A 113,503-nucleotide genomic window follows, 5' to 3' on the forward strand; every position below is an offset into this window, starting at 1 on the left:
CAGCGAGAAGAACGGCTATGTGCGACGTGCTCACGGTCCGGGACGGCGGAAGGATTTTACGAAGGATCCCGCAGTCATCGAACGCCGTAAAGCTGCGCTGGCAAAGCTCGATGCTGCGGAGTGAGGTGTCGATCGCATAGTCTCAAAGCTAAAGCCGATGGTGCCACGAACCCGCCCCGATCTGATCTTGCAACCCGCACCAGCCGCTCAGATCGGGGCTGGTCGGCGGGCCGTGGGGCAGCCGCGAGTGACATTTCTACTTTGCGCAACCGCGGACATTTCAACCTGACCGCCACATTTTGTGTAGCCGCAAAGTTAAAGTGTCCTGTTTCTGCAAAGTTGGAATGTCACTCTCCCCGGGTTTTGATGAGCTGGGAGATTGCGGATGGGACTGATTGCGATGCGCGGTGTGGGCCCTGCAAAAATCTAGGTATCCGTGCTCGGACGATATTCGAACCGTAATGGTCGGTTTAGCGTTGCCTTAAAGAAACTGTGCAAGGATACGCTCTTACCACCACACCGGCGAGCTGATGAAGTTTCGAAAAAAACCAGAGATAGCGCGCAGCCGCGCGGGCTGCCTAACCGGCCATGTGAGCGCCTTCGCGCCAGCGGTGTTTGCGGCCATTATTGCAGCTATCGTCGTCTGGGTGGCAACGAATTGGCGGCTGGAGCGCGCTCTCGCCGATGAACGTTCGATTGTCGCCGGTGAGCTTGCCACGATATCATCTCGGCTGCAGACGAATCTGAATAGCAATGTGAAACTGTTACAAGGGCTGGCGGCGGCTATCTCCGTCGATCCGGCAATGGGTCAGAACGGATTTTCCAAACTTGCAGCACGGATCTTGCAGCCTGATTCACAATTGCGAAGCTTCGCGGCGGCGCCTGACATGGTGGTCAGCTGGGTCTATCCGGAAAAAGGAAATGAAAGAGCCATCGGGCTCGACTACCGGAAGAACGAGAAGCAACGGGCTGCCGCGATGCTGGCGCGCAACACCCACAACATCGTCTTGACCGGCCCGGTGGAGCTTGTCCAAGGCGGAATGGCTTTTGTGGTCAGGTGCCCTGTCTATACCACCGACGGAAATAGCCAGGTCTTTTGGGGGCTGCTTTCCGGGATCATCGATATTCCGAGGCTTTATGGAGATAGCGGCCTTCGTTCGACCGATCTTGAGATTGCCATCAGCACCGAACCGGAGCCGGAATCGCCCAAACAAGTTTTTCTCGGCGGCCTGGAGACCTTTCAAAGAAAGCCGGTCGTCGCAAACGTGGATATGACCTACGGCCGATGGACCCTCGCCGCGCGTCCGAAGCATGGATGGGGCCAAAATAACGGGATCGGCGCCTTCGAGTTCTATGCAAGTTTGTTGGCCTTCTGTGTCGTTGCCCCCATCGTCTGGGTCGGCTTTCTGACCAGATCGCGCCAAAGAACCATCGAAAAACTTCGCCTGCACAAGAAGAAGCTCGTTCGCGCGCGGCAACGCCTGGAATACCTGTCACTGCACGACGCGCTGACGGGACTTCCCAATCGACGGTTCGTCGACCAGATGATCTCGCAGCCGCCGCGGCCGGCTCCGCACGATTGCCTGATCCTCATCCATATCGACCTTGACCGGTTTAAAGAGATCAACGACACGAAGGGCCATGCCGGCGGTGACATCGTCCTCCAGGCCACGGCTTTGCGGCTCGCCGATTTGGCCGGTCCGAACGACGTCGCGGCTCGCATCGGTGGAGACGAGTTCATTTTCGCCAGCTGGAGCGCCCATCCTGAGCCTAAAGCAACCGAATTGGCCAAGCAGATTGTCGACGCGCTTCAGCGCAACATTTTTATCGATGGAGCAGCCTATGTGGTCGGAGCAAGCGTCGGCGTCGCCTGGGAGGCTGAACCTTCTCGACAGGACCTCGGCCAGTTGCTCCTGAATGCCGATCTGGCGCTCTACGAGGCGAAGAAGGCGGGTCGCGGTCGCGCGGCTATCTTCACCGAAGAGCTTCGAAGCGCCGCAGTCCATTCGAAAGAACTGGCGGATGAATTCAACCAAGCGCTCGAACGCGACGAGTTCGTCGCGTTCTTCCAGCCGCAGTTCGACGCAACCACATTGGCGGTCGCAGGCGTCGAAGCCCTCGCCCGCTGGGATCATCCGCGAAGAGGTCTGCTCGGCCCCACCGAGTTTCTTGATGCTGCGGAAAGGCTCGGGCGTAGCGGCGACATGGATAGACTGATCCTGCAAAAGGCACTCTTCGAGCTGACGAGATGGGACGGCTTGGGACTGCAAATCCCCCGGGTCTCGGTCAATATCTCCGCGCGCCGACTGGCGCAGGCAAATCTGCTTGCCGAGCTTTCGGCCCTTCCCGCAGTGAGGGGCCGCCTGTGTTTCGAGCTGCTTGAAACAATCTCCTTCGATGAGCTTCAGCCTGCTCTCAATGAGGTGATTCCAGCCATCAAGGCGCTCGGCATAGAAATAGAAATCGACGATTTCGGCACAGAACATGCCAGTATCGTCAGCTTGCTTCGATTTGAACCCCGAAGGCTCAAGATCGATCGAGAGATTGTCAAGCCGATCCTCGCCTCTCCTTCTCAACGCCGTCTGGTCTCCTCAATCATCGAAATCGGCCGATCACAGAACATCGACATCGTTGCCGAAGGCGTGGAGACAATGGAGCACGCGAAGATCCTGAAAGATCTCGGCTGCCATCTGCTGCAAGGTTACGCACTGGCGCGGCCAATGACCTCGGAGCAGTTGATCGAATTTTGCCATCAGCCGCATAGAGGAACCGCAAAGGCAGGCCGCTAGGTTGGCCGTCGGCTGTTTGTGCTTGCGGGTCCTCGTCAGCAGGTTCATTCTTGTCCCCATTGAGAAGCCCGCCGGCAGCGGCCGATGTCGCTGTCGCATACCGGGTTTTCGTGAGATGCCTGCGATGGAATGCGCCGGCTGCGGTTTCGACATTCAGAGCGGTTTTGCTTTCTGTCCGCGATGCGGCGCAAGGCAACCCCTCTCCTGCGCGGCCTGCGGTTATCCATGTCAGCCTGATTTTGCCTTTTGCCCGAAATGCGGCGCGTCGATCTCAGGCAAAGCCCAGCCGGCCGCGAAGCCAGCCATCGAGACGGCACCGGCTGAATCCGATGGCGATGCCGACCGGCGGCCGGTGACGGTGCTCTTTGCCGATCTCTGCGGCTTCACGACGTTGAGCGAGCAGATCGACCCCGAAATCATGCGGGTGCTGCAGAACGAATTGTTCGAAGAGATGACCCGGGCGGTGGAAGCCTATGGCGGCTTCGTCGACAAATTTGTCGGCGATGCACTGCTGGCGCTGTTCGGGGCGCCGGTCGCCCATGAGGACGATCCGGTGCGGGCGCTTGGCGCCGCACTTGATATGATCGACCGGGCCGCTGCGGTCGGCAAGCGCTGGCAGTCGCGTGCGGGCGTGCCGCTGCGCTTGCATATCGGCATCAATAGCGGCCCTGTCGTCACTGGCGGCTTCGGCGCCGCCAGTACAAAATCCTATTCCGTGACCGGCGACACGGTGAACACCGCACAACGGTTGCAATCCATGGCCGGCGAAAACGATATTCTCGTTGGTCCGCTGACCTACCGTCTCACCCGCCACGCCTTTGCCTTCGACAGCCTCGGCGCGCAAACCCTGCGCGGTAAGGTTGGAAACGTCCTCGTGCATCGGCTGACCGGACTGCTGGAAGCGCCGCATACGGCACGCGGGCTCGAAAGTTTCGGCCTTCAGGCGCCGATGGTCGGTCGGGACGCGGAATTGTCGCGCCTGTTGACCTGCCTCGATCTTGCCTGTGGCGGCGCCGCGCAGCTTGTCCGTCTGATCGGCGAAGCGGGCATCGGCAAATCGCGTCTGGCCAGCGAATTCGTCGGGATCGCCGGCAACACGGACCGTTTTCCTGGGCTTGCTATCCGCAGAGCCACCTGCTCTCCCCTCGGCGAACAATCGTACGGCACGCTCGCCGCGGTCGTGCGGAGCGCCTATGGAATCGGCGAGCGGGACGATCCCGACAGGACACGGCAACTGCTGACAACGGGATTCCGTGCCCTCGATCTCGGGCCTGACGACGTCGCGGCGCTTTTGCCGCTCTTTTTCCATGTTCTCGGCCTCGGCGATCCCGATGGCGCGCTCCGGCACATCGAACCGGAACAATTGCGTCGCCAGATCTTCTATGCGGTGCGAACCATCTTCGAGCGGCGGCTGGCACAAGGCCCTCTCCTGCTTGTGATCGAGGATCTCCACTGGGCGGATGCCGCCTCACTGGAAGTGCTGCGTTTCATGATGGACCGGCTGGAGCGCAGCCGACTGATGCTGCTTGCGATTTACCGGCCGACGTCGCAGACGGATCCGCTGAACTCCGATCGCGTCAGCGTCACTGTTCAGCGTCTCGGCCCCCTCTTCGCTGCCGATGGGCAGAAGCTGCTTGCCGCCTTTTTTGGCGAGGGTCACGGCAAGTTGCCGGCGCCAATGCGCAAGCGCATCCTCGAGCGCGCCGGCGGCAATCCGCTGTTTATCGAAGAAATCCTGCGCGGCCTGATCGACATGGGCGCGCTGCACAATGACGGGCAGCGCTGGCATGTCGCAGCCGAAGACGCGGATGTCGATATACCGGTCAATTTGCAAGCCCTGTTGCTTGCCCGCGTCGACAGGTTACCGCAGGAGATCAGACGTCTGGCGCAGGAGGCTGCCGTCGTCGGCCCGAAGTTCGATACCGCCCTGCTCCGCACCGTCGCGACCGATCCGGCCGGCATCGATGCAGCGCTGGATTATCTCTGCGATGCCAATATCATCGAGGAGTTGCGTGGACCGGACGCCGAGACAGCGCCGGGCTATCGCTTCAGCCAGACCTTGATGCACGATGTCATCTACCACAATCTGCTGCTGCAACGCCGCATGGAGCTTCACCGACGGATCGGCCGGGCGCTGGAACGCCAATATGGCGTGGCGCCGGATCGAGCAGAGCATCTGGCGCAGCTCGGCCATCATTTCAGCCTGACCACCGAAAAGGCCAAGGGGGCCAGCTATCTCATGGCGGCCGGCGATATGGCGCGCAAGATATACGCCAATGACGATGCCATGCGTCTTTACCGACAGGCTCTTGCTGCCTTCGCCGACGAGCAGGAGGCGCCGCCGGAGCAATTGGCACTGTTGGAGCGCCTTGGCGATCTCTGCGGTCCTGCCGGCCGGCGTGAGGCCGCCCTGAACCATTATCAGCGAGCACTCGCGATCCACCGCGCGAAAGATGATCGGATCGCCGCTGCGAGGATCTTGCGCAAGATCAGCCGCCTGCATCTCGATGCGGGACGCCGCGATCAGGCGGAGGCCCATTGTGCCGAAGCCGAAACGATGATCGCGCCGATCGATGCGCCGGTCGAACATGCCCATCTCCTGCAAGAACGCGGCCACCTCGCCTTCCGCACCGGCGACCAGGCTGCTGCTGCCGAATGGGCGACACAGGCGCTGCAATGCCTGCAAACACTGCCGATCGATGGAACGACCGAGGCCGGACGGGAGGCAGCGCGGGCGATGGCAGAGGCGCTGAACACCAAAGGTGCAGCACTCGCGCGTCTCGGACGCCGCCGTGATGCCGTGCAGGAAGTGGAGCGCAGCCTCTCGGTCGCCGAAAAGGCCGATCTGCAAAGCGCCGCCTGCCGCGCCTATTCCAACCTCGGCGTTCTCTACACGATCGTCGATCCGGCCAACGCCATCAGGATCTGCCGACGCGGATTGGAGGTCGCCACCCGCATCGGCGATCTCGGCTTCCAGGCGCGTCTTCTCGCCAATCTCGCGGTCTCCTGCTGCACCTTCACCGATCGCTGTGGAGCCGAGGGCGTGCCGGCGGCGGAGAAGGCGGTCGAAATCGACCGGGCGCTCGATCAGCGCGACCATCTGTCCGTACCGCTGATCGTACTCGGGCAGATACACCAATGCCATGGGCAGCCGAACCTAGCTCGTAAGTATTACGAGGAAGCCCTTGAGGTTGCGAAGGAAATTGACGAGCCGCAACTGCTCTTTCCGTGTTATGATGGCTTGGCGACACTGAGCCTTGAACACGACGACATGGATGAAGCGGAACGGTATTTCGCGCTGGCGCAGGATGTGTGCATCCGCCACAAGCTTGACCCCGGCACATTCGTCGTCTTGCCGTTTCTCGACTGAAGGCTTCGCATCTCACTCGTCGCTCTGCATCAATTCGCCAAAGCGATTCAGAGACATAAAGGGAGGAACTAACAATGCAGGAGAACCACGCCGATAAACCATTACAGCCTGGGGATCGCGCGCCCAACGTGGTGCTGGATGCGATCACCCGCCATGGCAAGATCGCCATCGATGATTTTCGCGGTCAGAAGCCGGTGCTCGTCGGCTTGTTTCGCGGCCTGCACTGCCCCTTCTGCCGCCGGCAAATCGCCGCCATGGCCGAACTCACCGATGCGCTGCAGGAAAAAGGCATCGATAGCCTCACGGTCGTCAATACTCCGATCGAGCGAGCGCGCCTCTATTTCCGCTACCACCCGCTTCCCAATTTGCTCGCGGCCTCCGACCCCGAACGGGTATCGCACAGAGCTTTCGGCTTGCCGAATATCGAGTTCACCGAATCCGAGAACGAATGGCCGTACAAGGTCAGCATGAGCACAATGTCGTCAATGCAGGTCGACATGCCGGGCGAGCTGCCAGAGCCCATGGATGTGATGGCGGCGATGGAATATCTCGACAAGGCCGACGGTTATGAATTCACTGAGGACGACACGCGAATGATCGCCACTGGCCATGGCCAGCTTGTTGGCGAATTCCTGCTCGATCGGGATGGCGTCGTGCGCTGGTGTTTCACGGAGGTCGAGGAAGGTGGCCGCAACTTGTTCGGCGGTCCCGCCCCCCGCGATGTAATGTCGGCGGCTTCGAATATGGCTGTTTGACGCGACTTCCCTGGCCCTTTGCCTGGGCGGACCGGCCGCTTCAAGCCGGCAGGCCGGCCTTGCGGTAGCCGTCCAGGAAATGGTCAAGCGTCCGAGCGTCGCGAAACGGTTCGGTCGCGGCCCAGTGGCGGGTGGAAAAGCCGGGGTTGGCGACAAGGAAGAGTTCGGTCTCCGCCCGCGCCTCGTCGAGCCGGCCGAGCTGCGCAAGGCTTGCCGCCAGAAAACGACGGGAGCTCGTGCGATAGGTTTCGTCGCGACGCAGCGTCTCGACAGCGGCCTCATATTGCCCGGCTGCATATTGCGCCTGGCCGAGCGCCAGATAATACCAGCTCGCCGGAAAGGGATTCAGCCGGAACGCCTTGCGGACATGCTCGAGGCCTTCCTCAATCCGCCCGGCGAGGACCGTGATGTCGGATAATGACGCAAAGGTGTCTGCCTCGTTCGGGTCGAGTTCGATCGCCTTGGCGAATTGCACATCCGCCTCGGCAAAATCGCGCTCATAGGCAAGCAGATAGGCCAGGACCCAGCGGCAGCCGGCATCATTGGGGTCGATCGCAACCGCCTTGCGTGCCAGTTGCAAAGCAATGCCGCGGGTCGATTCCGTCGGTCCGCCGCTATGGACCCATCCCATCCAGTGGTTCACGGCAAGCCAGCGATAGGCCTCGGCATAGTCCGGGTCGAGCGAGATTGCGCGCGTCAGCATGAGATGCGCTTCCTCAGCCGCCTGCGGGGCATCGTCCATCATCTTGCGCGCCCGCACGCAGAGATCGTAAGCCTCGATGTTCTTCGGCCGATTGCGCGGCGGCAGTGCTCGGAGTCTGCCGAGCAGCGCCTCGACGATCCTGCTCGTCACCTCGTCCTGAAGAGCGAAGATATCGTTCAGGCTGCGATCGAAACGTTCCGCCCAGAGGTGATCGCCGCTGACCGCGTCGATCAGCTTGGCGTTGATGCGCACGCGCCCGGCAGCGCGTCTTGCGCTGCCCTCCAACAGATAGCGCACGCCGAGCTCCTCGGCGATCTCTCGTACGTCCATCGCCCTGCCCTTGTAAGCGAAGGCCGAGTTGCGGGCGATGACGAACAGGCCGGGCATTCTGGAGAGGTCGGTGATCAGGTCTTCGCTCAGCCCGTCCACGAAGGATTCCTGCTCTGGGTCGCTGCCGATATTCAGAAAGGGCAGGACAGCAATCGACGGCTTGTCAGGCAGCGGCAAGGTTTTTCGCCTCACGCCGCTGAGCCGATGAACGGCTCCCGTGAAGCGGTAGCCGACACGCGGAACCGTCGCAATCCATTCGCCGCCGCCGGCGGACGAACCGAGCAGCTTGCGCAGCTGCGCGATCTGGACGGTGAGGTTGCCTTCCTCGACCGCGATGCCTGGCCAGGCCGCGTCCATCAGCTCGGTCTTGGCGACGATGTCGCCGGCTCGCCCGACAAGCGCCGCAAGCAGCTTCAGCCCGCGGTGGCTAACGGCAACGGGATCATCGTTCCGAAGGAGCGTTCCCGCATCCGGATCAAGCACGAACGGACCAAAGGCAAAGCGCGATCCCTGCATGAAGCGGATCTATAGTCCGTTTGGAAGTTTTTGAGAACGTTTTGGCGAGGCTTAATTACGCCGCTCCCCTTATTCCGCAGAATTTCATCCTCTTTCAGGCCAGGCCGCGCCCTTCAGACCATACCGACTGACGAGGATATCAGCATGACGAGTGCAAGCACGACATCACCGCAAGAGGATCAGCTCCCACGGGCCGCGATGGCGGGCATCATTGCGACGGTCACGGTGTTTGCCGTGGCGCAGGGACTGACCTATCCGCTGCTGAGCTTTATCCTGGAACGGCAGGGGCTGACGTCAGGGCTCATCGGCCTGTCGGCAGCGATGACGCCCCTGGGTTTCATCTTATCGGCGCCCGTCATTCCAGCGCTTTCGCGACGCGTCGGCGGGGCGCGGCTTGCTATCCTCTGTTCGATCCTGGCCGCCCTCATCCTGGTTGCGATTGGCTGGATCCAGCACGCCTGGGTCTGGATGCCGCTGCGCTTCCTGCTCGGCTTCTTTGCCAATCCTCTCTACGTCATCAGCGAAACCTGGCTGATCTCGATCACGCCGGCGGCGCGCCGCGGCCGGATCATGGGCCTCTACTCATCGATCGTTTCGGCTGGTTTCGCCGTCGGCCCGCTATCCCTCGGCGTCGTCGGCACGGAAGGTTGGCCGCCCTTCATCATCGGCGTTACGGCCTTTGTTGCCTGCGGCCTGATCGTGCTTGCCGTCGCTCCCCGCCTGCCTGACATGCCTCGCGAAGGCGAGGCAGTGTCGGTCGGTGGCTTCTTCGCGTTGGCGCCGCTGCTGCTCTTTGCGGTTTTCGCGGCAGCCGCCTTCGAGCAGATCCTGCTTTCGCTGTTCGCGGTCTATGGCGCAGCCCTCGGCAGCGCCGAGGCGCGCATTGCTTCGCTCATCACCTGTTTCGTCGCCGGCAATGCGATGCTGCAGGTCCTGCTCGGGCGCGCGGCCGAACGGTTCGGTGCGACGCGGACGATGTTATTCTGCGTCCTGGCTTGCCTCACCGGCTGCCTGCTGCTGGCGCCGCTTTTTACCACATGGCTCATCTGGCCGCTGGTATTCGTCTGGGGCGGCGTCTCGTTCGGGCTTTACACCACGTCACTGATCCAGCTCGGCGAGCGTTTCACCGGCCGGACCCTGATCGCCGGTAACGCGGCCTTCGCCTTCACATGGGGCATTGGCGGCATGGCGGCCTCACCAGCTGCCGGATCGGCAATGCAGCTGATCGGGCATCACGGGCTCACACTATCACTCGGCCTGCTCAGCACTGTCCTCTCGATACTCCTCGTCTTAGATCTGAGGATGACGCGGTAATACTCTGAATAGGCGTTATTTTTCCGCGATCCGATTCCGTTTATCCCCTGCCCTTGAATAGGCGCATCCTCGCAATATATAAAGTGTTATATAACAATTTATCGAAATGGCGAGATGGGCATGGTCGAAGATGTGGTCCGAACGCTTGGCCTTCTATGTCTGGGCAGCCGGCTGCGGCGCATCGGCGAACGATTGCAGGCCGATACCCAGCACATCATCGACGAGGCCGAGCTCGGCATTCAAGCCGGTCAGTATCCGTTCCTGGCGGCGATCGACCGGACCGGGCCGCTGACGATCGGCGAGCTCGCCCAGTCGGTGGGCATCACCCAACCCGGCGCGACCCGGACGATCGGCCAGCTTCTCGAACTCGGCTTCGTCGACATGCGGCCGGCACCGGACGATCAGCGCCGCAGACTGGTGTCGCTGACCGACAAGGGGCAGGAGCTTGTCAATTATTCGAAGGCGACGATCTGGCCGCGCGTCGCGGCTGCCGTCGCGGATCTCTGCGCCGATCTCGACGGACCGATCCTCGAACAGCTCGCCGCTATCGAGGACGGGCTTGCGGAGGTGCCGCTCAAACGCCGGCGCACCGCTGCCGCACCGCGCGTCCTTTCAGACGCCCAAGAGGAGGAAGGATGATGAAACATGTGCTCGACCGGCCGATCTGGAGCGCTCTGGAGACCGCGCACGCCGATATCTCCGAAGGCGGCAGCTACGCGAGGCGATACCCGCCGTCCATTGTCCCCTTCGCCGCCTCCGCGGACGATACGCCGGAAAGCCTCGATGCCCTGGAGAAGCTGCCGTCGCGGCAGGAGCGCATGTTTCTCGTCGAGGTTGGACCAATCGCGGTTCCGCCAGGTCTTGCCATAATGATGGAGGCGCCGGTGACCCAGATGGTTGCCGAGCGGCCTCACAAGACAATTTCCGACTCCCGCATCCAGCCGCTGACGGAGGCTGATGCCGCCGATATGCTTGACTTGGCAATCTTGACCAAACCAGGCCCGTTCACCTTGCGCGCCCAGAGCCTTGGCCGCTTCTGGGGGATAAGGCATGAGGGTCGTCTGGTGGCGATGGCCGGTCAGCGCATGCGACAGCCGGGCTTTATCGAGCTCAGCGGGCTTTGTACCCATCCCGCTTTCCAAGGACGCGGCCTCGGCACCTTGCTATTCCGCTTCGTTGCCGGCGAAATCGCATCCAGCGGCGACGTGGCCTATCTGCATGCCTATGCGGCGAACACATCGGCCATTGCGCTCTACAAGGCCCAAGGCTTCGTGGTTCGGTCGGAAATGAACATGCGCGTGGTCAAACGTCGCCCCTGATCGTTGCCCTGCGCGATCGTCGCAGCGCAGTGTCAGATCACTGTCATCGAAACCCTTTAAAGCGCCGGCAACGATTTGATTGATGCGAGGCGCATTCGATGGCGACATTGCAGCAGGTCGCGTTCCGGGCAGGATGTTCGCTGGCAACCGCAAGCAGAGTTCTCAACCGCAACGGGCCCGCCAGCGATCTGATGGTGCGCAAGGTGCGCCGCGCTGCCGCGGAACTCGGCTATCACGCAGCCGGGCGGCTGGGACGCAGGCCCGTGGTCGGCGTCTTGATTCCAAACATCACCAATCCGGTCTTACCTGGCGCATGAGATCCATCGAGAAGATGATGTCCTCGTCCTTGTCGGCGCCGTCGACGGTGAGATCACCTGTATGGACGATCAGATCGGCGTCGGTCTCCTCGATCCAGCTCAAGAGCGGTGCCCAGTTGCCGTTGAAATGCGGCTTGCCGGGGCTGAAATGCGTGTCGGTGATCTGAATGATTTTCATGGGGCGCGTCTCCGAGAACCTCGGAAGCGTCTCCCGGACGCTCCCTTCTCGGGGCCTCTCTAGAGGGCTCCCATGTCAATCAGACATCTGCGGTTTTCAGCTGTTTTTCAGTTTTGACATCAATCTGTCACACAGCCGCAGGCCGCCTCCCGAACTGGGAGCCGGCCCATCTGCTGATTAGGTGGGGATCAGTGCCGCGGCGCGTTCGCGGGAATGGACGATACCGTCGCCGAAACGGGGTCGCTTGCGGGGAAGGTGTCTTCGAGACCTTCGTTCAGCTCCTCTTCCAGCGTTTCGCTGTCGTGGGTGGAACGCGCGCTCGGCTGGCCGATGAGACCCTTGCTGCCTTCGTCGAAGTTGCCGTTGCTCAAGGCATCATACCGGTTGATGCTGCCGTCCGGGCTGCGGCCGGGAAAGGCCGTCAGCTGAACCATCATTACCTTGGCGTGGTCGAGCGCCGTCGAACTGTCGAGTTCGCCATGAGAATTGTCGATTTTGACGGCAATCGACTCTCCTCCCTCGCCCAGAAACTCCACCGTGAAGAAGTTGCCGGACTGTGTCACGCGCGTATCGATCAACTGCATGGGAACCTCCTGTGTTCATGCCAAACCAACGGCGATCAGCATCAGGAGTTCCACGACAACGCCACTTCAACGCGATGCGTGGCGCGCCGAGGGTTAGATCGGCTGATAATTCGGCCGGTATTTATGGTTAATTTATTAATAATTCGGCGCCTATCATTGGAACCATGCGGCCTTTCCGAGTGTTGTTGCTGCGCCGTGGAGGAACCTCGATGATACTGAAAATCCTTGCGCCAAAGATCGACGCCGATTGCCATGATACCGGCACCTATCCCGACGGGATCTTCGCCGAAAACCGCATCGACCTTTCATCGCGCCGCGACGACCGCCGTCGCTCGCCGCATGAACGCGATTACGGCGCCGACAGAAAACTGGAAAAACTGCCGCTCGGCTTCGTCTAAGCAGCCATAACCTCCTCTTGTCGGCCGGATGATCCCGGCCACATTCTCCTTTGACGCCACTCGTGCAGATCAGGAGAAGCCTTTGCCCTGGATCGCCTACATCACCCATTTCATCGCCGCGGCATTTCTGGCCAACGGCATCCCGCATTTCGTCAATGGCGTCAGCGGCCGGCCCTTCCGCACCCCATTCGCCAATCCAAGTTCGCCGACGGTGAATGTCATATGGGGCTGGGCCAACTTCCTCATCGCCTTCCTGCTCTTTGCCAATATCGGGCCGCTCTACATCGGCACTCCGGGCGATACGATCTTTGCCGCGGCCGGCATGCTCCTCACCGGCATCCTGCTCGCCCGCTTTTTCGAAAGCAGCGCCAGATAGTAGCTTGCATGATGATAGTCACTCCTGTAGTGACATCTGCCATGCAGCGGACAAGTTTCGGCCAATTCAAATGCCCGGCGGCGCGCGCGCTCGACAGCGTCGGCGACTGGTGGAGCATCCTGATTCTGCGCGACGCCTTCCAGGGGCTGTCGCGCTTCGACGAGTTTCAGAAAAGCCTCGGTGTGGCCCCGAACATCCTGACGCGGCGTCTAAAACATCTGACGGACCAGGGCCTGTTCGAACGACGGCTCTACCAGCAGCGCCCTGCCCGCTACGAATATGTGCTGACCAAGAAGGGCCGCGATTTCTTTCCGGTGTTGATGGCGCTGTTTTCCTGGGGAAGCCGGCACATTCCCGAAGAGGATCTCGCCTTTCTGCTCAGCGACGCCGCTTCCGGCAAAGCGCGCGAGACGGTGCTTGTGGACGCACGGACCGGCGAAGAAGTAACGCCCGAAAACACCAGCCTGCTCCCTGGACCAGCCGCCGATGACGAGGTGCGTGCGCGGATCGCCCGCATGCGCGCCTGGTATCTCGGTATCGACGCATAGAGAGGAAAATAGCATGGATCGCATCGTTGTCACCGGCATGGGACTTGTCTCGCCACTCGGCACCGGCGTCGAACCTGCCTGGAAACGTCTCGTCGACGGCGCCTCCGGTCTCAGGGTGCTGCCGGACGATGTTGTCGGCGAGCTCTCGGCCAAGGTCGGCGGTGTCGTTCCCGGCATCGCCGAGGACGCGCAGGCCGGCTTCGATCCCGACCGCTCCATCACGCCTAAAGACCAGAAGAAGATGGATCGCTTCATCCAGTTCGCGATGGCAGCGACGGAGGAAGCGGTGAAGCAGGCCGGCTGGATACCGACCGGCGAAGGCAGCCGTGAACGCACCGCAACGATCATCGCTTCGGGCGTCGGCGGCTTTCCTGCAATCGCCGAAGCGGTGCGGATCGGCGAGACGCGGGGCGTTCGGCGGCTATCACCCTTTACCGTGCCCTCCTTCCTCGTCAACCTTGCCGCCGGCCAAGTCAGCATCCGCTATGGTTTCAAGGGGCCACTCGGCGCGCCGGTGACGGCCTGTGCCGCCAGCGTTCAGGCGATCGGTGATGCGGCGCGGCTGATCCGCTCCGGCGAAGCCGATGTGGCGATCTGCGGCGGTGCCGAGGCCTGCATCGACAAGGTTAGCCTCGGCGGCTTTGCCGCCGCGCGTGCGCTGTCCACCGGCTTCAACGAGACGCCGGAACTGGCTTCGCGGCCCTTCGACACGGCACGCGACGGTTTCGTCATGGGCGAAGGCGCCGGCATCCTGGTCATCGAAACGCTCAAACACGCGCTGGCCCGCGGGGCGACACCACTTGCCGAACTCGTCGGCTACGGCACGGCGGCGGATGCCTACCACATGACCGCAGGTCCCGAAGATGGCGACGGCGCGCGCCGGGCGATGGAGGCGGCACTCAGGCAGGCGAAGATTCCGGCATCGGAGGTCAGGCACCTCAACGCGCACGCGACGTCGACACCGGTGGGTGACAGAGGCGAGATCGCTGCGATCGGCACGGTCTTCGGCCGCAATGGCGCCATTGCCGTCAGCGCGACGAAGTCGGCGACAGGCCATCTGCTCGGCGCGGCGGGCGGGTTGGAAGCAATCTTCACCATTCTTGCGCTGCGCGACCAGATCGCGCCGCCGACCCGCAACCTCAACGAAGCCGATCCGGCCGCAGACGGCATCGACATCGTCGGCAGGACGGCGCGGCCGCTTGCCATGGACTATGCCATCACCAACGGCTTCGGCTTCGGCGGCGTCAATGCCAGCGCTCTCTTCCGGCGCTGGTCGTAAAGTCCGTTTTCCTTGTGCTGAAATTCGCTTACACTTCCGCTCTATCGGGGGCTCGCTCCCCGATGGAGCCGGAGATCAATCCATGCGCGCCTTTCTCGCAGTTCTCATTCTGTGTGCCGCGTCCGCCCTCTCTCCTCTCTCGGCCCATGCCGAAGATCCGATCGACACCACGCGAACGATGATCGAGGAACAGATCAAAGCCTTCCTCAAGGACGATGCCGAAACCGCCTATTCCTTCGCCGCCCCCGGCATCAAGGCGATGTATCCCGACAAGAACCTGTTCTTCGCCATGGTGAAGAAGAGCTACGAACCGGTCTATCACCCCGGCAATTACGCCTTCGGCCGCAGCCGCTCGATCGATAACGGCGCGCTGATCTACCACGAAGTTCTGATCTCAGGACGCGATGGCAAGGACTGGACGGCGATCTATCAGGTCACGCGCCAGCCAGACGGCAGCTACCGGATCAATGGCGTTCAGATCATGCCGGATGCGGACAGCAAGGGAATTTGACGCCAGTTTTGCGCCCGCTCGCAAACCGGCAGTTGCACGGTCACGTTGCGCTAACAATTTCGAAATCCTCCTGGGGTAACAAAATGCCGACGGAGGGTTGTAACCGTGAACAGTGGCAAGCAATTTTTCACAGCTCTTGAAGCGTTACGAGGAATTGCGGCTGTTATGGTCATGTTCCTTCATACGGGCGGCACACTTGGCCCGATTCCGGCAAATATCAGCTATCTCGGTGTAGACCTCTTCTTTCTCCTGAGCGGCGTCGTTCTGGCAAATTCATATGAAAAGCGCCTGACCGCGGGAGAGATTTCCCCCGCCGGATTTCTCCTGCACCGTATCATTCGGCTTTATCCCCTCTATCTCCTTTCGCTTCCTGTCGGCTTTGTCAGCTATGCGCTTCAAAACGACGTAGAGTCGCCGGTAGGCCTCATTGTCAGGGCTATCCTGCTCATTCCAAACGGAAATCCGAATGGGGCATTTCCTTTGAACGAACCCAGTTGGTCGCTCTTCTTTGAACTCTGGGCCGGACTGCTGTTCGCGGTTCTTCTTATACGGTTGTCTTTCAGAACCTTGCTTATTATCGCGCTTGGGGCTGCCTGTATCACTACATATGGGGCATGGGTCGGAGGCAATTTCGATATTGGACACCAAGCAGGCTACTTCGCATTTGGCTTTTCGCGAGTGCTGTTTTCGTTTTCACTCGGGATATGCCTCTACAGGTTATATGACGTCCGAAAACCGAACACGGTCAAGAACGGCAACGTTACGGGCCTTCTTATCTGCGGTTGTTTGATCCTGATCACAAACATACCGGCCATCATATTCTTCGGCTTCCCATGTTTCGATCTTTCAATATGCCTCGTGATTTTCCCGGCTATCGTTTGGATTGCAATGCGCACGACGCAGACCGGCCGAATGGAACTGATATTCCGATGGTTGGGACGGCTTTCCTATCCTATTTATATCCTGCACGGACCGATATTCAGCCTGCTGCATGTACTGCGGCAACAGGGCTTCAACCTTCCCGCCTCTCCAGCAGCCGGCATGATTGTCGTCATAGCGCTTTTCATTCTGGCTGGCATTATCACCACTCGCTTTGACGAACCGGTGCGCAAGAAACTCAGAATGATTGTTTCGCCGAATCCACCGTCTGCCGGTCACGTAGACTCAGCTAGCGCTTAGACCGGCTCGAGATCACCCCTCGCCCATTCCTCCATAGTTTCCGCCATGAAATCGGCGAAGCGGCCTTCGGCGATCGCCTTGCGGATGCCCTGCATCAGTTCCTGATAATAAGCGAGATTGTGCCAGGAGAGCAGCATGCCGCCGAGGGCTTCGTTGGCGCGGACGAGATGGTGGAGATAGGCGCGCGAATAATCGCGCGAAGCCGGGCAGCTGGATTGTTCGTCGAGCGGGCGCATATCCTCGGCATGGCGGGCATTGCGGATATTGACCTTGCCGCGGCGGGTGAAGGCCAGGCCATGGCGGCCGGAGCGGGTCGGCATGACGCAGTCGAACATGTCGATGCCACGGGCGACGGATTTGAGGATATCGTCAGGCGTGCCGACGCCCATCAAGTAACGCGGCTTTTCCACGGGCAGGACGGGAAGCGTCTCTTTCAGCATGTTCAGCATCACGTCCTGCGGCTCGCCGACCGCAAGACCGCCGACGGCATAGCCCTTGAGGCCGAGCTTGGTGAGTTCCTCGGCCGAACGGACGCGCAGCGCCGGAATATCGCCACCCTGCACGATGCCGAACATGGCCTTGCCCGGCTGCTCGCCGAAGGCCACCCTGCAGCGCTCGGCCCAGCGCAGTGACATTTCCATGGCGCGCTCGATCTCCTTCGGTTCGGCCGGCAGCGCCACGCATTCATCGAGCTGCATCTGGATGTCGGAGCCGAGCAGCCCTTGGATCTCGATCGAGCGCTCCGGCGACATATGATGCAGGCTGCCGTCGACATGCGACTTGAACGTGACACCCTGCTCGTCGAGCTTGCGCAGGCCGGAGAGCGACATGACCTGGAAGCCGCCTGAATCCGTCAGGATAGGATGTTCCCAGCGGATCAGCTTGTGCAGGCCGCCGAGGCGGGCGACGCGCTCCGCTGTGGGGCGCAGCATCAAGTGATAGGTATTGCCGAGGATGATGTCCGCGCCGGTCTCCCGCACCTGATCGAGATACATGGCCTTGACGGTGCCGACTGTACCGACCGGCATGAAGGCCGGCGTGCGGATCGCGCCGCGCGGCATGGAAATCTCACCGAGACGGGCGCCGGCATCGGTCTTCTCGAGCGTGAATTGGAAATTCTCTGTCATCTAGTCTTTCCGGAAAAGAAGGCTCGCGTCGCCGTAGGAGTAGAAGCGGTAGCCCGTAGAAATCGCGTGTTCATAGGCCGCATGCATGGTTTCGAAGCCTGCGAAGGCCGAGACCAACATGAACAGCGTTGAGCGCGGCAGGTGGAAATTGGTCATCAGCATGTCGACCGCCTTGAAGCGGTAGCCGGGCGTGATGAAGATGCCGGTGGCGCCGGCCCAGGGCTTGATCTCTCCGCTTTCCCCGGCGGCGCTCTCGATCAGCCGCAACGAGGTCGTGCCGACACAGACGATGCGCCCGCCTCTTTCCCGCACAGCATTCAAGCGCGCGGCGACGTCGGCGCTGACATAGCCGCTTTCGAGATGCATTTTGTGATCGTCGGTATCATCAGCCTTAACAGGCAGGAAAGTGCCGGCGCCGACATGCAGCGTGACGAAATAGCGTTCGATGCCGGCCTTGTCCAGGGCCTCGAACAGCCCAGGCGTGAAATGCAGGCCGGCGGTGGGGGCTGCGACGGCGCCCTCCTCGCGGGCATAGATCGTCTGGTAGTCGGCCCGGTCGCGCTCGTCCTCGGGGCGCTTGGCTGCGATATAGGGCGGCAGCGGAATATGGCCGACGGCGGCGATCGCCTCGTCGAGCACCGGACCGGAAAGATCGAAGGCGAGCGTCACTTCGCCCGCTTCGCCTTTCTCCTCCACCGTCGCATCGAGCGAGCCGATCATGCAGCTTTCGCCGCTGTGGCCGAAGGCGATGCGATCGCCTTCCTTGATGCGCTTGCCCGGTTTGGCGAATGCCTTCCAACGGCTGGGACCGACGCGCATGTGCAGCGTTGCCGAGACCTGCTGACCGCCGGCGCCGTCGCGATGGCGGATGCCCTCGAGCTGGGCGGGAATGACCTTGGTATCGTTGAAGACAAGCGCATCGCCTAACCGCAAGAACGATGGCAGATCGGAAACGCGGTGATCCGATAGCGCGCTTGCCGCATTTGCATCAACCACGAGCAGGCGCGCGCTATCGCGCGGCTCGGCGGGCCGCAGGGCGATGCGCTCCTCGGGCAGATCGAAATCGAAAAGATCAACGCGCATAAGTGTACTTTCAGGCAAAGCGAAACCCGCCCCGCGCTCTCGCGCAAGGGCGGGTTTCAGCAGAAATCACAATCAGACGTCGGCGGCAACCCGCATAGAGACGATCGAGTCCGGATCGGAGACCGGCTCGCCGCGCTTGATCTTGTCGACATTGTCCATGCCTTCGATCACCTGGCCCCAGACGGAATACTGCTTGTTCAGCCACGGAGCGTCGGTGAAGCAGATGAAGAACTGCGAATTGGCCGAGTTCGGGTTCTGCGAACGCGCCATCGAGCAGGTGCCGCGCACATGCGGCGTCGCCGAGAACTCCGCCTTCAGGTCCGGCTTGGCGGAGCCGCCCATTCCGGCGCGGCCGGGATTGAAGGTTTCCGAACCCTTCTTGCCATATTCGACATCGCCCGTCTGAGCCATGAAATCCTGGATGACGCGGTGGAAAACGACGCCGTCATAGGCCTTCTCGCGGGCGAGTTCCTTGATGCGGGCGACATGCTCCGGCGCGACCTGCGGCAGAAGCTGAATGACAACCTTGCCCTTGGTGGTTTCTAGAATGACGGTGTTTTCGGGATCCTTGATCTCGGCCATTATCTTCTCCTCTTCCTTCTCTCGTAACTTACTTCTTGCCCAGAGTGACCTTGATCATCCGGTCGGGATTTTTGACTTCGCCATTCTGGCCTTCGCCGCGCTTGATTTTGTCTACGTTCTCCATGCCGGACACGACCTTGCCGACAACGGTGTACTGACCGTTGAGGAAGGAACCGTCGGCAAACATGATGAAGAACTGCGAATTGGCGGAATTCGGATCCTGCGAGCGGGCCATGCCGACGGTGCCGCGCACGAACGGTGTCTTGGAGAATTCAGCCGGGATATCGGGCATGTCGGAGGAGCCCGTGCCGGCGAGGCTGGCATCGAAGCCCTTCTCCATGTTGCCGTATTTGACGTCGCCGGTCTGGGCCATGAAGCCGTCGATGACGCGGTGGAAGGCGACGTTGTCATATTCGCCCTTCTTGGCAAGCGCCTCGATCTGGGCGACATGTTTCGGCGCTACATCCGGCATCAGCTGGATCACCACCGGGCCGTTCTTCAGCTGAATGGTGAGATAATGATCGGCCGACTGGGCCAACGCATCCCCCGCGAAGGAGGCGAGATACAGCACGCCGGCAAATGCGAGATAGAAGAGTTTCATGTGAGCTCCGTTGCGGCGTTATCCGCCTAGGCTTTTGCGCTTGCTAGTTTGGGCGCTTGGATGTGAGGGCTTGCAGGACCGCGGCCGGGACGAAAGCGCTGACATCGCCGCCCATTGCGGCGATCTGGCGGACCAATGTGGCGGTAATGGGCCGCGACGCCGTGCCGGCCGGCAAAAAGATGGTCTGGATATCGGGCGCCATCGTTCGGTTCATGCCGGCCATCTGCATTTCATAATCAAGGTCCGTGCCATCGCGGAGGCCGCGGATCAGAAGCGTGGCGCCATGGGCACGGGCGGCATCGACGACGAGATTGTCGAAGGCGACGATAGTGATGTTGCCGGTCTTACCGGGCAAGACTTCGGCCAGCGACAGGCGGATCAGCTCGGCTCTCTCTTCGAACGAAAAGAGCGGCGCCTTGCCGGGATGGATGCCGATCGCGACGATGACTTTTTCGGCGACATTCAGCGCCTGGACCAGAACATCTACATGTCCGTTGGTGATCGGGTCGAAGGACCCAGGATAAAAAGCTGTCGTCATCTGGCCCGGCCATTTCGTTTGACGCCTTTTGTCACGGATGCAGACTTGTCGCAAGTGATTTACCGGGCCCCGCCGCACGGCTGAACAGCGGATGAACATGCCATTCAAGGCCGTTTCAGACGGGATCTGCTTAACTCGGATCATCAATGCAGCCGATGCCATTCCGGCAGCTGGCGCTCCCGAAAGACCTGGATCCATGCTGATCGTGCTCGTTGCGTTTGCCGTCACTTTCTCCCTCGCCGCCGAGCTCGCCTATGGCTATTTCGCCGATCGCCACGAGGTGAACTGGGTGCGGCCGGAGCTTGCCGAACATGCGGCGATCGTGCGTGCTCAAGGCCGGCTGCGCGGAATGAAGGCCGGCTGCGCCAGGAGAAACGGTCTTCGAATCTGAACGCCAGATGAACGAGACATTCAAGGAGGCTTCAGACCGCCATTGCTAAACACCCCCTCAACATCCGACGGAACCATTCTTAAACGGATGCGTTCACTCAACCGACACAGAAATGCGTCAAAGCGCGGCAGGAAGGACTAATAATGCCCGGCAAGATTACGATGATTAACGTGCTCTGGATGGTTATGGTCACGGGCATGCTCACCGCAACTGTCGCTCTTTATGATCAGAAGGTCGATACCTCCAAGGTTTATGGCCCCTATGCCTCGGCCCGCACGGCCGTACTGGGCCAGTACTGAGGAGCGAGTAAGCAACTCCCCAGGAAAGGAATGCCTATGTTCACGATCTTGACAGTGCTAACCGCCCTCATCAGCGTCATGTTCATCGTGTCTGTGGCCTCGACGATATCAGCGCTGCGGCGCGAAGGCGAAGAGGTGAAGGCGCTGAACGAAAAGCATAGCGCGTTCTGACATTCCTCTCTTCCCCTCCCATGGGCGGCACCCTTTCGCCGCCTGTGCTTTTCAAAGCCGGATGCAATCAGCGTCCGGCTTTTTCTTGGGCAATGAACCGGCTTGAGCCAACAGAGTGCTTCAGCTTGGAAGCAAGCTCTAACAGAAAAGGGCGGCTTGAAGCCGCCCAGTTCATTCGATCATTCCTCGGCAGCACCGCCCGGATCGCCATCGGCGACAGGTGTTTCATCGGCGCCGGCGGTACCTTCGGCCGCGTCGACCGTGCCTTCCGTCTCATCATCCTCCGGTTCGCTGATGCGCTCGACCGAGACGACCTTCTCGTCCTTGGCCGTCGAGAAGATGGTGACGCCCTTTGTGGCGCGGCTGGCGATGCGGATGCCGCCGACCGGCACTCGGATCAGCTGGCCGCCGTCGGAGACCAGCATAATCTGATCGCCGTCATCAACCGGGAAGGCCGCCACAAGCTCGCCGATCTCTCCGGTTTTCGACGTATCGGTGGCGCGGATGCCCTTGCCGCCGCGGCCGGAGATGCGGAAGTCGTAGGAGGAAGAACGCTTGCCGTAGCCCTTTTCGGAGACGGTGAGCACGAATTGCTCGCGCGCCTTCAGTTCTTCGTAGCGCTCGTCGGAAAGCTGCCCCTCTTCTGTGACTTCTTCGCCAACGAGAGCGATGTCCTCTTCATCAACGCCTATCGCACGGCGTTCGGCGGCGGAGCGCTTGAGGTAGGCGGCACGTTCCCATGGCTCGGCATCAACATGGCCGACGATCGTCATCGAGATGATGCGGTCGCCGTCGCCGAGATTGATGCCGCGCACGCCGATCGAGTTGCGGCCGGCAAAGACACGAACGTCGTCGACGGAGAAGCGGATGCACTGGCCAAGCGCCGTGGTCAGAAGAACGTCATCCCGATCAGTGCAAGTCTCGACGGAGAGGATTTCGTCGCCCTCTTCCTCGAGCTTCATGGCGATCTTGCCGTTGCGGTTTACCTGGACGAAGTCCGAAAGCTTGTTACGGCGAACCGTACCGCGCGTCGTCGAGAACATGACGTCGAGATTGTCCCAGCTCGCCTCATCCTCGGGCAAGGGCAGGATGGTGGTGATGCGTTCGCCGGGTTCGAGCGGCAGCATGTTGATCAGCGCCTTGCCGCGCGAGGTCGGCGTGCCGATCGGCAGGCGCCAGACCTTCTCCTTGTAGACAATGCCGCGCGACGAGAAGAACAGAACCGGCGTATGGGTATTGACGACGAATAGCCGGCTAACGAAATCCTCGTCGCGGGTGGTCATGCCGGAGCGGCCCTTGCCGCCGCGGCGCTGGGCCCGGTAGGTGGTCAGCGGCACGCGCTTGATGTAGCCGAGATGCGAGACGGTGACGACCATGTCCTCGCGGGCAATGAGATCCTCATCGTCCATCTCGAGGCCGCCATCGACGATCTCGGTGCGGCGCGGAGTGCCGAATTCGTCGCGAACGGCTGTTAGTTCGTCCTTGACGATGGTCTGGATGCGGACCCGCGAGGAAAGAATATCGAGATAATCCCGGATTTCCTCGCCTATCTTATTAAGTTCATCACCGATTTCGTCGCGGCCGAGTGCCGTCAGGCGAGCAAGGCGGAGCTCAAGAATGGCGCGCGCCTGCTCTTCGGAGAGGTTGTAGGTGAGGTCGTCGTTGATGCGGTGGCGCGGATCGTCGATCAGACGGATCAGGCTTTCGACATCTTCGGCCGGCCAGCGGCGCGTCATCAGCTCTTCGCGGGCCGATTGCGGATCCGGCGCCTGGCGGATGACGCGGATGACCTCGTCGATATTAGCCACCGCAATGGCGAGACCAACCAAGACGTGGGCACGCTCACGCGCCTTGCGCAGCAGGAATTTCGTTCTCCGGCTAACGACCTCTTCGCGGAAGGAGACGAAGGCGCGCAGCATGTCGAGCAGCGTCAGCTGCTCTGGCTTGCCGCCGTTCAGCGCCACCATATTGCAGCCGAAGGACGTCTGCAGCGGCGTGTAGCGATAAAGCTGATTGAGGATGACCTCGGCATTGGCGTCGCGCTTCAACTCGATGACGACGCGATAGCCCTGACGGTCGGATTCGTCGCGCAGATCGGAGATACCCTCGATGCGCTTTTCACGCACCAACTCGGCCATCTTCTCGATCATCGTCGCCTTGTTCACCTGGTAGGGAATTTCGGTGATGATGATCTGCTCGCGGTCGCCGCGCATCGGCTCGATGGTGGCGACGCCGCGCATGATGACGGAACCGCGGCCAGTCTCGTAGGCCGAGCGGATGCCGGCACGGCCGAGGATCTTCGCGCCCGTAGGAAAATCGGGACCGGGAATGATCTGCATCAGCTCCGGCAGCTCGATCGCCGGATCGTTGATCAGCGCGATGCAGCCGTCGATGACTTCGGAGAGGTTGTGCGGCGGTATATTGGTCGCCATGCCGACAGCGATGCCGCCGGCGCCGTTGACGAGCAGGTTCGGGAACTTGGCGGGAACAACGACCGGCTCAGACAGCGTGCCGTCATAGTTGTCGCGGAAGTCGACGGTTTCCTTGTCGAGATCGTCGAGCAGCGAATGGGCAGCCTTTTCCAGACGGCACTCGGTGTATCGTTCGGCCGCCGGCGGATCGCCGTCGACCGAGCCGAAATTGCCCTGACCGTCGATCAGCGGCAGGCGCAGCGACCACGGCTGCGCCATGCGGGCGAGCGCGTCATAGATCGCGGCGTTGCCGTGCGGATGGTATTTACCCATCACGTCGCCGGTGACGCGGGCGCATTTGACGTATTTCTTGTTCCAGTCGATGCCGAGCTCGGACATGCCGTAGAGGATGCGCCGGTGCACGGGCTTCAGGCCGTCGCGCACATCGGGCAACGCGCGGCTGACGATGACGCTCATGGCGTAATCGAGATACGACCGCTGCATTTCCTCCATGATGGAGATGGGCTCGATGCCTGGCGGGAGCTTCCCGCCGCCGGGGGGTGTTTGCTCAGTCAAAACAGATCACGATCTCTTCTAGAATCACTTGAAGATTTATAGCGGAAAGCCTGTTCCCGCGCCAATTTCTGAGCGCGTTTTGAACAGGCTTTTGCGGCTTAAAGAGGGTAAAACACATAACTTTCGCGGCCGGATCGGGCAATACGCCGCTGGATGTTTGCCAAATCGGAATCCCCGCTTCACAATCATGAAAACCCCGGCATTCATATGGGGTTCGGGAGAGACGATGGCAAGCGCCGACCAACTGATCAACGCCTTCACAACGCTCATCGTCACCATCGATCCGCCAGGGCTCGCGCCGATCTTCCTGGGACTGACGGCAGGCATGAGCCGGACCGAGCGTACCCAGGTAGCGCTGCGCGGCTCGACCATCGCCTTCATCATCCTCGCCGTCTTCGCCCTGTTCGGCTCAAGCGTGCTCGGCGTGCTCGGGATCTCCATCGGCGCCTTCCGCATCGCCGGCGGACTGCTGCTCTTCTGGATCGCCTTCGAGATGGTTTTCGAAAGGCGGCAGGAACGCAAGGAGAAGGCCTCCGAGGCGGCCGTCACCAAGGATCATATCGAAAATATCGCCGTCTTTCCCCTCGCCCTTCCCCTGATCGCCGGCCCCGGCGCGATCTCGGCGACGATCCTGCTTGCGGGCACGCTGCCGACGACGATCGAAAAAGCGCAGCTGATCGCCGTCATCGCCGCCAATCTGCTGCTGACCTTCCTCATGCTGCTCGTCGCCGAAAGGCTTGACCGTTTCCTCGGCGTCACCGGCCGGGCGATTTTGACCCGCCTGCTCGGCGTTATCCTCGCAGCCCTTGCGGTGCAGTTCGTCGTCGACGGCGCGAAAGCCGCGCTCAACCTCATCAGCGCGACGCCTCGATAAAAAGCGCGGCAGATGCACCGCGCGATCCGTTTAGACCATCTGCCCTGGCATCAAAGAAAAAGAGCATGACGCCCGCCCAGGACATCATGCTCTCATAAAGCGAGAGTAGGCGGCCGATCAGAACGGGATGTCGTCGTCGAGATCGCGCGAGAAGTTGCCGCCGCCACCGCCGCGGCTCGGCGATGAAGAGGGAGCCGGGGCGCCGTAATCGTCGCCGTAATCATTGCTGCTGCTGCCGCCACGGCCGCCGCCGAAGCCGGAGCTTGCGCCGCCGCCGTCGCCGCGGCCGTCGAGCATCGTCAGCGTCGAATTGAAGCCCTGCAGCACCACTTCCGTCGAATAGCGATCCTGGCCCTGCTGATCCTGCCATTTGCGGGTCTGCAGCTGGCCTTCGATGTAGAGCTTGGCGCCCTTCTTCACATATTGCTCGACGACCTTGCAAAGGCCTTCGTTGAAGACGACGACGGTGTGCCATTCGGTCTTCTCGCGGCGCTCGCCGGAATTGCGGTCGCGCCAGGTTTCCGAGGTCGCGATACGGAGGTTGGCGATCGGCCGGCCATCCTGAGTGCGGCGGATTTCGGGGTCTGCACCCACGTTTCCAACCAGAATTACCTTGTTTACGCTACCAGCCATGCTTCTCACCCTGCCTGCCGCCCTGCCCGGCGGCGTTGATCGATCAGCGCACCTTAAACCATAGAGACCGCAGATGCGCGCGAACGGTGTTTAATCCACAATTAATCCCATCAGAAAGCCGCATGCATCCATCAGGAATTTTGTTCTTTATTTGTTCTAGTTTATCCGTATGATCCTGTCAACAGAATCGAAAACCTTGAGCCATCCAGGATATTCAGCCTCGACTCGCCCGTCGGCATCACTAAATAAGGGCTGTTATCCAGAAAACCAAAGCAGAGACGATGAGCGAACTGAAGACGATCTCCATCCGTGGCGCGCGCGAGCACAATCTAAAGAGCATCGATCTCGATCTGCCGCGCAACAAGCTGATCGTCATGACCGGTCTTTCAGGCTCGGGCAAATCCTCGCTCGCCTTCGACACGATCTATGCCGAGGGCCAGCGGCGCTATGTCGAGAGTCTGTCGGCCTATGCCCGGCAATTCCTCGAAATGATGCAGAAGCCCGATGTCGACCAGATCGACGGGCTGTCGCCTGCCATTTCGATCGAGCAGAAGACCACCTCGCGCAACCCGCGCTCGACGGTCGGCACCGTCACCGAGATCTACGACTACATGCGCCTGCTCTTTGCCCGCGTTGGCGTTCCCTATTCGCCGGCGACCGGCCTGCCGATCGAGAGCCAGACCGTCAGCCAGATGGTCGACCGCATCCTCGCTTTCGGCGAGGGCACGCGCCTTTACATTCTCGCGCCGCTCGTGCGCGGCCGCAAGGGCGAATACAAGAAGGAACTGGCGGAGCTGATGAAGAAGGGCTTCCAGCGCGTCAAGGTTGACGGGCAGTTTTACGAGATCGCCGAGGCGCCTGTTCTCGACAAGAAATACAAGCACGACATCGACGTGGTGGTCGACCGTATCGTCGTGCGCCCGGATGTGTCGGCACGCCTGGCCGACAGCCTTGAAACCTGCCTGAAACTCGCCGACGGGCTGGCGATCGCCGAATTCGCCGACAAGCCGCTGCCGCCGGAGGAGACTTCGGCCGGCGGTTCGGCCAACAAGTCGCTGAACGAGACGCATGAGCGCGTGCTGTTTTCGGAAAAATTCGCCTGCCCGGTCTCGGGCTTCACCATCCCGGAAATCGAACCCAGGCTCTTCTCCTTCAACAACCCCTTCGGCGCCTGCCCGACCTGCGACGGTCTCGGCGCCCAGCAGAAGATTGATCCCGACCTGATCGTGCCCGAACCGGAGCGGACGCTGCGCGACGGGGCGATCGCGCCCTGGGCCAAGTCGACCTCGCCCTATTATAACCAGACGCTGGAAGCGCTCGGCAAACATTACGGCTTCAAGCTCGGCACCCGCTGGAACGACCTGTCCGACGAGGCCAAGGACGTCATCCTCAACGGCACGGACGACAAGATCGAGTTCCACTACGCCGACGGCGCCCGTTCCTATACGACGCACAAGAATTTCGAAGGCATCGTCACCAATCTCGAGCGCCGCTGGAAGGAGACGGATTCCGCCTGGGCGCGCGAAGATATCGAGCGCTTCATGTCGGCCGCTCCCTGCCCTTCCTGCAACGGCTTCCGCCTGAAGCCGGAGGCCTTGGCGGTGAAGATCGACAGGCTGCATATCGGTGAAGTGACCGGCATGTCGATCCGCGTCGCCCGCGACTGGTTCGAGGCGCTGCCGGCGAGCTTCAACGCCAAGCAGAACGAGATTGCGGTCCGCATCCTCAAGGAAATCCGCGACCGCCTCCGATTCCTCAACGATGTCGGCCTGGAATATCTCAGCCTTTCGCGCAATTCGGGCACGCTGTCGGGCGGCGAGAGCCAGCGCATTCGGCTCGCCTCGCAGATCGGCTCGGGCCTGACGGGTGTGCTCTATGTGCTCGACGAGCCGTCGATCGGCCTGCATCAGCGCGACAATGCCCGACTGCTCGACACGCTGAAGCACCTGCGCGATATCGGCAACACGGTGATCGTCGTCGAACATGACGAGGACGCGATCATGACGGCCGACGACGTCGTCGATATCGGCCCGGCGGCAGGCATTCACGGCGGCCAGGTCATCGCCCACGGCACGCCGCAGGATATCATGGACAATCCGAAGTCGCTGACCGGCAAATATCTCTCCGGCGAGCTCGGCGTGCCCGTTCCCCATGAGCGCCGCAAGCCGAAGAAGGGCCGCGAGATCAAGGTGATCGGCGCACGCGGCAACAATTTGAAGAACGTCACGGCGTCGATCCCGCTCGGCGTGTTCACGGCGGTGACCGGCGTTTCCGGCGGCGGCAAGTCCACGTTCCTGATCGAGACGCTCTATAAATCGGCGGCACGGCGTGTCATGGGCGCGCGCGAAATTCCGGCCGACCACGACCGCATCGACGGTTTCGAGCATATCGACAAGGTGATCGATATCGACCAGTCGCCGATCGGCCGCACACCGCGCTCGAACCCTGCGACCTATACCGGCGCCTTCACACCGATCCGCGACTGGTTCGCGGGCTTACCGGAAGCGAAAGCGCGCGGCTACCAGCCGGGGCGCTTTTCCTTCAACGTCAAGGGCGGACGCTGTGAGGCATGCCAGGGCGACGGCGTCATCAAGATCGAGATGCACTTCCTGCCCGATGTTTACGTCACCTGCGACGTCTGCCACGGCAAACGTTACAACCGAGAGACGCTCGACGTCACCTTCAAGCAGAAGTCGATCGCCGACGTGCTCGACATGACGGTGGAAGAAGGCGTCGATTTCTTTGCGGCGGTACCTGCCGTGCGCGACAAGCTGCAATCGCTGAAGGATGTCGGGCTCGGCTACATCAAGGTCGGCCAGCAGGCGAATACCCTCTCGGGCGGCGAAGCGCAGCGCGTCAAGCTCGCCAAGGAGCTGTCGAAACGCTCGACCGGACGCACACTCTACATTCTCGACGAGCCGACGACCGGCCTGCACTTCCACGATGTCGCCAAGCTCCTGGAGATGCTGCACGAACTCGTCAACCAGGGCAATTCGGTGGTGGTGATCGAGCACAATCTCGAAGTCATCAAGACAGCAGACTGGGTGCTCGATTTCGGCCCCGAAGGCGGTGATGGCGGCGGCGAAATCGTCGCGACAGGCACACCGGAAGCGATCGTCCGGGAAAAGCGGTCCTATACCGGCCAATTCCTGAAGGAGCTGCTTGAGCGGCGGCCGGCGAAGAAGGCGGTTGCAGCGGAATGAGGATGAGGCTGGCCTCGCCCGACGATCTCCAAACGGTCACGGCCCTGACCGCAGCCGCCTACAAGCCCTATACCGAACGCCTCGGCGCACCGCCGATCCCGGTGACGGAAGATTACGCGCCACGCATCGAACGCGGCGAGGTGTGGTTGCGTGAGACCGATGGAGAAGCGGCAAGCCTTGTCGTCGTCGAGCGGCATCCCGATCACCTCATGTTGTTCAGCATCGCCGTCTTACCCGCCTTTCAGGGCGCCGGGCATGGGCGGGCGATGCTCAACTGGCTGGAAGGCAAGGCGCGGGAATGGGCCACGCCGGAGATCCGGCTCTATACGAATGCTCGGATGGAGCGGAATGTCGCACTCTATCGCGCCTTCGGATTTCAGGAAACGGGTCGCCGGCCGAACCCTTATCGGCCAGGATGGACGCTCGTCGACATGATGAAAAAGATTCATGCGGCCTGACTGCCGCGAACTGGGAGGACGACATGGCTAAATCCGGCACTATCCGCACCGGCATCGGCGGCTGGACCTTCGAGCCCTGGCGCGGGCATTTCTTTCCGGCAGACCTGAAACAGAAGGACGAGCTGCATTATGCCAGCCGTCAGCTGAAGGTCATCGAGGTCAACGGCACCTATTACAGCACGCAAAAGCCTGCGGTCTTTGCGAAATGGGCAGCGGATGTACCCGATGGCTTTATCTTTTCGCTGAAGGCCACGCGTTTCGTTACCAATCGGCGGGTGCTGGCCGAGGCTGGTGAATCGATGGAGCGCTTCCTCACATCCGGAATCAGCGAGCTCGGCGACCATCTCGGGCCGCTGCTCTGGCAGTTCGCGCCGACGAAGAAGTTCGATCCGGACGATTTCGAAGCCTTCCTGAAGCTGCTGCCGGCAAAGCAGGACGGGCTGAAGCTCCGCCATGTGGTCGAAGTGCGGCACGATTCGTTCAAGGTGCCGGAATTCGTCGGACTGCTGGCGAAATATGGGGTGGCGCCGGTCTGCGCCGAACATTTCGAATATCCGATGATCGCCGATGTGACGGCCGATTTCGTCTATGCCCGGCTGCAGAAGGGATCGGATGATATTCCGACCTGCTATCCCGACAAGGATCTGAAGGCCTGGGCAAAGCGGCTCGAGACTTGGGCCGAGGGCAAAGTCCCGGACGATCTGCCGCTGATCGACGCGGATCGCCAGGTGACGGCCGAGCCGCGCGACATCTTCGCTTTCATGATCCATGAGGGCAAAGTCAATGCGCCGCACGGGGCGATCGCCCTGCAGAGGTTGCTCGAGGAATAAGTCGGTTAAAGCGGCAATACCGCCGCCGCCAGATCTTCCGCCGTCAATCCCTTGCCGGTGCGCTGACCTGCCGCTCCGTGCAGCCACACGCCGGCGGCCGCGGCCTCGAAGGCCGGCAATCCCTGGGCAAGCAATCCCCCGATAATGCCGGCAAGCACATCGCCGGAACCTGCGGTGGCAAGCCAGGCAGGCGCATTGGTATTGATGAGCGCGCGCCCGTCCGGCGAGGCGATGACGGTATCGGCCCCCTTATAGACGATCGCGGCATTGGCGCGGCGCGCGGCGGCCACGGCCTTGTCCACCTTCCCCAGCGCCTCGTCGTCGCCGATGTCGGGAAAGAGCCGCGAAAATTCGCCCTCGTGCGGCGTCAGCACCAGGCGCGGTTCGCCCCGGAACAGGGCGAAAAGCTGTTGCGGATCGTCCTTGAATGAAGAGATGCCGTCGGCATCGAGCACGAGCCGGCGATCGGCAAGCGCAGCGACGAAGCCGCGGGCTCTCGCGCCGATGCCAAAACCGGGGCCGAGCACGAAGGTCTGCAGCCGTTTGTCGGAGAGCCATCCTGCCAGATCCGCCTCGTCGTCGACTGCATGCAGCATGACGGCTGTAAGATGCGCGGCATTGGCGGCCATCGCCGCGCCGGGGGCAGCGATCGTTACCAGGCCGGCGCCGGCCTTCAGGCCGGAGACCGCCGACATGCGAGCAGCTCCGGTCCTGTCGGCCTCGCCTGAAAAAACGACCAGATGTCCGCGCTTGTATTTGTGGGTTTCCAGCTCCTCGGCCGGGAGCACGCCTTTCCAGGCATCAGGTGTGTTCTCGGCGACGGCGCCGCCCGCCTCGGCCCGGACAATCCGGGCGGGAATGCCGATGTCGAAGACTTCCAACTCGCCGCAAAGCTGCCTGCCCGGCATCAGAAGATGGCCGGGTTTGCGGGTCATGAAGGTGATGGTGTTGCGCGCCTGGAAGGCAGCACCCAGCGCCTTGCCGGTGCGGCCATCGAGGCCGGAGGGGAGGTCGATGGCAAGCACAGGCAAACCAGCCTCGGTGACGCGTTCGATCAACGTGCCCACATCGGCCGGCACCGCGCGCCCGAGCCCTGCTCCGAACAGACCGTCGATGACGACGTCACCGGCTTGCGGCCGATAGAGGCCGAGCTCCTGCCCCTCCAACGGGCAGCCGGCCCGAGCGCGGGCGGCATCGCCTTTCAGCTTTGCGGGATCGCCGAGATGAAAAAGCGCCACGGTCGCTCCGCTCTCCAGCAGATGCCTTGCCGCGACATAGGCGTCGCCCCCGTTGTTACCGGGGCCGCAGATCACGACGAAACGCATCGCCCCAGGATGAAGCCTGAGCGCGGCAGCCGCGGCGGCGGCCCCCGCCCTTTCCATCAGGCCGAAGGAATCGATTCCCGAAGCAGCCGCGGCCGCATCGATGGCGCTCATTTCGGCAGGCGTCACCAGAAGCTCTGAGAGATGTTTGCTCATGAGCCTATTCAATTCAAAAAACGCACAAAAAACAACCGCCTGAAGAGACGCACAAGGGGACTCTATTTGTGCATTTGCTTATATTTTAATCGACTCGCAACCGGCTTTTGCAGTGGACGGAAAACCTGACTTTTTCGGTTTTCGGCCAATTTTTCTTCGACGGCGATGTTTTTCCACCTCTCTCGTCACCAAATCGACATTAAATCACCCACGGACGCGCCGGTTTCGACAAAATTGACGTCTTTTTTCAATAAGACGGATTTCAAACTGGCACGATATCTGCATCATATCCGCGAGCGGGAACATCCCTGCCATAACAGGAGAAGCGGAGAGACATTTTCTCATGAATAAGATCGAAGCGATCATTAAGCCCTTCAAGCTGGACGAAGTGAAGGAAGCCCTTCAGGAAGTCGGCCTGCAGGGTATTACAGTCACGGAAGCCAAGGGCTTCGGTCGTCAGAAGGGCCACACGGAACTCTACCGCGGCGCCGAATACGTCGTTGACTTCCTGCCGAAGGTGAAAGTCGAGGTGGTGCTGGCGGACGAGAACGCGGAGGCGGTCATCGAGGCCATCCGCAAGGCGGCTCAGACCGGCCGCATCGGCGACGGCAAGATCTTCGTATCCAACGTCGAAGAGGTGATCCGCATCCGTACCGGCGAGACCGGCATCGATGCCATCTGACCACTTTGCCAAGCGCGCAAAGTCCGATAGCGTCACCGCGCCCACCCATTGTTATCACAAATTGGAGGAAGGTATTTAATGGCGACCGCAAGCGAAATTCTGAAGCAGATCCAGGAAAACGACGTCAAGTTCGTCGATCTGCGCTTCACCGATCCGAAGGGCAAGCTGCAGCACGTCACGATGGACGTTGCCAGCGTCGACGAGGACATGTTCGCTGACGGCGTGATGTTCGACGGCTCTTCGATCGGCGGCTGGAAGGCCATTAACGAATCCGACATGGTGCTCATGCCCGACACTGAAACGGTGCATATGGACCCGTTCTTCGCTCAGTCGACCATGGTTATCGTCTGCGATATTCTCGATCCGGTTTCCGGCGAAGCCTATAACCGCGATCCGCGCGGCACCGCCAAGAAGGCCGAAGCCTATCTCAAGGCATCCGGCATCGGCGACACGGTGTTTGTCGGCCCGGAAGCCGAATTCTTCGTCTTCGACGATGTCAAGTACAAGGCCGATCCCTACAATACCGGCTTCAAGCTCGATTCGACCGAACTGCCGTCGAACGATGACACCGACTATGAAACCGGCAACCTCGGTCACCGCCCGCGCGTCAAGGGCGGCTATTTCCCGGTTCCGCCTGTTGACAGCGCCCAGGACATGCGTTCGGAAATGCTGACGGTGCTCTCCGAGATGGGCGTGGTGGTCGAAAAGCATCACCATGAAGTCGCCGCCGCCCAGCATGAGCTCGGCATCAAGTTCGATACGCTGGTGCGCAACGCCGACAAGATGCAGATCTACAAATATGTCGTGCACCAGGTGGCCAACGCCTACGGCAAGACGGCGACGTTCATGCCGAAGCCGATCTTCGGCGACAACGGCTCGGGCATGCACGTGCACCAGTCGATCTGGAAGGGCGGCAAGCCGACTTTTGCCGGCGACGAATATGCGGGCCTCTCGGAGACCTGCCTGTTCTACATTGGCGGCATTATCAAACACGCCAAGGCGATCAACGCCTTCACCAATCCGTCGACGAACTCCTACAAGCGTCTCGTCCCAGGTTATGAAGCCCCAGTTCTGCTCGCCTATTCGGCCCGCAACCGCTCGGCGTCCTGCCGCATTCCGTTCGGTTCCAACCCGAAGGCCAAGCGCGTCGAAGTCCGCTTCCCGGATCCGACTGCCAACCCCTATCTCGCCTTTGCCGCCATGCTGATGGCCGGCCTAGACGGCATCAAGAACAAGATCCATCCGGGCAAGGCCATGGACAAGGATCTCTACGATCTGCCGCCGAAGGAGCTGAAAAAGATCCCGACCGTCTGCGGCAGCCTGCGCGAAGCGCTCGAAAGCCTCGACAAGGACCGCAAGTTCCTGACAGCAGGCGGCGTCTTCGACGACGACCAGATCGATGCCTTCATCGAACTTAAGATGGCAGAGGTGATGCGCTTCGAAATGACGCCGCATCCGGTCGAGTACGACATGTATTATTCGGCCTGATCGGCCGCAATGACGGAAAGTCCCGGTTCGCCGGGGCTTTCACCTCCCCGGGTCATGAACGCCAGAAGGAGGATATGACGTTCATGTGACGCGCTGGTGCAAAAATCTTGATTTGCACCGCACCAATCACCAAATTTGGTGATGAAAGGAAGTCGTACCATGAAAGAAAGACTAGCAAAGTTCAATATCGGCGAAGTGGTCCGGCATAAGGTATTTCCGTTTCGCGGCGTGATCTTCGACGTTGATCCGGAATTCGCGAACACGGAGGAATGGTGGAATTCCATTCCGGCCGAGGTGCGGCCGAGCAAGGACCAGCCGTTCTACCACCTGCTCGCCGAAAATGACGAAAGCGAATATGTCGCTTATGTCTCCGAGCAGAACTTGGTGAATGACGAAAGCGGCACGCCGCTTCGCAACCCTCAGATCTACCAGATTTTCGATCAGGCCCCGTCGGGGCAGTTCAAACCCAAGATGAGCTTCGCCCACTAGGAGCGGATGACCGACGAAATCAACAAGGCCTCGCATCTCCCGGCGAGGCCTTTCTTTTGGCCTACGGTGGGGGATGCCCCTTATCCGCCTGCCGACACCGACCTGGGTCGAACCACTCGTCTCGACCCGTCCAGCGGATCCCCGCTCGCGGGGAGAAGGGAATATGCCGCAGCCCTCGCCCCCCACAAACTCTCGCATGGCACGTCCCCACTCCCAGTCTTACGGGAGAGGGTTAGGGTGAGGCTATCCGCGTAGAGCGCAGAGATTACCAACAAAAAACCCGGCACGAAGCCGGGTTTTTGTTCAAGCCTGTCGGCTAGATTACTGAGCCTTGGCAGCCTTTTGGGCGTCTTCCAGCTTTTTGCGGGCTTCTTCAGCCTTCTTCTGCATGCCTTCCTGCAGGCTGCGCTGGCTTTCGGCGAGCTTCGATTCGGAAACCGGTTCGCCGTCATAAGCGCCGGTGAAGCCTTCGAGCGAAATCTTGATCGGGTTCGGCGCGCGGCGGAAGTTGATCGAGGTGAAGATCACATCGCTGCCCTTCTTGAGGCTGGCGATCATCGCGTCGGTCAGCGGAATTTCGGCCGTGCACTTGTCCGGCAGGCAGACGGCGTAGTCGAGCTTCTGGCCCTTGCCGCCATCGATTTGCATGCTGATGCCCGGAGGAATGAGGCGTGCCGTGGGAACCGAGACCTGCAGGAGCTTGCGGTTGATCTTGCCAGTGACCGAAATCAGGCCGACAGCCGTGACGAGCTGGCCGCCATTGGCGAGGATCAGGTTCTGGACAACACAGATGTCGTTGTCTTCCTGCTTGCTGCAGGTCTTGTACCAGCCAAGCTTCGGTGCGCCAGCGGCCTGTGCCGGAGCATCGGCCGGAGCCTGTGCCGCCGCATCCTGTGCGAAGGAGGAGACCGGAGCCGAAGCGGCGCCGAACATCACTGCCAGAACGGACAGTGCTGCCCGCATTTTCTTTTCAGACTTGAACATCATAACGAATTCCGTCTCCTGATATCCGTTCAGAGCAGCGACGTGCCGCCCCAACCATCGGGTCGTTCGGCACTCCACCTCATGGAAAAATAAGGCAAATGCATGACCCCAAAACTTCGGGTTCACCTGTTACATCGCAGCGTTCAAGATATCCAGCATTTCTTTGGCGATTTGCGACGCAATTTCATGTGCCGCGGAAAGAATGCCCCCTGCGTGTTGGAATCGGTCGACCCCATGCTAATCTCCGGCATGAATCATGCCCATTTTTCGCGGAATTCAAGGATCGCCGAATGCTCCGGATCGCCATCCCTCTCGTCCTCTCGTTGCTGTGCGGCACCGTCGCCGCTGAGCCGCTGCACGGCATAGCAATGCATGGCGGGCCGGCATTGCCGGCTGACTATAAGCACTTTCCCTACGTCAATCCCGACGTGAAAAAGGGCGGCAAGATCACCTATGGCGTCGTCGGCACATTCGACAACCTCAACCCGTTCATCCTGAAGAGCATGCGCACGACGGCGCGCGGCATGTGGGATCCGGAATATGGAAACCTTGTCTACGAATCGCTGATGCAGCGCTCCCGGGATGAGCCGTTCACGCTTTACGGCCTGCTTGCCGAAACGGTCGAATGGGACGACGACAGGAGTTTCATCCAGTTCAACCTCAATCCGAAGGCGAAATGGTCCGATGGTCAGCCGGTGACGCCGGAGGACGTCATGTTCACCTTCGAGCTGATGCGTGACAAGGGACGTGTGCCCTATTCCGAACGCTTAAAAGTCGTCGCCAAGATGGAGAAGGTTGGCGAACACAGCGTGCGCTTCACTTTCAATGAGAAGGCTGACCGCGAGACGCCGCTGATTTTCGGCCTTTTCCCGGTATTGCCGAAACATGCGATCGATCCGGAAAGCTTCGACCGTACGTCGCTGACGCCGCCGGTCGGTTCCGGTCCCTATAAGGTGAAGACGGTGAAACCCGGCGAGAGTATCACATATGAGCGCGATCAAACCTACTGGGGCAAGGATATTCCCGCGAAGGTGGGGACCGACAATTACGACCAGATAACCGTTCAGTATTTTCTGCAGGATACAACGCTGTTCGAGGCCTTCAAGAAGGGGGACGTCGACCTCTATCCCGACGGCAATCCCGGCCATTGGGCTAACGCTTACAATTTCCCGGCGGCCACCTCTGGGGCCGTCATCAAGGACGTGTTCACGCCGAAACTGCCAAGCGGCATGCTCGGTTTCGTGTTCAACACGCGCCGGCCGATCTTTGCCGATCCAAAGGTGCGCGAAGGCCTGTCGCTGGTGTTCGATTTCGAATGGGCGAACAAGAATCTCTATTCCGGCGCCTACAAGCGCACCCAGAGCTTCTGGCAGAACTCCGAACTCTCGAGCTTCGGTGTTCCCGCCGATGCCACCGAGCTTGCCCTGCTCGGGCCGATCAAGGACAAAATCGCACCCGAAATTCTAGACGGCACGTATAAACTGCCGCTTACCGACGGCTCCGGCCGTGACCGCAACGTGCTGAAGCAGGCGGTCGGATTGTTGAAACAGGGCGGCTATACGATCCAGGGCGGCAAGATGGTCGACGCCTCCGGCCACCAACTCGCGTTCGAGATTATGACGCAGAATGCCGACCAGGAGAAGCTTGCCGTCGCCTATCAGCGTTCGCTGCAGACGATCGGCATTGCGGCTTCGATTCGCACAGTCGATGATTCGCAGTATCAGAGCCGGACGAACAGCTTCGATTACGACATGATCATCAAGTCCTATACTTCGTCGCTGTCGCCTGGAACCGAGCAACTCGGCCGCTGGTCTTCGGCAGCGCGCACTCAAGAGGGCAAGGATAGCTTTGCCGGCGCCAATGATCCCGATCTCGACACGCTGATCGATCACGTATTGCGAGCACGCTCGAAAGAGGATTTCACTGCCGCCGTGCGCTCTTACGACCGGCTGCTGCTATCCAGCCACTACGTGCTGCCGCTGTACCATATGGACCAGCAGTGGGTTGCCCGCAGCAAGCGCATCGGCCATCCCGACGCGGTACCGCTTTACGGCTACCAGCTGCCGGTCTGGTGGGATACAAGCGCCCAATAGAAGCGGCCGAAACACTTCGGCCCAATGTCTCTTCCGGAGACACACAGAAGGAACATCATCATGGAGCGCATCACCATCGACGTCGTCTCGGATGTCGTCTGCCCCTGGTGCTATCTCGGCAAGGCACGGCTGGAACTCGCCGTTGCCGAAGTGCAGGACGAGATCGACGTCGACATCAACTGGCGGCCATATCGGCTCAATCCGGACTACCCGAAGGAAGGCGTCGACCAGAAGAAGGCGCTGGCTGAGAAGCTCGGGGGCGAGGAGCGCGTGGCGCAGGCGCACAAAATGCTGACCGACTACGGTCGCGAGGTCGGCATCGCCTTCGATTTCGCGGCGATCAAGATCGGCCCGAACACGCTCGACGCCCACCGGCTGATCCACTGGGCGATGATCGAAGGCCGCGAGAAGCAGGACAAGGTCGTCACCGCCCTGTTCAAGGCGAATTTCGAAGAAGGCCGCAATGTCGGCGACCATGCGGTGCTGCTCGACATCGCCGAGAAGGCTGGCCTCGACCGGTCGGTCATCGCCTCGCTGCTTGCGTCCAATGCCGATAGCGATCTGATCGTCGCCGAAATCAAGGCGGCACAGGAGATGGGCGTCAACGGCGTGCCCTTCTTCATCTTCGACCAGCAGTATGCCGTGAGCGGCGCGCAGACGCCTGACGTGCTGGCGAACGCGTTGCGCGACATCGCAAAGGCAAAGGCCGAGGCGCGATCGGGGCTGAACTGAGCCCATCGATGCGAATCGAGATCGAACAGCCGCGACAAAGTTGGATCGAGGATTTCGCAGCGCTCAAGCGCGCCGTCATGGGCGCAGCGCCCGCCGGAGCTTATCTGCATCATATCGGCTCGACGGCCATTCCCGGGCTTCCAGCCAAGGATATCATCGATCTCCAGCTTACGGTGAACGATCTAGCTGACGTCGATGCCGATGCATTTGCAGAGGCGGGCTTCGAGCGCAGGCCGATCGTCATCGATCACTGCCCTCCGGAACTTGATCTGGCCGAAGACGACCTGCGCAAAGCCTTCTATCGCAGCAAGGGGCGTTCGGCGAATCTGCACATCCGCGAGAAGGGCCGTTTCAATCAGCGATATTCTCTTCTTTGCCGCGACTTCCTGCGCGCCCATCCGATAGCGGCAAGCGCCTACGCCCTGATCAAGCAGCGGCTTGCCCAAAGGTTTCCAGACGACGTCGATTTCTACTACGACATCAAGGATCCGGTGTTCGACATCATCATGGACGGCGCCAATGAGTGGGCAAAGCTGATCGGATGGTCAGAACCGCCAGGGGACTAGCATTGTTGACGTATTCGTCGCTAAGTAGCTAATCTGCACTAAACAAGCGGTGTTGAAGCTTTATTCCTGTCCCGTCAACGATCTTTGCAACTTGGTTGTAGAAGCCTAAGGCCAGCTGGCTAGGTGGATATTTGCATACGACGTCTATCAGCACTGCCCGGCCTTTGGCGTCAGGGTATACCTCCAACATCTCTCCGCTCTCAACAAAGCGCAGATAGCTCTTGAGCTTTTCTTGCAGCAACAGAAGGTGCTCATCAACTCTTACCGTCCACTCAAAGCGATCCGTGATAGTCAGCACCAGCTCGCCTGTCGTGTCATCTACACCGATGGCATCAACTACGTTCGTTTGACCTAGAGACATTCTGATTACGCAATAGGCGAAACTGATCCTAGGGTGAAACTCCGGGGCTTCCGGTTTGGCGCCGCTCAGCCCAAGACCGGAACGCAGCGCACCTCGGTTTTCACCGAATTGGCGATGAAACATTCGTGGTGGGCGCGATGATGCAGGGCGTCGAGCTCGCCGAGCGAAGGCTGCTTTTCGCCGCTGAAGACGACATGCGGCCTTAGCGTCACTACGGTCATGGCAAGACGGCCTTCGCTGTTCTTCTCCATGACGCCCTCCGCGGCATCGGTATAGCTGTCGACGCAAAAGCCTTGCTTGGCGGCAATCGACAGGAACCAGAGCATGTGGCAGCTGGAGAGCGAGGCGACGAAAGCCTCCTCCGGATCGACCGCATCCTCGGCGGAATAGGGCAACGGAACTACATGCGAGGATGAGGACGCCCTCACCTCGATGCCGCCGTCGAAGGTCCAGCGATGGACGCGGCTGTAGCGGTTGTCGGTGAAGATCTCGCCGTTGCGCTGCCAGGCAATCCTCGCGGCATGTGTCGCCATAGGCGTCTCCCTCTATTGCTTGGCCATCTCGGCCAGTTGCGTCATGATGACTGCCGCGCCCTGCAAGCGCTTCTCAGGCGTCGGCAGGTCGCGGGTCAGAAACAGGCTGTGATCGGGGCGAATCTTCGCCATCGTACCCTGCTTGCCGATATAGGCGACGAGATTTGCCGGGTTCGGAAATTCCTTGTTGCGGAACTGCACGACCACACCCTTCGGGCCGGCGTCGAGTTTTTCGACATTTGCGGTGCGGCAGAGCGACTTGATGTAGACGATCTTCAGGAGATGCTGGACTTCGATCGGCATCGGCCCGAAGCGGTCGATCATCTCGGCGCCGAATCCGTCGATTTCCTTGAGTTCGGTAATCTCGCCCAATCGGCGGTAGAGCGCCATACGCAGATGCAGGTCCGGCACGTAACTCTCGGGGATCATCACGGTGGTGCCGACCGAAATTTGCGGCGACCAGCCGGTATCGTGGATTTCGTCGACACCCTTGACCTCGGCGACAGCCTCTTCCAGCATCTGCTGATAAAGTTCGAAACCGACCTCCTTGATGTGGCCTGACTGCTCCTCGCCGAGCAGGTTGCCTGCGCCGCGGATATCGAGGTCGTGGCTTGCGAGCTGAAAGCCGGCGCCGAGCGTATCCAGTGACTGCAGCACCTTCAGCCGGCGCTCGGCCGTCGCCGTCAGCACCTTGTTGACCGGCAGGGTAAAGAGCGCGAAAGCGCGCACCTTGGAGCGGCCGACGCGACCGCGCAGCTGATAGAGCTGGGCAAGGCCGAACATATCGGCGCGATGGACGATCAGCGTATTGGCTGTCGGCACGTCGAGGCCGGATTCGACGATGGTTGTGGACAGCAGCACGTCGTAACGGCCTTCATAGAAGGCGTTCATGATGTCTTCCAGTTCGCCGGCCGGCATCTGGCCATGGGCGACGGCGACCTTCAGCTCCGGCACGTCGGACTGCAGGAAGGCGTGCACATCCGCCAGATCGGCAAGCCTCGGGCAGACATAGAAGCTCTGGCCGCCGCGATAGTGCTCGCGCATCAGCGTCTCGCGAATAACTAGGCTGTCGAAGGGCGAGATGAAGGTGCGCACCGCCATGCGATCGACCGGTGGCGTGGTGATCAGCGACAGTTCGCGCACGCCAGTCATGGCGAGCTGCAGCGTGCGCGGGATCGGCGTCGCCGACAGCGTCAGGACATGCACGTCGCTCTTTAGCTCCTTCAGCCGCTCCTTGTGCTTGACGCCGAAATGCTGTTCCTCGTCGATGATCAGCAGGCCGAGATTGGCGAATTTGATGCCGGCGCCGAGCAGCGCATGCGTGCCGACGACGATGTCAGTCTTGCCGTCCGCCACTTCCTTCTTGGTCAGCGCCAGCTCCTTCGATCCGACAAGGCGAGAGGCCTGCTGGACGCGAACCGGCAGGCCGCGGAAACGCTCGGAGAAGGTCTTGAAATGCTGACGGGCGAGCAAAGTCGTCGGCACGACGACCGCGACCTGGACGCCGTTCATCGCCGCAACGAAAGCGGCGCGCAAGGCCACTTCGGTCTTGCCGAAACCGACATCGCCGCAGACGAGCCGGTCCATCGGCCGGCCGGCGCCGAGGTCGGAACGCACCGCGTCGATGGCGTTGTCCTGGTCCTCGGTCTCGTCATAGGGGAAGCGGGCGGCGAATTCGTCGTAAAGGCCGTCCGGCGCCGTCAGCATCGGCGCATGGCGCGTAAGGCGCTCGGCGGCGATGCGGATCAGCGCATCGGCCATGTCGAGCAGGCGCCGCTTGAGCTTGGCCTTGCGCATCTGCCATGCGCCACCGCCGAGCTTGTCGAGTTGGGCATCGGTGCCCTCGCCGCCGTAGCGCGAGAGAAGATCGATGTTTTCCACCGGCAGGAAGAGCTTGGCCTCGTCGGCATATTGCAGTTCGAGGCATGCATGCGGGGCGCCCGCCGCCTCGATGGTCTTCAGCCCGATGAAACGGCCGATGCCATGTTCGGCATGAACGACGATCGAGCCTTCGTCGAGGCCGGCGACCTCCGAAATGAAATCGGCGGCGCGCTTGCGGCGCTTGGAACGGCGCACCATGCGGTCGCCGAGAATATCCTGCTCGCCGATGACGACGAGATCGCCCGCCTCGAAGCCGGATTCGAGATTGAGCACCGCGGCAGCGGCCTCGCCTTTCTCCAGCGAGCGTATATCCTTCAGCGCCTCGACAGGCTTGACCTTTTCCAGGCCGTGCTCGTTCAGAACCTGCAGCAGGCGCTCCAGCGAACCTTCTGTCCAGGCGGTAATGAGCACCTTCGCGCCGGCGGCGCGGCGGTCAGCGACATGCTTGACGACGACGTCGAAGATGTTGATGCGTTCGGCATCCCCTCCGCCTTCGGCATTCGAGCGAGCCCAGCGCTGGCCCTGGCGGGCGTCGACATTGACGACCCGCCTTGCCTCACCCTCGACCTCGTTGAACGGGCTGATGCGGATCGCGCCGAGTGCGTCGAGGGTTTTGGCGAAGAGTTTGCTGTCGAGATAAAGCTGGCCTGGCGTCACCGGCTTGTAGGGCGTGCCCTGGGCCATCTGGCCTTTGGCCGGTTGACCGGAATTGAGGCGGGCGTCGTAATAGTCGAGGACAAGCTTGGAGCGTTCCTCGGCTGCTTCGCGCACCGTGTGGTCAGTAATGATGCGGAAGCCGCTGAGATAATCGAAAACGGTATCAAGCTTCTCGTAGAAGAGCGGCAGCCAGTGCTCCATGCCGGGATAGCGCCGGCCTTCGGAAACGGCGAGATAAAGCGCATCGTCACGCGTTGTCGCGCCGAAAGCGGAGAGATAGTTCTTGCGGAAGCGGCCGATCGTATCCGGCGTCAGCGTCACCTCGCTCATCGGGTTGAGATCGAGGGAGCGCACCTGGCCGGTGGTGCGCTGGCTGGCGGGATCGAAGCTGCGGATACTCTCCAGCGTATCGCCGAAGAAATCGAGGCGGACCGGCTCTTCCGAACCGGGAACGAAGACATCGAGAATGCCGCCGCGCACGGCATATTCGCCAACTTCGCGAACGGTCGCGACGCGGTCAAAGCCGTTGCGCTCCAGGCGCCCGGCGAGATCATCCATGCGCAGCTGGTTGCCTGGACGGGCCGAAAAACTCAGGCTTTCGATGACATCATGCGGCGCCACCTTCTGCAGCATGGCGTTGGCGGTGACGAGCACGATCGCGGCATGCGGCTTCTTGCGATGGGCGATGAGGCCGCCGAGTGCGGCAAGCCGGCGCGCCGAGGTATCGGCGCTCGGCGAGACGCGGTCATAGGGCAGACAGTCCCAGGCCGGCAGGGTGAGAACCGGAATGTCGGGGGCGACGAAGCCGAGCATCTGTTCCAGATCGGCCATACGATGGCCGTCCGACATGACATAGGCCACCGGTTCTCCCGCTCGGGCAAGCTCGGCGAGCAGCAGCGGTTCGAGGCCGGCGGGCACATTACCGATCGTCAGCGGCTCGGCAATGGCCGCAAGCTTCTTCGCATCAAAACCAGGGATCATTCCGGCGTCCTGAGGGGCTTGTCGAAATCGGGCTTGTAGGCGGCAAGCCTGGCAAACATCGGAGTCCGGAAACGCTCAGGCACTGGCCAGGTTCCCATAATCCAGCGGACCAGATCATTGTCCTCTTCTGCCATAATCGTTTCGAACTCGTCGAGCTCGGCTTCCGACAGCGTCGCGAGCTCGGCTTCGGCGAACTGGCCGAAGACCAGATCCATCTCGCGGATGCCGCGGTGCCAGCAGCGGAAAAGGATCCGGCGGCGGCGCGGGTCGAGACCGGCACTCGTGAGCGTGACACCTGTCATAGCATTACCTTCCTGTTGATGCGCCTCTATAGACCCTCGAAAGCGGCTTGTCAGCCTTGCCAAGGCGGCATTGTTCATCGCATTTTGGCCGCATGCGCCCCGCCATTCTCGATCCGCTGTTTTCTCCCGTTTCGGGCCTTCCGGGCGTCGGCCCGAAGATCGCCGAACTGCTGGTCAAGCTGCTCGGACGCGAGACGCCGGAGGATTGCCGGGTCATCGACCTTTTGTTTCACACTCCCTTCTCGCTGATCGACCGGCGCAATCAGCCGGGGATCGCCCGGGCGCCGCAGGGCGCGATCGTCACCATCACCGCACGTGTCGATCGGCATCAGGTGCCGCCGCGCGGCAAAAGCAATGTCCCCTATCGGGTCTTCCTGCACGACGAGACCGGCGAGCTGACGCTGGTCTTCTTCCGCGGCCAGGCGGCATGGCTGGAAAAGCAGCTGCCCATCGATGCGGAGGTGGCGGTCAGCGGCAAGATCGACTGGTTCAACGGCCGCGCCTCGATGGTGCATCCCGACTATATCGTCAAAGCGGAGGAGGCCGAAAGCCTGCCGCTCGTCGAGCCGATCTATCCGCTGACGGCGGGGCTTTCGCCGAAAACGCTGCGCAAGATTATCGACGCCGCCCTGCCGCGCTTTCCGGAGATGCCGGAATGGATCGACTTGATGCTGACGCAGAAGCAGGGTCTGCCGTCGATCCGTGACAGCTTTCATATGCTGCACGAGCCGCGCGATCCCGCAGATGTCGATCCACAGGCCCCTGCCCGAAGGCGGCTTGCCTATGACGAATTTCTTGCCGGCCAACTGTCGCTCAGCTTGGTGCGCCAGAGGCTGCGCAAAGTGGCGGGCCAGCCGGTGCATGCCACCGGTGCGGTCAGCAGTAAGATCGTGAAGGCGCTGCCCTTCTCGCTCACGTCAAGCCAGAACGATGCGATCGCCGAGATCCTGAAGGACATGGCCGGTCAGGAGCGGATGCTGCGGCTGCTGCAGGGCGATGTCGGCTCCGGCAAGACGCTGGTGGCGCTGATGGCGATGGCGGCGGTGATCGAGGCCGGCGGCCAGGCCGTGCTGATGGCGCCGACTGAAATTCTGGCGCGGCAGCACCACGCGACCATCTCGAAATTCGCCGCCTCCGCCGGCCTCGGCATCGAAGTGCTGACCGGGCGCACCAAAGGGCGCGAACGCGAAGACATCCTGGAACGCATCGGCTCCGGCGCAGCGCAGATCATCATCGGCACGCATGCGCTATTTCAGGAGAGCGTCAGTTACGCAAACCTGATGCTTGCCGTCGTCGACGAGCAGCACCGTTTCGGCGTTCACCAGCGCCTGCGGCTGACGGCGAAGGGCATCTCGCCGCATATGCTTGTCATGACCGCGACGCCCATCCCTCGCACGCTCGTGCTGGCTGCCTTCGGCGACATGGACGTTTCCAAACTCACCGAGAAGCCGGCCGGCCGCAAACCGATCCAGACAATCACCGTGCCGATGGAACGAACAGGCGAAATCGTCGGACGGCTGCGGGTGGCGATCGCTGAAGGCAAGAAGGCCTACTGGATCTGCCCGCTGGTCGAGGAGTCCGAAGAACTAGACCTGATGTCGGCGGAGGAGCGGCATGCGACGCTCGTCTCCGCGCTCGGTCCCGATATCGGCCTCATCCACGGTCGTATGAGCGGCGCGGAGAAGGATGCGGCGATGATGGCCTTCAAGAACGGCGAGACCCGCCTTCTCGTCGCCACCACCGTCGTCGAGGTCGGCGTCGACGTGCCGGATGCGACGATCATGGTGATCGAACATGCCGAACGCTTCGGCCTGGCGCAACTGCATCAGCTGCGCGGCCGCGTCGGGCGCGGCGATGAGGCTTCGACCTGCATCCTGCTCTATAAGGGGCCGCTCGGCGAAACCGGCCATTCCCGGCTTTCGATCATGCGAGAGACGGAGGACGGTTTTCGCATCGCCGAAGAGGATCTGAAGCTGCGCGGCGAAGGCGAATTGCTCGGCACAAGGCAATCCGGCACGCCGGGTTTTCGCATTGCCAGCCTCGAGGCGCATGCCGATCTGCTTGAGATTGCTCGTAAGGATGCGGCCTACCTCATTGAGCGCGATCCGGAACTGACCAGCGAAAGAGGACAGGCGATCCGCACCCTGCTCTATCTCTTCCGCCGAGATGAGGCGATCCGGTTTCTGAGAGCAGGATGAAGCGCGCCACTACGCGCCATGCATGGCGTTATCGCAAAACCGCTAAACACTTTTGGGCGACATGCATCAATCAGCCTTGGAAACCGCCACCGGCTTCGGCCGCGGCAAATGCTTCGGCTTCGGCTCGGACTGAGGGATTTCAGGAGCCACGAGCCCGCCTGAGATCAGGAATTTAGCCGCATCTTCCGGCGACATGTCGAGCAGCACGATCTTCTCGCGCGGCACGAAGACGAGGAAACCGGCGGTCGGCACCGGAGTCGGCGGCAGGAAGACCGCGACCATATCCTGGCCCATGGCGTTGAACTTCGAAGCGATCTCGCCCTTGGCATCGGTGGCCACGAAAACCAGCGCCCAGAGGCCGGGACTGGGATATTCGATGAGGCCGACTTTCTTAAAGGAGTTAGACTGCTCCTTCAGCACCGTTTCGAAAATCTGCTTCACGCTTCTATAGATCGTGCGCACCAGCGGCATGCGCTGGACGACCGATTCGCCGAAACCCACGATGCTCTGGCCGATCAGGTTCTTGCCGAGAAAACCAACAACGGTGATCAGCACGACCGCCGTCAGCAGGCCGAAACCGGGAATGGCGAAATTGAGATAGCTTTCCGGATTCCAGCGCGCCGGAATATAGGGCCTGACCCAGCTGTCCGACCAGTGGATGAAGGTCCAGGTCAGCCAGATGGTAATCGCGATCGGCGCGCAGATGATCAGGCCTGCGAGAAAATTATTCCTCAGCCGGGTCGCGACCGGCATTCTGGGGGTGTTGTCGGTCATCTCTCCTGATGAGCTCCATCTCAGTCGTGGACAGGCCGGAACGCCGGCCTTTCCCCCTTGTCCGCACACCAAAATTGCCAGAATTCGAGGGTGCGCACAATATGTTTCGCAGCGAAGACAGCGGCCTTGCAGGCTTATTCCACTGTTACTGATTTCGCCAGGTTGCGCGGCTGATCGACGTCGGTGCCCATGAAAACGGCAGTGTGATAGGCGAGCAGCTGGATCGGCAGCGAAAAGATCATCGGCGCGATGATTTCGTCGACGACAGGCAGGGTAATCGTTGCCATGGTCGGCAGTTTCGAGGCCGCCGCACCCGCGTCATCGGTGATGAAAATGATGCGGCCGCCGCGGGCTGCGACCTCCTGCATGTTCGAAACGGTCTTTTCGAAGAAGCGGTCGTAAGGGGCAATGACGATGACCGGCATGTTCTCGTCGATCAGCGCGATCGGCCCGTGCTTCAACTCACCGGCGGCATAGCCTTCGGCGTGGATATAGGAAATTTCCTTGAGCTTCAGCGCGCCTTCCATGGCGAGCGGGAAGCTGGTGCCGCGGCCGAGATAGAGCACGTCCCTGCATTTCGACAGTTCACGCGACAGGCTTTCCATCTGCGGCTGGATCAGGTTCAGCACCCGGCTCATGATCCGCGGCATTTCGGCGAGATGGCGCACCAGCCCCCTCTCCTCCTCAGCACTCACCGTGCCGCGCGCCTTGCCGGCGCCGATCGCCAGTGACGCCAGCACGGCGAGCTGGCAGGTGAAGGCCTTGGTTGAGGCGACGCCGATTTCGGGACCGGCCATGATCGGGAAGACGGCGTCGGATTCGCGGGCGATCGTCGATTCGCGCACATTGACGACAGCGCCGATCTTCAAGCCGTTGTCGCGGCAATAACGCAGCGATGCCAGCGTATCGGCGGTCTCGCCCGACTGGGAGATGAAGAGTGCGGCCTGCGATGGTGAGAGCGGCATTTCGCGGTAGCGGAATTCGGAGGCGACGTCGATCTCAACAGGCAGACGGGCATAACGCTCGAACCAGTATTTGCCGACAAGGCCAGCGAGATAGGCGGTGCCGCAGGCCGAAATCGCAAGGCTGCTTGCCGCCTTGAAATCGATCGCCGCGGCATTGGCGCCGATCGTGTTCTCGGCGAAATCCACATAGTGGCTGAGCGCGTGGGAGATCACCTCCGGCTGCTCGTAGATTTCCTTTTCCATGAAATGGCGATGATTGCCCTTGTCGACAACATAGGCGGTCGCCTGCGAGATCTGGCGGGCCCGTTTGACCGGCTTTCCGGCAAAATCGAGCACGGCGACGCCGTCGCGCGTGATGAGGGCGCAATCGCCGTCGGCCAGATAGGTGATCTCGTTGGTGAAGGGCGAAAGCGCAATCGCATCCGACCCCAGGAACATCTCGCCACGGCCGTAGCCGACGGCAAGCGGCGGGCCTGAGCGGGCGGCCATGATCGTGCCGGGATCGGCCTTGAGCATGACGGCCAGCGCATAGGCGCCGGTCACCCGGTTCAGCATCTTCAACATGGCGGCGCGCGGCTCGAGCCCCTCGCGCAGATATTTCGCCATCAGCTGGGCAACGACTTCGGTATCGGTCTGAGTGTCGAAGACCGCGCCCGCTTCGGTCAGTTCATCGCGAAGCTCGGAGAAATTTTCGATGATGCCGTTATGAACGACAGCCACGCCTTCAACGAAATGCGGATGGGCATTGGTCTCGTTGGGCACGCCGTGGGTTGCCCAGCGCGTATGGGCAATACCGACCGCACCAGGCAACGGTTCGGCGTCGAGGCGCTTTTCCAGATTGAAGAGCTTGCCCTCGGCGCGGCGGCGATCCATCGCACCCTCGTGGATGGTGGCGACACCGGCAGAATCATAACCGCGATATTCCAGGCGCTTCAGCGCATCGACCAGGCGCCCGGCGACAGGCTGAGTTCCGACGATCCCCACAATTCCGCACATGCAATATCCCCATAAGGCTTCAATATTGAGGCCAGTCCTAAAGATTTCCGCTTATTTCTCAATCGGCTCCGCGGTCACTTTGAATTTCCGCCGGTTACGCAAAGCGGGCTTAAACCTTGGCCTTCTTCGCCGCCTTTATGGCAAGCGCACGCTCGCGCAACAGCGTCGCGCGGCCGGGCTTGATCTCCTGGCGGGCGCGTCCGAGCGCCAGCGCATCGGCCGGCACGTTGGCGGTGATGACGCTGCCGGAGGCGATATAGGCGCCGTCACCGATCGTAACCGGCGCGACCAGCGAGGAATTGGAGCCGATGAAGGCGTTTTGCCCGATCACCGTTTCGCTCTTGTTGACCCCGTCATAATTGCAGGTGATCGTGCCCGCACCGATGTTGCTGCCGGCACCGACCACGGCATCGCCGATATAAGTCAGATGGTTGACCTTGGCGCCCTCGCCGATCCGGCCGTTCTTGACCTCGCAGAAATTGCCGACCTTCGAACCGTTGGCGAGATCGGCACCCGGCCGCAGCCGCGCAAAGGGGCCGACGGTCGCGCCTTCGCTGACATGGGCGCCCTCGATATGCGAGAAGGAGTGGATGATGGCGCCGCTGTCGATTACGGCTCCGGGTCCGAAGACCACGTTCGGCTCAATCAGCGCGTCTTGGGCGATGATGGTGTCGTAGGAGAGGAACACCGTTTCCGGCGCGATCATCGTCACGCCCGCGAGCATCATCTCGCGGCGGCGACGCTCCTGCCAAAAGCGTTCGATGACGGCGAGTTCGGCGCGGTTGTTGCAGCCGGTCATCTCGATTTCGGGGGCGTCGACCGCGGTGACGCGGCCACCGAGCGAACGGGCGATCTCGACGAGATCGGTCAGATAGAATTCGCCCTTGGCATTGGCATTACCGATGCGCGAGAGAAGATCGAGCGCCTTGCGGCCGTTGATCGCCATCAATCCGCTGTTGCACCAGGTCACAGCCCGCTCGGCGTCGGTCGCGTCCTTCTCCTCGCGGATGGCGATGAGTTCGCCGTCCTTGACGAGCAGGCGGCCATAGCCGGTCGGCCGGTCGGTATGAAAACCGATGACGACGATGTCGCTGCCGTCGGCGAGTCCCTGGCGGGCGGCCTTGAGCGGCCCGTCGGTCTGGAGCGGCACGTCGCCATAGGTAACGAGGATGTCGTCATAGCCTCTGGCGATGGCCTCGCGCGCCGCCAGCACCGCATGGCCAGTGCCGAGGCGTTCCTTCTGTAGACAGGCTTGGATGCCGACACCGTCTATGCTTGCGGCCTTTGCCACCTCCTCGGCATTGCGGCCGACGACGAGGGCGACGGAGGAAATGCCGGCGGAGGCGACCGCCTCCACCACATGGGCGATCATCGGACGGCCGGCGACCGGATGCAGCACTTTCGATTTCGAAGATTTCATCCGCGTGCTGTCACCGGCGGCAAGGATGACGGCAAGACAAGTACGTTCCATGATCTGCTCCGCGAATCCGCGTGATGAGGCGGCTTTTCTGCCTCATACTGCATAATTCCCGAAATCGGAAATCCATTTCAGGGTTAGATTGCGGGTGAAATCGGCCCCAGGACAACAGGAGAGCCGTGGGCCGCGAAGGCCTCGTGCACGTGATCGCGGCCATCCACGATCACGACCTCCATCGCACGCCGAGCCGCGGCACTGTCGCCCGAAACGATGGCATCGACGATGCGCATGTGGGTATCGGCGATATTGGCGAACCCGTTTTCGGAGGGCGGCGTGCTGATGCGGAACATGCCGACCAGGGCCGCTTCGATGAGGCTGCCGAGGGTGCGCATGAAAGGATTGTGCGAGGCTTCGGCTATCGCCAGGTGAAAGCGCAGGTCGGCGAGCGCCAGGCTGTCGGCCGTATGCCCGCTGGCCGCCATTTCCTGCGCCAGTTCGCGAAGCATCTCGATTTCCTCGGTGCTGGCGCGCTCGGCGACGAGACCTGCGGCGAAGGGTTCGACGGCAAGGCGGATATCGTAAAGATGCAGCAGGAATTCTTCCGTCACGCCATTATCGAAGTGCCAGGCGATGATTTCGCTGTCGAACATGTTCCAGAGGGTTTTCTCGGTCACGCGCGTGCCAACCCGCGCCTTGGCGACAACCATGCCCTTGGCTGCGAGCGTCTTCATCGTTTCACGCAAGACGGTGCGCGACACCTTGAAGCGTTGAGCCAGTTCGGTATCGCCGGGCAGGATCGAGCCGACCGGATAGGTGCCGGCGACGATTGCCTTACCGAGCTCGTCGACCACCTGTGCATGGCTCGTCCGGGTTCGGCGCCCTGTCTTGCGTGCCTCGATGAATTTGTTGCGCAAAGGACCCGCCCCCCTCAGGCATACCTCTTGTTCAGGCTGGAAAGGAACAGGATCGCCTTCTGCATCAGAATAAATGCAAATAGCAGCAGGCCAATCAGAATCTTCGTCCACCAGCTCGACAGCGTGCCGTCGAAGGTGATGTAGGTCTGAATGAGTCCCTGGATCAGAATCCCGATCAAGGTTCCCGCCACGAAGCCCGCTCCTCCGGTCAGCAGCGTCCCCCCAATGACCACCGCAGCGATGGCGTCAAGTTCGACGCCGACTGCCGCAAGAGAATATCCTGCAGAGGTGTACAGCGAAAAAACGATTCCGGATAGACCAGCGAGAAAACCCGACAGTGCGTAGATCTGGATCGTCGTGCGGCCGACCGGCACGCCCATCAACCGCGCCGTCTGCGGCCCGCCGCCGAGCGCATAGACGTTGGTACCGAAGCGGGTGCGGTGGGCAATGAAGATGCCGGCGGCAAAGACCAGAAGCATGACAGCGCCGATCAGCGTCAGCCGGCCACCGCCGGGCAGCCGCCAATAGAGGCTCGTCAGCGTGGAATAATAGTCGTGGTTGATCGGAATACTGTCGATCGACAGCACGAAGGCGATACCGCGCGCCAGGAACATGCCGGCAAGCGTGACGATGAAGGCCGGCATTTCGAGATAGTGGATGATGGCACCCATGATGGCGCCGAAGGCGGTGGTGATGACGAGGACCAGCGCAAAGGCAAGCAGCGGATGGATCGAGGTGTTCTGCAGGATCACCGCGAGGAAGACGCCGGTGAAGGCGATGACCGAACCGATCGACAGATCGATGCCACCGGAGATGATGACGAAGGTCATGCCGACGGCGGCAATGCCGAGGAAGGCATTGTCGGTCAGAAGATTGCCGATGACGCGCGTCGACAGCATGTTCGGATATTGCAGCGTGCAGCCGGCATAAGCGAGCACGAAGATGACGATGGTCGCAAACAGCGGCAGATATTTGGAGTTCATTTCGGCTACTCCCTTCCGCCCTGCCGGTGGCTGGCGAAGATGGCGAGCGATTGCACCGCCGGAGACTGAATGACGAGGATCACGATGATAATGACCGCCTTGATGATCAGGTTGAACTCCGGCGGAAATCCGGAGGACAGAATGCCGGTGTTGACCGCCTGGATGATCATTGCGCCGATCAGCGAGCCGACAATGCTGAATCTTCCGCCGAGCAGCGAGTTGCCGCCGACGACGACGGCGAGGATGGCATCAAGCTCCAGCCAGAGACCTGCATTGTTAGCGTCGGCGCCCTTGATGTCGGCCGCGACAATAATTCCCGCGATTGAGGCGCAAAGCCCGCTCAGCATATAGACCGCCATCAGCAACACCGGTGTTTGAATGCCGGAAAGCGTGCTGGCGCGCCGGTTGATGCCGACAGCCTCGAGCAGCATGCCGAGCGCCGTGCGGCGAACGAGCAGGATGACGAGAAGACCGACGAGCAGCCAGATGACAACGGGCATCGGCAGGAGCGCCATGGAGCCGCTGCCAAAGAAGATCAGGCCGTCATCGTTGAACGTCAGGATCGCGCCCTCGGTAATGAGCTGGGCAATGCCGCGGCCGGCGACCATCAGCACCAGCGTGGCAATGATCGGCTGGATGTTGAGGATCGCCACCAGAAAACCGTTCCAGACGCCGCAGGCAAGCCCGATCGCCAATGTCAGAAAAATCGTGTAGGTCACTGAATTTCCAGACACAATCGACGAGGCTGCAACGGCGCCGCAGATGGCGATGACCGCGCCGACCGACAGGTCGATGCCCTTGGTAGCAATCACCAGCGTCATGCCGATCGCCAACAAGGCCACCGGCGCGCCGCGATTGAGCACGTCGATCAGGCTGCCATAGAGGCGTCCATTTTGAACAACGACATTAAAAAACTGCGGCGACGTTATGAAATTCAACAGAAGAATGACTACGAGTGCGATCAGTTGCGGCGCCAGGCGATAGGCCAGCCCATTGCGAGAGGATTTCATGCATCCTCCTTCTTGTGCTCGGCGGCGGCGATGGCATCGACGATACCGGCTGCGGTGATGCGCTCGCCCGTCAATTCGGCGATATGCTGCCTGTCGCGAAGTACGATGACACGTGAACTATAGGCGACAAGCTCTTCAAGTTCCGAGGAAATTACAATCAATGACATGCCTTCGGCGCAGAGCTGTTCGATGAGCCGGATGATCTCCGCATGGGCGCCGACATCGATGCCGCGGGTTGGCTCGTCGAGGATGAGAAACTTGGGATTGGTTGCCAGCCAGCGGGCGAGGATCGCCTTCTGCTGATTGCCGCCGGAGAGCAGCCGGATCGGCTTTTCACGGTCGGTGGTGCGGATATCGAGCGCTTTGATATAGCGGTCGGCGAGCGCGTTCTGCTCGGCGCGCGACAGCGGCCGGGTCCAGCCGCGGCGAGCCTGCAGCGCCAGTGCGATATTTTCCCTGATCGAAAGGTCGCCGACGATGCCATCGGTCTTGCGGTCCTCCGGGCAGAAGCCGAAACCTTTTTCGATTGCGGCGCGCGGGCTGGAAAGGGTGACGGGCCGGCCGTCGATCGTCGCACTGCCGCTATCGGCATGTTCGACGCCGAAGAGCAGCTCGGCGGTTTCGGTGCGCCCGGAACCAAGCAGCCCTGCCACGCCGACCACCTCGCCGGCGCGCACATCGAGATCGAAGGGCTTGACCTTGCCGCGTTTGCCGTAGCCGGAAAAGCGGTACCGGACCTCGCCCGCCGCGATGCTGCGTTCCCCGACCGCCTCTTCCGCCTGGGCAAGCTCGCGGCCGAGCATCATGGCGATCAGACCCTGGCGCGGCAACTCGGCGGCGTCACGGGTGCCGACGAGCTTGCCGTTGCGCAGCACGGTGATGCGATCGCTGATCGCATAGACCTGCTCGAGGAAATGGGTGATGAAGACAATGCCGAGGCCACGCTTCTTCAGGTCCTCGATGATGCGAAAGAGCAGCGCCACTTCCTGGTTGTCCAGGCTTGCCGTCGGCTCGTCCAATATCAGCACCTTGCCGGAGAGATCGACGGCACGGGCGATGGCGACGACCTGCTGGACGGCGACGGAGAAACGGGCGAGTTCGGCGGTGACGTCAATATCGATGCCGTAACCGGCGAGCAGTTCGCGCGCCTTGCGGTTCATCGCACGCACGTCGGTCATGCCGAAACGCCTCGGCTGGCGTCCGAGAAAGAGGTTTTCAGCGACGCTTAGATTGGCGAGGAGGTTGACCTCCTGATAAACGGTCCCGATACCGAGTTTCTGGGCAGCGAGCGTATTGGCCGGATTGATTTCCTGGCCGTCGAGCATCAGGCTGCCGCCGTCGCGATGATAGGCGCCGGTGATGCACTTGATCAGCGTCGATTTTCCGGCGCCGTTCTCGCCGAGAAGCGCATGAACCTCCCCGCGGCGCAGCGTGAAATCAACCTTATCAAGGGCGACGGCGCCGGGAAAAAACTTGGATATAGCCGAGGCTGCGAGAATATTCTCGTTATTGTGAACCATGAGGGCTGCTGTGTCCTGATATTGCGCCGTGCGCCCGCGCCAAGACCGGGCTGCCGCCCGATCCGGCACCGGCAGTTCCGCACCGGCCCATTGTGGGCCAGTGCGGTTGCAGGTTCAAATCAGTAGCCCTGACCCTTCTTCTCTTCGTAGACCTTCATCGGATTGTCGGCCGGCGTGTAGAGCTTGGACTCGGTCTGGATCCACTTCGGCGGAGCCTTCTTGTCCTTCAGATAGGCTTCGAGCGCGTCGAAGGCAGGACCAGCCATGTTCGGCGTCAGCTCGACGGTGGCGTTGGACTCGCCTTCCGACATCGCCTTGAAAATATCCGGCACGGCGTCGATAGAGACGACAAGGATATCCTTGCCGGGCTTCAGGCCGGCTTCCTTGATCGCCTGGATGGCGCCGACGGCCATGTCGTCGTTGTGGGCATAGAGCGCGCAGATGTCCTTGCCGCCATTTTCGGCCTTCAGGAAGCTTTCCATGACTTCCTTGCCCTTGGTGCGGGTGAAGTCACCGGTCTGGCTGCGAACGATCTTGAGGTTGTCGTGGCCGGCAAGAGCTTCTTCGAAGCCCTTCTTGCGGGCGATCGCCGGCGAGGAACCGGTGGTGCCCTGCAGTTCGACGACATTGCACTTCTTGTCGCCGACGGTCTTCACCAGGAAGTCGCCTGCGACCTTGCCTTCATGAACGAGGTCCGAGGTCACGGCCGTCAGGTACAGATCGTCCGGAGCCTTGATGGTGCGGTCGAGAAGGATGACCGGGATCTTGGCTTCCTTGGCTTCCTTCAGAACGTCGTCCCAGCCGGTTTCGACAACCGGGGCGATCAGAATGGCATCAACGCCCTGAGCAATGAAGGAGCGCAATGCCTTGATCTGATTTTCCTGCTTCTGCTGCGCGTCGGCAAACTTCAGATCGATGCCGCGCTTCTTGGCCTGTTCTTTGGTAACAGTGGTTTCAGCCGCACGCCAGCCCGATTCCGAGCCGATCTGCGAGAAGCCGACCGTCAAGCCGCCGGCCGAAGCCGAACCGAACATGCAAGCAGCCAGAACCGTGGCACTCAAAAGTGCAGTCTTCAATTTCATGATATCCTCCCAATGCCGCTCCTTCGCGGCGCAGGGTCAAAAAATCATATAGTATTACTTTTGGCAATCACTTTTTTTAGCGTTACAGCAGAAAAAAGGGCGCCCGCCAGGACGCCCTTGGAAGTTGCAGAAAGCCGGGGAAATTATTGCGCCGGCAGCTTGTCGTCGACACCTTCGACATAGAAGTTCATGCCGAGCAGGGTGGCGTCATCTGCCTTCTCGCCCGCCTTCAGCCACGGCGTGCCGTCCTGCTTGTTGATCGGGCCGGTGAAGGGATGCAACTCGCCCGATTTGATCTTGGCTTCGGTTTCCTCGGCCATCTTCTTCACATCGTCAGGCATGTTGGTGTAGGGCGCCATCTTCAAAATGCCGTCCTTCAGGCCGTCCCAGCTCTGTTCCGACTTCCAGGTGCCGTCGAGGAGCGCGTGAACGCGTTTGGAGTAGTAAGCGCCCCAGGTGTCGACGATCGCCGTCAGTTGCGCCTTCGGGCCGGCTGCGATCATGTCGGACGCCTGACCGAAGGCGTGGATGCCGCGTTCTTCGGCAACCTGCATCGGCGCTGTCGTATCGGTGTGCTGCGTCAAGACGTCGACTCCCTGGTCGACCATCGCTTTGGCCGCATCGGCTTCCTTGCCGGGGTCGAACCAGGTATTGACCCAGATGACCTTCAGCTTGAAGCTCGGATCAATCGACCTAGCGCCCTGCTCGAAGGAGTTGATGCCCATCACCACTTCGGGAATCGGGAACGAAGCGATGTAGGCGGCGCCGTGATTCTTCGAAGTCTTGGCGGCGATCTGGCCGAGGATGTAGCGGCCTTCATAGAATCGCGAGTTGTAGGTCGCGAGATTCGGGCCAGTCTTGTAGCCGGTGCCATGCTCGAACTTGACCTTCGGGAATTTGGCGGCGACCTTAACCGTCGCATCCATGAAGCCGAAGGACGTGGTGAAGATCAGCTTGCAGCCGGAACGGGCCAGACGTTCGATGGCGCGCTCGGCGTCCGGACCTTCCGGCACGTTTTCGAGATAAGGCGTTTCGATCTTGTCGCCGAATTCGGCCTGGACCTGCTGGCGGCCGAGATCGTGGGCCTGCGAATAGCCGCCATCGGTGTGCGAACCGACATAGACGAAGCAGACCTTCGTCTTCTCCGCGGCCTGAGCGGCGGAGGAAATGCCGATCAGGGCGGCGGCCGAGGCGGCGAGTGCAAATGCGAACTTCTTCATGGTTACCCCTGTTGGTTTGAAGTTATTGCGGAAACCCGTCCTCTATCGCTCCGGCACGAAGGCCTTCCCAAGCGATGCGGGCGTGTTGATCAACGTCGTGCGCCGATTATGGGAAATGATGATGAGAACCACAATAGTCGCGGCATAGGGCAGCATCGAAAGGAACTGCGCGGGAATTCCGAGACCGAAGGCCTGCGCGTGCAACTGCAGGATGGTGACCGCGCCGAAGAGATATCCCCCGGCAAAAACCCGCCATGGGCGCCAGGAGGCGAAAACGACAAGCGCCAGGGTGATCCAGCCGCGGCCGGCCGACATGTTCTCCGCCCATTGCGGCGTGTAGACGAGCGAGAGCTGCGCGCCGGCAAGACCGGCGCAGGCGCCGCCGAACATCACCGCCAGGTAACGCGTGCGGATGACACCGATGCCGAGGGTATGGGCCGACGTATGACTGTCGCCGATCGCCCTCAGTTTCAGCCCGGCCCGGCTGCGGAACAGGAACCAGCTGACGCCGATCACAAGTGCAATCGACAGGTAGAAGATCAAATCCTGCCTGAACAGAACATGGCCGATGACGGGAATATCCGACAGGACGGGAATGACGATCTCTTCGAGGCGAATGCCGGGAACGCTGACATAGGGCTCGCCGAGCATGCCCGATGCGCCGAGGCCGAGAAGCGTAAGCGCCAGTCCCGTCGCCACCTGATTGGCCACCAGCGTCAGCGTCAGGAAGGCGAACAGCAGCGAGAACAGCGCACCCGCCGCTATGCCGCAGATAATCCCGACATAGGGCGAGCCCGACGTCTGCGCGCCGGCAAAAGCGGCGACTGCGCCCATAATCATCATGCCTTCGACGCCGAGGTTCAGAACGCCGGAGCGCTCCGTCACCAGTTCGCCGAGCGCGGCGATCACGAGCGGCGTCGAGGCAGTGATAACGGTCAGAAGAATGGCTTCGAAGATGCTCATGCTCCCACGCCCCTGACCCGCGACCAGACGATGCGGATTTTGTAGTAGATCAGCGTATCGCAGGAGAGCACGAAGAAGAGCAGCAGGCCCTGGAAGACGCGGGTGACCTTGTCGGAGACGCCAAGCGACAGCTGCGCCGCTTCGCCGCCGAGATAGGTCAGCGCCAGCACCAGGCCAGACGCGATGATGCCGAGCGGATTGAGCCGGCCCAGGAAGGCGACGATGATAGCGGTGAAGCCGTAGCCCGGCGAGATGGCGGGCTGCAGGTGGCCGATCGAACCGGAGACCTCAGAGATTCCGGCAAGGCCGGCAAGCGCGCCCGAGAAGAGGAAACTAAACCAGATCATCTTCTTCGACGAGAAGCCGGCAAAACGCCCTGCCCGCTCCGACTGGCCGAGGACGACGACCTCGAAACCTTTCAACGTAAAGCGCAGCATGAACCAGACGCCGATCGCCGCGATGATGGCGAAGATGAAGGCCCAATGAGCGCGGCCCGATTCTTCCCAGATCGCCGGCAGCACCGCCTCCGGCGCGAAATCGCGCGAAACAGGAAAGTTGAATCCCTTCGGATCGCGCCAGGCGCCCCGGACCAGCCAGTCGAGGAAAAGCTGGGCGACATAGACCAGCATCAGCGACGTCAGGATCTCATTCGTGTTGAAATGCGCCTTCAACAGCGCCGGAATGGCGGCAAAAAGGGCGCCGCCGAGCGCGCCGAGCAGCAGCATCAACGGCAGGACGAGAGGCGAATGCCAGTCGTAGAAGACGATCGGCAGATAGGAGCCGGTGATGGCGCCGATGGTGAACTGCCCCTCGGCGCCGATGTTCCAATTGTTCGAGCGGTAACTGACGGCAAGGCCGACGGCGATCAGGATCAGCGGTGCTGCCTTGATCGCCAGCTCGTGCAGCGACCAGACCTCGAGCAGCGGCTCGACGAAGAAGGCGTCCAGCGCCTCGACCGGATCCTTGCCGAGAGTAGAGAACATGATGGCGCCGAAGGCGAGCGTCAGGGCAAGCGCCAGGAGCGGCGAGACGAAAGCAAAGAGCTTCGAGACGTCGGGACGTTTTTCCAGTTCAATGCGCATGGGCAGTCTCCGCGGCCGAGCTGCCTTCATGCAGGCCGCCCATCAGCAGGCCGATCTTTTCGCGGGTCAGTTCGCCTGCCGGATAGGACCGGGAAAGGCGCCCTTCGGAGATGACGGCGATATCGGTTGCCACTTCGAAGATTTCGTCGAGGTCCTGGCTGATGACGACAACGGCGGAGCCGGCCTTTGCAAGATCGACGAGCGCCTGGCGGATGCGGCTTGCCGCCCCCGCATCGACGCCCCAGGTCGGCTGGTTGACGACGAGCACGGCCGGCTGGCGGTCGAGTTCGCGGCCGACGATGAATTTCTGCAGATTGCCGCCGGAGAGCGAGCCGGCGGCGGGATCGTCACCGCTCTTACGGACATCCATCGCTTCGGAAATGCGCCGCGCCGCAGACCTGACCGCGCCCTGCCGGATGATGCCGAGCGCGCCCAGAAAGGCTTTGCGATCCGACTGGCTGCGGGCCAGCACCAGATTGTCGGACAGCTTCATGGTGGAAACGGCAGCGTGCCCGTGCCGCTCCTCCGGCACGAAACCGGCGCCAAGCAGGCGACGCGCGGTAATGCCCTGAGTACCCACCGGCTTCTTGCGGATGATGATCGCTTCGGCTGAGGCAACCGGATACTCGCCCGACAGCGCGTCGAACAACTCGCTCTGGCCGTTGCCTGCGACCCCGGCAATCGCGAGGATTTCGCCCGCACGCACCGTCATGGAGACGTCGCGCAGCGGCATGGCAAAGGGCGTACGCGGGGAAACCGACAGGTTCGAAACGGCGAGCTGCACCTCGCCCCTGTCGCTGCGCTCGGGATGGGTGACCGTCGCCACTTCGCTGCCGACCATCATGCGGGCGAGCGAGGCCGGCGTTTCCTGCCTGGGATCGCAGGCGCCGGTCACCCGGCCATGGCGCAGCACGGTGGCGCGATCGCAGATGCGCTGCACCTCCTCCAGACGGTGGCTGATATAGAGAACCGAGCGCCCCTCGGCGCGCAACTTGAACAGCGTCTCGAACAGCCTGTCGGCCTCCTGCGGCGTCAGCACCGAGGTCGGTTCGTCGAGAATGATCAGCTTCGGATTCTGCAGCAGCGCCCGGACGATCTCGATGCGCTGGCGCTCGCCGACGGAAAGATCGGCGACATGGGCATGCGGATCGAGCGGCAGGCCGTAGGTGACCGACAGCGCCCTCGCCTCCTCGGCGATACGGTCGATCGGGATGGCGTCATCGAGCGATAGCGCGATGTTTTCGGCCACCGTGAGGGCCTCGAACAGCGAGAAATGCTGGAAGACCATGCCGATGCCGTGCTTGCGGGCTTCGCCCGGCGAGGCGATGACGACGGGACTGCCTTCCCAAAGGATCTGCCCGTGCGTCGGCTCGAGAACACCGAACAGCATCTTGACCAACGTGGACTTGCCTGCGCCATTTTCGCCGAGAAGCGCATGAATCTCGCCCGGCGCTATGTCGAGATCGATGTCATTGCAGGCGGCAAAGCCACCGAAGAACTTCGTCAGCTTCTGGACGGATAACAACGCACCGGGATCCGGCACATTCAATGCAGACACGTTCCCCTCATTTCTTCTGCCAACCGGTCCGTTCGGATCTCATGGAATCAGCAGCGTCGTTCCTGTCGTTTTTCTTGCTTCCAGATCCGCGTGAGCCTGCCCAACCTCACGCAGCGGATAGGTTTGGTTGACATTGATACGCACTTTGTTGCTTTGCACAACATCAAATAGCGCCTTTGCACTATCGTCCAATTCCTGACGCGTGGCGATATAGGTGAAGAGCGTCGGGCGCGTCGCAAAGAGCGACCCTTTCTGGGCCAGCATGGCGAGGGTGAAATTCTCGATCGGCCCGGAAGATTGGCCGAAGGAGGCAAAAAGGCCGCGCGTCTTCAGACAATCGAGCGACTGCGGAAAGGTATCGCGACCGATCGAATCATAGACGACATCGACACCCTTGCCGCCCGTTATCTCGCGGACGCGGCCGACGAAATCCTCGCTCTTATAGTTGATCACATGGTCGTAGCCGTGGGCGAGTGCCAGCTCGACCTTCTCCTTGGATCCAGCCGTGCCGATGACCGTGGCGCCGAGCGCCTTCGCCCACTGGCCCGCGATCAGACCGACTCCGCCGGCTGCGGCATGGAACAGAAGGACGGTCTGAGGGCCGACCTTGAAGGTGCGGTTCAGGAGATATTCGGCGGTCATGCCCTTCAGCATCATCGCCGCTGCCGTTTCGAGCTCGATGCCGTCAGGCACATGCACCAGATGGCGTGCCTCAATATTGCGCTCGGCGCTATAGGCGCCGTCGGCGCTGGCATAGGCGACCCGGTCGCCCGGTCTGAAATCGGTAACATCGGGGCCCACTGCCGTGACGGTGCCGGCGCCCTCCTTGCCGGTGACAAAGGGAAGGTGCGGTACCTTATAGGAGCCGTTGCGGAAGTAGACATCGATGAAGTTGAGGCCGATCGCCGCCTGCCGGATCTGCACCTCCCCGGCCGCGGGCTGGGGAAGATCGACTTCGACAAAGTCGAAGACATCAGGTCCGCCCGTCTTCGAAAATGAAACCGCCTGCGTTTTCGTCATCTTGGCTGTCCTTCAAGATTCGCGTCCAAGGGCGGGGAAGAATTGCAGCACCGCGCCGATGACGTAAAGATAGAGCCCGGTCACAATGAAGAGAATGAGCGCCCATTGCGGCGTTTCGAAATGCATCAGCAGCGAATAGACGCCGAGCGCCGACCATAGCAGGAAGACGCCGAGATTGAGCGGGCGCAGTCTTTTCACTCTGACCGGATGGAGGAAATTGATCGGCAGGAAGGTCAGCACCACCGAAATCGTGACGACGGCGAGCGCGGTCGTCGCGCTGGCATCGATGACGAACAGGGTGAAGACGATCATGTTCCAGACGACGGGAAAGCCGGAGAAGAAATACTCGTCGGTCTTCATGCCCATGTCTGCGTAATAGATGGCACTGGAGACGACGATCATGCCGGCGGCGGCGAAGGACCAGGGCTCGCCGATCATGCCGCTCTGGTAGAGCGCGAAGGCCGGCAGGAGCACATAGGTAACGTAATCGATGATATTGTCGAGGGTATCGCCCGACCAGTTCGGCAGCACCTCCTTGACACGCACCTTGCGGGCAATCGGCCCATCGATGCCATCGACCAGTAGAGCCAGACCCAGCCACCAGAACATGGCGATGAAGCGGTGCTCGGCGGCGGCGACCACGCCGAGGAAGGCGAGGAAGGAGCCGGAAGCCGTCAGGATATGAACGGAAAAGGCGCGCATTTCCGCGTAAGGAACACGCTTGTAATTGAAAATCTTCATAACCCCCCGACCGCCTGTCGCGCTCGCCCTGGCAAGCGTGTTTTATCGCCATCATCACCTAACCCTGTTCCTGAATCGGGCTCGACGGCGTAGGTCTTTGTTGTCGCACCGCTTTTGCCGAAATCAGCATCCAATTGCGGCGCGCCGCTCTAATATGCATCCTTTGGCGGGCTTCGCCAGCGGGAAATATGACATTCCCCGCCAACCATTGAATCCTGACAGGGACACGCATATTTCCTTTCATGAGCGCTGCGTGGAATGGAATGCCTTTAATTCCGGCCGGATATGTAATATCTGCCTCGCATCCGATAAGTTCATCCGACGAAACGGGATCCTCTACCGCAATGAACGCGCCTGCAAAGACCGAAGACTTCGCATCGTCCATCCCCGCCGGCGTCTATGCCGAGACGGTGCTCAGCGTGACGCATTACACCGACCGGCTCTTCCGCTTCACAATGACCCGGCCGCAGGGCTTCCGTTTCCGTTCCGGCGAATTCGCGATGATCGGCCTTATGGTCGAGGGCAAGCCGGTCTTCCGCGCCTATTCGATCGCCAGCCCCGCCTGGGCCGAAGAACTCGAGTTCTTCTCCATCAAGGTGCCGGACGGTCCGCTCACCTCGCATCTTCAGGCGATCAAGCCGGGCGACCAGGTGCTGATGCGCAAGAAGCCGACGGGCACGCTGGTGCTCGATGCGCTGACGCCTGGCCGCCGCCTCTACATGTTTTCGACGGGAACCGGCGTTGCGCCTTTTGCCAGCCTGATCCGCGATCCCGAGACCTATGAAAAGTTCGAGGAAGTGATCCTCACCCATACGACGCGCGACGTCGCCGAGCTGAAATACGGTTTCGACCTCGTGCATGAGATCCATAATGACGAACTGCTGAAGGAAGTGGTCGGCGACAAGCTCCGTCATTATGCGACTGTTACGCGCGAGGATTTCGAATATCGCGGCCGCATCACCGACCTGATCTCTTCGGGCAAGCTGTTTACCGATCTCGGCGCGCCGCCGCTCGATCCGGCAATCGACCGCGGCATGATCTGCGGCTCCTCGGCCATGCTCAAGGACACCAAGGAACTGCTCGAAAAGGCCGGCCTCAACGAAGGCGCCAACAGCAAGCCCGCCGAATTCGTCATCGAGCGCGCTTTCGTCGGCTGAGACTCTTTCGAAAATCAAACTGCAAGCGGCTCCGGAGACGGGGCCGTTTTTATTTGCGGGCGAGATAGTCGATCAGTGCCGCCATTGCCGCATGCGCCTCATCCGGTCTGCCCCGCTGGATGGGCCGAATGACGGCTACATGCAGCGCGATGGCGCGGTCCATTCGCTCAGGGCTTGCGGTGGAATACCAGAGGCGACGCGAATGCGTCTGCACGGGGCCGAGCGCGGCCGTTATGAAGCCATTCGGACAGGCATCCTCGAGGATCTCGTCAAAGGTCTTGTCGGCGGCGAAGAAGCCGGCGAGATCGCCGGTGGCGGCGCATTTCTCCATCGCGTCGGCGCAATCGCCGAGGCGCTCGCGATGTTCGTCCGTGGCATTCTCGGCAGCGAGGCTTGCCGCAATCGGCTCCAGCTCGCGGCGCACCTGCATGACATTGCCATGATCCTCCGGCGCGATCTCCACAACCTGCAGCCCGACCCGCGGCTTCACAAAAATCAGCCCCTGCCAAGCAAGCTTCTGGATCGCTTCGCGCACCGGCGTTCGCCCGTGGCCTGCCATATCGATCAGCTGCTTTTCGGTGACGAGTGCGCCGGGCTTCAGCGCCAGCGTCACGATCAGGTGCTCCAGCGCGAGATAGGCAAGATGGCTCTGTGACGTCTGCATGCCGACAATCCCGCCTCATACTGATATATCACATTGTGGCATGGTGAAGAATCGAAGACAAGGCGCCGCAAACATCCAAAGAGTGACAAAGCGGAGGCCGCGTGGCCGAACCGCGATCGTCATTCATGAAAGCTGCATTCTTGCAGGCGTCTATCGGAGCGCTCCTACTAAAGCTGCAGCGCAATTCGATCGCGCCGACCTTTTCACTCGTGCCGCAGCGCCTCGATCGGATTGAGCTGCGCTGCCCTTCTTGCCGGGAAATAGCCGAAGATCATGCCGATTGCGGCGGAGAAGAGGAAGGCGACGGCGACCATCATCGGGCTGAAGACGAAGGGGACTTTCAGGAGGGTGACCGCCACCAGACCGAGGCTAACGCCGAGCACGATGCCGGTGATGCCACCGAAGAGCGACAGCGCCACCGCCTCGACGAGGAACTGGGTGAGCACTTGGGTTTCCAGGGCGCCGATCGCCAGGCGGATGCCGATTTCGCGGGTTCGCTCGGTGACAGAGACGAGCATGATGTTCATGATGCCGATGCCGCCGACCAGCAGGCTGATGGCGGCGACGGCGCCAAGCAGGCCGGTGAGCAGCGTCGTCGTGCCGGTCATCGCCTCGGCGATCTGGGTCATGTCGTTGACGTTGAAATCGTCCTGCCGGCCGGGAATGATCTTGCGGCGCTCGCGCAGTAGATTTTCGACATCGGCCTGCACCTTGGCCGTGGACACGCCATCGCGCGCCGAGATGATGATCTGCGGCACGTTGCTGTTGCCGCTGATGCGCCGCTGGAACACCTTGACCGGCATGATGACCACGTCGTCCTGGTCGGTGCCCATGCCGGACTGGCCGCGCCTGGCGAGCACCCCGATGACCGGGCAGGAAACCTTGCCGACGCGAATTTGCTGGCCGAGCGGATCGGCGGCGCCGAAGAGCTGCGAGCGGACCGTCTCGCCGATGATGCAGCGGGACTGGCCGCGCTCCTCGGCGGGGGTGAAATTGCGGCCGAGCGCGAGGTTCCAGTCCTGCGCGACGAAATAATCGTTGGTGGTGCCGGAGACGCTGGTCGAATGGTTCTGGCCGCCAAAAATCACCGTTGCCGTCGACTGGTTGAGCGGCGCCACCGCCCTCAAGCCGCCAATCTGCTCGCGGATCGCGGCGACATCCTTGACGCTGAAGCGTTTCGCCTCGGAACTCGCCCGGCCGGGGCCGAACTGGCCCGGACGGACGAACAGCATGTTGGTGCCGAGCCGCGACAGTTCCGTCGAGACCTGGGCGGTCGTGCCGTTGCCGATCGTCACCAGCGCGATGACGGCAGCAACGCCAATGACGACGCCGAGAACGGTGAGGAACGAACGCAGCATGTTGCGGCTGATGGCGCGCAGCGCGAGCTTCAGCGTTTCAAAGAACATGATCCGCTCTCCTGCGATGCTCCAGCTCCGTCTCCAGCTTGCCGTCGACGAAGCGCAGCAGCCGCCCGGCATAGGCGGCGATATCGGGCTCGTGCGTGACCATGACTATAGTGATGCCCTGCTCGCGGTTCAGCCGCGTCATCAGATCCATGATCTCGACGCTGGTTTTGGTGTCGAGATTGCCCGTTGGTTCGTCGGCCAGCAGCAGTGCCGGCTCGGTGACGATGGCGCGGGCGATGGCGACGCGCTGCTGCTGGCCGCCCGACAGTTCCTGCGTCTTGTGATGGTCGCGGCCGGAGAGGCCGACCAGCGCCAGTGCCTCGCGCGCCCGTTCGCGCCGTTCGCGCACTGCCATGCCGCGATAGATCAGCGGCAGTTCGACATTCTCGACCGCCGAGGTACGCGACAGAAGGTTGAAGCCCTGGAAGACGAAGCCCAGCATGTGGCGGCGCAACAGCGTCAGCTGGCTGCGGTCGAAGCCGCTGGTCGGGATGCCCTGGAAGATGTAATCGCCCGATGTCGGCACGTCGAGACAGCCGAGAATGTTCATCGCCGTCGACTTTCCGGAGCCTGACGGCCCCATGATCGCGACGAATTCATGGGCATCGATCGCCAGATCGACATGGTCGAGCGCGCGGATCGCCGCCTCACCCTCGCCGTAGATTTTCGAGACCTTCCTGAACTCGATGAGCGGCGGCATTGTCATCGTCTCTCCGCCTAGTTCGTCCGCACCGTGGCGTCGGTCACCAGGGCGTCATCTTCCTTGAGTTCGCCCGATACCACCTGGGTAAACTGGCCATCGGACGACCCGGCCTGGATGACGACGGGCGTGGCGCGGCCGTTGCGCAACACCCAGACGCGGCGCTGCGCTCCCGTCAGCGCCTGGCCGGAATCGCCGCCGCGCCGGCGTGGCGGCCCGAAGATCCCGAGAATGCCGCGGCCGCGCCGTTCCGCCTGCGGCGGGGCATAACGCAATGCGGCATTCGGCACCATCAGCGTATCTTTAACGGCCTCGACGGTGATATCGGCGGTCGCCGTCATCCCGGGGCGCAGCAGCAGATCGGCATTATCGACCGAAAGGACCGCCTTATAGGTCACCACATTGTTGACCACTTCGGAGGCGAAGCGGATCTGCTCGATCTCGGCAGGGAACGACCGGTCGGGATAGGCATCGACGGTAAACTTCGCCTTCTGGCCGACGGCGATCTTGCCGACGTCGGCCTCGTCGACATCGACCTGCAGCTCCATCTTCTTCAGATCGCCGGCGATGGTGAAGAGAATGGGCGCCGAAAGCGAGGCGGCGACGGTGGCGCCCGGATTGACGGAACGGGTGAGGATCACGCCGTCGATCGGCGAGACGATTTTTGCCTTGGCGAGATTGACCTCGGCAAGCTGCAGATCGGCCTCCGCGGCCAGCACCTCGGCTTCGTTGATCTGTTTGGCAGCGACGGCGGAATCATATTTGTAGGTGGCGTCGTCGAGGCTCTGCTGTGTGGAGACATTGCTCCTGACCAGGCTCTTCAGCCGCTCGAGCGAGGTGCTCGCCGATTCGAGATCGGCATTGGCCTTGGCGACGTTCGCCTTGGCCGAATTGACTTTGGCGCGCGAGCTCTTCACATCCGCCTCAAGCTTGTTGGTATCGAGCAGCGCCAGCACGTCGCCCGCCTTGATCGTGCTGTTATAGTCGACGTTGACGTCACGGACGGTGCCGGAAAGTTCGCTCGAGATGTCAACTTGCTCGGTCGGCTGCACCGAACCGGTGGCGGTGACAAGCACCGTCAGGTCGCCGCGCTTTGCCGGCTGCGTGGTGTAGCTCACCTCGCTTTGCCCCCGGCCGACATAGAAATAGGCGGCAGCTGCGGCGGCAACGAGGATGATCAGCAGAACCAGCAAACGACCGCGCCAGCGGCCCCGCTTGTTCTGCCTTGCCGTCGCGGCAAGTACCGCAGCGAGGTCGGGCGTCCCGCCGGCCTTTGCTCCGGCTTCTTCGCCGCTTACGATTTTGTTCATGTCATCCTCGATCAGTCAGTGGCCGCATCGGCCTGCAATGAAATAATCACACCGCAGATGAACCGGGAATTAGCGTTGCCGCCGAACTGGCACGGAATTGCGAACAGGTGAAATGAAATATTGGTAAGAAACCTCAAGTTTCAGACCGCGGAGCCTATAGCGCAAAAATCCCCAGCGTTTCGCGCTCCCGACAGGCAGAAATTGCCCACCGTTAATCGGGATCCTCGGTAAATTGCCCGGCACCCGGCAGCGGATGCAGCCAGGCTTCGCGCCGCTTGATCCACACTTCATGGTTCGGCTCAAGATCCGTCGGCGGACCGTCGAGAGAGCCGAGGCGGATTTCCACCGTCGCCTCCTGAAGGCAGAAGAGCCTGCTGCCGCAGGCGGGGCAAAAGCTGCGGCCGGCGAATGTGGCTATCTCGCCGCTATGGGAAAATGCCGGTCGGGGCCAGAGCGCAAAGAACACGAAGGCGGAACCACTCGATTTGCGGCAATCAGCGCAGTGGCAGAGGCCGACGCGAAGCGGCTCGCCTTCCACTCGGTAGGCGACCGCTCCGCAAAGGCAGCTTCCCGTTCTGATCCTCATTGACGGCCGTCAGGAGTCGAGCTTGGTTGGGAGGCCCGGCGGACGGCGCTTTGCCGCCATCAGCAGATCGAGTTCCGTGGCTGAGGGGCCAAATTTGTCATAGAGGCGCTTGGCCTCCTTGTCGTCCAACCGGTATTTTCTGGCAAATTCGCTCATGCTGTAGGGGCGGCCACGCAACACTCTTCGCGCCGGGGTCGCCGTTTTCGGTGCGTCGGTCATGGTTTTCTCCTTTCATCAGCTTCCCTGTAAGTTAGAGCGGCCCATCTATTTGAAAAGACTCGAGCGGCCTCGGCAGGGCCATCAACCGAAGCGGATGCGGCTGATTTTCCTGGAACCTTTTTGCCGAGAGACGGTTTTCGAAGCGAGGCTGCGGGCCGCGCCACGCGGACGCGGCGGCGCTGGAGAACATCGGGATTTTTCCGCTTTCTCCCGATGGCCAACGAACTGGCAGGCGAGCTCCCTACCCGCCCGGTCCGCTACCTCATCCTCATTCCGGCGAGATCACGAAATGTTAAAATGCGGAACGCATGCGCCGGGGCGAGGTTGTCAAGACGAGGTCGACGTGGCCTCAGTTCAAAACCAAGGAGAAACCAAATGGCAAACCAAGGTGGAACCCATGAACAGCACGTCAAGGCTGGGCAGCAGAGTCACAAGAATGACTCCAATACCCGCAGCGCCTCTTCAGGCGGCCGCGACGCGCAGTCCAGCGGAACCCGCGGCGGCAGCCATGAGCAGCATGTAAAGGCTGGTCAACAAAGCCACAAGAACAGCCACTAAAGCTGTCATGACATGACACTCGGCCCGCGCCCTCCATTCCGGCGCGGGCTTTTTCGATGCGGTCACCCCGCCCTACCCGCGTTGTGTTTAAGACGAAGCAATGCAAACATCCGTTGAACGAATAACGCGAAACCAAGATATAGTCCGCATATCTCGATGTAACTTTTGATAAGATTCACGACAACACCGGAGTGTGTACTAATGGAATAGAGGCTGGCCGGTTTGGTGGAGATTGCCTTTGTGGCTATGTAAAGATACCCCAAGGTTAAAAAGATAGATATTGGAATAAGCTTGGGGATATAGCTGGCATCCTTAACCCATATCTGACTGACAAATAGGTAGAAAAGATAGATCAACATGATAGCGCTGATCATGGAGCGCGTGGAAAGCAGTATGCAGCTATCTAGTACCGGGTAGCCGGCCTCTAATAGGACATTGGCATCCCGAAGATTCGGTGGCCAGATTCCAATATATATACTGTTAGATGCCAGATAGCACGCCCCTTCAGCATGCACCCAAGAGAAGCCATTCATCAATACTGCAATAAGAAATGTGACCAACATCGCAGAGAGAAGTTCCCACAGCTGGCGGTGCATTTCTTTGTCCGCCTCGCCCTCCTTCACATTGGCCCTTTTCAGTGTAGTCATTAGCGATCCGGCAAAAGGTAAGGAAATGGAACTTAAAGTCGAATTGCTATCAAAACGGTTTCATCGTCAAGGATGATTGGAATCTTATAGCGAATGCACATTCACGCCGCTCGGACGATCCTTGGATCTCAAGACAGACGCCGGCCTTCCTCACCGAAGAGGTGCAAAACCTCGGGATCTAAATGCAGCGGCAGGCTGTCGCCGGATTTCATCTTTTGCTGGCCCGCAAAGACGGCGATCAGCTTCTTGCCGGCGGCTTCGGTGTGAACGACGGTTTCAGAACCCAGCTCCTCGACAAGGGTGATCCGCGTGTCAAGCCTGCCTGCGGCGGCTGAATCGGCGAGGCTGATGTGTTGAGGTCGGATGCCGATGCTGACCCTCTCGCCCACGGGGCGCGCCTCCCTGGCAAGGACGGAAAGGCGATGGCCGCCGACGGTTTCGACTTGCACGAAACCACCCTCGTGACCGACGATCGAGGCTTCCAGGAAATTCATGTGCGGCGCGCCGATGAAGCCGGCGACGAAGCGGTTGGCGGGTTTGTTGTAGAGTTCCAGGGGTGTTCCCACCTGCTCGATCCTGCCGCCTCTCAGCACGACGATGCGGTTTGCGAGCGTCATCGCCTCGACCTGATCATGGGTGACGTAGATCATCGTCGCCTTCAGGCGAGCGTGGAGCGCGGCGAGTTCGGCGCGCATGCTCACCCGGAGCTCGGCGTCAAGATTGGAGAGTGGCTCATCGAGCAGGAAGGCATCCGGCCGGCGGACGATGGCGCGGCCGATCGCGACGCGCTGGCGCTGGCCGCCGGAGAGCTGGCCGGGGCGGCGCTGCAGAAACGGCTCGATCTCCAGCATCCGGGCGGCATCAGCGATGCGGGCTTCGATCTCGGCCTTGGCCACCTTGGTGTTCTCCAAGCCGAAGGCAAGGTTTTCGCGCACGCTCATATGCGGATAGAGCGCATAGGACTGGAAGACCATGGCAAGGCCGCGGTCGGCCGCACCGATCGCGGTGACGTCCTTGCCGTCGATGGCGATGCTGCCGCCTGTGGGCTTGTCGAGTCCGGCGATCAGGCGCAGCAACGTCGATTTTCCACACCCGGACGGACCGACGAAAGCGACGAACTCGCCGTCATTGACCTCAAGCGAGACATCGCGGATGACCTCGACGGCGCCGAAATTCTTGACGATGTTCCTGAGCTCGAGTCCGCTCATGCACTCTCCTGTCTCATATTATTTCAGCCCCGAGCCGGCGATACCAGTCGTGATGAAGCGCTGCAGGAAGACGAAGATCAGCACAACCGGGATCATCGAGACGACGGTCATGGCGAGGATGTAGTGCCACTGCACGTTTAGCTCGCCGGCATAGACGTTGAGGCCGACCTGCAGCGTGTAGAGTTCCTTGCGCGACAGCACGATCAGCGGCCAGAGGAAGTCGTTCCAGCGCCAGACCACCGAGAAGATCGCCAGCACCGCCAGCGCCGGCGCTGACAGCGGCAGGATGATGCGCCAGTAGATCTGCCATTCGCTGGCCTTGTCCATGCGCGCGGCGTCGATCAGTTCATCGGGGATCGTCAGCATGTATTGGCGGAGCAGGAAGACGCCCGTCGGCGTAGCGACGGTCGGCAGGATGACGCCCCAGAGGCTGTCGAAGAGATTCAAGCTGCCAATGACGGAATAGAGCGGCACGACAATGACCGAGAGCGGCACCATCAGCGTTGCCAGGATCATCAGCATAACGGCGGTGCGGCCGGGAAACTGGTATTTCGACAGCGCAAAGGCAGCCATCGAATTGACCAACAGGGTGATGGCCGTCGCCACCGCCGTCACGAAGACCGAGTTGCGCAGGAACAGGAAGAAGTCGAAGCGCTGGAAAGGCTCGGTGTAATTGTTGGCCGCGAATTCGACCTCACGCACCGGCGTGCGGTCCTTGATATTAATCTTGACGATTTCGCCCGGTTGTTTCGGATCGACCATCTGGCCCATGATGCCGATGCGGCGGACTTCGGCGAGCACACGGGTGCTGCCATCCGGCATCGTCACATTATAGAGCGGCAAAGGCTTGTCGTAACCCGGCACCACGGCCTGCTCGGTGACGTAGGGCAGGACGGACGGCGGGAACTCGGCAAGGGCAGCCGGCGTCTTGAACGAGGAGAAGACCAGCCAGATGGCCGGGCCGAACATCAGGATGACGCCTGAGATCAGCCAGATCCAGGTGACGACGTCGGTCCAGTGCCAGCCGCGGCCGCGGCGGCGAAGCAGGAACGCGGTGACGGCGCTCATAGACGTTTCCCCTTCTTCTCGTTGCGGCTGCTCGCGGCAAGCTGGACCAGCGTCAGGATGACGAGCACGATGCCCATCAGGATCGAGGCGGCCGATGCGAGCCCCGGATTGCGCAGCGAACTGGCAAAGCCGGTCTCGTAAATGAACTGGGTGATGTACATGGTGCTGGTGCCGGGCCCGCCGCCGGTGAGCACGAAAACCTCGTCGAAGATCTGCACGGCGCGGATCAGCGCCAGAACCAGGACGACAATGAGGTTCGGCATCAAGAGCGGCAGGGTAATGCGCCGGAAGATGCGGGTGGGGTTTGCCCTGTCCATTGCCGCCGCCTCATAGAGATCCCTTGGGATCGCCTGCAGGCCGGCGAGCAGGATCAGCGCATAAAAGCCCATATGCGCCCAGACCGAAACAAAGACGGCGAAGAAGAAGGCCCAGAAACGATCGCTGAGCCAGGAGAAGGGTTCGAAGCCGAAAGGACTCAGCGCATAGTTCAACAGGCCCTCGCGCTGAAGGATCCACTTCCAGATCAGGCCGACGACCACGGGCGACAGCAGCACCGGAAAGAAGAAGACGGCGCGCCAGAAGCCGCGATTGGAAAGTTCGCGGTTGAGGATCAACGCCGTTGCGAGTGCCGCGACCAGCATTGCCGAGACCTGGAAGACGACGAAGACGGCGGTGTTGCGCACGGCGGCCCAGAATGTGTCGGCAGCACAAGTCGAGGGGTCGAGATAGGAGCGGCAATCGAAGAGGATGCGGTACTGCTCAGCGCCGACATAAGTCCTGTTCGGCAGGAAGATGGCGCCGCCGCTCGTCGTCGAATAGATGAAGTTGATGACTAGCGGCAGGAGCACGAAGACGGAAAAGATCACCATGTTGGGCGCCAGAAAGACGCCCGCCATGCCGTTCAGCCCCGTCAGCTTCTGCCAGGCGCGCATGGGAATGTCGATCATCCCCATGACGAGCCGGACAGGCGCGCTGAGCGCCTGCCGCAGACCGGCTTTCGCCGGTGGTTCGGAAGAAACCGTCTTCTCCGCCATCCGCTCTTCCGTCAGTTGCCGCCGACCTTGGCCTTGATGTCCTCGTCGATGCGGCCATAGGCATCGTCGAGCTTCATTTCGCCGGCGATCACCTGGCTGATGCGGGCAACGATGGCGCTGTAATAGGCGTCCGACCACTTCCAGCCCGGCAGCTTCAGCGCAGCCGGGGCCGTCTGGCTGGCCGATTCAACGAAGGCCTTCAGCGCCGCCTTCACATGCGGATTGTCGGTCTTGAAGTCCACCTGGCCGGCGGCTACGCCCTTATGCGCCGGGATGAACAGGCTGCGCTCGGCGAATTCCTTCTGCACGTCGACGCTTGCCAGGTAGTCCATCACCTTGGCGACGTCCTTCGGGTTCTTGGTGTATTTGACGGCGACCAGACCGGCGCCGCCCTGCATGCCGCTGCAGGCCACCGTGCCGCACGGGCTTCCGGCCATGACCCAATCGAAACTGTCGCCGATCTACTGCGCGAAGCCCGAAACCTGCCAGCTGCCGGAATAATAATAAGCGAGACCGCCATTGATGAAGTCGTCGGCGGCAGCGCGATAGGTGCTGCCGGCAGCACTGACCCAGACGTCCTTGTTGACGGTGCCGTCCTCGTTCCACTTGACGAAGCGGCTGAGGAATTCCTTGGCGCCCTGATCGATGGGCGCCGGCTTGCCGTCGGCGGCGATATAGTTGGCGCCGTAGGAGATGTTAGGGCCGGTGACGCGGTGGCCGGAGCGGTCGATCGCCATGGCGAAGACCTTCTGACTATCAGCGACCTTTTTGGCCGCTGCAGCCCAGTCGTCCCAGGTGGCCTTCGGGCCGGGATTTTCGACGCCGGCCTGCTCGAACAGCGTCTTGTTGACAAAGCCGCCGGTGAGCGTCAGCTGGGTCATGAAGCCAGTGATGGCGTTCGAGCCGTCGGGACGCATCCAGTCAGCCTGGGCGCCGAAATTCTCATCCCAATATTTCGCATCGGCGAGGAGCGGGCGGAGATCGAGCCAGTGCTGCGACTGCGCCTTCAGATTGGTGACGCGGGCGATATCGGGCCCCTTCCCGGCTTCCAGCTGCACCGGCAGCTGTTCCTTGACTACGTCATAGGAGACTTCATCGAGGATGACGTTGACATCGGGATTGGCCTTCGAGAAGCGCGCCAGCAGATCCTTGATCACCTCGCCTTCGCCGCCGTCGGAATACCACATGATGCGCACGTCGCCGGCGTGGGCGGCAACGGAACTCAAGAGAACCGCAGCAAAGGCCGCGCCGATCGATTTCATTCTGGTCATAGTCTCCTCCTCTTGACCGATGAACTTTTGCATCCGGCCAGGTCCTCCACCTGTCCGGACATGTCCTTTAAGAAGCAGCGCGCCGCTGCTGCCTGCCCGCTATCTCAAGATGTACCGCGCCTCCCCGCACTAACCAGTCCGACGGCCTGAGAATACGGCCTTCGGCGCGCACGGTGCCGTCCTCTTCGAAGATGACCTGACCATAATCCGGGTCGTCGATGATCAAGGCGCCTTCATTGCCGCGGCGGGCTGCGAGCGTGGCGAAACGCGCCCGCATGCCGTCGAGGCTGTCTTCGCGCCCGAGATCTGAGAGGCGGACGATCCAGCGGCCGTTGCGGCCGGCGAGACGCAGCTCGACATCCGTCGTCGGACCGTGCTTCACCGGCTCAAGCGGTCCATTGCCGATGAGCATCGCCAGGCCGTCGCCGGAACGGGCAAGCGCCAGGTTGCCGCCGACCGCCGCCTCGTCGAAGGCTTCGAGCGGGAACCAGGTATGGGTGAAATCTGGCTGGCCGTCGTGAATTTCGAAATCGAGAATGGCGAGGTCACGATATTGATGGACGCGCGGCAGCGTTCCGCAGCCGCCCCAGAAGCTCGGCCGACCGTAGCCGAACTGGATGGTTTCGCCGGGATGGTTGATCCATATCTGCGCTTCCGGCCGCTCGCCCAAACGCAGATGCAGAACCGTCTCCTGATAGCCCCAGGCGCCGGGGCGGTAGTGGGCGATGGTGCCGAGCGCGGTATCGCGCGTCTTGTAGTGATAGAGGGCCGCGAAACGATTCTCGCCCTGGGAAAATGTCCATTCCTGCGCGTCGTCGGACTGGTGCGCAGCGATGGCCGCGAGCGCTTCCGGAAAACGCAGGCCGTGATCGAGGATGCAGACGGCAAGCTGCGGCAGCGCGTGAACGCGGCGGCCGTACCAGCCGCGGCCCCAGAGCAGCCGGGCGATCGCCGACAACTCTACGGAGCGGCCAGGGCGTAGCGTGTGTTCGTAGGAGCGGCCCTGGCTGCCGGTCAGCATGCCGTGATGGGCCGAACGGGCGACAATTTCCATCAGGCGGACGATGCTGACATTGGCGCGGTTGCGGATAGCTTCATCCGGGGCGCAGGCAGAAAGCGCCGTCAGCCCTTTGAGGTCGATCGGGAAATAGGGAACGGAATTCCACTCGGCCATTTCCCAGCGCTCGAAATGATCGAGCCAGGCCCGGACGCGATCTTCGCCGACCCTCATCTGCTCGGCGCCGGTGCGGCCGGAACGGATGAAGACGGCGTCGGGGAACAGCCTGCCACCGAGATAGGCGGCGGTGTGGAAGAGCAGCGCGTGATTTTCCGAAAAGTACCACTGCACGTCGTTGCCGGGCTCGTCCATCCAGTAGCGGTAGCTGAGAACGGCGCGCTCGATTCTCTGCCGCAGATCCTGCGACAGAAGATCGCTCCAGCGCGTGTAGGCAAACAGCAGCGGCACCAGAACGAAATCGGCGCAGTCATGACAATCCTCGATAACAGGCAGCATCGCCGAGATCATCGCCTCGGTCTCCTCGCCGCCCTGCCCCAAAGCAAGGCGCGCGAAGGCGCAGACCGTATCAGGCTCGGAATGGGCGGCGACCTCGGCAAGCGCCTCGGCGACGCGATCCTCGAGCGCGGCGGGCGCCAGCCCCTGGCGCTGGGGATGGCAGATCTCGACGCCGAGCGTGCGGCCGAGCGAAAGTTTGCCTGTTTTGAACGTGATGCGGAAATGGCGGAAATCGGCGGGCATATCGGCCGAGGGGCCGAGTTCCAGCTTCGTCGCCCCCGCTTCCAGCGCGAATTCATAATCGAAGCGCTCGACCGACATGAAGTCGCCTTCGATCTCGACATGACAGCTCAGCGCCACCGGCAGCGGCGCGGGAAACAGGATCGTCACGTCCTCGCCGAGATAGGCGGTGCGGTCGAAGCGCATGCCTTCGAGGATTGCCTCCAACCCGTCCGCGTCACCGGCGGCGATGGGAACAGGCACTGATGTTTCGACCTCCGGCCCATCGAGATAATCCAGCTGGAAATAGAAGCGGGTGTCGCGTTCGGCGAGATCGTCGAAATAGATGCGGATCTCGTTGAGTCCCTTGGAAAGCTCGACCTCGAAAATCTGCTGAGTTTCCAGATTGCGCTGGTAAGGCGCCATGAAGCCCTGCTCGGTCCCATTGACGAAGAGGACGGCGCCACCGCAGGTCGACAGGCGCAACGTGGCTGGTCCCGCCGACTGCGCGTCGAGGAAGGTACGCGCCCAGCAGCCGATGCGCGTCGGACGAAACCAGAAGCCGGAGAGATCGACGCGCGGCGACGAAAAGGGAAGCCACCAGCGGACGGCCTCGAATTCGGCAGCCGGCTGCGGCCGCCGCCCGGCGAAACATGCCTTGAATTCGGTGCGGCAGGGATATTCATGTGGAATGAAATTCTTCGTCTTGGTGACGAAGAAAAACGGATCCATGTCGCCTTTCATCGGCTGGTCGGCAATATCGTAGCGCTCCTGCGAGAGAGAGCCGAGCTGCCAGTAGACGATCGGGCTTTGTTTCGCGGTCTTGCGGCGGAGATAGGATTCTTCGGCAGCCATGCTTCAGCCCGCTTGAACCTTGACGCACCGGGCAAAACGCCGACGCATGGACTTGCCGTCAAACCGCATCTTCAAAGCCTCCCTGCTCTGCCGCCTGTCGCTGACACGTTAATTGTGCATAGCCATTCCGTTTGCGCAATCTGAAAGATTTTTGCATACTTCAAAAGAGAGCGAGGAGATGTGATGGCTGCGGAGCAGAAAAAAGGCAGGCGCACACGCCTCGACGACATCGCCGCCCGCTGCGGCGTCTCGATCAGCACGGTGTCGCGCGCGCTCGCCGGAGAAAAGGGCGTCAGGCCCGAGATCCGCAAGCTGGTGTTGGAAACGGCGAGCGCTGTCAGTTATGCGCTGCCGGCGAGTGTCGCCGGCAAGAAGGTCATGCTCGTCGCCTCCGGCGCGGCGATGATCGACTATGTCCGCAACCAGTTCACGCTCCACGTGCTGGAGGGATTGAACGCGCGCGCGTCCGCCCTCGGCATCGAAATGGCGATGCGTCCGGTCGCCGACAAGGCCGATGAAACCCGCGTCATCGCCGAGATGCGCCATGATGCAAGTTTCGGCGGCATGCTGATTCTGACGGTCGACGAGGAGGACATGCTGGCGGCCGCCGCCGATCTCGGGAAGCCCGTCGTACTCGTCAACAGCGACGATCCCTATATGCGGCTTTCGAGTGTGACGCCCTGCAACCGATCGGCCGCCTTCATTGCCGCCGAGCGGTTGATCGGGGCCGGGCATCAACGCATCCTGTTCATGCTGCGGCCGGGACGGCGGACGATCGAGCGGCGCCTGGAGGGCTGGCGCGACGCGCTGCAGCATCATGGGCTGACAGCCGATGCCGACCTGGTGCTCGAGGTCGACGACTGGTTGCCGGAACTCGGCGCCGAGGCGATCACCCGTCTCGTCGGCGACAAGGGCCTTTTCTTCACCGCCGTTCTGACGGCGGGCGACAGTCTCGCCAACGGCGCCGTGCGCGGATTGCAGGCGATGGGTTATGCCGTGCCGCAGGATGTCTCCGTCATGGGCATAGACGACCTGCCGCAATCGGCCTTTCTCAATCCGCCGCTGTCGACGGTGCATATTCCGATGCGCGAACTCGGCGCCACCGCGCTCGACCTCTTGCGCGACATGATGCTCGGCCTTGCCCTGCCGCGCCGCCGTGTCGAGCTTGCCTGCCATGTCGTCGAAAGGGGCAGCGTCGCAGCCGTCCGCCGTCCGGTTGCCGTGGATCACATCAAGCCAATTGCGTGAGGTATTCCGATCATGAAATTCCTGGCGATATCCGGTAGCGCCCGCAGAGCCTCGATCAATACGGCCATGCTATATGCTCTCCGGTCGGCTGCCGGGCCGGCGCATACGCTCTCGGTCTATGATCGTGTTGGCGAGCTCCCGGTCTTCTCGCCCGATCGCGAACTTCCCGAGCCTCCTTCCGAAGTGGCGGCTCTTGCAAATGCCATCGCGGATGCGGATGGACTGATCCTGGCGAGTCCAGAATATATCAGGTCAGTCCCCGGCGGGCTGAAGAACGCCATCGACTGGCTCGTCTCCCGCAACGAAGTGATCGGCAAACCGATCGTGCTTGCGCACGCGTCGCATCGCGGCGATGAGATGCTGCAGCAGCTTCGCACCGTTCTCGCTACGCTGAGCGAGCGCTTCAACGGGCAGCTCTTCCTTCGCTTCCATCTGATGAAGCTTTCCCCGGAAGAAATTGCCGAGCATCTTTCCGCGCCCCGGCATCAGGAGGAGATGCGCCGTTTCATCGAGGCTTTCGCACGCTATTGCGGCCCAGCCTGAGGCTCGCTTGCGCAACGACCCGTCAAGCCTCCATGAAGCTCGCCTCGAATAGCTCCTGCGCATAGGCATCATGCGTCGTGCCGGCCTGCAGATCCGCCTTTGTGAGTTCGTCGACGAAACCGCCGTTCTTCATGATCAGCACCCGGTCGCACATATGGGCGATCACTGCGAGGTCGTGGCTGACGAGCAGATAGGTCAGTCCCTTCTCCTCGCGCTGGTCGGCAAGCAGGTTGAGGATTTCGGCCTGGACGGAAACGTCGAGCGCCGATGTCGGCTCGTCGAGCAGCAGGATCGGCGGCGACAGGATCAGGGCGCGGGCGATCGCCACCCGCTGCCGCTGGCCGCCGGAAAGTTCGTGCGGAAAACGGTTGGCGAAGCTTGCCGGCAGGCCCACCTGGATCAACGCCCTCTCGACCTTCGACCAGATGTCGGCATGGCGCATGGCGCGCAGTGGCTCGGCGAGCGCGGTGCCGATGCGGTGGCGGGGATGCAAGGAGCCGTAGGGATCCTGAAACACCATCTGGGCTGAGGTCAGTTCCTCGCGGGAGCGCTTCTTGCCGATCGGCTTGCCGCGAAGCTCGATCTGACCGGTCCAACCGGCCTCCATGCCGGCAAGGCAGCGCAGCACCGTCGATTTGCCGCAGCCGGATTCGCCGACAATGCCGAGCGTCTCGCCCTGGTTCACCTGAAAACTGATGCCCCGGACGACATGGTTGCTTGATTTGCCGGAGCCAAAGACGACATCGAGGTCGCGGACATTGATCATTGCGCCGTCTCCAGATCGAGTTTTGCCCTATCGAGAACCGCAAGCCGACGAACCGGATTTTTCGGATCAGGCAACGCCGCGATCAGCCCGCGCGTATAGGTATGGCGGGCCTCTTCAAGGCTGGTCAGCGTTTCGACGATCCTTCCGGCATACATGACGATGATGCGCTCGCAGAAGGCTGCGACCATGCGGATGTCATGGCTGATCAGGAGCAGGCCCGAATTGTTTTCGCGCACCAGTTCATCGAGCAGGAGCAGCACATCCTTTCGCACGCTGACATCGAGAGCCGAGGTCGGTTCGTCGGCGATCACGAGCTTCGGCCGCGCCAGCAGCATCATGGCGATCATCACGCGCTGGCCCATGCCGCCCGAGATCTGGTGAGGATAAAGCGCCATCACCCGTTCGGGATCGGTGATGCGCACCCGCTCGAGCATGGCGCGGGCGGCATCCTGCGCGGTGTTGCCGCTGAGGCCGAGGTGAAGGCGCGCGGCCTCGGCGACCTGCTTGCCGATCGACAGCACCGGATTCAAGGAATAGCGCGGATCCTGCATGATCAGCGCGATATCCTTGCCGCGCAGCGCGCCCATCTGGCGCTCGCTTTTTGCCAACAGCGGACTGCCGGCGAGATCCATTCGCTCGGCAGAAACGATCGCGGCCGGCGGCAAAAGACGCATGATTGCCCGCCCTGTCGTCGATTTGCCAGAACCGGATTCTCCGACGATCCCGACCCGTTCGCGGCCGACATCGAAACTGACATTGGAGACAGCCGGCACGGCACCTCGACCGAACCGGACATTCAGCGACTTGACGGAAAGAACCGGCTGGAGGTCACGATCTTGCATGGCGGGGATCCAGAATGTCGCGCAGAGCATCTCCGGCGATGTTGAAGGCAAGGCTCGTCAGCAGGATGGCGATACCGGGCATGACCGCGACCCACCAATAATCGAGCATGAACTTGCGGCCGTTGGAAATCATCGCGCCCCATTCCGGCGCCGGCGGCTGGGCGCCAAGCCCGAGAAATCCGAGCGACGCCGCCGTCAGAATGATGCCCGCCATATTGAGGGTCAGGCGAACGATCACCGATGGAATGCACATAGGCGCGATATAGAGAAGCAGGATGCGCATCGGCGAAGCGCCGTAAAGGCGGGCGGCCACCACGTAATCGGCATTTCTGACGACAAGCGCCTCGGCGCGAGCAAGCCTTGCGATCGGCGGCCAGGCGGTGAGCGAGATGGCGATGATTGCCGTCCCCAGGCCAGCGCCCAGCGCGGCGGCAAAGGCGAGCGCCAGAATCAGCGAGGGGAAGGACAGCACGATATCGGTGGCGCGCATCAGGAACGCATCGGTATTGCCGCCGAAGAATCCGGCGACAACGCCGATCAGCAGTCCGATCGGCCCAACGATCAGGGATACCGACAACACCGTCTGGATGGTGATGCGCGTGCCGAAGATCAGGCGGCTCAGAATGTCGCGACCGAACTCGTCCGTGCCGGCCGGATGCGCCAGGCTCGGCGGCTGCAGGGCGTCACCGAGCGATTGGATGACCGGGTCGTAAGGCGCCAATAGCGGCGCGAAGATCGCTATCAGGCAAAGCAGGCCGAGGATGACGAAACCGGCAAGGCCAAGCGGCTCGGCAGCCAGTTTGCGGCCGGCCCGCGCAAACGACGCCGCCATGCGGCTCGGAACGCTTGGAGGACGAATCCGGATCTCGCTGCCGATAACATTGCTCATCGGGCTGGGGCTCATCGCGCCGCCTCCCGCATGCGCGGATCAAATATGGCGTATGCGACGTCGGCGAGGAAGTTCAACAGCATGAAAATGAATCCCACAATGATGGTGCCGGCCACGATGGCGTTCATGTCGCCGATCATCAGCGCATTCGTCATGTATTGGCCGATGCCCGGCCAGGAAAAGACGATCTCCGTCACGACGGCACCCTCGAGCAATCCGCCGTAGGAAATGGCCAGGATGGTGATCAGCTGCACGGCGATGTTCGGCAGGACATGGCGCCAGATCGTGCCGAGGGGGCTCACACCCTTGGCGCGGGCCGCAATGACGTAATCCTGGCTCAACTGCTCGAGCGTGAAGCTGCGGGTCATGCGCGTGATGTAGGCCATCGCGGCATAGGCGAGAATGATGGCCGGAAGGATGATATGGCCGAGGGCATTCCAGAAGATTTCCGTCTCGCCCTGCAGGAGGCTGTCGACCAACAGCAGCCCGGTCTGCGGCGTGACGAGACCTTCGTAAAACACATCGATCCTGCCTGGCCCGCCGACCCAGTTCAGGCCGGCATAGAAGATGATGAGGCCGACGATGCCGAACCAGAAGACCGGGATCGAATGACCGACGAGGGCGACCACGCGCGCTACCTTGTCGATCACACTGTCGCGAAACAGCGCCGCGACCAGGCCGAGCGGGACACCGACGAAGGTCGAGATGATCACGGCAAGTGTGGCCAGTTCGAATGTCGCCGGAAAGGCCTGGGCGAGGTCCGAAGAGACGGGATTGCCGGTCAGCACGGCCGTGCCGAAATCACCATGGGCGAGCCCCTTCAGATAGAGGAAGAACTGCTGATAGATCGGCAGATCGAGCCCCAGCCGCGTCCGCATCGCCGCATAGGCGGCGGGATCAGCGAGTTCGCCGACGATCGCGCCGACGGGATCCGCAGGCAGGACGCGGCCGATCACGAAGGTCACACAGAGGAGGATGAACAGGCTGACGAGCAAATGCGCCAGGCGTCGGCCAAATTCGGCTACAGAAAGTTCCTTCATGATCGGCTGCCTCAGGAGGATTACTGGGCTTCAGACTTCGTGACGTTCTCGAGACGCGTCAGCTGGGTCGGATGCCCCACATATCCTTGCACCTTGCTCGACAGGACAATCGGCTCGAAGCGTTCGAACATCGGCAGCACCGCCGGCTTTTGTTCCACGAACATCTTCTGCATCTCGACATAGAGCTCGCCGCGCCTCTTGGCGTCCGGCTCCATCGATGCCTTCGCCGTCAGAGCAGTGAGCTCCGGAATGTCCCAGGCCGAGCGCCAAACGAAGTTGCCGGCATTGTTGGCCTCCTTCGAGTTGTCGGGATTGGAGGAGAACTGCTCCATCGAGCCGAGCACGTTCGGCATATAGGCGCTGGTCTGCGGGATCAGCAGATCGAAATCCCTGGCGCGATGGGCGGCGATGATTTCCGAGCCGTTGCCCTGCTGGATGTCGATCTTGATGCCGACCTGGGCAAGCGACGCCTGGATGGCGGTGGCAAGGTCGATGCGCGGCGTCTGTGCGATCGTCTTCAGCGTTAGCGAGAAGCCGTCCTTGAACCCTGCTTCGGCCAACAGCTGCTTGGCCTTTTCGACATCGAGATGCCAATCGGGGTTCGGGATCGCAGATTCGAAATTCTCCGGAACCGGAACGTTTCTCGCCCGCCCGTAGGGACCCATGATCGTCTTCTCGATGCCCTTATAGTCGATGCCATAAGCAATCGCCTCGCGCACCTTCGGGTTGGACAGGTACTGGTTGCCGGCATTCATCGACAGCACGTAGAAACCGCCTGTCGGAATACGCTGGATGGTAAAGCCCTGCTTGTCCTTGAAGGCCGCGAGGTCGGCGGCGGTCATGGCGCTGGCGATATCGATGTCGCCGCGCTCGAGCATCAGCCGCTCGACCTGGCTTTCCGGAACATGGCGGACGATGACGCGCTTCATCTTCGGAGCGCCGGTGACATAATCCTTGTTGGCGTCGAGGATCACGAGTTCGTTCGGAGACCAGCGGTTCAGGGTGAATGGGCCGGAACCAGCCGAATGCGTGCGCATCCAGGCATTGCCATAATCATTGTCGGCGACGTGCTTCTCGACTTCGACGCTGTCGACGACGCTGGTGGTCGACGTCGTCAGCCGGTAGAGCAGCATTTCGGCGGTCACCTGGTCGGAAAAATCGATGCGCACCGTCTTGTCGTCGACTGCCGTGACGAGCTTGTCGACATTGGTCTTGTCGTAGCCGACGCGTTTGAGGTTGGCGGCGGCGGCCTGGTCGAGTTTCAGGAGCCGGCCCAGCGAATAGACGACGTCCTTCGCCGTCACCGGATTGCCGGAGGCGAAATTGGCTTGACGCAGCGTGAAGGTGATGCCCCTGTCGTCGACCTTCCAGCTTTCGGCCAGCTGCGGCACGATCTTGCCATCCGGTGTGCTGTTGACCAGACGGTCGTAGAGGTTCGACATGATCTCGACCGCCTTGCCTTCGGTCGCCTGATGCGGATCGAGGGACAGGACCTGCGCCAGTGATGTCCCGATCACCAGCTGATCCCTAGGCGTGGCGGCGTGCGAGAGCGGCGCAGCGATCGTCAAGGCGCCGATGACGGCGCCGACGAACAGGCCTTTCGAAAAAGGCTTCATTGTAACTCCTCCCTAGATTACTATAAGAGACATATTATGTCGTCCGTGTGTCGTATTATGATTTATCGAAGTCCAATTTGATTTGCAAGACCCGTGCGGAAGACTTGGGACAAAGGAACTGGGGAAACGAGAATGACGACACTTGGCCGTGGTCGGCAAAGACTGGCGCAGCAGGTCATCGATCAACTGCGCGCGCAAATCGAGACGGGGAAATTGCGCGTCGGCGACCAGCTGCCGACCGAGCCGCAGCTCGAATCGACCTTCGGCGTCAGCCGCACCGTGGTGCGCGAGGCCATCGCGGATTTAAGGGCTGCGGGTTTTGTCCGGCCAATCCAGGGCAAAGGCGTGTTCGTCGCGGATCCGAAGGTTCATTCGGTCATGTCGCTGACGCCGGTGGAAATCAAGAGCATTCCGGAAACCCTGGAATTGCTGGAGTTTCGCATGGCGACCGAGGGTGAAGCGGCAGCGATTGCCGCCTATCGCCGCACGGCCGAACAGGAAGCGGCGATCCGTGAAGCCAACCGCCGGATGGCGCAACTGATCGAGACGGGACAGCAGACCGTCGAGGCCGATTATGCCTTCCACATGGCGATCGCGGCGGCCACCAACAACCGGTTCTATGTCGATGTTCTCCGTCATTTCGGCCCGCGCGCCATCCCCCGCGGCCAGTTTCCGACGCTGCCGGAGGCCAATGACCGCGAGTATCTGCAGAAGGTTTATGCCGAACATGTGGACATCCTGGCGGCGATCGCCGATCAGGACCCCGACCGCGCCCGCCAGACGATGCGCGCGCATTTGATGGCGAGCCAACGTCGCTATCGGATGCTCGCCGAACAGCAATAGGGCTCGACACTTTTAAAAATTCATATTATGTCATATGACATTGTTGAATTTGGAGAGGGTCTCTGATGTATCTTGGAACACAGGTGGCGGCGCGCGACGATGACGATTATCGGATCTTCGCGCAATTGGGGGTGAAGCATATCAGCGCCGATCCGCCGGGAATGCCGAGCAGCTGGACGCTTGCCGACATCGAACGCCATCGCGACAAGGTCGAGAGCTTCGGCCTGATCCTCGACATGATCCAGCTGCCCCTGCCCTCGCAGCCGATCGAGAAGGCTTCCTATCCCGACATCCTGCTTGCCGGGCCTGAGCGTGACCGGCAGATCGATGCGGTCTGCCAGATGATCGAGGATGTCGCGGCGGCCGGCATTCCGGCGGTCAAGTACAATCTCAACCTGATCGGCATTCCGCGCACGCCCGATGAACCGGGACGCGGCGGCTCGCTGAATGCGAGCTTCCGCTGGGAGAAGACCGATCAGCAGGCAGCCCCCGGCCTTGCCGGCGTGCTCTCCGAGGACGAAAACTGGGAACGGATCGATTATTTCCTCGAACGCGTCGTGCCGGTCGCCGAAAGCAATCGCGTCCGGCTCGCCTGCCATCCGCACGACCCCTACACGCCGCCCGGCTATCGCGGCGTCACACGCGTGCTCGGCACGGTGGAAGGGCTGAAGAAATTCGTGCAGATGCGCGAAAACCCCTATCACGGGCTCAATTTCTGCCAGGGATCGGTCGGCGAGATGCTCGAAAATCCACGCGAAGAGATCGACGACGTCATTCGCTGGTTCGGAGAGCGCAACAAGATCTTCAACGTTCACTTCCGCAACATTCGCGGCGGCAAGCTGTCCTTCATGGAGACCTTCCCCGACGAGGGCGACATGGACATGGTCCGCTCGGCCAGGATCTACAAGGAAGTCGGCTACAAATACATGCTGATGCCCGACCACGTGCCGACCGTCAGCGGCAGGGACCCGTCCGCCACTGCATTTGCATTTTGTTACGGCTACATCGCGGCACTTCTTCAAGTGCTCGAGAGCGCCTGACACGATCGATTTTCAACACCCAAGGAATAGGACGTCATGATGAACCCGATCGAATTGAAGAAGGCCGTCGGCAGCGGCCTGCTGTCGTTTCCGGTGACGCATTTCAACGATGAACTCAAGTTCGACGAATCGAAATACCGCCGTCATGTCGAATGGCTTGCCGGCTACGACGCCGCGGCGCTGTTCGCCGCCGGCGGCACGGGCGAATTCTTCTCCCTCAATCCGAGCGAGATCCCGCAGGTCGTCAAAGCCGCCAAGGCCTCGGCCGGCAGGACGCCGATCATCTCGGGAACCGGCTACGGCACGTCGCTTGCCATCGAGATCGCACAGGCGGCCGAAAAGGCCGGCGCCGACGGATTGCTGCTTCTGCCGCCCTATCTGATGTTTGCCGAGCAGGCCGGCCTGATCGCCCATGTCAAGGCGGTCTGCCGATCGGTCGGCATCGGCGTCATCGTCTATAACCGCGACAACGCCATCCTGACGGCCGACAGCATCGCGCGCCTTGCCGAGGAATGCCCGAACCTGATCGGCTTCAAGGATGGCGTCGGCGATGTCGACAAGGTCATCGAGATCACCACGCGGCTCGGCGATCGTCTCGTCTATGTCGGCGGCATGCCGACCCATGAGGTCTATGCCCAGGCCTATTTCGCCGCCGGCGTGACCACCTATTCATCGGCCGTCTTCAACTTCGTCCCGGCGCTGGCCCAGCGCTTTTACGGCGCCTTGCGCACCGGCGATCAGACGACCGTCAACGAGATCCTGAAGAGCTTCTTCTTCCCCTTTGTCGCCCTGCGCAATCGCAAACGGGGCTATGCCGTTTCGATTATCAAGGCCGGCCTCGAGGTGCTCGGCCAGAATCCTGGGCCGGTGCGGCCGCCTCTGACGGATCTCACCCCGGAGGAGCTCGCGCTGCTGGAAAAGATCGTCCAGGCAAATGGTGTGGAACGGATTGCGACGGAGTAACAGGTTGGTGATAGAGGACGTGCCTGGACGTGCCCCTTGAACCGAGGCTATGGGAGATGCCGCAGCCTCGCGATTCCCTCTTCTCCCCAGCGGGGAGAAGGTGCCCGTAGGGCGGATGAGGGGGCCGGCGAAGCCGGTTTTCCTATAGTGTCCATGCGAGCTTAGTCCGTACCGGCGACGATTCGACAGTTCAGGGTATTTGTCGTCGGCGTGGCGGGATGTGTGATTAAGGAAAAAGTGTGCTGTGTAGCCCCCTCATCCGCCTGCCGGCACCTTCTCCCCGCTGGGGAGAAGGGATTATGCCGCACCCTCTTCGCTTCACTCCCAGCTTTTGAGGCACATCCCCGGAAGCCGCGTCGAGACAAGTGGCTCGACCCAGTGGGTTATGGTGGAAGGCAGCGACTGACGATAAAGCCGCCCTCACCTACAGCGCCACACCAGTGCCGCGGTCGAAAATATGCACCTGGTCGCTGGCGATGCTCGCCTCGAACACGGCGCCGTAGCGGGCGGGGTATTCGCCGTCGACGACTGCCGTCACCTGTTGTCCGGCAAGATCGAAGACCACATGGGTCTGGGCGCCTGTGGGTTCCACCAGCATCGTGCGGCCGGCGAGCGGTGTGCCGGCCGACAGGCCGGGAACGAGATGCTCGGGGCGCAGGCCGATAGTGACGGCCTGGCCGCGCCTGACCTTTCGGTCGGGCGCAATGCGGATCGCAGTGCCGTCGTCGAGACGAGCAGCCGGTTCACCGCTTTCGCCATCCACCGTGCCGTCGAGCATATTCATCGCTGGCGAACCGATGAAGGCGGCGACGAAAAGATTGGCCGGCTTCTTGTAAAGTTCGAGCGGTGTTCCCTGCTGCTCCACCTTGCCCTGGTTGAGCACGACGATGCGGTCGGCGAGCGTCATTGCCTCGATCTGGTCGTGGGTGACATAGATCGAAGTCGTCCGGACCTTCTGGTGCAACGTCTTGATCTCCGAACGCATCTGCACGCGCAGTTTCGCATCAAGGTTGGAGAGCGGCTCATCGAACAGGAAGACGGCCGGATCGCGCACGATGGCACGGCCCATGGCGACGCGCTGGCGCTGGCCGCCGGAAAGCTGCGCCGGCTTGCGGTCGAGCAGTTTGGCGAGGTCGAGCATGCGGGCCGCTTCAGAGACGCGGGCCTCGATCTCCGGCTTGGCAACGCCGGCGAGCCTCAGATTGAAACCCATGTTTTCGGCGACCGTCATATGCGGATAAAGCGCATAGGACTGGAAGACCATGGCGATGTTGCGCTCGCGCGGCGTCATGGCGTTGACGACATTGCCGCCGATGGCAATCTCGCCGTCGGTGATTTCCTCGAGACCGGCGATCATTCGCAGCAGCGTCGACTTCCCACAGCCGGACGGGCCGACGAGCGCGACGAATTCGCCATCCTCGATATGAAGCGAAATGCCGTGGATGACGTCGACGGCGCCGTAGGCCTTGTTTACATCTTTCAGTTCAACGGATGCCATTGATGCAACTCCAACGGTTCGGCTCAGGACTTCACGGCGCCGGCAGTCAATCCGGCGATGATATGTCTCTGGGCGACAAAGAAAACGATGATCGTGGGAAGGATCGTGAGGGTGATGAAGGCCAGCACCAGCTGCCACTCCGTGCCGAATTCACCGCGATAGACCATTATGCCGAGCGGCCAGGGATATTTGGATTCCGAGTTCAGCATGATCAGCGGCAGGATGTAGCTGTTCCAGCTGCCGACGAAGGAGATAATGCTGACGGTGGCGACGATCGGGCGGGAGAGCGGCAGCGAGATATGCCAGAAGAATCTCATATAACCGCAACCGTCGACGAAGGCCGCCTGAAACAATTCTTCCGGGAGGTTGCGGAAATAGTTCCGGAACAAAAGGATGCTCATGCCGAGGCCGAAGGCCACCTGCGGCAGCACCACGCCCCAATAGGTATTGAGCAGGCCGAGATCGCGGATGCGGATGAACAACGGCAGGATCGCGGTCGCGGCCGGAAACATCAGCCCGAGCAGGAAATAGTTGAGCAGGAAGGACGATCCGAAGAAGCGCACATGGGCAAAGGCGAAGGCCGCCATCGACGAGACGATCAGCGTCAAGAGCACGGTCAGTGCTGCGATTACAAGCGAATTGCCGATCTGCAGCCAGTAGCGCTCGCCGAAGAGAATGTCGGTATAGTTGGCCCATTGCCATTCCGTCGGCAGTCCGAAGGGATTGGTGCGGAGATCCCCCAGGGTCTTGAAGCCGCCGAGCGCCGTCGTCAGCAGCGGCACCAGCACGATCGCCGCGATCAGGCTCAGCGACACGTAGAGATAGATGCGGGTGGATGTCCTCATGCGGATGGAAGAGCTCATATCAGTCATGGCGCATGAAGATCCTTTTGTAACCGAAGGCGAGTGTCACGCAGATTATGAAGAGCACCACGCCGACGGCGCTGCCCAGACCCACCTGCATGCGCATGACACCGTAGGTATAGAGGAAGGTGACCATCGTCTGCGTCGAGTTCGACGGCCCGCCGCCGGTCAGCGGCATGATCATATCGAAGAGCTGCAGCGAGCCGACGACGGCGAAGAAGATTGAAAGGCGCAGGGTGGAGCCGAGGAGCGGCAGCGTGACATAGCGGAATTTCTGCCAGCCGGTGGCGCCGTCGATCTCGGCCGCCTCCAGCACGCTCTTGTCGACCGATTGCAGGCCGGCGATGAACAGCATCATGTGGAAGCCGAAATATTTCCAGACGATGACCCCCAGGATGGCATAGATCGCCAGCTCCTTGTCGGCGAGCACGTAAGGATTGGCGAAACCGAAGAAGTTGGAAATGGCGGCAAACAGGCCGTAGTCGCCATCATAGACAAAGCGCCAGATAAGGCCTGCGGCAACGTCGGCAAGCACATAGGGCAGGAAGAAGATCAGGCGGTAAGCGACGACGCCGGGAATGCGGTGGGCGAGCATGGTGGCCAGCCAAATGGCGAGCGGCACCTGGATGCAGATCGAGATGACGATGATCAGGCCGTTATTGACCAGCGCCTGGGTAAACGCCGCGTTGCGGAACAGGACCTGGAAATTGCGGAGCGCGATGAACTCCGTCGGCGTGCCGTAACCGTTCCACTTATAGAGGCTGTACCAGGCCGCCTCGCCCATCGGCATGATGACGAAGAGCGTGAAGAGCAGCAGCGCCGGTGGCAGAAACAGCAACAGCACGGTCAGGCGGTCGTGGGCGACCGAGCTCTTCCGGTTTGCAACTCGTCTTGCCGGCCTTGCGGCGCTCGGTGTCGATAGGACTGAGATATTGGCCATGGTTCCTGCTTTCGCATCTCGTCGGCAGCGATGCCGGCGCTCCCGATTGGCAGGAGCGCCGGAAGGTTCTGCTGGCGCTGGTTATTGTTCCAGTTCGAAAGCATCCTGGATCATCTGGGCGCCGTCCTTGGAATTCATCTGTCCGGAGACGATTTCCACCGAGACGTCGTTGACGACACGGCCGACGGCCGCACCGAGATCCTGGTCGAAGAAGTTCTGATGCCAGGTCGAACCCGCAAGCTGTTTGGCCGATTCGGCGAGCAGCGGGTTGACGACGCCGTCATCAGCGCCGACGGCAACAGGCAGGAGCATCCCGGCCTCGGCCATTGCCCGCTCGTTGTCCGCATTCGTCAGGAAAGCGAGGAAATCGATCGCTTCCTTGGAGGCCTTCTTGGTGAGCGCCCAGCCGTTCAGGCCACCAAGCGTATCGGTGGGCTTTCCGGCGCCGCCTTCAACCGTCGGGAAGACGAAACGGCCGATATTGTCGGGCGAAAGCCCCTTGCCGTCGCCGGCATTCTTGCGCTGGTTGGCCTCGGTCGCCTCGAAGCCGAGGATCATCGCTGCCTTGCCGTCGCCGAAAACGCCGAGCGTCTGCGGCCAGGTTGCGCCGAGATAGCCAGGCTGGAAAGGTTCGAGCTTGCCGAGCTCGGCGAGATCTTCGCCGGCCTTGATGATGGCCGGATCGAGGAAGCCTTCGCCCTCGCCCTTCTTGGCCGCGTCGAAAACCTTCTGGCCGCCTTCGCGCATGACGAGATAGCTCCAGTAGAAGTGGATCGGCCATTTCTCGCCCCCGCCGCCGGCGATCGGCACGATACCGGCCGCCTTGATCTTCTTCACCGCCTCGAGAAAATCGGTCCAGGTCTTGATGTCCTCGGCCTTGACGCCTGCCTTGGCAAACAGCGCCTTGTTATAGAAGAAGCTCACCAGGCCGACCTTGTAGGGGATCGCCCAGGTCTTGCCGTCGAAGGTCAGGCCGTCGACCGAAGCCGGGGTAAAGGCCTTGCGCAATTTGCCGCCATCGGCATCGAGTGCTGCCGTCACATCCTGCAGCGCGCCGGTCTCGGACTGCTGCTTCAGGACGCCGCCGCCCCAGCTGAAAAAGAAATCCGGCACGTCGTCAGACTGCAGCAGCGTGGGAAGCTTGGCCTTGAAGGCCTCGTTTTCGAGAAACTGCATCTCGATGTCGACGTCGGGATGCTGGGCTTCGTATTTCTTGACGATGTCTTCCCAGGCGGCGACGTTCTTCGGATCGGTTTCAAGATGCAGCCACTTGACCACCGTCGCCGCCGAGGCGGACCCGGCTCCGGCCAGCAACATGCCGGCTGCCGCGGCCATGGATACAATGCGCCCGCCGCCGAGACCGGCGTTCTTCAGCATGAAATACATGATCTTCCTCCCAGGGGACCTATCCTCACAATTTTTCCCCAATGCGGATTAATTCAGCGGACCTTGTGCCGGATGTCAACCCGATGCATTAATTTTTGCCAAATTCGCTTGACAGCTCTGTGGAATTGCCTGCTATTTAATTCGTAACCCGTTATAAATATTGGCTTCAGCCAACCAAACGACTGCCGGCACATTTTCATGAAGACTGCAGATCCAGAATTGATGCGCGCGATCAATCGCTTGAACGTGCTCGATACCATCCGGCGCCATGGCCCGATCTCGCGCATCGAAATCAGCGAGCGGACGGAGCTGTCGACGACAACCGTCTCGGCCATCACCGCCTCGCTGCTCGATGACGGGCTGATCCTGCCGCGGCATGAGGGTGATATCCGCAATGAGGCGGTGCGCGGCAGGCCGCGCGTGGCGCTGGAGCTCAATCCCGACGCCGCCCGCGTCGTCGGCGGCAAGATCGCCGCCAGCCGCATGGTGTTCGTCGTCACCAATTTCCGCGGCGACGTGCTGTCGAAGCTGGCTTTGCCGATCCGCATCGACCGGCAGCCGATCGGTGTCATCGCCGACCTGGTCGAAGACGGCGTCCGTCGCTGCGTCGTCGATGCCGGCCTGTCGCTCGAAGATGTCGACAGCATCTGCCTCGGCTTTCCCGGCGTTATCGAGCACCGCACCGGTTACATCAGAAGCAGCCCGATCTTTCGTGACATCAATGTCGATTTTGCCGCCGAGATGTCGACGCGGCTGTCGACGCCGACCATCGTCGAAAGCGACGCCCACGCCATCACGCTCGGCCACCACTGGTTCGGGAAGGCCCGCGATCTTGAGGACATGGTGCTGATTTCGCTGGAACAGACGCTCGGTCTCGGCGTGCTGCACGGCAACCGCCTGTTTCGCGGCGCCGGCGGTCTCAGCCATAACCTCGGCGATCTTGTCCTCGGCATGGGACCGAACGGCGCAGTGCGGCTCTTCAGTCAGGCCGGCGAAAGCGCCATCCTCGGCGAACATCAGACCGACGGGCGTTTTGCCGAAGCCATCCGCCTCGGGCGCGGCATGACCCATGCCCAAGCGCTGATCAAGGCCGACGACGACCGGCTGATCGCCTCTGCCATCCGCGCCGGCGAAGCTGTCGGATTAACCATCGCCAATATCGTCACGCTGTTTGCGCCGCCGCGGGTCATTCTCGTCGGCTCCAGCCTGGCGCTCGGCGACCCCTTCTTGAACAGCCTGCGCGACGCCTATGCGCTTGCCATCCCGCCCTCGCTGAGGGGCGTCAGCGAACTCGTCTTCGACGATTCGAGCGATGATTTCTGGGCGCAGGGTGCCGCGGCCGTGGCGCTCTACGAACTCTACGAATCGCCCTGGAGCACCACCGGGCCGGCGCTCTGAGGAGCGCACACTCAAGATCAATGGAGGAAATCATGGACAAAGTCGGTATCGGCATCATTGGATGCGGCAATATTTCGGGCGCCTATCTTACAGCGATGGCCTCCTTTCCCATCCTCGATATCCGCGGCGTCGCCGATCTCAACCGGGAGCTCGCAGAGGCCAAGGCGCGCGAATTCAACGTTCCCGTCAAATCAGTCGAAGAACTCTTCGCCGATCCCAAGATCGAAATCATCGTCAATCTGACGATCCCGAAAGCCCATGTCGCCGTCGCGCTCCAAGCGCTCGAGGCCGGCAAACACACGTACTCCGAAAAACCGCTCGGGATTAATTTCGCGGAAGGGAAAAAATTGGCCGAGGCGGCGCGCGGGCGAAATCTGCGCATCGGCGCGGCGCCTGACACCTTCCTCGGCGGCGGCCATCAGACGGCCCGCGCCCTGATCGACCAAGGCGTCATCGGCCAGCCGGTCGGCGGCTCCGCCAGCTTCATGTGCCCGGGCCATGAGCGCTGGCATCCGAACCCGGCCTTCTATTACGAAGTCGGCGGCGGGCCGATGCTCGATATGGGCCCTTACTACATCACCGATCTTATCAATCTGCTCGGCCCGGTATCCCAGGTCGCGGGCTTTGCGACGACGCCGAGGGCCGAACGGCTGATTACCAGCGAACCGCGCAATGGCGAGCGAATTCCGGTGCATGTGCCGACCCATGTCGCCGGCATGATGGCCTTTGCCAACGGCGCGGTGGTGCAGATCGCCATGAGCTTCGACGTCGCCGGCCACAAGCATGTGCCGCTCGAAGTCTACGGAACCGAGGGCACGCTTATCGTCCCCGACCCCAACAAGTTCGCCGGCCCGGTCGAATATCTGAAGAAGGGCGGCGCCTTCGAGGACCAGCCGATCATCGCACCCTATGCCGACGCCAATTATCGCTCGCTCGGCGTCGCCGACATGGCGCATGCGATCCGCTCTAACCGCCCGCACCGCGCCGATGGCGACCTGGCGCTGCATGTGCTCGAAGTCATGGAAGCCTTCCATACGGCGTCCGAGACTGGGCGGACGGTGACGATTACCACGGCGGTCGAACGCCCTGCCCCCTTGTCGGATTCCATCGTCGACGGACGGCTGGCGAAATAGTTTCAGGAGGAAAGAGAATGCGTGAAGCACTGATCGTCTGGGGTGGCTGGAGCGGACACGAGCCGCAGGAATGCGCCGAAATCATCAAGACCATGCTCGAGGAAGACGGTTTCAAGGTCTATCTCGAACACGGGACCGAGGCGCTTGCCGACCCCTCCGTCCACGATCTCAGCCTCGTCGTGCCGATCATGACGATGTCGAAGATCGAGAAGGAGGAGGTCAAGAACCTCGCCGCCGCGATCGAAAGCGGCGTCGGTATCGCCGGCTACCATGGCGGCGCCGGCGATGCCTTCCGCGACTCCGTCGACTATCAGTTCATCATCGGCGGCCAGTGGGTGGCCCATCCCGGCAACATTATCGACTATACCGTCAACATCACCCGCCCCGACGATCCGCTGATGGAGGGGATTGCCGACTTCCCCTATAGGTCAGAGCAATATTACATGCATGTCGACCCCTCGAACGAGGTCCTGGCGACGACCAGGTTTACCGGCGAACACGCCTACTGGATCGACGGCGTCGTCATGCCCGTCGTCTGGAAGCGCAAATACGGCAAGGGCCGTGTGTTCTATTCCTCGCTCGGCCATCAGGCCAAAGAGTTCGACGTGCCGGAGATGAAGACGATCTTCCGGCGCGGTGCGAATTGGGCGGCGCGGTGAGATAGGGCTGTTCGGTTCGTGGGTTTGCCCTGCCCCTCATCCGGCTGCCGCCACCTTCTTGGATAAGAAAAATGTAGGATATTGATGCTTGCCGGGCGGGTGGCCGCCCGCCCGGCAGCTGGTTGTCGGATCGTCACCTTCTTAGCCGTTTGGGGCTGTGGGGAGCAGGATCGCAACCGGCTCTTCATCTGGCCCGTGTGGTTGCAGGAACCTTGGGGTTCGTATCCAAGACAGGGACGACGAAGATGACCGATAATAGCATGATTTGTGCCGGAATCGATGTCGGCAAAAGCCATCTCGACATTGCCCTCCATCCCGGTAAGGCAAGGCTGAGGGTCACGTACGACACCGCTGGCTTGAAGGTGCTTGACGCCTTTCTTCGAGAGCATGACGTCAGCCGCATCGGCTTCGAAGCCTCCGGCGGCTATGAATGGCGGCTGCTGGCGCATCTGCGGGCCGGCAAGCGGCCGGCGGCGCGTCTGCAGCCGGCGCAGTTGCGCTTCTTTGCCAAGAGCCGGCTCAAGCGGGCCAAGAACGATCGGCTCGATGCCGTGCTGATTGCGCTCTTCACGGCAAGTCTCGAGCAGTTGCCGGCGCTGCCGGACGCACGCTTCGACAAGTTGGCCGCCGAACTGACCTATCTGGAACAGATCGAGCAGCAGATCGCGCTGGTCAGACCTTTGCCGAGACCGCCTTGTCGGAGGCGATCAAACGCCGCCACCTGCGCGAGGTCGCCCGCCTCGAAACCTGCCGCAAGGCCCATCTGCTGCGGCTCGAAAAGACGGTTCGCGACGATTGCGACCTGGCGCAACGGCTCGATCTGCTGATCTCCATCAAGGGGATCGGGCTGCGCAGCGCCCTGTGCTTGATCATTCGGCTGCCCGAACTCGGCCATGCCAGCCGCGCCGAGATCGCCGCCCTTGCCGGCGTCGCACCCTATGACGACGATAGCGGAAAATATCACGGCAGACGCCGCATCCAGGGTGGTCGCGAACGCCTGCGAAAGAGCCTGTTCATGTGCGCATTCACGGCAACCCGGCACAATCCGGATCTCGCCGCTTTCTACACGCGCTTGCGTCAGAACGGAAAGGAACACCTGTGCGCCGTCATAGCCGTCGCCCGAAAACTCATCGTCCTCGCCAACACAATCCTCTTTCGAAAGACCGAATGGACGCCCCAACACCGCAAGAATTAAACATGGTTGCTCCCCGCTTGCGGGGCGAAGGGACCATGCCGCAACCTCTCCGACCTCTCGCGAGGCAGGTCCCCTCGCCCCGTTTACGGGGAGAGGGCTAGGGTGAGGGGCAAGCGGCGATCTCAGCACAAAATCAACGCCGTACCGTAAAGTCCTAATGCAAACACTGTATGCGCCAGCAGATTGAAACACCGCACCTTCATCGGCTTTGGATGTTTCGTAGCAGCCCAGCCGAGGCCGAGGCCCGGCTGCAGCAGGAACCACCCTGCCCCAACGGTGACGATGCCGAAGATCCAGGCGGGAAGAAATGTCGGTGCGGCGAACCATCCCTCTCCCATGATGAGCGCAAAGATCACCCCATAGAGGATGCCGACGACGTAATGGCTGATCCAGCCGAGAGCGAGTTCATTCGCGTAAGGCGCAGCATCGGCAATGCTGTCATGAAAGACCTTGCCGCGGCCGAGATGCCAGAACCAGCGGCCGACCGGCGCCCAATTGGCGGGCGGCTGACCGAAGAACTTGGCAAGCACAATTGCCCAGAGGTCCATGAGGATGGTTGCGCCGGCGCCGATCGCCAGACCGCGCCATAAAATATCGAACATCGGGAATCACCGGAGAGCATTTTGATAGAGGCGCCAGAGAACCATTGCGGCCGCGCTTGCGCAATGGTTTCGGCATGACATTCGCCGAGACATTGCGACTAAGGGGCGCCGTCGATGGGGCAGCTGCTCCATCATCCGCAAAAAGGCATCGGTGCGGCCGCAAATTGATGCTTTTCGCAGGTAGCGTTATTCCCTACTCACTGTCTCGAACGGCAATGAGAGGCGAACGGCAATGACAGTGCCATTTTACTGGAACGAACTGGTCAGCGACGACTTCGCGGGATTGTCTGCGGACACCACGATCGCCATCCTGCCGATCGCCTCGACCGAGCAGCACGGGCCGCATCTACCTGTTGCTACCGACGTCGCTATCGCAACCGGCATGCTTGCCGAGTTGCGGAAGCAGAAGCCCGCCGATCTCGATTGCCTGGTGCTGCCGACGCAGGAAATCGGCAAGGCCAATGAACATATTTACGGGCCGGGAACCTTGTCGCTTGGCGCCGAACTGCTCATTCCGGTCTGGACCGCGATCGGCGCAAAGGTTGCCGAAGCAGGCATCCGCAAAATGGTGATCGTCAATTCGCATGGCGGCAATGTCGATATCATGAGCATCGTCGCGCGCGAGCTGCGCGTGCGCTACGCGATGGCCGTCGTCTCCACGCAATGGGGCCGCTTCGGCCATCCCGAGGGCATGATCGGCGACCATGAGCTGAAATACGGCATCCATGGCGGCGAGGTGGAAACCTCGCTGATGCTGCATTTCCGACCTGATCTGGTGCGGATGGAGAAGGCGCAGAATTTCACCTCCAAGGCGGAATGGATGCGCGACCAATCGAAATACCTTCAGCCGCTGCCGCCGCATTCGCTCGCCTGGATCGCCCACGACCTCAATCCTAACGGCGTCGTCGGCGACGCGTCGCTCGGGACGTCAGAAAAGGGCGAAGCAATCTGCCGCCATCAGGTCAGGGGCTTCATAGAGCTCCTCTATGACCTGAAGCGTTACCAGCTTTCCAATCTCTACTCGAAGTAAGGCGGTGGCTCACATCGCCGCGGAAGCATAGGCCGCGATGTGACCCTTGGCCTGCAGTTCCTGCACCAGGCCGGCCAGTTCGGCCAAGAGGTACTCAACAAACAGGCTGGTGGCGGAATCGAGCGGCGCGCGGGCGCGGGCAAAAAGCTTCATCGGCTGATGGCGCGCATGCGGCTCAGCGATCGGCCGGAAGACCAGTTCGCCCTGCCGGCATTCGGTGATGACGTCGAGCGGGTTCAGGATCGTCAGCCCCGCCCCCGATTTGACCAGTTTCTTCAGCATCTCCGAGGCATTGGTTTCGAGCACCGGTTCGACATGCACGTCGAGGCGCGCCAGGGCCAGATTGATCACGTCGCGCAGGCTGGTCCCCTGCTGCGCCAGCACCAGGCGCTCCTGGACGATGTCGGCAAGGTTGATCGGGCCGGGACCGATCAGATGGTGACCGGGCGGCAGGACCACGCCGATCGGAATGTCGAAATTGCCGAGGGTGCGGATGCCGGGCGTTGCCGGAATATTGAAGCCGAGGCCGATATCGACCTCGCCCGACAAAACAGGATTGACCGTCATCGTGCCGGCGTCGTTGCGCAGCTGCATGAAGACGCGCGGATGTTCCGACTGGAACCGCGCGATGATCTCAGGCAGCGGCCCGGCCGCAAGGCCGACCGTCGTCACCAGCCGGACCTTGCCCGCCTGCTGCATCTTCAGGCTGCGAATGCGCCCCTCCAGCCGTTCGTAATTCTTCAGCACCTCGCGAATATGTTCGATGCAGAGCTCGCCGGCGGCCGTCAAGCGCAGCCCGCGCGGCAGGCGCTCGAACAGCGGCGCACCCATTTCCTCCTCCAGTGCGAGAATTTGCCGGTTGATCGCCGAAGACGCCACATTCAGCCGTGCCGCTGCCTTGCGGATCGAGCCCGATCGCGCGATCTCGTTGATATAGAGAAGCTTTCTGGAGTGCAGCATCAGGACCTCGTTGCACAAAAATCAAGCACGCAGCGTAAATTAGGCACAGGCTTTGGGTGAGATGCCGAAAAGGCATCGTTGCGCACGAAATTTGATGCTTTTCAAAGAGCAAAGCAACCGCTCCTATGAAGAAAATCCGACGTCATCGCAGACGCCGAGAACTCCGAAGGGGAACGCTGATCATGCCCAATGCACTAAAGAATACGGTTTCCGCACTCATCGGCCTTGGCGGCATGTTCGCCGCCGCCGTCTCGGCCCATGGCGCCGACAAGGTCAGCTACGGCACCAACTGGCTGGCGCAGGCCGAGCATGGCGGCTTCTACCAGGCCGTGGCCGATGGCACCTATGCCAAATACGGCCTCGACGTCACCATCGTGCAGGGCGGTCCGAACGCCGCCAACAGCGCGCTTCTGATCTCCGGCAAGATCGATTTCTACATGGGTGGGCCGCAGGGCGAGATCTCGGCCGTCGAGCAGGGTATTCCGCTCGTCGATGTCGCGGCAATCTTCCAGAAGGATCCGCAGGTGCTGATTGCACATCCCGATGCCGGCATCGAGAAGTTTGAAGATCTCGCGAAGCTCAAGACTCTGTTCCTCGGCAAGGACGGCTATCTCACCTATTTCGAGTGGATGAAGGCGAACTTCAAAGGCTTCAGGGACGAGCAGTACAAGCCCTACAATTTCAGCCCGGCGCCCTTCCTTGCCGACAAGGATTCGGCGCAGCAGGGCTACCTTACCTCGGAACCCTACGAGATCCAGAAGCAGGCCGGATTCGAGCCGAAAGTCTTCCTGCTCGCCGACAACGGCTACTCTCCCTATTCGACGATGATCACCACCACACAGGCGATGATCGACAGCAAGCCGGATGTCGTCCAGCGCTTCGTCGATGCCTCGATCGAAGGCTGGTACCACTATCTCTACGGCGACAACGCCAAGGCCAATGAGTTGATCAAGAAGGACAATCCCGAAATGACGGATGGTCAGATCGCCTACTCCATCGCCAAGATGAAGGAATACGGCATCATTGAATCCGGCGACAGCCTCGACAAGGGCATCGGCTGCCTGACCGAGGCGCATTACAAGGCCTTCTTCGACGAAATGGTAGCGATCAAGGTGTTCAAGCCGGAGACGGATTACACCAAGGCCTTCACGACGAAATTCGTCTGCAAAGGCACCGGAATGGCGATGAAGAAGTAAGCCGCAGACCCGCCTGCGATCCGCCGCCGACACGGCGGATCATTCCCCTGCATGAACGAGACAGGCAATGCCCCCAGCAGAAGCTCAGGCCCTATCACCGAAAGAGATGCGCAAGCGGCCGCTGGTCGTCATGCAATCGGTTTCGAAAGTCTTCTCCAGCGGAACCGTAGCCCTTTCGAAGATGTCGCTGACCGTGGAAAGCGGTGAGTTCATCAGTCTGCTCGGTCCATCCGGCTGCGGCAAATCCACCGCGCTGCGCATCATTGCCGGCCTCGGCAATGTGACCTCGGGCGCGATCGACTGGCCGAGTTCGCGCGTCAACTCCAAGGGTCTCCCCGAGGGCGATATCAGCTTCGTCTTTCAGGAGCCGACGCTGATGCCCTGGAAGACCGTCTTCGATAACGTCCATCTGCCGCTGAAGCTGAAACATGTTTCGAAGGCTGCGGCGCACGATCGAATCCTGGAGACGTTGAGCACCGTCGGGCTTCAGGATTTCGCCAGCGCCTATCCGCGCGAACTCTCCGGCGGCATGAAGATGCGTGTGTCGATCGCCCGGGCGCTCGTGACCAGGCCGAAGCTCCTGTTGATGGATGAGCCCTTCGCGGCGCTTGATGAGATCACCCGCCAGAGGCTGAACGACGACGTGCTGCGCCTCTGGAAGGTGACCGGCATCACCGTCATCTTCGTCACTCATTCGGTCTTCGAATCCGCTTATCTCTCGAACCGCATCGTCGTGATGAAGGCAAGGCCCGGGCGCGTGCATGCCGATCTGCCGCTGACGACCAGCCTGGAACGCGACGCCCATTACCGCACTTCGGAAGAATACCGCAGAGCTTGCGAGACGGTCTCGCATTCGCTGATCGGGGCGATCAACGCGGTGGAGGACCATCGATGAGTGACGAACCGGCCGCAGCGCCGCTGCTTGTCAAAACCACTGCAAGCGCCCGGAGCCGCGATCTGGCGTTGCGCATCTTGATCCCCCTGCTGGTGATCGCGGCGCTGATCCTGATCTGGTCTGCCTATGTCAGACTGTCCGGCGTGCCGCCCTATATCCTGCCGGGCCCGGCCGCGGTCGCAAGTGCCTTCGTGACCGATTGGGGCACGCTTGCCCCTGCCCTCTGGGTCACCACCAAGATCACGCTGGTATCGCTGATGCTGGCGCTCGTCGGCGGCGTCGGCTTTGCGATCTTCCTTGTGCAATCGCGCTGGATAGAACTCGCCTTCTATCCGCTCGCGGTCATTCTTCAAGTCACCCCGATCGTGGCGATCTCGCCGCTCATCCTGATCTATGCGCCGTCGACACAGGTGGCGCTGCTGATCTGCGCCTTCCTCGTGGCGTTTTTCCCGATCCTTTCGAATATGGTGCAGGGGCTGAAAAGCGTCGACCATAATCTCATCAACCTGTTCGAGCTCTACGGCGCCTCGCGCTGGCAGACGCTGCTCTTTCTCAAGCTGCCGGCCGCCCAACCCTATTTCATGACCGGTCTCAGGATCGGCGGCGGCCTGGCGTTGATTGCAGCCGTCGTCGCCGAGTTTGCCGCGGGCTCGGCGGGCGCCGGCTCTGGCCTCGCCTTCCGGCTCCTCGAAGCGCAATACCGGCTCAATATTCCGCGCCTCTTTGCGGCGCTGCTGATGCTCTCGCTGCTCGGCGTGGCGATCTTCGCCGTCACCTCCTTCATTTCGTGGCTTGCCCTGCACCGCTGGCACGAGAGCAGCCTGAAACGGGAAAACTGATGACCTATTCCTTCATCTCACCGCCCAATGCCGGCCGCTTCGTGCTGAGCAATGCGACTCTGCCTGCAGCTGCCGTCACCGGTTATGACGCACCTGCCGTCGAGGGGCTCGTGCGGGCCGATATCGTCATCGCCGACGGTGTGATTTCCGCCCTGTTGCCGCCCGGCGGAGCGCCCGCCGAAATTGCGAAATCCGACCTCAAGGAAGGCATGGTCTGGCCCTGCTTCGCCGACATGCATACGCATCTCGACAAGGGCCACATCTGGCCGCGCAACGCCAATCCGGACGGCACGTTCCCGGGGGCATTGGAGGCCGTGCGCGCAGACCGCGAGGCAAACTGGTCGGCCGCCGACGTCAAGAAGCGGATGGAGTTCTCCCTGCGCTGCGCCTACGCACACGGCACCAGCCTCATTCGAACCCATCTCGATTCCCTTGCGCCGCAGCACCGCATTTCATTCGAGGTCTTTGCCGAAATGCGCGATGTCTGGAAGGACAGGATCGCCTTACAGGCGGTGGCGCTGTTTCCGATGGAAAACATGGCGGACGCCGCCTATTTCGCCGATCTCGTCACTGTGGTCCGCGAAAAGGGCGGGCTGATCGGCGGCGTCACCCGTATGAGCGGCGATCTCGACAGCCAGCTCGACATGTTGTTCAGGGCTGCGGCTGATAATGGCCTCGATGTCGACCTTCATGTCGACGAGACCGACGATCCGGCTGCGGAGACCCTGAAGGCGATCGCGCAAGCCGTGCTGCGCAACCGCTTCGGCGGCAAGGTGACGGCCGGCCATTGCTGCTCGCTCGCCCGCCAGGACGAGGAGACGGCAAAACGCACGGTCGATCTCGTCGCAGAGGCCCGTCTCGCCATCGTCTCGCTGCCGATGTGCAACACGTATCTGCAGGACCGCTATTCCGGCCGCACACCGCGCTGGCGCGGCGTCACACTTTTCCACGAACTGGCGGCAGCCGGCGTCGCAACGGCTGTCGCCTCCGACAATACCCGCGACCCGTTTTATGCCTATGGCGATCTCGACCCGGTGGAAGTGTTCCGCGAGGCGGTCCGCATCCTGCATCTCGACCATCCGCTGGATACGGCCGCACGGGTTGTCACCACCTCGCCCGCCGATATTCTCGGCCGCTCGGATATGGGTCGCATCGCCGTCGGCACTGCTGCCGATCTCGTGCTCTTCAGCGCCAGGCGCTGGAGCGAATTTCTTTCCCGTCCGCAGTCCGACCGCGTCGTCCTTCGACGCGGCAAGGTGATCGACCGCAGCCTGCCGGACTATCGTGAACTCGACAGCGTCGTTGGAGCCTGACATGCCGGATTATCAGACAATCAAAAAGGAACTCGAAGGCATCGCCATAGAAGACAATCCGGCGCTGGTGCGCCAGAAGAGCCGTGACTTCTACTGGTATTCGCCGATCCTGAAGGCGCAGCTTGACAATGTGACGGCCGATCTCGTCGTCACGCCGAAAAACGAAGAAGAGGTCATCCGGACGCTGAAGGTCGCCTTCGCGCATGGCGTGCCGGTCACGCCGCGCGGCGGCGGCACCGGCAATTACGGCCAGGCGATGCCGCTTTCCGGCGGGATCGTGCTGAACCTTGTCGCCATGGACAAGATCAAGGAAATTCATCCCGGCCGGGTGATCTGCGAGCCGGGCATCATCATCGCCCAGCTCGACAAGCAGACCAAAGCTCATTCCGGCCAGGAACTGCGGTTCCATCCCTCGACGGCGCAGATGGCGACGGTCGGCGGCTTCATCGCCGGCGGCTCCGGCGGCGTCGGCTCGATCACCTGGGGCGGCTTGCGCGATCTCGGCAATATTCTGCGCCTGCGCGTCGTCACCATGGAGGCCGAGCCGCGCGTGCTCGATCTCACCGGCTGGGACCTGCAGAAGGTCAGTCACGCTTATGGCACCAACGGCGTCATCACCGAGATCGAAATGCCGCTGGCGCCTGCCTATGATTGGGTGGACGTTCTCGTCGGCTATGACGACTTCATGGCTGCCGTGCGCTTCTCCGATGCGCTTGCCAAATGCAACGGCATCCTCGTCAAGGAGATCGCCCCGATCGCCGCGCCGATCCCGTACGACTATTTCACCCGCCACAAGCCCTATATCCGCAAGGGGCAGTCGGTGGTGGTGCTGATGATCGCGCCGCATGCGATGGACGCCTTCCTGGCCTTCACCTCGGCCCATAAGGGCGAAGTGATCTTCCGCTCCGACAAGGTCGAGAGCATGAAGGGCATCCCGCATGCCTATGAACTTGCCTGGAACCACACGACGCTGCGGGCGCTGAAGGTCGATCCTGGGTTCACCTATCTGCAGGTTCAGTACCCCGGGCCGGATCACGTGGCCAAGGTTGCCAAGATGGTGGAGATCTTCGGCGACGAGGTTCCCGGCCATCTCGAATTCATCAAATTCGACGGGCAGATCCAGTGCTCCGGCCTTCCGCTGGTGCGCTATACCACGGAAGAGCGCCTTGAAGAAATCATCCGGATCCACCAGGATCACGGCTGCCCGATCTTCAACCCGCACCGCTACACGCTCGAGGAAGGCGGCATGAAGCGCACCGACAAGGTACAGCTTGCCTTCAAGCACGAAACCGATCCGAAAGGGCTTCTGAATCCCGGCAAGATGATCGCCTGGGAGAACCCGGACTTCGATTTCAATGCCGGCAAGAACTATCTCTTCCCCGGCCTTGCGGGCCTCATGGAGGCCTCATGAGGGTGCTCGTGCTGCATTCGCATCCGGTGGAGGAAAGCTACGGCAAAGCGCTCTATAAGCAGACGCTGGAAAGCCTGCGCAAAGCCGGCCATGACGTGGACGGATGCGATCTCTACGCCGAGAATTTCGATCCCGTTCTCTCCCGGCATGACCGGCTCGCCTATCACGACTACCCCGACAATATCGCGCTGGTGAAATCCTATGTCGAGCGGCTGAAGCGGGCCGAAGGGCTGGTGCTGGTCACGCCGATCTGGAATTTTGGCTTCCCGGCAATATTGAAGGGCTATTTCGATCGCGTCTGGCTTCCCGGCGTCTCGTTCGAACTGGTCGACGGCAAGGTGGAATCGCGGCTGCGCCATATCAGGAAGCTTGCCGCCGTTCTGACTTATGGCGCAACGCCGTTCCGTGCCTTCGTGGCCGGCAACCCGCCGAAGAAGATCGTCAAGCGTGTGCTGCGAGCCCAGATCAACCCGCTACGGCCGGTCTCCTTTCTTGCCCACTACGACATGAACAACTGCACTGAGGAAACCCGGACGCGGTTTCTGGAGAAGGTGAAAAACGCCATGGAGCGCTACTGAACCTCCGGCCGCGACAATGACATCCTCGTCCAAGTAGGGAATGCCGATGAAGAAGGTTTTCAATCCCTCAGCCGTCCGCCGGCCGTTCGGACACTACAATCACGGCCTATTGGTGCCACCGGGCGCCTCGCTGCTCGTCACCTCGGGTCAGCTCGGCATCGGCCCCGACGAGATCGTGCCGGAGGATATCGGTGCGCAGGCGGAACTCTGCTTCGAGGCAATCAAGGCAATTCTCGCCGAGGCCGAGATGAGCTTTGCCGACGTCATCCGCATTTCCGCCTTTGTGACGAAACGCGACGATTTCCCGGCCTATATGGCGGTGCGGGATCGCTATACCTTGGATCCGAAGCCGGCCTCAACGCTGATCATCGTCAGCGGCTTCACCCGGCCTGACTTTCTAGTGGAAGTCGAAGTGACGGCCGCCAAAGTATTCTGATGAAGCAGGCCCTGTGGGAGCGCCCGCGTCAGCCGCCCTCTCCACGCGGCTCCTCAGCGCTATCGCCGATATCGCTGGCAAATTTTCGCATAAGCCGCACCAGCTCATTGAAATCGTGCTCGTCCCAGCTTGCGAAGATCGCGCGGCCCATCCGCTCGCGCGCGGCGTCGATGCGGTCCGTCATCGCTTTGCCTTTCGGACTGATGACAGCCTCGCGCACGCGACGGTCGGCGGCACTTTCCCGACGCTCGACCAGCTCCAGGCTCTCCAGCTTGGCGACCTGTCTACTGACAGTGGTGTAGTCGCGCCCGGCGCGGTCGGCGAGTTCGACAACGCCGATCGGGCCGAGGCGTTCCACCGTCACCAGCAGCGGAAACAGGGCGCGATCGAGCGAAATACCTGCTTCGCGCACCATCTGCTCGTCTCGCTGGGGCCGGTTCATCACGCTGACGATTTCGATCAAAGCCCCATGCAGTTCGCGCAGCTTTTCCGATATATGTGTATTTTGCACATTTATTGTTGACGGCATTTCGAGTTCTCCTATTATGTGCATAATACACATATGGAGAAGACAATGACACAGAATTCGACAATCGACGTGCTGATATCAGGGGCCGGCGCAGCCGGGCTGACGCTGGCGATCGAGCTGGCGCGCCGTGGTATATCTTTTCGCCTGATCGAAAAGCTAAACGACCCTTTCCGCGGCTCGCGCGGCAAGGGCATTCAGCCGCGAACGCAGGAGGTCTTCGAGGATATGGGTATCCTCGACCGGATCGTCGCGCTCGGCGGCGCCTATCCCAAGCAGCGGGAATATCGCAACGACGGAAGCTTCATCGACTCCGACGCCATAGTGCGCGAGGAGGCGACGCCTGCCGAGCCCTATCATCTTCCGCTGATGGTGCCGCAGTTTCTGACCGAGAGGGTGATGCGCGAGCGCCTCATCGAGCTGGGACACCGGCCGGAATTCGGCTGCGAGCTTATCGGTTTCGAACAGGACGAGGCGGGCGTGACGGCGCAACTCAATAGCCAATCCGGTGACGAGACCATTCGCGTCCGATGGCTGGTTGGCGCCGATGGCGGCCGCAGCGTTGTACGCCACGCGCTGGATATCGGCTTTCCCGGCAAGACGCTCGGCGTGCGCGCCATCGTCGCCGATGTCGCGCTGACGGGGCTAGATCGCGACGCCTGGCATCGCTTTGGCGAAGGCGACATGCAGCGGCAGCTGGCCCTTTGCCCGCTGGCGGGAACCGATCTGTTCCAGATCCAGGGACCGATCCCTCTCGAAGGCGAGATCGACCTATCCGCAGCGGGTCTGACCGCCCTGGTGAGGGAACGCACCGGCCGCGAGAATGTTGACGTCCAGTCGGTCTCCTGGGCCTCGGCCTACACCATGAACGCCCGGCTTTCCGATCGCTACCGGCTCGGCCGCATCTTTCTCGTCGGCGATGCCGCGCATACGCATCCGCCGACCGGCGGCCAGGGCCTCAATACCAGCGTCCAGGATGCCTATAATCTCGGATGGAAACTGGCTGCGGTCGTCGCCGGAGCCCCCGATCAGTTGCTCGACAGCTACGAGGAAGAGCGCCGCCCGATTGCCGCGGCGATGCTTGGCCTTGCGACCAAACTTCTCGATGCGCTGAAGCGCGGTGACGTCAGACGTGGCCGCGAGGTTCATCAGCTCGATATCGGCTATCCCGAATCCTCCGTCGCGCTGGAAAAGCCGGAACGCCGCTGCGGTCTGCTTGCCGGCGATCGCGCGCCGGATGCCGCGCTCGCCGGTGCGGCCGGTCAGCCAAGGCGGCTGTTCGACATGTTCAGGGGCGCCCATTGGACCCTGCTCTGCTGCGAGGTCGACCAGACAGTCGTGCCGCCGCGCAAGGGTTTGCACATCCACAGGGTCGGCCGGAGCGGCGACCTCCTGGATGAAAGCGGGCATTTCCGCAGCGTCTATGCCCTGACGCCGGGCGACCATGTGCTCGTGCGTCCGGATGGCTATATAGGTGCCATAGTCGCATCCGGCGCCGCTTCAGCGCTGGAAGCCTATTTCGCCAAGGTCGGCCTCGCGGCATGACTGCGGAACGTCACGATGCTGAAACCTGCTGAGCGAGCCGCAGGGGGGCCATCCGAGCGGTCGGACCGGCGGCTAACGCTTCCGGTTTTCACCTCGTCAGCCTCGGTGCCGCCAGTTCACGGCCAGAGCCTATACGGGTCCGGCCAAAGCCGCCGCGCGGCAGAGGGCGGCTGAAGACTTCATCAGAGCGCGTCGCGCTCGTAACGCGGCGTCCAGCCGCGCGCCATGCCGCGGCTCATCACTCGTTCGGCCAACGCCAGTTGCCGGCGCAGATGCTTGCAGTCGTCGAGCAGCGAACGGATCGCCGCCTTGGCATCATCGTCATGCCAGGCGAGCACGGCTTCCACTTCCCAAGCATCATCGGGTTCCAACTGATCAGGCTTGGCCCGACGGGATTTCAAAACCGGCCGCATCAGTTCAGCGCCAGCGGCAATTGGACCGGGCGCGGCAGAGGCGGCAGCGGACGGCTGAGTTCCACCTTTTTCTGCCAGGCGGCGCGGCGCTGCTGATCCCGCTCGCGGGCGGCGCGAGAGGCTTCGACGAGGGCAAGGGCGTTGGCGATCACCTGTTCCGTATGTGTCATGACCATCTCCAATGTTCCTGTTTTGTTCTAATTTAGACTTTTAGCTGAAGAAGTCAAGCGCGACGACGAGCGTGTCTTGGAAACGGGAACCAGGATGCGCCGCTGGTCAGAATGCGGCCGCTGGTCAGTCGGCGGCTTCTATGACGGCGATGCCCGCCTCCTGCGCGGCCCTGATGAAGACGGCGCGCACATGATCCGGCGAGAGATCGCCGGTAATCGCATCCAGGCAGGCCTTGACCGCTTCAAAATATTCTTCGCCGTCATCCACGGGCCAGTCACGGAGCAGCGTTCGCGCGGCATCCCACACTGAGTTGATAACGGCATAATGGCCGAGCCCCATGGAGGCCAGGCCGACCGGTCGAAAATTTGCCGTCTGTCTCACTTTGCTACAGCTTTTCCTCATTTCGGCGAGCTAACCGATACTTTGCAATTAGCATGCCGTTGGCAGCGGCCTTCGATCCTTGGCACCATGACCGTGAAAGACACGTCTCTCCCGGCGGGATCCGGCAGGCGACGCTTGAAACGGGAAACGTCTGAAGCTTCTCGAGGGGTTCCGGAACTCTCGCTATCAGCATTAAACGACCGATTATGGTAAATATCAGACTGAACTCATTACACCCACTCATTAAAATCACCAATATCCATGCATATTCTATCGGGCGTGCAGCAACGCGTTGCCTTCTCGGAAGCAACGCCTGGCAACGATCAGGCATTGATTGTCCCGAAGGTGGACGGGAATGAATCCAGATCGTACAATGCCATCTCTTGCACGCGGCGGATCTGGGAGGACGCGCGATGCCTATCTTCATGGACCGGCACTACCTCGAAGGAACGTCAGCCGCCGAGGTTGCCCAGGCGCATCGCATGGATATCGACATTCAGGATCGATACGGCGTCAAGTTTCTGACTTATTGGTTCGACGAGCGGCGCGGTACGGCCTTCTGTCTGGTGGATGCGCCCGATGTCGAAACCGTCCACTGCGTACATCGCGAAGCGCACGGTTTCGTCGCCAATGAGGTCGTCGAGGTGGCTCTGTCGGCTGTCGAGGCCTTTCTCGGTCGCATCAATGACCCCGATCCGGCCCCGGGCCAATCCGCGCCGCGGATGGATCCTGGCCACCGGGCGATCCTGTTTACCGATATTGTCGGCTCGACCGAGATGACGGCGCGCCTCGGCGACCGCATGGGGACGGAGCTGGTCAGGGCGCATGACGCGATCGTGCGCCGGTGCCTCGGCAAAAATTCCGGCCGCGAAGTGAAGCACACCGGCGACGGCATCATGGCCGCCTTCGCGGAGACGACCGCAGCCGTCGAATGCGCCATGGCGATCCAGCAGGAATTCCAGCATTACAACGGCAGCAAGGCCGAGCCGATCCATGTTCGCATCGGGCTCGATTGCGGCGAGCCGGTCGAGGACAGCAACGACCTCTTCGGCTCCACAGTGCAGCTCGCAGCCCGCCTCTGCGCGGCCGCAGCCAGTGACCAGATCCTCGTGTCGGAGAATATATTCCGGGAATTTGGCGCCGGCGACCTCTTTGCCCACGCTACGCGCCGGCGTATCAAGGGATTTTCGAAGCCGGTGCTGGTCTTCCGCTGCGATTGGGCGGGTGCCAGCCTTGGCTAAAGCGCGTCGCGACGGGGGCGACGCGCATAGAGCCGGTGAAATCCGCTGAGACTGTTGCGGCATTCCGCGGCGCCGCGGTCGGTTATGACCGGAGATTTGCAACCGGACGCGCCGCTTATGACGTGGCGGCACGCCAGCTCAGATCGTCGCGAACAGACGTGGCTCTTCAAGCATTGCCGACGTTTCGATCGCCCATCCCCTCGAATTTGGGGCCGCTGTCGAGCATGCCAGACATCTTCAGAAAACGGCGGAAATTCTCGCGCGCGGCGCTGAGAGGAAATGCTCCCTTGGCGGTATCCCTGCACGCCTTCAGCAGAGTGTCATATGCCAGACCTCGCTTGTCCTGCGGCCACTCATCCAGAAAATCGAAGATTTCGTCAAGACTTTTGATCTCGGCGACGAAATGCTGATGATGAAGAAAAACCGGCTCGAACCGAGCTTCCGACATAGTAACCTCCCATTTATATTACTTTTTTATGGAACAATATTACTGAAAATCACCGATTTGTTCAAGGCGAAATCGCGATTAGTTCGCTAGAGAACACTATGAACTTCCTTCCATAATCGCAGAATAGCTCGAGCAGATTATCGGGATTGCAGGATCACGAGGGACGATCGCTCGATGATCGAAGCCATTTCCTATCAGATCAGCGTGATCACTCTCGCCGGTCCTCGCATCTGGTTGTATCGGCATGATAGATTGCCGAGACAAACCTCAGGAGAAGCTTAGATGACCCGATTCCTCACATTGGTCGCAACCGGCGCGATGATCGGTTTGTCCACGCTCATGTCTTCCTGCAACACCTCGCCAGCGAGGCAGGACCGGGAGGATTTTCAGTATCAGCGGGATACGTCCAGGAACCCGGCCTGTGCGGGCGGTTTCAGGCCCGGCAATGCTCGCTCGTGCAGCTATTGAAAGACCGGTTCGCCGATCAGAGGTTTGGCGCATCAGGAGGCCTGGAAACAACCATTGCCGAGCGGTCGATCGCCTGCATAGCCAACAGAAACTTTGAAAACACCGTGAATTCCATGCCGAATAGAGATTTCCTTGAGTTCCACGCATTGCCGCTGGACACCGTCACTGCGATTATCGACAGAGCCGGCCAGCTTGCGAAGCATTGGGCGGACCGCACCATGCCACAGTCGCTGCTGGGCAAGCGAGTTGGTGTTATCGCCGACGACATGGGATGGCGGAACACGGCGGCCTTCGATCTCGGCGTCGAGGCCATGGGCGGCATCTGCGTGCAACCGCCTATCAGCTTCAACACCCGCGAGGCCACAGCGGACCTTGCGGGCTATCTCGATAACTGGTTCGATCTTCTCGTCGTCAGGACGAAGGAACTTGCTACCTTGCAAGAGCTCGCGGCAGTCATGGATGCGCCTATTATCAATGCCCGGACAAGACTAAATCATCCGTGTGAAACGCTCGGCGATCTCGCCTATATCAAGAGCGTCAGGGGATCACTGGAAGGTCTCAAGGTCGCCGGGATCGCGCCGGATGCCAACATTCTTCGTTCCTGGGTCGAGGCATCGAAATCCATGCCCATCCGCGTCGTCCAAGTCTATCCGGAGCGCTGGCAGGTGACCGATCCCAATCTTCTGAACCAGAATTTCGAAACCAGCCGGGATATCCGGGATGCCCTTGCAGCGGACGTCATCATCACGGACTCGTGGCCGAAAGATGCGGGAGAAAACGAGCTGGTCGAGTATCAGGTAACGGCAACGCTCCTCGATAAGGGACAGCGCGACATGATCTTTTTGCCATGCCCGCCGGTCGCAAGAGGGCAGGAAGTATCCGTCGACGCCATGTTGCACCCTGCCTGCCAAAGCCGTCCCGCAAAAGCATTCCTGCTTCACGCCCAGAATGCGCTGATGGAGTGGGCGACATCTTGACGATCGGGCGTTGCGCCTCGACGTGATCCGGCTCGCGACCCTCAGCGCGCACGAATTTTCGCAGTCTTTGAATTGTGTCGTTTTCGCATCACTTTCCGTAGGGTTGTAAATTCCCTCTTGGCAAGGGCGAATTGCTTCGCTACAAAACGCTACCGCTTCAGATCGAACATAAGGGAGGCGTTGAATGACATCAGCAATCATCGAAGCCTTCCCGTGCGGTATGTCCCGACGCTAGGTCATATCCATTCGCGGCTCGCCCCTAGCGCGCGCGATATGCGGTTTTTTCTCCCTTCACAGCCCGATTGATCTGACGGGATCACTTCGTCTTCCGCGTGGCTGCCTTTTAACTTTCGATTTTTGAGGACCGGTTTCCGATACCGGCCGGGCTGGTTAAAATGACTCGCAAGAAGCTCGATTTCCGCGCCGATGCCTATCGTCACGTGCTCGGCTTTGTTTTTCATCATTGGCGCCACCGTGCTGTTCTGGTGGGCGTTATCATTGTGTTGGTTGCGGCCAGCACGCTTGCCGAGGTCATGGTGCCGGTGTTTTCGGGCCGGATCGTCGATGCCATTGCCGGCGGTCACGCCGCCGACGGTGCGCTCAGCGCCTTCGTCGTCGTCGTGGTGCTCGGCCTCACCAGTGTCGTGCTGCGCTGGTTCATTTTCAACGGCATCATCCGGCTGACGCTGCGCATCATGGCCGATGTGGCCAATAACGGTTTCCACAAGGTGCAGCGTTTCTCGACCGATTGGCACGCCAACAGCTTTGCGGGTTCGACGGTGCGTAAGATCACTCGCGGGATGTGGGCGCTCGACTTGCTCAACGACGTGCTGCTGGTCGCGCTGCTGCCGTCAATCGTGATGCTGGTCGGCGCCAGTATGGTGCTCGGCAGCTACTGGCCGGTCATGGGCCTGATCGTGGCTGCAGGGTCGCTGGTCTATATCGGCGTGACGGTAGCGCTTTCCATGGGCTTCGTGTCGCCGGCGGCGAGGCTTGCCAATGCCTGGGACACCAAGCTCGGCGGCGCGCTCGCTGACGCCATCAGCTGCAATTCGGTGGTCAAGGCCTTCGGGGCTGAAAACCGCGAAGAAGCCCGCTTGCGCCACGTGCTGGGCAAATGGGACAGCCGCACGCGGCGGACATGGAAGCGCGGCACCTTGAGCGGCACGATCCAGGGCATCATGATGGTATCCATGCAGGCCGGCATTCTGGGGACGGGCCTGATCATGTGGCGGCAGGGGCTGGCGAGCGCCGGCGACATCACCTTCGTGCTGGCGATGTTCTTCGTTCTGCAAGGCTATCTGCGCAATGTCGGCCAGGACATCCGCAACCTGCAGCGCGCCGTCAACGACATGGAGGAGCTGGTACTGCTCGACAGGATGCCGCTCGGCATCGAGGACAAGCCGCACGCCAAGCCGATCACGATCGGCGCGGGCGAGATCGTCTTCGATCGAGTCACCTTCCAGTATGGCGCTCATCCCGACCCGCTTTACGAGGATTTTTCGGTCACCATAAAACCCGGTGAGCGCGTCGGTCTGGTCGGGCATTCGGGCTCGGGCAAGACGACTTTCGTCAAGCTCATCCAGCGCCTCTATGATGTGAACTCGGGCGCCATTCGCATCGACGGCCAGGATATCGCCGAGGTCAGGCAATCGAGCCTGCGCGGCCAGCTCGCCATCGTGCAGCAGGAGCCCATCCTGTTCCACCGGACGCTCGCGGAAAACATCGCCTACGGCAGGCCGAACGCCTCGCGGCGCGAGATCGAGCAGGCTGCGAAACAGGCGAATGCACACGGCTTCATCGTGGACCTGCCGAAGGGCTATGAGACGATGGTCGGCGAACGCGGCGTCAAGCTGTCGGGCGGCGAGCGCCAGCGTGTCGCCATCGCCCGCGCCTTCCTGGCTGATGCCCCGATCCTGATCCTCGACGAGGCGACGTCGAGCCTCGACAGCGAAAGCGAGGTGCAGATCCAGCAGGCCATGGAACGGCTGATGGACGGCCGCACGACGCTTGTCATCGCCCATCGGCTGTCCACGGTGCGGGCGCTGGACCGGCTGCTGGTGTTCGACAAGGGCAGAATCGTCGAAGAAGGCGACCACCAGGCGTTGATCCGGCTCAACGGCGGCATCTATCGCCGGCTGTTCGAGCGGCAGGCGCTGGAACTGACCAAGGGCCTGGTGGCATAAACCGCCTTCTCCTTCGATATGTGCCTCAGTTGTCCGCTTAAGCGCCGATGACTACCCTCCCCCGTCTCAAGGGGAGAGGGAACGTGCAAACGCAGCGTCGAGGTCGGGAGAAGCCGATGCGGAAGGCTCAATGCTCCGCAGCGAAGCCCGCCATCAGCGGATGAGGCTCAGGACAGAGCGAAGATCCTGACCTCTCTGCCGATGCCCTGAAGCTCCGCCATTCGTGAGGCCGATGTGACGCCGCTGTCGCGCAGGATCTCCGAGACATTGGTATCTTCGACCACCGTCTCGGTCGTCATGATCACATTCGGGTCCGCAAGGCCCTGGACGCGGGAGGCGATATTGACCGTCTGGCCGAAATAGTCCTGCCTGTCGTTCAGGTTGACGGCGAGGCAGGGTCCCTCGTGGATGCCGATCTTCAGCAGGAGGTCTTCGCTGCCGTGTTCGGTGTTCAGCCGCCGCATCGCCTCGCGCATCCTGAGCGCCGCCGCCACCGCCCGGTCCGGGCTCGGAAACGTCGCCATCACGGCGTCGCCGATCGTCTTGACGACCGCGCCGGCCTCGGTGGCGACGATCTCGTGAAGAACGCGGAAATGCGCCCGCACCAGATCGAACGCGGCAAGATCGCCGACGCGCTCATAGAGCGCGGTCGAGCCCCTGAGATCGGTGAAGAGGAACGTCAGGCTGGTGATCTTCA

At 61.4% G+C, this 113,503-nt stretch carries 107 protein-coding genes and 3 pseudogenes (1 of these 110 cut by a window edge); 51 read left to right on the top strand and 59 right to left on the bottom strand.

Annotated elements, in window-relative coordinates; genetic code table 11:
- The first annotated feature begins 530 nt into the window (after positions 1–530).
- From PH551_RS24610 to PH551_RS24620, 3 genes are all read left to right on the top strand, one after another.
- Positions 531–2,789, top strand: coding sequence for a bifunctional diguanylate cyclase/phosphodiesterase (locus tag PH551_RS24610; protein ID WP_285195390.1), 2,259 nt, complete (start codon positions 531–533; stop codon positions 2,787–2,789).
- Positions 2,790–2,913: 124 nt separating this feature from the next.
- Positions 2,914–6,159: an adenylate/guanylate cyclase domain-containing protein gene (locus PH551_RS24615; RefSeq protein WP_221112532.1), complete on the top strand. Its 3,246-nt coding sequence runs from the start codon at positions 2,914–2,916 to the stop codon at positions 6,157–6,159.
- Between the two features lie 74 nt (positions 6,160–6,233).
- A complete protein-coding gene (locus PH551_RS24620) occupies positions 6,234–6,914 on the top strand; it encodes a peroxiredoxin-like family protein (protein WP_085778194.1) in 681 nt (226 codons plus the stop codon).
- A 40-nt stretch (positions 6,915–6,954) separates the two neighbouring features.
- On the opposite strand, the gene PH551_RS24625 is transcribed toward PH551_RS24620, so the two are convergent.
- The gene (locus PH551_RS24625) at positions 6,955–8,463 is read right to left on the bottom strand and encodes a winged helix-turn-helix domain-containing tetratricopeptide repeat protein (protein WP_285195391.1); all 1,509 of its coding nucleotides are present in this window, start codon (positions 8,461–8,463) and stop codon (positions 6,955–6,957) included.
- A 144-nt stretch (positions 8,464–8,607) separates the two neighbouring features.
- Here PH551_RS24625 and PH551_RS24630 point away from each other — a divergent pair, with 144 nt between their 5' ends.
- From PH551_RS24630 to PH551_RS24645, 4 genes and pseudogenes are all read left to right on the top strand, one after another.
- On the top strand, positions 8,608–9,777 hold the full coding sequence (locus PH551_RS24630; RefSeq protein ID WP_285195392.1) for an MFS transporter: 1,170 nt from the start codon (positions 8,608–8,610) through the stop codon (positions 9,775–9,777).
- A gap of 120 nt (positions 9,778–9,897) precedes the next feature.
- Positions 9,898–10,416: a MarR family winged helix-turn-helix transcriptional regulator gene (locus PH551_RS24635; protein WP_285195393.1), complete on the top strand. Its 519-nt coding sequence runs from the start codon at positions 9,898–9,900 to the stop codon at positions 10,414–10,416.
- Complete coding sequence (locus PH551_RS24640; protein WP_285195488.1) at positions 10,416–11,096, top strand: GNAT family N-acetyltransferase; 681 nt, start codon at positions 10,416–10,418, stop codon at positions 11,094–11,096. The genes PH551_RS24635 and PH551_RS24640 overlap by 1 nt, the downstream gene beginning before the upstream one ends.
- Before the next feature lie 98 nt (positions 11,097–11,194).
- Positions 11,195–11,398, top strand: a pseudogene (locus PH551_RS24645) (LacI family DNA-binding transcriptional regulator); the annotation flags it as partial.
- A gap of 1 nt (position 11,399) precedes the next feature.
- On the opposite strand, the pseudogene PH551_RS24650 reads toward PH551_RS24645, so the two are convergent.
- Positions 11,400–11,591 (bottom strand): annotated as a pseudogene (locus PH551_RS24650) (metallophosphoesterase family protein); the annotation flags it as partial.
- Between the two features lie 188 nt (positions 11,592–11,779).
- Positions 11,780–12,175, bottom strand: coding sequence for a hypothetical protein (locus tag PH551_RS24655; RefSeq protein ID WP_221112418.1), 396 nt, complete (start codon positions 12,173–12,175; stop codon positions 11,780–11,782).
- Positions 12,176–12,384: 209 nt separating this feature from the next.
- Here PH551_RS24655 and PH551_RS24660 point away from each other — a divergent pair, with 209 nt between their 5' ends.
- The 6 genes from PH551_RS24660 to PH551_RS24685 all read left to right on the top strand — a co-directional run bounded on the left by PH551_RS24660 (position 12,385) and on the right by PH551_RS24685 (position 16,466).
- Positions 12,385–12,573, top strand: a complete 189-nt coding sequence (locus PH551_RS24660; RefSeq protein ID WP_183703324.1) for a hypothetical protein — start codon at positions 12,385–12,387, stop codon at positions 12,571–12,573.
- Positions 12,574–12,655: 82 nt separating this feature from the next.
- On the top strand, positions 12,656–12,949 hold the full coding sequence (locus tag PH551_RS24665; protein ID WP_085778176.1) for a hypothetical protein: 294 nt from the start codon (positions 12,656–12,658) through the stop codon (positions 12,947–12,949).
- Between the two features lie 41 nt (positions 12,950–12,990).
- On the top strand, positions 12,991–13,497 hold the full coding sequence (locus PH551_RS24670; protein ID WP_085778175.1) for a winged helix-turn-helix transcriptional regulator: 507 nt from the start codon (positions 12,991–12,993) through the stop codon (positions 13,495–13,497).
- 13 nt (positions 13,498–13,510) lie between these two features.
- Entirely contained in the window at positions 13,511–14,776 is a 1,266-nt protein-coding gene (gene fabF / locus PH551_RS24675; RefSeq protein WP_285195394.1) for a beta-ketoacyl-ACP synthase II, read from the top strand.
- Positions 14,777–14,858: 82 nt separating this feature from the next.
- Positions 14,859–15,287: a DUF4864 domain-containing protein gene (locus PH551_RS24680; protein ID WP_085778173.1), complete on the top strand. Its 429-nt coding sequence runs from the start codon at positions 14,859–14,861 to the stop codon at positions 15,285–15,287.
- 105 nt (positions 15,288–15,392) lie between these two features.
- The gene (locus PH551_RS24685; RefSeq protein ID WP_285195395.1) at positions 15,393–16,466 is read left to right on the top strand and encodes an acyltransferase family protein; all 1,074 of its coding nucleotides are present in this window, start codon (positions 15,393–15,395) and stop codon (positions 16,464–16,466) included.
- On the opposite strand, the gene tgt is transcribed toward PH551_RS24685, so the two are convergent.
- The 5 genes from tgt to coaD form a co-directional block, all read right to left on the bottom strand.
- Complete coding sequence (gene tgt, locus PH551_RS24690) at positions 16,463–17,593, bottom strand: tRNA guanosine(34) transglycosylase Tgt (protein ID WP_285195396.1); 1,131 nt, start codon at positions 17,591–17,593, stop codon at positions 16,463–16,465. The two genes, PH551_RS24685 and tgt, sit on opposite strands and share 4 nt — an antisense overlap.
- Complete coding sequence (queA, locus tag PH551_RS24695) at positions 17,594–18,676, bottom strand: tRNA preQ1(34) S-adenosylmethionine ribosyltransferase-isomerase QueA (RefSeq protein ID WP_285195397.1); 1,083 nt, start codon at positions 18,674–18,676, stop codon at positions 17,594–17,596. It abuts the gene before it with no gap.
- Between the two features lie 72 nt (positions 18,677–18,748).
- On the bottom strand, positions 18,749–19,258 hold the full coding sequence (locus PH551_RS24700) for a peptidylprolyl isomerase (protein ID WP_064708924.1): 510 nt from the start codon (positions 19,256–19,258) through the stop codon (positions 18,749–18,751).
- Between the two features lie 28 nt (positions 19,259–19,286).
- The gene (locus PH551_RS24705; protein ID WP_285195398.1) at positions 19,287–19,859 is read right to left on the bottom strand and encodes a peptidylprolyl isomerase; all 573 of its coding nucleotides are present in this window, start codon (positions 19,857–19,859) and stop codon (positions 19,287–19,289) included.
- Positions 19,860–19,902: 43 nt separating this feature from the next.
- Positions 19,903–20,397 carry a pantetheine-phosphate adenylyltransferase gene (gene coaD, locus PH551_RS24710; RefSeq protein WP_285195399.1) on the bottom strand — a complete coding sequence of 165 codons (495 nt, stop codon included), beginning with the start codon at positions 20,395–20,397 and terminating at the stop codon, positions 19,903–19,905.
- Positions 20,398–20,488: 91 nt separating this feature from the next.
- Here coaD and PH551_RS24715 point away from each other — a divergent pair, with 91 nt between their 5' ends.
- The 3 genes from PH551_RS24715 (at position 20,489) to PH551_RS24725 (ending at position 21,258) form a co-directional block, all read left to right on the top strand.
- Positions 20,489–20,788, top strand: coding sequence for a hypothetical protein (locus PH551_RS24715; protein ID WP_285195400.1), 300 nt, complete (start codon positions 20,489–20,491; stop codon positions 20,786–20,788).
- Positions 20,789–20,931: 143 nt separating this feature from the next.
- Positions 20,932–21,087, top strand: a complete 156-nt coding sequence (locus PH551_RS24720) for a hypothetical protein (protein ID WP_003539654.1) — start codon at positions 20,932–20,934, stop codon at positions 21,085–21,087.
- Between the two features lie 36 nt (positions 21,088–21,123).
- Positions 21,124–21,258: a hypothetical protein gene (locus PH551_RS24725; RefSeq protein WP_010056528.1), complete on the top strand. Its 135-nt coding sequence runs from the start codon at positions 21,124–21,126 to the stop codon at positions 21,256–21,258.
- Between the two features lie 179 nt (positions 21,259–21,437).
- On the opposite strand, the gene gyrA is transcribed toward PH551_RS24725, so the two are convergent.
- Complete coding sequence (gyrA, locus tag PH551_RS24730) at positions 21,438–24,245, bottom strand: DNA gyrase subunit A (RefSeq protein ID WP_285195401.1); 2,808 nt, start codon at positions 24,243–24,245, stop codon at positions 21,438–21,440.
- A gap of 226 nt (positions 24,246–24,471) precedes the next feature.
- On the opposite strand from gyrA, the gene PH551_RS24735 reads away from it, so the two are divergent.
- The gene (locus PH551_RS24735; RefSeq protein WP_285195402.1) at positions 24,472–25,119 is read left to right on the top strand and encodes a MarC family protein; all 648 of its coding nucleotides are present in this window, start codon (positions 24,472–24,474) and stop codon (positions 25,117–25,119) included.
- Between the two features lie 117 nt (positions 25,120–25,236).
- On the opposite strand, the gene PH551_RS24740 is transcribed toward PH551_RS24735, so the two are convergent.
- Entirely contained in the window at positions 25,237–25,752 is a 516-nt protein-coding gene (locus tag PH551_RS24740; RefSeq protein WP_285195403.1) for a single-stranded DNA-binding protein, read from the bottom strand.
- A 281-nt stretch (positions 25,753–26,033) separates the two neighbouring features.
- Here PH551_RS24740 and uvrA point away from each other — a divergent pair, with 281 nt between their 5' ends.
- From uvrA to PH551_RS24755, 3 genes are read left to right on the top strand one after another with little or no spacing between them, the layout of a single operon-like run.
- Positions 26,034–28,955: an excinuclease ABC subunit UvrA gene (gene uvrA, locus PH551_RS24745; protein WP_285195404.1), complete on the top strand. Its 2,922-nt coding sequence runs from the start codon at positions 26,034–26,036 to the stop codon at positions 28,953–28,955.
- A complete protein-coding gene (locus tag PH551_RS24750) occupies positions 28,952–29,413 on the top strand; it encodes a GNAT family N-acetyltransferase (RefSeq protein WP_285195405.1) in 462 nt (153 codons plus the stop codon). Before uvrA ends, PH551_RS24750 begins: the two co-directional genes overlap by 4 nt.
- A gap of 23 nt (positions 29,414–29,436) precedes the next feature.
- Positions 29,437–30,243: a DUF72 domain-containing protein gene (locus PH551_RS24755; RefSeq protein WP_285195406.1), complete on the top strand. Its 807-nt coding sequence runs from the start codon at positions 29,437–29,439 to the stop codon at positions 30,241–30,243.
- 5 nt (positions 30,244–30,248) lie between these two features.
- Here the strand turns inward: PH551_RS24755 and PH551_RS24760 are convergent, their stop codons facing one another.
- On the bottom strand, positions 30,249–31,721 hold the full coding sequence (locus tag PH551_RS24760; RefSeq protein WP_285195407.1) for an NAD(P)H-hydrate dehydratase: 1,473 nt from the start codon (positions 31,719–31,721) through the stop codon (positions 30,249–30,251).
- A 343-nt stretch (positions 31,722–32,064) separates the two neighbouring features.
- Between PH551_RS24760 and PH551_RS24765 the strand changes: the two genes are divergently transcribed.
- From PH551_RS24765 to hspQ, 3 genes are all read left to right on the top strand, one after another.
- Positions 32,065–32,403 carry a P-II family nitrogen regulator gene (locus PH551_RS24765; RefSeq protein ID WP_285195408.1) on the top strand — a complete coding sequence of 113 codons (339 nt, stop codon included), beginning with the start codon at positions 32,065–32,067 and terminating at the stop codon, positions 32,401–32,403.
- Positions 32,404–32,481: 78 nt separating this feature from the next.
- Positions 32,482–33,891 carry a type I glutamate--ammonia ligase gene (gene glnA, locus PH551_RS24770; RefSeq protein WP_085778160.1) on the top strand — a complete coding sequence of 470 codons (1,410 nt, stop codon included), beginning with the start codon at positions 32,482–32,484 and terminating at the stop codon, positions 33,889–33,891.
- A gap of 159 nt (positions 33,892–34,050) precedes the next feature.
- Positions 34,051–34,380 carry a heat shock protein HspQ gene (hspQ, locus tag PH551_RS24775; RefSeq protein ID WP_097601118.1) on the top strand — a complete coding sequence of 110 codons (330 nt, stop codon included), beginning with the start codon at positions 34,051–34,053 and terminating at the stop codon, positions 34,378–34,380.
- Between the two features lie 321 nt (positions 34,381–34,701).
- Here hspQ and PH551_RS24780 read toward each other — a convergent pair whose 3' ends face one another.
- Positions 34,702–35,367 carry an invasion associated locus B family protein gene (locus PH551_RS24780; RefSeq protein WP_064691599.1) on the bottom strand — a complete coding sequence of 222 codons (666 nt, stop codon included), beginning with the start codon at positions 35,365–35,367 and terminating at the stop codon, positions 34,702–34,704.
- A 287-nt stretch (positions 35,368–35,654) separates the two neighbouring features.
- Here PH551_RS24780 and PH551_RS24785 point away from each other — a divergent pair, with 287 nt between their 5' ends.
- From PH551_RS24785 to PH551_RS24795, 3 genes are read left to right on the top strand one after another with little or no spacing between them, the layout of a single operon-like run.
- Positions 35,655–37,457, top strand: coding sequence for an extracellular solute-binding protein (locus PH551_RS24785; RefSeq protein WP_285195409.1), 1,803 nt, complete (start codon positions 35,655–35,657; stop codon positions 37,455–37,457).
- Between the two features lie 60 nt (positions 37,458–37,517).
- Entirely contained in the window at positions 37,518–38,189 is a 672-nt protein-coding gene (locus PH551_RS24790; protein ID WP_285195410.1) for a DsbA family oxidoreductase, read from the top strand.
- 8 nt (positions 38,190–38,197) lie between these two features.
- Positions 38,198–38,755, top strand: a complete 558-nt coding sequence (locus PH551_RS24795) for a GrpB family protein (protein WP_285195411.1) — start codon at positions 38,198–38,200, stop codon at positions 38,753–38,755.
- A 28-nt stretch (positions 38,756–38,783) separates the two neighbouring features.
- On the opposite strand, the gene PH551_RS24800 is transcribed toward PH551_RS24795, so the two are convergent.
- The 4 genes from PH551_RS24800 to PH551_RS24815 form a co-directional block, all read right to left on the bottom strand.
- Positions 38,784–39,116: a DUF6572 domain-containing protein gene (locus tag PH551_RS24800; protein ID WP_285195412.1), complete on the bottom strand. Its 333-nt coding sequence runs from the start codon at positions 39,114–39,116 to the stop codon at positions 38,784–38,786.
- 65 nt (positions 39,117–39,181) lie between these two features.
- Positions 39,182–39,649, bottom strand: coding sequence for an OsmC family protein (locus PH551_RS24805; RefSeq protein WP_085778156.1), 468 nt, complete (start codon positions 39,647–39,649; stop codon positions 39,182–39,184).
- 12 nt (positions 39,650–39,661) lie between these two features.
- On the bottom strand, positions 39,662–43,168 hold the full coding sequence (gene mfd, locus PH551_RS24810) for a transcription-repair coupling factor (protein WP_285195413.1): 3,507 nt from the start codon (positions 43,166–43,168) through the stop codon (positions 39,662–39,664).
- Complete coding sequence (locus PH551_RS24815; RefSeq protein ID WP_085778154.1) at positions 43,165–43,470, bottom strand: FAD assembly factor SdhE; 306 nt, start codon at positions 43,468–43,470, stop codon at positions 43,165–43,167. The genes mfd and PH551_RS24815 overlap by 4 nt, the downstream gene beginning before the upstream one ends.
- A 92-nt stretch (positions 43,471–43,562) precedes the next feature.
- On the opposite strand from PH551_RS24815, the gene recG reads away from it, so the two are divergent.
- Positions 43,563–45,668: an ATP-dependent DNA helicase RecG gene (gene recG, locus PH551_RS24820; protein ID WP_285195414.1), complete on the top strand. Its 2,106-nt coding sequence runs from the start codon at positions 43,563–43,565 to the stop codon at positions 45,666–45,668.
- 66 nt (positions 45,669–45,734) lie between these two features.
- Here recG and PH551_RS24825 read toward each other — a convergent pair whose 3' ends face one another.
- The 14 genes from PH551_RS24825 to pcsA all read right to left on the bottom strand — a co-directional run bounded on the left by PH551_RS24825 (position 45,735) and on the right by pcsA (position 61,913).
- Positions 45,735–46,442, bottom strand: a complete 708-nt coding sequence (locus tag PH551_RS24825) for a DUF502 domain-containing protein (protein ID WP_085778152.1) — start codon at positions 46,440–46,442, stop codon at positions 45,735–45,737.
- 134 nt (positions 46,443–46,576) lie between these two features.
- Positions 46,577–48,403, bottom strand: a complete 1,827-nt coding sequence (glmS, locus tag PH551_RS24830; RefSeq protein WP_285195415.1) for a glutamine--fructose-6-phosphate transaminase (isomerizing) — start codon at positions 48,401–48,403, stop codon at positions 46,577–46,579.
- 109 nt (positions 48,404–48,512) lie between these two features.
- Positions 48,513–49,874, bottom strand: coding sequence for a bifunctional UDP-N-acetylglucosamine diphosphorylase/glucosamine-1-phosphate N-acetyltransferase GlmU (glmU, locus tag PH551_RS24835; protein ID WP_285195416.1), 1,362 nt, complete (start codon positions 49,872–49,874; stop codon positions 48,513–48,515).
- 83 nt (positions 49,875–49,957) lie between these two features.
- Complete coding sequence (locus PH551_RS24840) at positions 49,958–50,734, bottom strand: FadR/GntR family transcriptional regulator (RefSeq protein WP_285195417.1); 777 nt, start codon at positions 50,732–50,734, stop codon at positions 49,958–49,960.
- Positions 50,735–50,748: 14 nt separating this feature from the next.
- On the bottom strand, positions 50,749–51,717 hold the full coding sequence (yjfF, locus tag PH551_RS24845) for a galactofuranose ABC transporter, permease protein YjfF (RefSeq protein WP_285195418.1): 969 nt from the start codon (positions 51,715–51,717) through the stop codon (positions 50,749–50,751).
- Positions 51,718–51,722: 5 nt separating this feature from the next.
- Positions 51,723–52,727, bottom strand: coding sequence for an ABC transporter permease (locus PH551_RS24850; protein ID WP_285195419.1), 1,005 nt, complete (start codon positions 52,725–52,727; stop codon positions 51,723–51,725).
- Positions 52,724–54,247 carry a galactofuranose ABC transporter, ATP-binding protein YtfR gene (ytfR, locus tag PH551_RS24855; RefSeq protein WP_285195420.1) on the bottom strand — a complete coding sequence of 508 codons (1,524 nt, stop codon included), beginning with the start codon at positions 54,245–54,247 and terminating at the stop codon, positions 52,724–52,726. Before ytfR ends, PH551_RS24850 begins: the two co-directional genes overlap by 4 nt.
- 119 nt (positions 54,248–54,366) lie before the next feature.
- Positions 54,367–55,329: a galactofuranose ABC transporter, galactofuranose-binding protein YtfQ gene (gene ytfQ, locus PH551_RS24860; protein WP_085778145.1), complete on the bottom strand. Its 963-nt coding sequence runs from the start codon at positions 55,327–55,329 to the stop codon at positions 54,367–54,369.
- Positions 55,330–55,472: 143 nt separating this feature from the next.
- The gene (locus PH551_RS24865) at positions 55,473–56,549 is read right to left on the bottom strand and encodes a BMP family ABC transporter substrate-binding protein (RefSeq protein ID WP_285195421.1); all 1,077 of its coding nucleotides are present in this window, start codon (positions 56,547–56,549) and stop codon (positions 55,473–55,475) included.
- A gap of 42 nt (positions 56,550–56,591) precedes the next feature.
- Positions 56,592–57,512, bottom strand: coding sequence for an ABC transporter permease (locus PH551_RS24870; protein WP_285195422.1), 921 nt, complete (start codon positions 57,510–57,512; stop codon positions 56,592–56,594).
- Positions 57,509–58,594 carry an ABC transporter permease gene (locus PH551_RS24875; protein ID WP_285195423.1) on the bottom strand — a complete coding sequence of 362 codons (1,086 nt, stop codon included), beginning with the start codon at positions 58,592–58,594 and terminating at the stop codon, positions 57,509–57,511. Before PH551_RS24875 ends, PH551_RS24870 begins: the two co-directional genes overlap by 4 nt.
- Positions 58,584–60,152 (bottom strand): ABC transporter ATP-binding protein, encoded by a 1,569-nt coding sequence (locus tag PH551_RS24880; protein WP_285195424.1) that lies wholly within the window; start codon positions 60,150–60,152, stop codon positions 58,584–58,586. Before PH551_RS24880 ends, PH551_RS24875 begins: the two co-directional genes overlap by 11 nt.
- Before the next feature lie 39 nt (positions 60,153–60,191).
- Positions 60,192–61,172, bottom strand: coding sequence for a quinone oxidoreductase family protein (locus tag PH551_RS24885; protein WP_183703251.1), 981 nt, complete (start codon positions 61,170–61,172; stop codon positions 60,192–60,194).
- Positions 61,173–61,184: 12 nt separating this feature from the next.
- Positions 61,185–61,913, bottom strand: coding sequence for a phosphatidylcholine synthase (gene pcsA / locus PH551_RS24890; RefSeq protein WP_285195425.1), 729 nt, complete (start codon positions 61,911–61,913; stop codon positions 61,185–61,187).
- 344 nt (positions 61,914–62,257) lie between these two features.
- On the opposite strand from pcsA, the gene PH551_RS24895 reads away from it, so the two are divergent.
- A complete protein-coding gene (locus PH551_RS24895; RefSeq protein ID WP_285195426.1) occupies positions 62,258–63,070 on the top strand; it encodes a ferredoxin--NADP reductase in 813 nt (270 codons plus the stop codon).
- Between the two features lie 49 nt (positions 63,071–63,119).
- Here the strand turns inward: PH551_RS24895 and PH551_RS24900 are convergent, their stop codons facing one another.
- The 6 genes from PH551_RS24900 to PH551_RS24925 form a co-directional block, all read right to left on the bottom strand.
- Entirely contained in the window at positions 63,120–63,734 is a 615-nt protein-coding gene (locus tag PH551_RS24900; RefSeq protein WP_285195427.1) for a GntR family transcriptional regulator, read from the bottom strand.
- A gap of 203 nt (positions 63,735–63,937) precedes the next feature.
- Positions 63,938–65,140, bottom strand: a complete 1,203-nt coding sequence (locus PH551_RS24905; RefSeq protein WP_285195428.1) for an ABC transporter permease — start codon at positions 65,138–65,140, stop codon at positions 63,938–63,940.
- Positions 65,130–65,846, bottom strand: coding sequence for an ABC transporter ATP-binding protein (locus PH551_RS24910; RefSeq protein ID WP_285195429.1), 717 nt, complete (start codon positions 65,844–65,846; stop codon positions 65,130–65,132). The genes PH551_RS24905 and PH551_RS24910 overlap by 11 nt, the downstream gene beginning before the upstream one ends.
- A gap of 11 nt (positions 65,847–65,857) precedes the next feature.
- Positions 65,858–67,150 carry an efflux RND transporter periplasmic adaptor subunit gene (locus PH551_RS24915; protein ID WP_285195430.1) on the bottom strand — a complete coding sequence of 431 codons (1,293 nt, stop codon included), beginning with the start codon at positions 67,148–67,150 and terminating at the stop codon, positions 65,858–65,860.
- Between the two features lie 211 nt (positions 67,151–67,361).
- The gene (locus PH551_RS24920; protein ID WP_085778134.1) at positions 67,362–67,736 is read right to left on the bottom strand and encodes a GFA family protein; all 375 of its coding nucleotides are present in this window, start codon (positions 67,734–67,736) and stop codon (positions 67,362–67,364) included.
- A gap of 9 nt (positions 67,737–67,745) precedes the next feature.
- The gene (locus PH551_RS24925; RefSeq protein ID WP_085778133.1) at positions 67,746–67,955 is read right to left on the bottom strand and encodes a hypothetical protein; all 210 of its coding nucleotides are present in this window, start codon (positions 67,953–67,955) and stop codon (positions 67,746–67,748) included.
- Between the two features lie 375 nt (positions 67,956–68,330).
- Between PH551_RS24925 and PH551_RS24930 the strand changes: the two genes are divergently transcribed.
- Positions 68,331–68,513, top strand: a complete 183-nt coding sequence (locus tag PH551_RS24930; protein ID WP_004673791.1) for a hypothetical protein — start codon at positions 68,331–68,333, stop codon at positions 68,511–68,513.
- A gap of 62 nt (positions 68,514–68,575) precedes the next feature.
- Here the strand turns inward: PH551_RS24930 and PH551_RS24935 are convergent, their stop codons facing one another.
- From PH551_RS24935 to PH551_RS24960, 6 genes and pseudogenes are all read right to left on the bottom strand, one after another.
- Positions 68,576–69,160, bottom strand: a complete 585-nt coding sequence (locus tag PH551_RS24935; protein WP_285195431.1) for a hypothetical protein — start codon at positions 69,158–69,160, stop codon at positions 68,576–68,578.
- 128 nt (positions 69,161–69,288) lie between these two features.
- Positions 69,289–70,368, bottom strand: a complete 1,080-nt coding sequence (locus tag PH551_RS24940; RefSeq protein WP_285195432.1) for an ABC transporter ATP-binding protein — start codon at positions 70,366–70,368, stop codon at positions 69,289–69,291.
- Between the two features lie 18 nt (positions 70,369–70,386).
- Positions 70,387–71,436: a carbohydrate ABC transporter permease gene (locus PH551_RS24945; protein ID WP_285195433.1), complete on the bottom strand. Its 1,050-nt coding sequence runs from the start codon at positions 71,434–71,436 to the stop codon at positions 70,387–70,389.
- On the bottom strand, positions 71,433–72,470 hold the full coding sequence (locus PH551_RS24950; protein ID WP_285195434.1) for a carbohydrate ABC transporter permease: 1,038 nt from the start codon (positions 72,468–72,470) through the stop codon (positions 71,433–71,435). Before PH551_RS24950 ends, PH551_RS24945 begins: the two co-directional genes overlap by 4 nt.
- Before the next feature lie 11 nt (positions 72,471–72,481).
- Positions 72,482–73,741: pseudogene (locus tag PH551_RS24955) on the bottom strand (ABC transporter substrate-binding protein).
- Positions 73,742–73,808: 67 nt separating this feature from the next.
- Positions 73,809–76,328 carry a hypothetical protein gene (locus PH551_RS24960; RefSeq protein WP_285195435.1) on the bottom strand — a complete coding sequence of 840 codons (2,520 nt, stop codon included), beginning with the start codon at positions 76,326–76,328 and terminating at the stop codon, positions 73,809–73,811.
- Between the two features lie 183 nt (positions 76,329–76,511).
- Between PH551_RS24960 and PH551_RS24965 the strand changes: the two genes are divergently transcribed.
- Together PH551_RS24965 and PH551_RS24970 are read left to right on the top strand one after the other, a co-directional pair.
- Positions 76,512–77,576 carry a LacI family DNA-binding transcriptional regulator gene (locus PH551_RS24965; protein WP_285195436.1) on the top strand — a complete coding sequence of 355 codons (1,065 nt, stop codon included), beginning with the start codon at positions 76,512–76,514 and terminating at the stop codon, positions 77,574–77,576.
- A 12-nt stretch (positions 77,577–77,588) separates the two neighbouring features.
- Positions 77,589–78,119, top strand: coding sequence for an NADPH-dependent FMN reductase (locus PH551_RS24970; RefSeq protein WP_285195437.1), 531 nt, complete (start codon positions 77,589–77,591; stop codon positions 78,117–78,119).
- Between the two features lie 22 nt (positions 78,120–78,141).
- Here the strand turns inward: PH551_RS24970 and PH551_RS24975 are convergent, their stop codons facing one another.
- The 5 genes from PH551_RS24975 to PH551_RS24995 are packed head-to-tail and all read right to left on the bottom strand — an operon-like array spanning position 78,142 to position 83,272.
- Positions 78,142–78,885: an ABC transporter ATP-binding protein gene (locus PH551_RS24975; protein WP_285195438.1), complete on the bottom strand. Its 744-nt coding sequence runs from the start codon at positions 78,883–78,885 to the stop codon at positions 78,142–78,144.
- Entirely contained in the window at positions 78,882–79,727 is an 846-nt protein-coding gene (locus PH551_RS24980; RefSeq protein WP_085778125.1) for an ABC transporter ATP-binding protein, read from the bottom strand. The genes PH551_RS24975 and PH551_RS24980 overlap by 4 nt, the downstream gene beginning before the upstream one ends.
- Entirely contained in the window at positions 79,714–80,616 is a 903-nt protein-coding gene (locus tag PH551_RS24985; protein ID WP_085780064.1) for an ABC transporter permease, read from the bottom strand. The genes PH551_RS24980 and PH551_RS24985 overlap by 14 nt, the downstream gene beginning before the upstream one ends.
- Before the next feature lie 11 nt (positions 80,617–80,627).
- Positions 80,628–81,656, bottom strand: a complete 1,029-nt coding sequence (locus tag PH551_RS24990; RefSeq protein WP_285195439.1) for an ABC transporter permease — start codon at positions 81,654–81,656, stop codon at positions 80,628–80,630.
- A gap of 20 nt (positions 81,657–81,676) precedes the next feature.
- Positions 81,677–83,272: an ABC transporter substrate-binding protein gene (locus PH551_RS24995; RefSeq protein ID WP_285195440.1), complete on the bottom strand. Its 1,596-nt coding sequence runs from the start codon at positions 83,270–83,272 to the stop codon at positions 81,677–81,679.
- A gap of 132 nt (positions 83,273–83,404) precedes the next feature.
- On the opposite strand from PH551_RS24995, the gene PH551_RS25000 reads away from it, so the two are divergent.
- From PH551_RS25000 to kdgD, 3 genes are all read left to right on the top strand, one after another.
- Entirely contained in the window at positions 83,405–84,115 is a 711-nt protein-coding gene (locus tag PH551_RS25000) for a FadR/GntR family transcriptional regulator (RefSeq protein WP_285195441.1), read from the top strand.
- A gap of 65 nt (positions 84,116–84,180) precedes the next feature.
- Positions 84,181–85,155: a mannonate dehydratase gene (locus PH551_RS25005; RefSeq protein WP_285195442.1), complete on the top strand. Its 975-nt coding sequence runs from the start codon at positions 84,181–84,183 to the stop codon at positions 85,153–85,155.
- 36 nt (positions 85,156–85,191) lie between these two features.
- Positions 85,192–86,118 (top strand): 5-dehydro-4-deoxyglucarate dehydratase, encoded by a 927-nt coding sequence (gene kdgD, locus PH551_RS25010; RefSeq protein ID WP_285195443.1) that lies wholly within the window; start codon positions 85,192–85,194, stop codon positions 86,116–86,118.
- A 424-nt stretch (positions 86,119–86,542) separates the two neighbouring features.
- Here the strand turns inward: kdgD and PH551_RS25015 are convergent, their stop codons facing one another.
- From PH551_RS25015 to PH551_RS25030, 4 genes are all read right to left on the bottom strand, one after another.
- Positions 86,543–87,616, bottom strand: coding sequence for an ABC transporter ATP-binding protein (locus PH551_RS25015; RefSeq protein WP_285195444.1), 1,074 nt, complete (start codon positions 87,614–87,616; stop codon positions 86,543–86,545).
- Between the two features lie 23 nt (positions 87,617–87,639).
- Positions 87,640–88,488 (bottom strand): carbohydrate ABC transporter permease, encoded by an 849-nt coding sequence (locus PH551_RS25020; RefSeq protein ID WP_097598546.1) that lies wholly within the window; start codon positions 88,486–88,488, stop codon positions 87,640–87,642.
- Entirely contained in the window at positions 88,481–89,419 is a 939-nt protein-coding gene (locus tag PH551_RS25025; protein WP_285195445.1) for a carbohydrate ABC transporter permease, read from the bottom strand. Before PH551_RS25025 ends, PH551_RS25020 begins: the two co-directional genes overlap by 8 nt.
- An 81-nt stretch (positions 89,420–89,500) precedes the next feature.
- Positions 89,501–90,805, bottom strand: a complete 1,305-nt coding sequence (locus PH551_RS25030) for an extracellular solute-binding protein (protein ID WP_285195446.1) — start codon at positions 90,803–90,805, stop codon at positions 89,501–89,503.
- Between the two features lie 198 nt (positions 90,806–91,003).
- Between PH551_RS25030 and PH551_RS25035 the strand changes: the two genes are divergently transcribed.
- The 5 genes from PH551_RS25035 to PH551_RS25055 all read left to right on the top strand — a co-directional run bounded on the left by PH551_RS25035 (position 91,004) and on the right by PH551_RS25055 (position 95,190).
- Entirely contained in the window at positions 91,004–92,203 is a 1,200-nt protein-coding gene (locus tag PH551_RS25035) for an ROK family transcriptional regulator (protein WP_285195447.1), read from the top strand.
- Between the two features lie 32 nt (positions 92,204–92,235).
- Positions 92,236–93,336, top strand: a complete 1,101-nt coding sequence (locus PH551_RS25040; protein WP_285195448.1) for a Gfo/Idh/MocA family protein — start codon at positions 92,236–92,238, stop codon at positions 93,334–93,336.
- A 17-nt stretch (positions 93,337–93,353) separates the two neighbouring features.
- Positions 93,354–93,995 (top strand): ThuA domain-containing protein, encoded by a 642-nt coding sequence (locus tag PH551_RS25045; RefSeq protein WP_138394179.1) that lies wholly within the window; start codon positions 93,354–93,356, stop codon positions 93,993–93,995.
- A 245-nt stretch (positions 93,996–94,240) separates the two neighbouring features.
- Complete coding sequence (locus tag PH551_RS25050) at positions 94,241–94,822, top strand: IS110 family transposase (RefSeq protein ID WP_285195449.1); 582 nt, start codon at positions 94,241–94,243, stop codon at positions 94,820–94,822.
- Between the two features lie 38 nt (positions 94,823–94,860).
- The gene (locus PH551_RS25055) at positions 94,861–95,190 is read left to right on the top strand and encodes a transposase (protein WP_285195450.1); all 330 of its coding nucleotides are present in this window, start codon (positions 94,861–94,863) and stop codon (positions 95,188–95,190) included.
- Positions 95,191–95,312: 122 nt separating this feature from the next.
- Here the strand turns inward: PH551_RS25055 and PH551_RS25060 are convergent, their stop codons facing one another.
- Complete coding sequence (locus PH551_RS25060; protein ID WP_285195451.1) at positions 95,313–95,792, bottom strand: DUF2938 domain-containing protein; 480 nt, start codon at positions 95,790–95,792, stop codon at positions 95,313–95,315.
- A gap of 232 nt (positions 95,793–96,024) precedes the next feature.
- On the opposite strand from PH551_RS25060, the gene PH551_RS25065 reads away from it, so the two are divergent.
- Positions 96,025–96,822: a creatininase family protein gene (locus PH551_RS25065; protein WP_285195452.1), complete on the top strand. Its 798-nt coding sequence runs from the start codon at positions 96,025–96,027 to the stop codon at positions 96,820–96,822.
- Positions 96,823–96,831: 9 nt separating this feature from the next.
- Here PH551_RS25065 and PH551_RS25070 read toward each other — a convergent pair whose 3' ends face one another.
- Positions 96,832–97,782, bottom strand: a complete 951-nt coding sequence (locus PH551_RS25070) for a LysR family transcriptional regulator (RefSeq protein WP_085778110.1) — start codon at positions 97,780–97,782, stop codon at positions 96,832–96,834.
- 182 nt (positions 97,783–97,964) lie between these two features.
- Between PH551_RS25070 and PH551_RS25075 the strand changes: the two genes are divergently transcribed.
- The 7 genes from PH551_RS25075 (at position 97,965) to PH551_RS25105 (ending at position 104,450) form a co-directional block, all read left to right on the top strand.
- Positions 97,965–98,978 carry an ABC transporter substrate-binding protein gene (locus PH551_RS25075; RefSeq protein ID WP_285195453.1) on the top strand — a complete coding sequence of 338 codons (1,014 nt, stop codon included), beginning with the start codon at positions 97,965–97,967 and terminating at the stop codon, positions 98,976–98,978.
- 67 nt (positions 98,979–99,045) lie between these two features.
- Entirely contained in the window at positions 99,046–99,873 is an 828-nt protein-coding gene (locus tag PH551_RS25080; protein WP_285195454.1) for an ABC transporter ATP-binding protein, read from the top strand.
- Positions 99,870–100,712 (top strand): ABC transporter permease, encoded by an 843-nt coding sequence (locus PH551_RS25085; RefSeq protein ID WP_183703176.1) that lies wholly within the window; start codon positions 99,870–99,872, stop codon positions 100,710–100,712. The genes PH551_RS25080 and PH551_RS25085 overlap by 4 nt, the downstream gene beginning before the upstream one ends.
- Positions 100,712–102,025, top strand: a complete 1,314-nt coding sequence (locus tag PH551_RS25090; protein WP_285195455.1) for a cytosine deaminase — start codon at positions 100,712–100,714, stop codon at positions 102,023–102,025. Before PH551_RS25085 ends, PH551_RS25090 begins: the two co-directional genes overlap by 1 nt.
- Position 102,026: 1 nt before the next feature.
- Positions 102,027–103,436, top strand: coding sequence for an FAD-binding oxidoreductase (locus PH551_RS25095; RefSeq protein WP_285195456.1), 1,410 nt, complete (start codon positions 102,027–102,029; stop codon positions 103,434–103,436).
- Positions 103,433–104,014, top strand: coding sequence for an NAD(P)H-dependent oxidoreductase (locus PH551_RS25100; RefSeq protein WP_085778104.1), 582 nt, complete (start codon positions 103,433–103,435; stop codon positions 104,012–104,014). Before PH551_RS25095 ends, PH551_RS25100 begins: the two co-directional genes overlap by 4 nt.
- Positions 104,015–104,060: 46 nt before the next feature.
- Complete coding sequence (locus PH551_RS25105; RefSeq protein WP_285195457.1) at positions 104,061–104,450, top strand: RidA family protein; 390 nt, start codon at positions 104,061–104,063, stop codon at positions 104,448–104,450.
- A gap of 28 nt (positions 104,451–104,478) precedes the next feature.
- On the opposite strand, the gene PH551_RS25110 is transcribed toward PH551_RS25105, so the two are convergent.
- A complete protein-coding gene (locus PH551_RS25110) occupies positions 104,479–104,979 on the bottom strand; it encodes a MarR family winged helix-turn-helix transcriptional regulator (RefSeq protein WP_085778102.1) in 501 nt (166 codons plus the stop codon).
- A 45-nt stretch (positions 104,980–105,024) separates the two neighbouring features.
- Here PH551_RS25110 and PH551_RS25115 point away from each other — a divergent pair, with 45 nt between their 5' ends.
- Positions 105,025–106,521, top strand: a complete 1,497-nt coding sequence (locus PH551_RS25115) for an FAD-dependent oxidoreductase (RefSeq protein ID WP_285195458.1) — start codon at positions 105,025–105,027, stop codon at positions 106,519–106,521.
- A 182-nt stretch (positions 106,522–106,703) separates the two neighbouring features.
- Here the strand turns inward: PH551_RS25115 and PH551_RS25120 are convergent, their stop codons facing one another.
- The 3 genes from PH551_RS25120 to PH551_RS25130 all read right to left on the bottom strand — a co-directional run bounded on the left by PH551_RS25120 (position 106,704) and on the right by PH551_RS25130 (position 107,486).
- Positions 106,704–106,922 (bottom strand): hypothetical protein, encoded by a 219-nt coding sequence (locus tag PH551_RS25120; RefSeq protein WP_483315444.1) that lies wholly within the window; start codon positions 106,920–106,922, stop codon positions 106,704–106,706.
- Between the two features lie 11 nt (positions 106,923–106,933).
- Positions 106,934–107,104, bottom strand: a complete 171-nt coding sequence (locus tag PH551_RS25125) for a hypothetical protein (protein ID WP_164517744.1) — start codon at positions 107,102–107,104, stop codon at positions 106,934–106,936.
- A gap of 124 nt (positions 107,105–107,228) precedes the next feature.
- Complete coding sequence (locus PH551_RS25130) at positions 107,229–107,486, bottom strand: DUF982 domain-containing protein (RefSeq protein WP_085778099.1); 258 nt, start codon at positions 107,484–107,486, stop codon at positions 107,229–107,231.
- A 413-nt stretch (positions 107,487–107,899) separates the two neighbouring features.
- Between PH551_RS25130 and PH551_RS25135 the strand changes: the two genes are divergently transcribed.
- A complete protein-coding gene (locus PH551_RS25135) occupies positions 107,900–108,727 on the top strand; it encodes a nickel-binding protein (RefSeq protein ID WP_085778098.1) in 828 nt (275 codons plus the stop codon).
- Positions 108,728–108,893: 166 nt separating this feature from the next.
- Here PH551_RS25135 and PH551_RS25140 read toward each other — a convergent pair whose 3' ends face one another.
- Positions 108,894–109,175, bottom strand: coding sequence for a DUF982 domain-containing protein (locus PH551_RS25140; RefSeq protein WP_285195460.1), 282 nt, complete (start codon positions 109,173–109,175; stop codon positions 108,894–108,896).
- Between the two features lie 581 nt (positions 109,176–109,756).
- On the opposite strand from PH551_RS25140, the gene PH551_RS25145 reads away from it, so the two are divergent.
- Both PH551_RS25145 and PH551_RS25150 read left to right on the top strand, forming a co-directional pair.
- Positions 109,757–110,620, top strand: coding sequence for a Rossmann-fold NAD(P)-binding domain-containing protein (locus PH551_RS25145; RefSeq protein ID WP_285195461.1), 864 nt, complete (start codon positions 109,757–109,759; stop codon positions 110,618–110,620).
- Positions 110,621–111,015: 395 nt separating this feature from the next.
- Positions 111,016–112,806, top strand: a complete 1,791-nt coding sequence (locus tag PH551_RS25150) for an ABC transporter ATP-binding protein (protein WP_285195462.1) — start codon at positions 111,016–111,018, stop codon at positions 112,804–112,806.
- A gap of 167 nt (positions 112,807–112,973) precedes the next feature.
- On the opposite strand, the gene PH551_RS25155 is transcribed toward PH551_RS25150, so the two are convergent.
- A protein-coding gene (locus PH551_RS25155) for an adenylate/guanylate cyclase domain-containing protein (RefSeq protein WP_285195463.1) crosses the window boundary here: on the bottom strand, positions 112,974–113,503 show its 3' end. The gene runs 877 nt beyond the window's last position; the window shows 530 of its 1,407 coding nt (coding positions 878–1,407); the start codon falls outside the window, past its right edge — the gene reads right to left on this strand; it ends in the stop codon at positions 112,974–112,976.

It is taken from the genome of Rhizobium atlanticum (assembly GCF_030182485.1).
Taxonomy (GTDB): domain Bacteria; phylum Pseudomonadota; class Alphaproteobacteria; order Rhizobiales; family Rhizobiaceae; genus Rhizobium.

Coding starts and splice junctions, on each gene's coding strand:
- PH551_RS24610 (WP_285195390.1), top strand. CDS start 531: ATGAAGTTTCGAAAAAAACCAGAGATAGCGCGCAGCCGCGCGGGCTGC.
- PH551_RS24615 (WP_221112532.1), top strand. CDS start 2,914: ATGGAATGCGCCGGCTGCGGTTTCGACATTCAGAGCGGTTTTGCTTTC.
- PH551_RS24620 (WP_085778194.1), top strand. CDS start 6,234: ATGCAGGAGAACCACGCCGATAAACCATTACAGCCTGGGGATCGCGCG.
- PH551_RS24625 (WP_285195391.1), bottom strand. CDS start 8,463: ATGCAGGGATCGCGCTTTGCCTTTGGTCCGTTCGTGCTTGATCCGGAT.
- PH551_RS24630 (WP_285195392.1), top strand. CDS start 8,608: ATGACGAGTGCAAGCACGACATCACCGCAAGAGGATCAGCTCCCACGG.
- PH551_RS24635 (WP_285195393.1), top strand. CDS start 9,898: ATGGTCGAAGATGTGGTCCGAACGCTTGGCCTTCTATGTCTGGGCAGC.
- PH551_RS24640 (WP_285195488.1), top strand. CDS start 10,416: ATGAAACATGTGCTCGACCGGCCGATCTGGAGCGCTCTGGAGACCGCG.
- PH551_RS24655 (WP_221112418.1), bottom strand. CDS start 12,175: ATGCAGTTGATCGATACGCGCGTGACACAGTCCGGCAACTTCTTCACG.
- PH551_RS24660 (WP_183703324.1), top strand. CDS start 12,385: ATGATACTGAAAATCCTTGCGCCAAAGATCGACGCCGATTGCCATGAT.
- PH551_RS24670 (WP_085778175.1), top strand. CDS start 12,991: ATGCAGCGGACAAGTTTCGGCCAATTCAAATGCCCGGCGGCGCGCGCG.
- fabF (WP_285195394.1), top strand. CDS start 13,511: ATGGATCGCATCGTTGTCACCGGCATGGGACTTGTCTCGCCACTCGGC.
- PH551_RS24680 (WP_085778173.1), top strand. CDS start 14,859: ATGCGCGCCTTTCTCGCAGTTCTCATTCTGTGTGCCGCGTCCGCCCTC.
- tgt (WP_285195396.1), bottom strand. CDS start 17,593: ATGACAGAGAATTTCCAATTCACGCTCGAGAAGACCGATGCCGGCGCC.
- queA (WP_285195397.1), bottom strand. CDS start 18,676: ATGCGCGTTGATCTTTTCGATTTCGATCTGCCCGAGGAGCGCATCGCC.
- PH551_RS24700 (WP_064708924.1), bottom strand. CDS start 19,258: ATGGCCGAGATCAAGGATCCCGAAAACACCGTCATTCTAGAAACCACC.
- PH551_RS24705 (WP_285195398.1), bottom strand. CDS start 19,859: ATGAAACTCTTCTATCTCGCATTTGCCGGCGTGCTGTATCTCGCCTCC.
- coaD (WP_285195399.1), bottom strand. CDS start 20,397: ATGACGACAGCTTTTTATCCTGGGTCCTTCGACCCGATCACCAACGGA.
- PH551_RS24715 (WP_285195400.1), top strand. CDS start 20,489: ATGAACATGCCATTCAAGGCCGTTTCAGACGGGATCTGCTTAACTCGG.
- PH551_RS24720 (WP_003539654.1), top strand. CDS start 20,932: ATGCCCGGCAAGATTACGATGATTAACGTGCTCTGGATGGTTATGGTC.
- PH551_RS24725 (WP_010056528.1), top strand. CDS start 21,124: ATGTTCACGATCTTGACAGTGCTAACCGCCCTCATCAGCGTCATGTTC.
- PH551_RS24735 (WP_285195402.1), top strand. CDS start 24,472: ATGGCAAGCGCCGACCAACTGATCAACGCCTTCACAACGCTCATCGTC.
- PH551_RS24740 (WP_285195403.1), bottom strand. CDS start 25,752: ATGGCTGGTAGCGTAAACAAGGTAATTCTGGTTGGAAACGTGGGTGCA.
- uvrA (WP_285195404.1), top strand. CDS start 26,034: ATGAGCGAACTGAAGACGATCTCCATCCGTGGCGCGCGCGAGCACAAT.
- PH551_RS24750 (WP_285195405.1), top strand. CDS start 28,952: ATGAGGATGAGGCTGGCCTCGCCCGACGATCTCCAAACGGTCACGGCC.
- PH551_RS24755 (WP_285195406.1), top strand. CDS start 29,437: ATGGCTAAATCCGGCACTATCCGCACCGGCATCGGCGGCTGGACCTTC.
- PH551_RS24760 (WP_285195407.1), bottom strand. CDS start 31,721: ATGAGCAAACATCTCTCAGAGCTTCTGGTGACGCCTGCCGAAATGAGC.
- PH551_RS24765 (WP_285195408.1), top strand. CDS start 32,065: ATGAATAAGATCGAAGCGATCATTAAGCCCTTCAAGCTGGACGAAGTG.
- glnA (WP_085778160.1), top strand. CDS start 32,482: ATGGCGACCGCAAGCGAAATTCTGAAGCAGATCCAGGAAAACGACGTC.
- hspQ (WP_097601118.1), top strand. CDS start 34,051: ATGAAAGAAAGACTAGCAAAGTTCAATATCGGCGAAGTGGTCCGGCAT.
- PH551_RS24780 (WP_064691599.1), bottom strand. CDS start 35,367: ATGATGTTCAAGTCTGAAAAGAAAATGCGGGCAGCACTGTCCGTTCTG.
- PH551_RS24785 (WP_285195409.1), top strand. CDS start 35,655: ATGCTCCGGATCGCCATCCCTCTCGTCCTCTCGTTGCTGTGCGGCACC.
- PH551_RS24790 (WP_285195410.1), top strand. CDS start 37,518: ATGGAGCGCATCACCATCGACGTCGTCTCGGATGTCGTCTGCCCCTGG.
- PH551_RS24795 (WP_285195411.1), top strand. CDS start 38,198: ATGCGAATCGAGATCGAACAGCCGCGACAAAGTTGGATCGAGGATTTC.
- PH551_RS24800 (WP_285195412.1), bottom strand. CDS start 39,116: ATGTCTCTAGGTCAAACGAACGTAGTTGATGCCATCGGTGTAGATGAC.
- PH551_RS24805 (WP_085778156.1), bottom strand. CDS start 39,649: ATGGCGACACATGCCGCGAGGATTGCCTGGCAGCGCAACGGCGAGATC.
- mfd (WP_285195413.1), bottom strand. CDS start 43,168: ATGATCCCTGGTTTTGATGCGAAGAAGCTTGCGGCCATTGCCGAGCCG.
- PH551_RS24815 (WP_085778154.1), bottom strand. CDS start 43,470: ATGACAGGTGTCACGCTCACGAGTGCCGGTCTCGACCCGCGCCGCCGC.
- recG (WP_285195414.1), top strand. CDS start 43,563: ATGCGCCCCGCCATTCTCGATCCGCTGTTTTCTCCCGTTTCGGGCCTT.
- PH551_RS24825 (WP_085778152.1), bottom strand. CDS start 46,442: ATGACCGACAACACCCCCAGAATGCCGGTCGCGACCCGGCTGAGGAAT.
- glmS (WP_285195415.1), bottom strand. CDS start 48,403: ATGTGCGGAATTGTGGGGATCGTCGGAACTCAGCCTGTCGCCGGGCGC.
- glmU (WP_285195416.1), bottom strand. CDS start 49,874: ATGGAACGTACTTGTCTTGCCGTCATCCTTGCCGCCGGTGACAGCACG.
- yjfF (WP_285195418.1), bottom strand. CDS start 51,717: ATGAACTCCAAATATCTGCCGCTGTTTGCGACCATCGTCATCTTCGTG.
- PH551_RS24850 (WP_285195419.1), bottom strand. CDS start 52,727: ATGAAATCCTCTCGCAATGGGCTGGCCTATCGCCTGGCGCCGCAACTG.
- ytfR (WP_285195420.1), bottom strand. CDS start 54,247: ATGGTTCACAATAACGAGAATATTCTCGCAGCCTCGGCTATATCCAAG.
- ytfQ (WP_085778145.1), bottom strand. CDS start 55,329: ATGAAATTGAAGACTGCACTTTTGAGTGCCACGGTTCTGGCTGCTTGC.
- PH551_RS24865 (WP_285195421.1), bottom strand. CDS start 56,549: ATGAAGAAGTTCGCATTTGCACTCGCCGCCTCGGCCGCCGCCCTGATC.
- PH551_RS24870 (WP_285195422.1), bottom strand. CDS start 57,512: ATGAGCATCTTCGAAGCCATTCTTCTGACCGTTATCACTGCCTCGACG.
- PH551_RS24875 (WP_285195423.1), bottom strand. CDS start 58,594: ATGCGCATTGAACTGGAAAAACGTCCCGACGTCTCGAAGCTCTTTGCT.
- PH551_RS24885 (WP_183703251.1), bottom strand. CDS start 61,172: ATGACGAAAACGCAGGCGGTTTCATTTTCGAAGACGGGCGGACCTGAT.
- pcsA (WP_285195425.1), bottom strand. CDS start 61,913: ATGAAGATTTTCAATTACAAGCGTGTTCCTTACGCGGAAATGCGCGCC.
- PH551_RS24895 (WP_285195426.1), top strand. CDS start 62,258: ATGAACGCGCCTGCAAAGACCGAAGACTTCGCATCGTCCATCCCCGCC.
- PH551_RS24900 (WP_285195427.1), bottom strand. CDS start 63,734: ATGCAGACGTCACAGAGCCATCTTGCCTATCTCGCGCTGGAGCACCTG.
- PH551_RS24905 (WP_285195428.1), bottom strand. CDS start 65,140: ATGTTCTTTGAAACGCTGAAGCTCGCGCTGCGCGCCATCAGCCGCAAC.
- PH551_RS24910 (WP_285195429.1), bottom strand. CDS start 65,846: ATGACAATGCCGCCGCTCATCGAGTTCAGGAAGGTCTCGAAAATCTAC.
- PH551_RS24915 (WP_285195430.1), bottom strand. CDS start 67,150: ATGAACAAAATCGTAAGCGGCGAAGAAGCCGGAGCAAAGGCCGGCGGG.
- PH551_RS24920 (WP_085778134.1), bottom strand. CDS start 67,736: ATGAGGATCAGAACGGGAAGCTGCCTTTGCGGAGCGGTCGCCTACCGA.
- PH551_RS24925 (WP_085778133.1), bottom strand. CDS start 67,955: ATGACCGACGCACCGAAAACGGCGACCCCGGCGCGAAGAGTGTTGCGT.
- PH551_RS24930 (WP_004673791.1), top strand. CDS start 68,331: ATGGCAAACCAAGGTGGAACCCATGAACAGCACGTCAAGGCTGGGCAG.
- PH551_RS24935 (WP_285195431.1), bottom strand. CDS start 69,160: ATGACTACACTGAAAAGGGCCAATGTGAAGGAGGGCGAGGCGGACAAA.
- PH551_RS24940 (WP_285195432.1), bottom strand. CDS start 70,368: ATGAGCGGACTCGAGCTCAGGAACATCGTCAAGAATTTCGGCGCCGTC.
- PH551_RS24945 (WP_285195433.1), bottom strand. CDS start 71,436: ATGAGCGCCGTCACCGCGTTCCTGCTTCGCCGCCGCGGCCGCGGCTGG.
- PH551_RS24950 (WP_285195434.1), bottom strand. CDS start 72,470: ATGGCGGAGAAGACGGTTTCTTCCGAACCACCGGCGAAAGCCGGTCTG.
- PH551_RS24960 (WP_285195435.1), bottom strand. CDS start 76,328: ATGGCTGCCGAAGAATCCTATCTCCGCCGCAAGACCGCGAAACAAAGC.
- PH551_RS24965 (WP_285195436.1), top strand. CDS start 76,512: ATGGCTGCGGAGCAGAAAAAAGGCAGGCGCACACGCCTCGACGACATC.
- PH551_RS24970 (WP_285195437.1), top strand. CDS start 77,589: ATGAAATTCCTGGCGATATCCGGTAGCGCCCGCAGAGCCTCGATCAAT.
- PH551_RS24975 (WP_285195438.1), bottom strand. CDS start 78,885: ATGATCAATGTCCGCGACCTCGATGTCGTCTTTGGCTCCGGCAAATCA.
- PH551_RS24980 (WP_085778125.1), bottom strand. CDS start 79,727: ATGCAAGATCGTGACCTCCAGCCGGTTCTTTCCGTCAAGTCGCTGAAT.
- PH551_RS24985 (WP_085780064.1), bottom strand. CDS start 80,616: ATGAGCAATGTTATCGGCAGCGAGATCCGGATTCGTCCTCCAAGCGTT.
- PH551_RS24990 (WP_285195439.1), bottom strand. CDS start 81,656: ATGAAGGAACTTTCTGTAGCCGAATTTGGCCGACGCCTGGCGCATTTG.
- PH551_RS24995 (WP_285195440.1), bottom strand. CDS start 83,272: ATGAAGCCTTTTTCGAAAGGCCTGTTCGTCGGCGCCGTCATCGGCGCC.
- PH551_RS25000 (WP_285195441.1), top strand. CDS start 83,405: ATGACGACACTTGGCCGTGGTCGGCAAAGACTGGCGCAGCAGGTCATC.
- PH551_RS25005 (WP_285195442.1), top strand. CDS start 84,181: ATGTATCTTGGAACACAGGTGGCGGCGCGCGACGATGACGATTATCGG.
- kdgD (WP_285195443.1), top strand. CDS start 85,192: ATGATGAACCCGATCGAATTGAAGAAGGCCGTCGGCAGCGGCCTGCTG.
- PH551_RS25015 (WP_285195444.1), bottom strand. CDS start 87,616: ATGGCATCCGTTGAACTGAAAGATGTAAACAAGGCCTACGGCGCCGTC.
- PH551_RS25020 (WP_097598546.1), bottom strand. CDS start 88,488: ATGACTGATATGAGCTCTTCCATCCGCATGAGGACATCCACCCGCATC.
- PH551_RS25025 (WP_285195445.1), bottom strand. CDS start 89,419: ATGGCCAATATCTCAGTCCTATCGACACCGAGCGCCGCAAGGCCGGCA.
- PH551_RS25030 (WP_285195446.1), bottom strand. CDS start 90,805: ATGTATTTCATGCTGAAGAACGCCGGTCTCGGCGGCGGGCGCATTGTA.
- PH551_RS25035 (WP_285195447.1), top strand. CDS start 91,004: ATGAAGACTGCAGATCCAGAATTGATGCGCGCGATCAATCGCTTGAAC.
- PH551_RS25040 (WP_285195448.1), top strand. CDS start 92,236: ATGGACAAAGTCGGTATCGGCATCATTGGATGCGGCAATATTTCGGGC.
- PH551_RS25045 (WP_138394179.1), top strand. CDS start 93,354: ATGCGTGAAGCACTGATCGTCTGGGGTGGCTGGAGCGGACACGAGCCG.
- PH551_RS25050 (WP_285195449.1), top strand. CDS start 94,241: ATGACCGATAATAGCATGATTTGTGCCGGAATCGATGTCGGCAAAAGC.
- PH551_RS25060 (WP_285195451.1), bottom strand. CDS start 95,792: ATGTTCGATATTTTATGGCGCGGTCTGGCGATCGGCGCCGGCGCAACC.
- PH551_RS25065 (WP_285195452.1), top strand. CDS start 96,025: ATGACAGTGCCATTTTACTGGAACGAACTGGTCAGCGACGACTTCGCG.
- PH551_RS25070 (WP_085778110.1), bottom strand. CDS start 97,782: ATGCTGCACTCCAGAAAGCTTCTCTATATCAACGAGATCGCGCGATCG.
- PH551_RS25075 (WP_285195453.1), top strand. CDS start 97,965: ATGCCCAATGCACTAAAGAATACGGTTTCCGCACTCATCGGCCTTGGC.
- PH551_RS25080 (WP_285195454.1), top strand. CDS start 99,046: ATGCCCCCAGCAGAAGCTCAGGCCCTATCACCGAAAGAGATGCGCAAG.
- PH551_RS25085 (WP_183703176.1), top strand. CDS start 99,870: ATGAGTGACGAACCGGCCGCAGCGCCGCTGCTTGTCAAAACCACTGCA.
- PH551_RS25090 (WP_285195455.1), top strand. CDS start 100,712: ATGACCTATTCCTTCATCTCACCGCCCAATGCCGGCCGCTTCGTGCTG.
- PH551_RS25095 (WP_285195456.1), top strand. CDS start 102,027: ATGCCGGATTATCAGACAATCAAAAAGGAACTCGAAGGCATCGCCATA.
- PH551_RS25100 (WP_085778104.1), top strand. CDS start 103,433: ATGAGGGTGCTCGTGCTGCATTCGCATCCGGTGGAGGAAAGCTACGGC.
- PH551_RS25105 (WP_285195457.1), top strand. CDS start 104,061: ATGAAGAAGGTTTTCAATCCCTCAGCCGTCCGCCGGCCGTTCGGACAC.
- PH551_RS25110 (WP_085778102.1), bottom strand. CDS start 104,979: ATGCCGTCAACAATAAATGTGCAAAATACACATATATCGGAAAAGCTG.
- PH551_RS25115 (WP_285195458.1), top strand. CDS start 105,025: ATGACACAGAATTCGACAATCGACGTGCTGATATCAGGGGCCGGCGCA.
- PH551_RS25125 (WP_164517744.1), bottom strand. CDS start 107,104: ATGACACATACGGAACAGGTGATCGCCAACGCCCTTGCCCTCGTCGAA.
- PH551_RS25135 (WP_085778098.1), top strand. CDS start 107,900: ATGCCTATCTTCATGGACCGGCACTACCTCGAAGGAACGTCAGCCGCC.
- PH551_RS25140 (WP_285195460.1), bottom strand. CDS start 109,175: ATGTCGGAAGCTCGGTTCGAGCCGGTTTTTCTTCATCATCAGCATTTC.
- PH551_RS25145 (WP_285195461.1), top strand. CDS start 109,757: ATGCCGAATAGAGATTTCCTTGAGTTCCACGCATTGCCGCTGGACACC.
- PH551_RS25150 (WP_285195462.1), top strand. CDS start 111,016: ATGACTCGCAAGAAGCTCGATTTCCGCGCCGATGCCTATCGTCACGTG.